Source organism: Caballeronia zhejiangensis, assembly GCF_022879815.1.
GTDB classification, from domain to species: domain Bacteria; phylum Pseudomonadota; class Gammaproteobacteria; order Burkholderiales; family Burkholderiaceae; genus Caballeronia; species Caballeronia zhejiangensis.
Genome location: NZ_CP084288.1, coordinates 57,672 through 172,494 on the forward strand (window position 1 = coordinate 57,672; position 114,823 = coordinate 172,494).

103 protein-coding genes, 2 tRNA genes, 3 rRNA genes and 1 pseudogene (2 of these 109 only partly in view) are annotated in these 114,823 nt (G+C 62.6%); 55 read left to right on the plus strand and 54 right to left on the minus strand.

Translation table 11 applies throughout. The features are described from left to right. The 3 genes from LDZ23_RS33075 to LDZ23_RS33085 form a co-directional block, all read right to left on the minus strand. Positions 1–25, minus strand: the 5' portion of a protein-coding gene (locus LDZ23_RS33075; protein WP_008345359.1) for an ATP-binding cassette domain-containing protein. It extends 2,639 nt beyond the left edge of the window; 25 of the gene's 2,664 nt are visible here — the first part of the coding sequence; it begins with the start codon at positions 23–25; the stop codon falls past the left edge of the window. Further along, positions 22–321: a hypothetical protein gene (locus tag LDZ23_RS33080; protein WP_008345358.1), complete on the minus strand. Its 300-nt coding sequence runs from the start codon at positions 319–321 to the stop codon at positions 22–24. Before LDZ23_RS33080 ends, LDZ23_RS33075 begins: the two co-directional genes overlap by 4 nt. 396 nt (positions 322–717) lie before the next feature. Further along, complete coding sequence (locus tag LDZ23_RS33085; RefSeq protein ID WP_239295324.1) at positions 718–978, minus strand: hypothetical protein; 261 nt, start codon at positions 976–978, stop codon at positions 718–720. Between the two features lie 362 nt (positions 979–1,340). Here LDZ23_RS33085 and LDZ23_RS33090 point away from each other — a divergent pair, with 362 nt between their 5' ends. Both LDZ23_RS33090 and bamA read left to right on the plus strand, forming a co-directional pair. Then, positions 1,341–1,730, plus strand: coding sequence for a hypothetical protein (locus LDZ23_RS33090; RefSeq protein WP_008345356.1), 390 nt, complete (start codon positions 1,341–1,343; stop codon positions 1,728–1,730). Positions 1,731–1,766: 36 nt separating this feature from the next. Beyond that, complete coding sequence (bamA, locus tag LDZ23_RS33095; protein ID WP_008345355.1) at positions 1,767–4,061, plus strand: outer membrane protein assembly factor BamA; 2,295 nt, start codon at positions 1,767–1,769, stop codon at positions 4,059–4,061. A 53-nt stretch (positions 4,062–4,114) separates the two neighbouring features. On the opposite strand, the gene LDZ23_RS33100 is transcribed toward bamA, so the two are convergent. Next, the gene (locus tag LDZ23_RS33100) at positions 4,115–4,867 is read right to left on the minus strand and encodes a winged helix-turn-helix domain-containing protein (RefSeq protein WP_008345354.1); all 753 of its coding nucleotides are present in this window, start codon (positions 4,865–4,867) and stop codon (positions 4,115–4,117) included. A gap of 2 nt (positions 4,868–4,869) precedes the next feature. After that, positions 4,870–5,163: a DUF2866 domain-containing protein gene (locus LDZ23_RS33105; protein WP_051078953.1), complete on the minus strand. Its 294-nt coding sequence runs from the start codon at positions 5,161–5,163 to the stop codon at positions 4,870–4,872. A 206-nt stretch (positions 5,164–5,369) separates the two neighbouring features. Between LDZ23_RS33105 and LDZ23_RS33110 the strand changes: the two genes are divergently transcribed. Both LDZ23_RS33110 and LDZ23_RS33115 read left to right on the plus strand, forming a co-directional pair. Further along, positions 5,370–6,977: an ATP-binding protein gene (locus LDZ23_RS33110; protein WP_008345352.1), complete on the plus strand. Its 1,608-nt coding sequence runs from the start codon at positions 5,370–5,372 to the stop codon at positions 6,975–6,977. Between the two features lie 3 nt (positions 6,978–6,980). Then, positions 6,981–7,673 (plus strand): response regulator, encoded by a 693-nt coding sequence (locus tag LDZ23_RS33115; RefSeq protein ID WP_008345351.1) that lies wholly within the window; start codon positions 6,981–6,983, stop codon positions 7,671–7,673. An 8-nt stretch (positions 7,674–7,681) separates the two neighbouring features. On the opposite strand, the gene LDZ23_RS33120 is transcribed toward LDZ23_RS33115, so the two are convergent. Next, positions 7,682–8,986, minus strand: a complete 1,305-nt coding sequence (locus LDZ23_RS33120; protein WP_034471160.1) for an ATP-binding protein — start codon at positions 8,984–8,986, stop codon at positions 7,682–7,684. Positions 8,987–8,997: 11 nt separating this feature from the next. Then, positions 8,998–9,717, minus strand: a complete 720-nt coding sequence (locus tag LDZ23_RS33125) for a response regulator (RefSeq protein WP_008345349.1) — start codon at positions 9,715–9,717, stop codon at positions 8,998–9,000. Positions 9,718–10,104: 387 nt separating this feature from the next. Between LDZ23_RS33125 and LDZ23_RS33130 the strand changes: the two genes are divergently transcribed. Next, complete coding sequence (locus LDZ23_RS33130) at positions 10,105–11,250, plus strand: porin (protein ID WP_008345348.1); 1,146 nt, start codon at positions 10,105–10,107, stop codon at positions 11,248–11,250. Between the two features lie 63 nt (positions 11,251–11,313). Here LDZ23_RS33130 and LDZ23_RS33135 read toward each other — a convergent pair. The 3 genes and pseudogenes from LDZ23_RS33135 to LDZ23_RS33145 form a co-directional block, all read right to left on the minus strand. Further along, positions 11,314–11,712, minus strand: a pseudogene (locus tag LDZ23_RS33135) (fumarylacetoacetate hydrolase family protein); the annotation flags it as partial. Beyond that, on the minus strand, positions 11,655–12,206 hold the full coding sequence (locus LDZ23_RS33140) for a shikimate dehydrogenase family protein (RefSeq protein ID WP_008345346.1): 552 nt from the start codon (positions 12,204–12,206) through the stop codon (positions 11,655–11,657). The gene LDZ23_RS33140 and the pseudogene LDZ23_RS33135, both read right to left, overlap by 58 nt. After that, positions 12,203–13,501 (minus strand): acyl CoA:acetate/3-ketoacid CoA transferase, encoded by a 1,299-nt coding sequence (locus tag LDZ23_RS33145; RefSeq protein WP_051078946.1) that lies wholly within the window; start codon positions 13,499–13,501, stop codon positions 12,203–12,205. Before LDZ23_RS33145 ends, LDZ23_RS33140 begins: the two co-directional genes overlap by 4 nt. A gap of 127 nt (positions 13,502–13,628) precedes the next feature. On the opposite strand from LDZ23_RS33145, the gene LDZ23_RS33150 reads away from it, so the two are divergent. Next, positions 13,629–13,970, plus strand: a complete 342-nt coding sequence (locus LDZ23_RS33150; protein ID WP_008345344.1) for a type II toxin-antitoxin system RelB family anti-toxin — start codon at positions 13,629–13,631, stop codon at positions 13,968–13,970. Beyond that, complete coding sequence (locus LDZ23_RS33155) at positions 13,970–15,301, plus strand: type II toxin-antitoxin system HipA family toxin (protein WP_033535671.1); 1,332 nt, start codon at positions 13,970–13,972, stop codon at positions 15,299–15,301. Before LDZ23_RS33150 ends, LDZ23_RS33155 begins: the two co-directional genes overlap by 1 nt. A gap of 9 nt (positions 15,302–15,310) precedes the next feature. Here the strand turns inward: LDZ23_RS33155 and LDZ23_RS33160 are convergent, their stop codons facing one another. From LDZ23_RS33160 to LDZ23_RS33205, 10 genes are all read right to left on the minus strand, one after another. Beyond that, positions 15,311–16,618, minus strand: coding sequence for a chloride channel protein (locus tag LDZ23_RS33160; RefSeq protein ID WP_008345342.1), 1,308 nt, complete (start codon positions 16,616–16,618; stop codon positions 15,311–15,313). 48 nt (positions 16,619–16,666) lie between these two features. Beyond that, complete coding sequence (locus tag LDZ23_RS33165; protein WP_008345341.1) at positions 16,667–17,065, minus strand: MarR family winged helix-turn-helix transcriptional regulator; 399 nt, start codon at positions 17,063–17,065, stop codon at positions 16,667–16,669. Between the two features lie 49 nt (positions 17,066–17,114). Beyond that, complete coding sequence (locus LDZ23_RS33170; RefSeq protein ID WP_008345340.1) at positions 17,115–17,516, minus strand: hypothetical protein; 402 nt, start codon at positions 17,514–17,516, stop codon at positions 17,115–17,117. Between the two features lie 11 nt (positions 17,517–17,527). Continuing rightward, positions 17,528–20,788 (minus strand): adenylate/guanylate cyclase domain-containing protein, encoded by a 3,261-nt coding sequence (locus LDZ23_RS33175; RefSeq protein WP_008345339.1) that lies wholly within the window; start codon positions 20,786–20,788, stop codon positions 17,528–17,530. A 70-nt stretch (positions 20,789–20,858) separates the two neighbouring features. Then, the gene (locus LDZ23_RS33180) at positions 20,859–21,623 is read right to left on the minus strand and encodes a bestrophin-like domain (protein WP_008345338.1); all 765 of its coding nucleotides are present in this window, start codon (positions 21,621–21,623) and stop codon (positions 20,859–20,861) included. A gap of 10 nt (positions 21,624–21,633) precedes the next feature. After that, complete coding sequence (locus LDZ23_RS33185) at positions 21,634–22,068, minus strand: hypothetical protein (protein WP_008345337.1); 435 nt, start codon at positions 22,066–22,068, stop codon at positions 21,634–21,636. A gap of 180 nt (positions 22,069–22,248) precedes the next feature. Next, the gene (locus LDZ23_RS33190) at positions 22,249–23,787 is read right to left on the minus strand and encodes a purine-cytosine permease family protein (protein WP_008345336.1); all 1,539 of its coding nucleotides are present in this window, start codon (positions 23,785–23,787) and stop codon (positions 22,249–22,251) included. 85 nt (positions 23,788–23,872) lie between these two features. After that, positions 23,873–24,823 carry a LysR family transcriptional regulator gene (locus tag LDZ23_RS33195; protein ID WP_008345335.1) on the minus strand — a complete coding sequence of 317 codons (951 nt, stop codon included), beginning with the start codon at positions 24,821–24,823 and terminating at the stop codon, positions 23,873–23,875. Positions 24,824–24,833: 10 nt separating this feature from the next. Further along, positions 24,834–26,300, minus strand: a complete 1,467-nt coding sequence (locus LDZ23_RS33200) for an NAD(P)/FAD-dependent oxidoreductase (protein WP_008345334.1) — start codon at positions 26,298–26,300, stop codon at positions 24,834–24,836. A 33-nt stretch (positions 26,301–26,333) separates the two neighbouring features. Then, complete coding sequence (locus LDZ23_RS33205; protein ID WP_008345333.1) at positions 26,334–26,681, minus strand: cupin domain-containing protein; 348 nt, start codon at positions 26,679–26,681, stop codon at positions 26,334–26,336. Between the two features lie 201 nt (positions 26,682–26,882). Here LDZ23_RS33205 and LDZ23_RS33210 point away from each other — a divergent pair, with 201 nt between their 5' ends. The 3 genes from LDZ23_RS33210 (at position 26,883) to LDZ23_RS33220 (ending at position 30,278) form a co-directional block, all read left to right on the plus strand. Continuing rightward, positions 26,883–27,728, plus strand: a complete 846-nt coding sequence (locus tag LDZ23_RS33210; protein ID WP_008345332.1) for a helix-turn-helix transcriptional regulator — start codon at positions 26,883–26,885, stop codon at positions 27,726–27,728. A gap of 113 nt (positions 27,729–27,841) precedes the next feature. Beyond that, positions 27,842–28,792: an agmatinase gene (speB, locus tag LDZ23_RS33215; RefSeq protein ID WP_008345331.1), complete on the plus strand. Its 951-nt coding sequence runs from the start codon at positions 27,842–27,844 to the stop codon at positions 28,790–28,792. Between the two features lie 16 nt (positions 28,793–28,808). Further along, the gene (locus tag LDZ23_RS33220; RefSeq protein WP_008345330.1) at positions 28,809–30,278 is read left to right on the plus strand and encodes an aldehyde dehydrogenase family protein; all 1,470 of its coding nucleotides are present in this window, start codon (positions 28,809–28,811) and stop codon (positions 30,276–30,278) included. A 69-nt stretch (positions 30,279–30,347) separates the two neighbouring features. Here LDZ23_RS33220 and hfq read toward each other — a convergent pair whose 3' ends face one another. Next, positions 30,348–30,626, minus strand: coding sequence for an RNA chaperone Hfq (hfq, locus tag LDZ23_RS33225; RefSeq protein ID WP_008345329.1), 279 nt, complete (start codon positions 30,624–30,626; stop codon positions 30,348–30,350). Positions 30,627–30,851: 225 nt separating this feature from the next. Continuing rightward, positions 30,852–31,517 carry a TetR/AcrR family transcriptional regulator gene (locus tag LDZ23_RS33230; protein ID WP_008345328.1) on the minus strand — a complete coding sequence of 222 codons (666 nt, stop codon included), beginning with the start codon at positions 31,515–31,517 and terminating at the stop codon, positions 30,852–30,854. Positions 31,518–31,705: 188 nt separating this feature from the next. On the opposite strand from LDZ23_RS33230, the gene LDZ23_RS33235 reads away from it, so the two are divergent. The 3 genes from LDZ23_RS33235 to LDZ23_RS33245 are packed head-to-tail and all read left to right on the plus strand — an operon-like array spanning position 31,706 to position 35,873. Continuing rightward, the gene (locus tag LDZ23_RS33235) at positions 31,706–32,833 is read left to right on the plus strand and encodes an HlyD family secretion protein (RefSeq protein WP_008345327.1); all 1,128 of its coding nucleotides are present in this window, start codon (positions 31,706–31,708) and stop codon (positions 32,831–32,833) included. Continuing rightward, on the plus strand, positions 32,826–34,400 hold the full coding sequence (locus LDZ23_RS33240; protein ID WP_034474155.1) for an MDR family MFS transporter: 1,575 nt from the start codon (positions 32,826–32,828) through the stop codon (positions 34,398–34,400). The genes LDZ23_RS33235 and LDZ23_RS33240 overlap by 8 nt, the downstream gene beginning before the upstream one ends. Before the next feature lie 3 nt (positions 34,401–34,403). Further along, positions 34,404–35,873 (plus strand): efflux transporter outer membrane subunit, encoded by a 1,470-nt coding sequence (locus LDZ23_RS33245; protein WP_144403559.1) that lies wholly within the window; start codon positions 34,404–34,406, stop codon positions 35,871–35,873. On the opposite strand, the gene LDZ23_RS33250 is transcribed toward LDZ23_RS33245, so the two are convergent. The 7 genes from LDZ23_RS33250 to LDZ23_RS33280 form a co-directional block, all read right to left on the minus strand. Continuing rightward, a complete protein-coding gene (locus tag LDZ23_RS33250) occupies positions 35,870–36,040 on the minus strand; it encodes a hypothetical protein (protein WP_008345324.1) in 171 nt (56 codons plus the stop codon). The genes LDZ23_RS33245 and LDZ23_RS33250 overlap by 4 nt on opposite strands. Before the next feature lie 20 nt (positions 36,041–36,060). Then, complete coding sequence (locus tag LDZ23_RS33255; protein WP_008345323.1) at positions 36,061–36,810, minus strand: IclR family transcriptional regulator; 750 nt, start codon at positions 36,808–36,810, stop codon at positions 36,061–36,063. An 18-nt stretch (positions 36,811–36,828) separates the two neighbouring features. Then, positions 36,829–37,581 (minus strand): amino acid ABC transporter ATP-binding protein, encoded by a 753-nt coding sequence (locus tag LDZ23_RS33260; RefSeq protein ID WP_008345322.1) that lies wholly within the window; start codon positions 37,579–37,581, stop codon positions 36,829–36,831. Beyond that, complete coding sequence (locus LDZ23_RS33265) at positions 37,578–38,222, minus strand: amino acid ABC transporter permease (RefSeq protein WP_244808888.1); 645 nt, start codon at positions 38,220–38,222, stop codon at positions 37,578–37,580. The genes LDZ23_RS33260 and LDZ23_RS33265 overlap by 4 nt, the downstream gene beginning before the upstream one ends. Positions 38,223–38,243: 21 nt before the next feature. Further along, on the minus strand, positions 38,244–38,960 hold the full coding sequence (locus LDZ23_RS33270) for an amino acid ABC transporter permease (RefSeq protein ID WP_008345320.1): 717 nt from the start codon (positions 38,958–38,960) through the stop codon (positions 38,244–38,246). A gap of 51 nt (positions 38,961–39,011) precedes the next feature. Beyond that, positions 39,012–39,866: an ABC transporter substrate-binding protein gene (locus LDZ23_RS33275; RefSeq protein WP_008345319.1), complete on the minus strand. Its 855-nt coding sequence runs from the start codon at positions 39,864–39,866 to the stop codon at positions 39,012–39,014. Positions 39,867–40,228: 362 nt separating this feature from the next. Continuing rightward, positions 40,229–40,504, minus strand: a complete 276-nt coding sequence (locus LDZ23_RS33280) for a DUF4148 domain-containing protein (RefSeq protein WP_008345318.1) — start codon at positions 40,502–40,504, stop codon at positions 40,229–40,231. A gap of 149 nt (positions 40,505–40,653) precedes the next feature. Between LDZ23_RS33280 and LDZ23_RS33285 the strand changes: the two genes are divergently transcribed. Beyond that, entirely contained in the window at positions 40,654–41,109 is a 456-nt protein-coding gene (locus LDZ23_RS33285) for a YaiI/YqxD family protein (RefSeq protein ID WP_008345317.1), read from the plus strand. Positions 41,110–41,119: 10 nt separating this feature from the next. On the opposite strand, the gene LDZ23_RS33290 is transcribed toward LDZ23_RS33285, so the two are convergent. The 3 genes from LDZ23_RS33290 to LDZ23_RS33300 all read right to left on the minus strand — a co-directional run bounded on the left by LDZ23_RS33290 (position 41,120) and on the right by LDZ23_RS33300 (position 43,422). Then, positions 41,120–41,764 (minus strand): DsbA family oxidoreductase, encoded by a 645-nt coding sequence (locus LDZ23_RS33290; protein ID WP_008345316.1) that lies wholly within the window; start codon positions 41,762–41,764, stop codon positions 41,120–41,122. 39 nt (positions 41,765–41,803) lie between these two features. Next, positions 41,804–41,971 carry a hypothetical protein gene (locus tag LDZ23_RS33295; RefSeq protein WP_160172928.1) on the minus strand — a complete coding sequence of 56 codons (168 nt, stop codon included), beginning with the start codon at positions 41,969–41,971 and terminating at the stop codon, positions 41,804–41,806. 71 nt (positions 41,972–42,042) lie between these two features. Further along, a complete protein-coding gene (locus tag LDZ23_RS33300) occupies positions 42,043–43,422 on the minus strand; it encodes a replication initiation protein (RefSeq protein WP_244808889.1) in 1,380 nt (459 codons plus the stop codon). Between the two features lie 771 nt (positions 43,423–44,193). Here LDZ23_RS33300 and LDZ23_RS33305 point away from each other — a divergent pair. After that, on the plus strand, positions 44,194–45,402 hold the full coding sequence (locus LDZ23_RS33305; RefSeq protein ID WP_033535672.1) for a ParA family protein: 1,209 nt from the start codon (positions 44,194–44,196) through the stop codon (positions 45,400–45,402). Then, positions 45,399–46,370: a ParB/RepB/Spo0J family partition protein gene (locus LDZ23_RS33310; RefSeq protein ID WP_008345313.1), complete on the plus strand. Its 972-nt coding sequence runs from the start codon at positions 45,399–45,401 to the stop codon at positions 46,368–46,370. The genes LDZ23_RS33305 and LDZ23_RS33310 overlap by 4 nt, the downstream gene beginning before the upstream one ends. Positions 46,371–48,005: 1,635 nt before the next feature. Here LDZ23_RS33310 and LDZ23_RS33315 read toward each other — a convergent pair. After that, positions 48,006–48,749, minus strand: coding sequence for a hypothetical protein (locus LDZ23_RS33315; protein ID WP_033535673.1), 744 nt, complete (start codon positions 48,747–48,749; stop codon positions 48,006–48,008). 273 nt (positions 48,750–49,022) lie between these two features. Here LDZ23_RS33315 and LDZ23_RS33320 point away from each other — a divergent pair, with 273 nt between their 5' ends. Continuing rightward, a complete protein-coding gene (locus LDZ23_RS33320) occupies positions 49,023–51,524 on the plus strand; it encodes a glycogen/starch/alpha-glucan phosphorylase (protein ID WP_008345311.1) in 2,502 nt (833 codons plus the stop codon). Here the strand turns inward: LDZ23_RS33320 and LDZ23_RS33325 are convergent. Further along, positions 51,521–52,927: a sugar porter family MFS transporter gene (locus tag LDZ23_RS33325; protein WP_008345310.1), complete on the minus strand. Its 1,407-nt coding sequence runs from the start codon at positions 52,925–52,927 to the stop codon at positions 51,521–51,523. The genes LDZ23_RS33320 and LDZ23_RS33325 overlap by 4 nt on opposite strands. 619 nt (positions 52,928–53,546) lie before the next feature. Between LDZ23_RS33325 and LDZ23_RS33330 the strand changes: the two genes are divergently transcribed. The 5 genes from LDZ23_RS33330 to rrf all read left to right on the plus strand — a co-directional run bounded on the left by LDZ23_RS33330 (position 53,547) and on the right by rrf (position 58,778). Next, positions 53,547–55,078, plus strand: a 16S ribosomal RNA gene (locus LDZ23_RS33330). A gap of 63 nt (positions 55,079–55,141) precedes the next feature. After that, positions 55,142–55,218 (plus strand) — tRNA-Ile (locus LDZ23_RS33335). Positions 55,219–55,265: 47 nt separating this feature from the next. After that, positions 55,266–55,341 (plus strand) — tRNA-Ala (locus tag LDZ23_RS33340). Positions 55,342–55,626: 285 nt separating this feature from the next. Then, positions 55,627–58,509 (plus strand): 23S ribosomal RNA (locus tag LDZ23_RS33345). Between the two features lie 156 nt (positions 58,510–58,665). Continuing rightward, positions 58,666–58,778 (plus strand): 5S ribosomal RNA (gene rrf, locus LDZ23_RS33350). Together the 16S, 23S and 5S rRNA genes with 2 tRNA genes alongside form the textbook arrangement of a ribosomal RNA operon. 68 nt (positions 58,779–58,846) lie before the next feature. On the opposite strand, the gene bfr is transcribed toward rrf, so the two are convergent. Beyond that, on the minus strand, positions 58,847–59,323 hold the full coding sequence (bfr, locus tag LDZ23_RS33355) for a bacterioferritin (protein ID WP_008345910.1): 477 nt from the start codon (positions 59,321–59,323) through the stop codon (positions 58,847–58,849). 312 nt (positions 59,324–59,635) lie between these two features. Between bfr and LDZ23_RS33360 the strand changes: the two genes are divergently transcribed. Both LDZ23_RS33360 and LDZ23_RS33365 read left to right on the plus strand, forming a co-directional pair. Continuing rightward, entirely contained in the window at positions 59,636–61,429 is a 1,794-nt protein-coding gene (locus tag LDZ23_RS33360; RefSeq protein WP_235366240.1) for a serine hydrolase domain-containing protein, read from the plus strand. Between the two features lie 155 nt (positions 61,430–61,584). Beyond that, positions 61,585–61,743 carry a DUF3563 family protein gene (locus LDZ23_RS33365; protein ID WP_008345908.1) on the plus strand — a complete coding sequence of 53 codons (159 nt, stop codon included), beginning with the start codon at positions 61,585–61,587 and terminating at the stop codon, positions 61,741–61,743. A gap of 31 nt (positions 61,744–61,774) precedes the next feature. Here LDZ23_RS33365 and LDZ23_RS33370 read toward each other — a convergent pair whose 3' ends face one another. The 4 genes from LDZ23_RS33370 to LDZ23_RS33385 all read right to left on the minus strand — a co-directional run bounded on the left by LDZ23_RS33370 (position 61,775) and on the right by LDZ23_RS33385 (position 67,101). Further along, a complete protein-coding gene (locus LDZ23_RS33370; RefSeq protein ID WP_008345906.1) occupies positions 61,775–63,013 on the minus strand; it encodes a glycosyltransferase family 4 protein in 1,239 nt (412 codons plus the stop codon). 396 nt (positions 63,014–63,409) lie between these two features. Further along, a complete protein-coding gene (locus tag LDZ23_RS33375) occupies positions 63,410–64,618 on the minus strand; it encodes a glycosyltransferase family 4 protein (protein WP_235366239.1) in 1,209 nt (402 codons plus the stop codon). Positions 64,619–64,995: 377 nt separating this feature from the next. Then, positions 64,996–66,240 carry a hypothetical protein gene (locus LDZ23_RS33380; RefSeq protein ID WP_008345902.1) on the minus strand — a complete coding sequence of 415 codons (1,245 nt, stop codon included), beginning with the start codon at positions 66,238–66,240 and terminating at the stop codon, positions 64,996–64,998. A 414-nt stretch (positions 66,241–66,654) separates the two neighbouring features. Next, on the minus strand, positions 66,655–67,101 hold the full coding sequence (locus tag LDZ23_RS33385; protein ID WP_235366242.1) for a hypothetical protein: 447 nt from the start codon (positions 67,099–67,101) through the stop codon (positions 66,655–66,657). Between LDZ23_RS33385 and LDZ23_RS33390 the strand changes: the two genes are divergently transcribed. Then, positions 67,000–67,641 carry an ATP-grasp fold amidoligase family protein gene (locus tag LDZ23_RS33390; RefSeq protein ID WP_235366241.1) on the plus strand — a complete coding sequence of 214 codons (642 nt, stop codon included), beginning with the start codon at positions 67,000–67,002 and terminating at the stop codon, positions 67,639–67,641. The genes LDZ23_RS33385 and LDZ23_RS33390 overlap by 102 nt on opposite strands. 3 nt (positions 67,642–67,644) lie before the next feature. Here the strand turns inward: LDZ23_RS33390 and LDZ23_RS33395 are convergent, their stop codons facing one another. After that, a complete protein-coding gene (locus LDZ23_RS33395; protein ID WP_160297402.1) occupies positions 67,645–71,595 on the minus strand; it encodes a chemotaxis protein CheB in 3,951 nt (1,316 codons plus the stop codon). A 159-nt stretch (positions 71,596–71,754) separates the two neighbouring features. Here LDZ23_RS33395 and LDZ23_RS33400 point away from each other — a divergent pair, with 159 nt between their 5' ends. From LDZ23_RS33400 to LDZ23_RS33420, 5 genes are all read left to right on the plus strand, one after another. Then, on the plus strand, positions 71,755–72,093 hold the full coding sequence (locus LDZ23_RS33400) for a cupin domain-containing protein (protein ID WP_008345896.1): 339 nt from the start codon (positions 71,755–71,757) through the stop codon (positions 72,091–72,093). A 283-nt stretch (positions 72,094–72,376) separates the two neighbouring features. Further along, on the plus strand, positions 72,377–73,492 hold the full coding sequence (locus tag LDZ23_RS33405; RefSeq protein WP_244808890.1) for a SpoIIE family protein phosphatase: 1,116 nt from the start codon (positions 72,377–72,379) through the stop codon (positions 73,490–73,492). 12 nt (positions 73,493–73,504) lie between these two features. After that, positions 73,505–74,068 (plus strand): SiaB family protein kinase, encoded by a 564-nt coding sequence (locus tag LDZ23_RS33410; RefSeq protein ID WP_008345892.1) that lies wholly within the window; start codon positions 73,505–73,507, stop codon positions 74,066–74,068. An 18-nt stretch (positions 74,069–74,086) separates the two neighbouring features. Next, positions 74,087–74,482, plus strand: coding sequence for a DUF1987 domain-containing protein (locus LDZ23_RS33415; RefSeq protein WP_008345890.1), 396 nt, complete (start codon positions 74,087–74,089; stop codon positions 74,480–74,482). Positions 74,483–74,484: 2 nt separating this feature from the next. Beyond that, positions 74,485–75,198, plus strand: a complete 714-nt coding sequence (locus LDZ23_RS33420; protein WP_008345888.1) for a GGDEF domain-containing protein — start codon at positions 74,485–74,487, stop codon at positions 75,196–75,198. 21 nt (positions 75,199–75,219) lie between these two features. Here the strand turns inward: LDZ23_RS33420 and LDZ23_RS33425 are convergent, their stop codons facing one another. Then, positions 75,220–75,588 (minus strand): NUDIX hydrolase, encoded by a 369-nt coding sequence (locus LDZ23_RS33425; RefSeq protein ID WP_008345887.1) that lies wholly within the window; start codon positions 75,586–75,588, stop codon positions 75,220–75,222. Between the two features lie 99 nt (positions 75,589–75,687). Beyond that, on the minus strand, positions 75,688–76,002 hold the full coding sequence (locus LDZ23_RS34965; RefSeq protein ID WP_160172912.1) for a hypothetical protein: 315 nt from the start codon (positions 76,000–76,002) through the stop codon (positions 75,688–75,690). A gap of 223 nt (positions 76,003–76,225) precedes the next feature. Between LDZ23_RS34965 and LDZ23_RS33435 the strand changes: the two genes are divergently transcribed. Then, positions 76,226–76,579 carry an H-NS histone family protein gene (locus tag LDZ23_RS33435; protein WP_008345885.1) on the plus strand — a complete coding sequence of 118 codons (354 nt, stop codon included), beginning with the start codon at positions 76,226–76,228 and terminating at the stop codon, positions 76,577–76,579. A gap of 46 nt (positions 76,580–76,625) precedes the next feature. Here the strand turns inward: LDZ23_RS33435 and LDZ23_RS33440 are convergent, their stop codons facing one another. The 8 genes from LDZ23_RS33440 to prpB form a co-directional block, all read right to left on the minus strand. Continuing rightward, positions 76,626–77,072 (minus strand): YjjA family protein, encoded by a 447-nt coding sequence (locus tag LDZ23_RS33440; protein WP_033536375.1) that lies wholly within the window; start codon positions 77,070–77,072, stop codon positions 76,626–76,628. A 107-nt stretch (positions 77,073–77,179) separates the two neighbouring features. Next, positions 77,180–78,493 carry a PQQ-dependent sugar dehydrogenase gene (locus LDZ23_RS33445; protein ID WP_008345882.1) on the minus strand — a complete coding sequence of 438 codons (1,314 nt, stop codon included), beginning with the start codon at positions 78,491–78,493 and terminating at the stop codon, positions 77,180–77,182. Further along, the gene (locus LDZ23_RS33450) at positions 78,486–78,935 is read right to left on the minus strand and encodes a DUF2231 domain-containing protein (protein ID WP_033536374.1); all 450 of its coding nucleotides are present in this window, start codon (positions 78,933–78,935) and stop codon (positions 78,486–78,488) included. The genes LDZ23_RS33445 and LDZ23_RS33450 overlap by 8 nt, the downstream gene beginning before the upstream one ends. 209 nt (positions 78,936–79,144) lie before the next feature. After that, positions 79,145–79,381 carry a hypothetical protein gene (locus LDZ23_RS33455; protein ID WP_008345877.1) on the minus strand — a complete coding sequence of 79 codons (237 nt, stop codon included), beginning with the start codon at positions 79,379–79,381 and terminating at the stop codon, positions 79,145–79,147. 186 nt (positions 79,382–79,567) lie between these two features. Then, the gene (prpF, locus tag LDZ23_RS33460; RefSeq protein ID WP_008345875.1) at positions 79,568–80,761 is read right to left on the minus strand and encodes a 2-methylaconitate cis-trans isomerase PrpF; all 1,194 of its coding nucleotides are present in this window, start codon (positions 80,759–80,761) and stop codon (positions 79,568–79,570) included. Between the two features lie 24 nt (positions 80,762–80,785). Beyond that, positions 80,786–83,383 carry a Fe/S-dependent 2-methylisocitrate dehydratase AcnD gene (gene acnD / locus LDZ23_RS33465; RefSeq protein WP_008345873.1) on the minus strand — a complete coding sequence of 866 codons (2,598 nt, stop codon included), beginning with the start codon at positions 83,381–83,383 and terminating at the stop codon, positions 80,786–80,788. 186 nt (positions 83,384–83,569) lie between these two features. Beyond that, positions 83,570–84,739: a bifunctional 2-methylcitrate synthase/citrate synthase gene (prpC, locus tag LDZ23_RS33470; protein WP_008345871.1), complete on the minus strand. Its 1,170-nt coding sequence runs from the start codon at positions 84,737–84,739 to the stop codon at positions 83,570–83,572. Between the two features lie 23 nt (positions 84,740–84,762). Next, on the minus strand, positions 84,763–85,659 hold the full coding sequence (gene prpB / locus LDZ23_RS33475; RefSeq protein ID WP_244808891.1) for a methylisocitrate lyase: 897 nt from the start codon (positions 85,657–85,659) through the stop codon (positions 84,763–84,765). Positions 85,660–85,844: 185 nt separating this feature from the next. Here prpB and prpR point away from each other — a divergent pair, with 185 nt between their 5' ends. The 17 genes from prpR (at position 85,845) to LDZ23_RS33560 (ending at position 103,118) form a co-directional block, all read left to right on the plus strand. After that, a complete protein-coding gene (gene prpR, locus LDZ23_RS33480) occupies positions 85,845–87,785 on the plus strand; it encodes a propionate catabolism operon regulatory protein PrpR (protein ID WP_008345867.1) in 1,941 nt (646 codons plus the stop codon). A 76-nt stretch (positions 87,786–87,861) separates the two neighbouring features. After that, complete coding sequence (locus LDZ23_RS33485) at positions 87,862–88,002, plus strand: hypothetical protein (protein ID WP_244808892.1); 141 nt, start codon at positions 87,862–87,864, stop codon at positions 88,000–88,002. Positions 88,003–88,292: 290 nt separating this feature from the next. After that, complete coding sequence (locus tag LDZ23_RS33490; protein ID WP_008345865.1) at positions 88,293–88,586, plus strand: GYD domain-containing protein; 294 nt, start codon at positions 88,293–88,295, stop codon at positions 88,584–88,586. Between the two features lie 134 nt (positions 88,587–88,720). Then, positions 88,721–89,032, plus strand: a complete 312-nt coding sequence (locus tag LDZ23_RS33495) for a hypothetical protein (RefSeq protein WP_244808893.1) — start codon at positions 88,721–88,723, stop codon at positions 89,030–89,032. 284 nt (positions 89,033–89,316) lie between these two features. Next, complete coding sequence (locus LDZ23_RS33500) at positions 89,317–90,360, plus strand: NAD(P)-dependent alcohol dehydrogenase (RefSeq protein WP_008345864.1); 1,044 nt, start codon at positions 89,317–89,319, stop codon at positions 90,358–90,360. Between the two features lie 59 nt (positions 90,361–90,419). Beyond that, entirely contained in the window at positions 90,420–90,737 is a 318-nt protein-coding gene (locus LDZ23_RS33505) for a hypothetical protein (RefSeq protein ID WP_008345862.1), read from the plus strand. Further along, the gene (locus LDZ23_RS33510; protein ID WP_034473658.1) at positions 90,734–91,834 is read left to right on the plus strand and encodes a WD40 repeat domain-containing protein; all 1,101 of its coding nucleotides are present in this window, start codon (positions 90,734–90,736) and stop codon (positions 91,832–91,834) included. The genes LDZ23_RS33505 and LDZ23_RS33510 overlap by 4 nt, the downstream gene beginning before the upstream one ends. A gap of 19 nt (positions 91,835–91,853) precedes the next feature. Next, on the plus strand, positions 91,854–92,045 hold the full coding sequence (locus LDZ23_RS33515; RefSeq protein ID WP_008345859.1) for a hypothetical protein: 192 nt from the start codon (positions 91,854–91,856) through the stop codon (positions 92,043–92,045). A gap of 173 nt (positions 92,046–92,218) precedes the next feature. Then, positions 92,219–93,889: an aromatic/alkene/methane monooxygenase hydroxylase/oxygenase subunit alpha gene (locus LDZ23_RS33520; protein ID WP_008345857.1), complete on the plus strand. Its 1,671-nt coding sequence runs from the start codon at positions 92,219–92,221 to the stop codon at positions 93,887–93,889. Between the two features lie 20 nt (positions 93,890–93,909). Further along, entirely contained in the window at positions 93,910–94,956 is a 1,047-nt protein-coding gene (locus LDZ23_RS33525) for an NADH:ubiquinone reductase (Na(+)-transporting) subunit F (protein WP_008345856.1), read from the plus strand. A gap of 44 nt (positions 94,957–95,000) precedes the next feature. Continuing rightward, positions 95,001–96,086, plus strand: coding sequence for an aromatic/alkene monooxygenase hydroxylase subunit beta (locus LDZ23_RS33530; RefSeq protein ID WP_008345854.1), 1,086 nt, complete (start codon positions 95,001–95,003; stop codon positions 96,084–96,086). 24 nt (positions 96,087–96,110) lie between these two features. Next, on the plus strand, positions 96,111–96,464 hold the full coding sequence (locus LDZ23_RS33535; protein WP_008345851.1) for an MmoB/DmpM family protein: 354 nt from the start codon (positions 96,111–96,113) through the stop codon (positions 96,462–96,464). Between the two features lie 49 nt (positions 96,465–96,513). Further along, a complete protein-coding gene (locus LDZ23_RS33540; protein WP_008345850.1) occupies positions 96,514–97,539 on the plus strand; it encodes an amidohydrolase family protein in 1,026 nt (341 codons plus the stop codon). Next, complete coding sequence (locus LDZ23_RS33545) at positions 97,536–98,309, plus strand: metal-sulfur cluster assembly factor (protein WP_008345846.1); 774 nt, start codon at positions 97,536–97,538, stop codon at positions 98,307–98,309. The genes LDZ23_RS33540 and LDZ23_RS33545 overlap by 4 nt, the downstream gene beginning before the upstream one ends. Before the next feature lie 28 nt (positions 98,310–98,337). Next, on the plus strand, positions 98,338–99,975 hold the full coding sequence (gene groEL / locus LDZ23_RS33550) for a molecular chaperone GroEL (RefSeq protein ID WP_008345844.1): 1,638 nt from the start codon (positions 98,338–98,340) through the stop codon (positions 99,973–99,975). 207 nt (positions 99,976–100,182) lie between these two features. Continuing rightward, the gene (locus tag LDZ23_RS33555; protein ID WP_008345842.1) at positions 100,183–102,231 is read left to right on the plus strand and encodes a sigma-54-dependent Fis family transcriptional regulator; all 2,049 of its coding nucleotides are present in this window, start codon (positions 100,183–100,185) and stop codon (positions 102,229–102,231) included. A 194-nt stretch (positions 102,232–102,425) separates the two neighbouring features. Continuing rightward, complete coding sequence (locus tag LDZ23_RS33560) at positions 102,426–103,118, plus strand: lysozyme inhibitor LprI family protein (protein ID WP_144403547.1); 693 nt, start codon at positions 102,426–102,428, stop codon at positions 103,116–103,118. Between the two features lie 54 nt (positions 103,119–103,172). Here the strand turns inward: LDZ23_RS33560 and LDZ23_RS33565 are convergent, their stop codons facing one another. Beyond that, positions 103,173–103,418, minus strand: coding sequence for a hypothetical protein (locus tag LDZ23_RS33565; protein WP_144403548.1), 246 nt, complete (start codon positions 103,416–103,418; stop codon positions 103,173–103,175). A 142-nt stretch (positions 103,419–103,560) separates the two neighbouring features. Here LDZ23_RS33565 and LDZ23_RS33570 point away from each other — a divergent pair, with 142 nt between their 5' ends. Both LDZ23_RS33570 and LDZ23_RS33575 read left to right on the plus strand, forming a co-directional pair. Then, on the plus strand, positions 103,561–104,922 hold the full coding sequence (locus LDZ23_RS33570; RefSeq protein WP_008345836.1) for an MFS transporter: 1,362 nt from the start codon (positions 103,561–103,563) through the stop codon (positions 104,920–104,922). A 104-nt stretch (positions 104,923–105,026) separates the two neighbouring features. Further along, the gene (locus LDZ23_RS33575) at positions 105,027–105,497 is read left to right on the plus strand and encodes a ribonuclease (protein ID WP_008345834.1); all 471 of its coding nucleotides are present in this window, start codon (positions 105,027–105,029) and stop codon (positions 105,495–105,497) included. A gap of 30 nt (positions 105,498–105,527) precedes the next feature. Here the strand turns inward: LDZ23_RS33575 and LDZ23_RS33580 are convergent, their stop codons facing one another. After that, the gene (locus LDZ23_RS33580) at positions 105,528–106,052 is read right to left on the minus strand and encodes a phasin family protein (RefSeq protein WP_008345832.1); all 525 of its coding nucleotides are present in this window, start codon (positions 106,050–106,052) and stop codon (positions 105,528–105,530) included. A gap of 236 nt (positions 106,053–106,288) precedes the next feature. Then, entirely contained in the window at positions 106,289–106,477 is a 189-nt protein-coding gene (locus LDZ23_RS33585; RefSeq protein ID WP_008345831.1) for a hypothetical protein, read from the minus strand. Positions 106,478–106,666: 189 nt separating this feature from the next. Between LDZ23_RS33585 and LDZ23_RS33590 the strand changes: the two genes are divergently transcribed. Next, complete coding sequence (locus tag LDZ23_RS33590; RefSeq protein WP_008345829.1) at positions 106,667–107,128, plus strand: GNAT family N-acetyltransferase; 462 nt, start codon at positions 106,667–106,669, stop codon at positions 107,126–107,128. A 21-nt stretch (positions 107,129–107,149) separates the two neighbouring features. After that, positions 107,150–107,413, plus strand: coding sequence for a DUF2934 domain-containing protein (locus LDZ23_RS33595; protein ID WP_008345827.1), 264 nt, complete (start codon positions 107,150–107,152; stop codon positions 107,411–107,413). A gap of 21 nt (positions 107,414–107,434) precedes the next feature. Here LDZ23_RS33595 and LDZ23_RS33600 read toward each other — a convergent pair whose 3' ends face one another. Beyond that, the gene (locus LDZ23_RS33600) at positions 107,435–109,108 is read right to left on the minus strand and encodes an NRAMP family divalent metal transporter (protein ID WP_008345825.1); all 1,674 of its coding nucleotides are present in this window, start codon (positions 109,106–109,108) and stop codon (positions 107,435–107,437) included. Positions 109,109–109,404: 296 nt separating this feature from the next. Between LDZ23_RS33600 and LDZ23_RS33605 the strand changes: the two genes are divergently transcribed. The 3 genes from LDZ23_RS33605 to acnB all read left to right on the plus strand — a co-directional run. Beyond that, a complete protein-coding gene (locus tag LDZ23_RS33605) occupies positions 109,405–109,725 on the plus strand; it encodes a hypothetical protein (protein ID WP_144403549.1) in 321 nt (106 codons plus the stop codon). Positions 109,726–109,744: 19 nt separating this feature from the next. Then, positions 109,745–112,102 carry a type VI secretion system Vgr family protein gene (locus LDZ23_RS33610; protein WP_008345823.1) on the plus strand — a complete coding sequence of 786 codons (2,358 nt, stop codon included), beginning with the start codon at positions 109,745–109,747 and terminating at the stop codon, positions 112,100–112,102. Positions 112,103–112,320: 218 nt separating this feature from the next. Further along, a protein-coding gene (acnB, locus tag LDZ23_RS33615; protein ID WP_008345821.1) for a bifunctional aconitate hydratase 2/2-methylisocitrate dehydratase crosses the window boundary here: on the plus strand, positions 112,321–114,823 show its 5' portion. 83 nt of this gene lie beyond the right edge of the window; only the first 2,503 of its 2,586 coding nucleotides appear in the window; the start codon lies at positions 112,321–112,323; its stop codon lies off the right edge, out of view.

Consider the following 114,823-nt stretch of genomic DNA (forward strand, 5'->3'; position numbering starts at 1 on the left):
GATCCTCCGTTACGCGGGCCGTCACTCCTTCCAGTCCTTGCGCTTGCCCGCGCCGGGACTCGATGCGCCCTTCGTCGCGGATTGCGCGTTGTTCTTCTGCACGCGCTCTTCTTCCATGCGGCTAAGCGTGGCCGGGTCCGTGCCCGACTGGCCCGCGGCGCCCGCGCCGCCGGCGACACCCGCGGATTTCCCGGATGCCTGGTTTCCCGATGTGGAATGGCCTGGCGGCGCACCGTTTTGCTGGGCGTTTGCGAGCGTGACGCCCGACAGCGAGACGCACGCGAGCGTGTGGATCATTCCCGATCGTAATTTGCGATTCATGGCGTTCTTCCTGCAACAGGGAGTGGTCAGCACTGGTGTGTCGATCAGCAACCCGTGCGCCCGGGACCGCAATGACGGACCGAATGGGAAGCGTCAAGGGGCCTGAATCCAGCATGAACCCACGTCATCATCGGGGCGCCCGAAGTCTTGTCCGACAGCGAATCGATATCGCCGGAGGCATCTCAGGCTGTTTTGCAATTCGTGAAGCAATGCCATGCACTCTTTACCATTGCAACCGATCTGTCGTAGACGAATCTGACGCTATTCCTGTTCGGAAACTCTACGCTCGAATTGCGTGAGCGTGAGGTCGATCCTCGAGAGAGTCTGCCTATCCATCTTGTCGTAGTGGATTGAGATCGAAAAGACTCGACCCAGTACGTTTGCAGGCAATTGCCTTCAATGAGCCTTGCGCGCCGCCTCTTCCAGCCGCAAAGACGATTCGAGAACTTCGCTCGAAGACGTGACGAATTCGCGTGCCCATTGCGTGGCGGCGCGCTCGGCGGCGCTCCGTGTTCCATACGCGACGTTGGTCGGAAAGGTCGCTTTGGGCACTTCGTCGTGCTTTCGATAATCTCGCTGGCGCGAGAACTGTGCGATCGCGGTCCAGCCATCATCCGGTACGTGTTCTGGAATGATCTCGACAAAAAAACCGCTCATGGAGTACATGATGTCCTTCGTTTAAAAGCACATCTGCTGATGCAAGGTCCGAACGCCCGGAGAAACGCCCGACCGTTCGAGCGCTGCCTTGCCGCGCCGCTTTCGACGGCCACGCAATGCACGTTTTTCCAGACATGCGATGTAAATCAGGCATTCGGATAGCTTAGCCCTTATCGAGCAAATATCGGACCGCGGCGCCTAAAAAATCACGCGCATTTCATGATGTGGTTATAGGAAAGCATTCGATTGAATGCGCCGCTTTCTTGGCCGCATCCCGGGCAACATCCGGTAAGAGGCGCGTAACCCAATGCGCGTCGTGCCTTCATAGACTGTGCGCTTTCGATAACCCGCTTCGAACGCACATGCGCCCGGCTCTCACCATCGATTCGCTCGCGAGCTTCCGGCTTAGCGAAGACGGCGGCTATCTCGTCGTCGACGCGCGCTCGGGCTCGTCGGTCGCATTGCATTGCTCCGTCATGCACGAGTTGATCGCCGCGCTCGCGCACGCCATCGCGTGCTCGGAAAGAATCCGCAAGAAAAATCGCGCGGCCAAATTCACGATGCATTGCGCAGGCTGGGAAGTCGCGCTCGATGCGGATGGCACCGGCGCGCTGATTCTCTCCTTCGTCCTTCAGGGCGGCGCGCAGCTCTCCTTTCGCATACGCCGCGAAAGCGCGCTGCAGATCCATGAAGTCATCGGCGCGGCGACCGGCCAGTCCCTGCCCGCCATCGGCGATGCACCGATCCAGTAAGCCCGCGCCGCTCTCTCCACTTTTCCCGGTTCCCGCATGAAGCATCACATCTATCGCTCGCTCGCAGTCGCGGCGGGCGCCCTCGTCAGCGCGCACGCGCATGCCGGCAGCAGCTTCATCGTGCGCGACATTCGCGTGGAAGGCGTGAGCCGCGTCGATCCGTCGACGGTCTTCGCCAATCTCAAGATACGGCGCGGCGACACCTTCACCGAGACGGGAGCCACCGATGCGATCCGCGCGCTCTACGACACCGGCCTCTTCACCGACGTGAGCGTGTCGACCGAAGGCGACGTGCTCGTCGTGCGCGTCGTCGAAGCGGCGGCCATCGCCGGCGTTCAGTTCGCGGGCGTGCATGAATTCGACAAGGACAATTTGTCGAAGGCGTTGAAATCGGTCGGACTCGCGCCGGGTCAGACCTACAACAAGGCGCTCGCGAACCGCGCGGAACAGGAACTCAAGCGCCAATATCTGATGCGCGGCTTTTACGCCGCCGAAGTCACGACCACGGTGACGCCGCTCGATCGCGGCCGCGTGCAACTGCTTTTCTCGGTCGCCGAAGGACCGAGCGCGAAGATCAGGCAGATCAATTTTCTCGGCAACACCGCGTTCGATGAAAAGACGCTGCACGACGAGATGCAGCTCTCCACGCCCAACTGGTTTTCCTGGTACACGAAGAACGATCTTTATCAGAAGGAGAAGCTCACCGGCGATCTGCAAAACCTGCGCTCGTTCTATCTCGATCGCGGCTACCTCGAATTCAGCGTGGAATCGACGCAGGTTTCGATCTCGCCCGACAAGAAGGACATGTATCTGACGATCATGCTGCACGAAGGCAAGCCTTACACCATCACGAGCGTGAAGCTCGCGGGCAATCTGCTCGGGCGCGATGCGGAATTGGCGCGGCTCGTGAGCATCGAGCCGGGCGAGCTGTTCTCGGCTAACAAGCTGCAGCAAGTGACGCAGACGCTCGTCGACAGGCTCGGCGGATACGGCTACGCCTTCGCGAGCGTGAACGCGCAGCCGGACATCGATCAGGCGCATCACACGGTCGCGCTCACGTTGCAGGTCGATCCGGGCAAGCGCGTGTATGTGCGCCGCGTCGAAGTGATCGGCAATACGCGCACGCGCGATGAAGTCGTGCGCCGTGAAATGCGCCAGTTCGAAAGCGCATGGTTCGACAGTCAGGCGCTCAAGCTCTCGAAAGACCGCATCAGCCGTCTCGGCTATTTCACCGATGTCGATGTGACGACCGTGCCCATCGAAGGCGATCCGGATCAGGTCGACGTGCAGATGAAAGTGACAGAGAAACCGACAGGGGCGATCACGCTCGGCGCGGGCTTTTCATCGACGGACAAGGTCGTGCTGTCCGCCGGCGTCACGCAGGACAACGTGTTCGGCTCGGGCACGAGTCTCGGCGTGAACGTCAATACGGCGAAGACGTATCGCACGCTGAGCATCACGCAGACGGACCCGTACTTCACCGTCGACGGCATTCAGCGCATCACCGATGCGTATTACCGGACGACGTATCCGCTCTACTATTCGAGCGATTCGAGCTTTCGTATCGTGAGCATGGGCGTCGACACGAAGTTCGGCATTCCGTTCTCCGAATCGGACATGGTGTACTTCGGCGCGGGCGTCGAGCAGGATCGCTTCAATACCGATTCGGATACGCCGCAATCGTATCTGGACTACGTGAGCGAGTTCGGCCGTGTGGTGAACAACGTGCCGCTCACGGCGAGCTGGAAGCGCGACCATCGCGACAGCGCGCTGGTGCCGAGCCGCGGCTATTATTTGCAGGCCAACGCGGAAGTGGGCACGCCGCTCGGCAACACCGAGTACTACAAGACCGATTTCACCGCGCAGTATTACCACTCGTTCTCGCGCGGCTTCGTGTTCGGCGTGAATCTTCAGGCGGGCTATGGCTCGGGTCTGGGTGGCAAGTCGTATCCGATCTTCAAGAATTACTACGCGGGCGGCATCGGTTCCGTGCGCGGCTACGAGTCGAGCTCGCTCGGTCCGCGCGACAAGACGACGAACGATCCGATCGGCGGCTCGAAGATGGTCGTCGCCAACATCGAGATGACGTTCCCGTTGCCGGGCACCGGCTACGACCGCACCTTGCGCGTGTTCACCTTCGTCGATGGCGGCAACGTCTGGGGCGACGAAGGCAACAGCACCGGATCGAACGGCCTGCGTTACAGCTACGGCATGGGCCTCGAATGGATTTCGCCGATCGGCCCGCTGAAGCTGAGCCTCGGTTTCCCGATCGTGCATCACAGCGGAGACACGTATCAGAAGTTCCAGTTTCAGATCGGCACCGCGTTTTAAGGCTCTTTACGTGAATCTCCGGCGAAGAGCCCGGCCCGTCCCGGTTCGGCGATCTACGCATGAGCGGGCATGACCGCGCCGAGCTTCGCGCCATTCGGACTGAAGGCGTAGCCGCGCCCGCGTATCGTCTGAATGAGGCGCGGCTCTGCGGGATCGTCCTCGACGATCTGTCGCAAACGGCACACGAGCGCATCGACCGAGCGCTCGGACAGCGCACAGCCCTGCTCGCTCAACTGACGGGTGAGGCGCAGGCGCGACATCACCGTCATCGGATTGCGCGCGAACAATGCGAGCAGTTCGATGAGCCTGTCGTGTACGTCGATGGCCACGCGCTTGCGCTTCAGCGTGCGCTTCGCCGGATCGAGCACGAAGTCGCCGAGGCGCAGCTTGCCGTCGCCGGGCGTGACCGGCAATGCACGCCGCGCGCGATGACGCAACAGATTGCGCATCCGCGAAAGAATCTCGCGCTCGTTGCAGGGCATTTGCACGAAGTCGTCGGCGCCGAGATCGAGACAGGTGATGGCGTCCATCCAGCCGTGCGGCGCGCCGATGACGAGCACCGCGATATCCGGATGCAGCGTGCGCAGATCGCAGAGCACGGCTGCCGTGGGCGTGTCGGTCAGTTCGTTGCTGAGCAGGATCAGCGAAGGCTTCGTGTGCTCGATCTCGACGGCGAGCGTCTCTGCATTCGAGATCGTTCGCATCGCCGGGTAATAGCTCGAAAGAAATGCGCGCAGTTTTTGCCGAACGCCGTCATCCGGCTCGACGATGACAATGCGATGCGGCTCGTGCGTACCTGAGATCATCGTTACGCCCTCCGCAGCTTCGGACGGCCGAGCGCGGCCGCATCGAGCGCGACGTGACGTTCGCCGTTGGCGTGCAGGCGCATGCGCTCGCGGATTTCCGGTTCCGTCGCGCTCACATGCACCGCGATGAACGAGCGTTCGCCGCGAAAGTTGATCCATTCGACGACACGGCAGGACGCGCCCCACGGCTGCACGATCGGCGCGGAAAGGCGGCAGCCGCGCAGTTTCGTCGCGGGTTCGTCGGCGATCTGCGCTACATCGGCGGAACTTCGTCCGGGCCAGGACGGGCGCTTCATATCGGCCTCCTTTCGTTCGGTGCGTGGCATGGCGTAACTCCGTGGTTTTCCCTTGAGATTGCCAGCGACGTTAGCGATCAATGCCGCATCCAGCATGGAGAAAAAATGGAGAAGTCGTGGAGATTCGCGAGGAAACTGCGTGACGAAGGCCGCATCAACTAGAATCGGCCGTCATTCAATCCGCCTGCCACGCGAAGGGTTCCTCATTGAAGTTTCGTTTTGGCATCGCCTCGAAGATCTTTCTGCTCGTGCTGGTCGCGTGTCTCGTCATCACGTTGACGATGGGCTACGCCGTGCGCGTCAGCTTCGAGAACGGCTTTCTGCATTACGTGCGCGAACGCGATGCGGGGCGCGAACGCGCCGTGATGGCGAAGGTCGCGAGCGAGTACGCCGCGCACGGCAACTGGGCGTTCCTGCGCGGCAACGACGACGCATGGCTCGCGCTGCTCGACGACGCACAGGAGCAGTTCGTGCGGCGCGAGATCGAAGACATGCGCGCGACCGTGCCGAGCGCGTGGCGCAGCTTTCCGGGCAGCGGGAGCGTGGCGCGCATCCTCGGGCCGCTCGGCGAGCCGTGGCACGGTCCGCACTGGGGCATGCGTCCTTCGAACGCGTTGCCGAACCCGTCGCCTTTCGCGCCGCCCGAATCCGCACGTCTGCGCGATTCGCTGAATACAGCGCCCGAAATCGAATCGGCGGATCGCGTGCGCGGGCATAGACGGGAACGTCCGCCTGCCGCGCTGTTCGATGCGGATCGCGCGCTCGTCGCATCCACCAACGAGCCGCCGCCGCCGGATGCGCCCGCGTCGCCCGTGCGCGTGCATGGCAAGATCGTCGGCTGGCTCGCAACCGCCGGGCCGACGCCGCTCACCGACGCCGCCGACATCGCGTTTCAGGCGCAGCAGATGCGCGCGACCTGGCAGATCGGCGGCGTCGCCGTGATACTCGCCGCCGTCGTCGCGATGGTGCTCGCGCGCCTCGTGCTCGTGCCGGTGCGCCGCGTGATGGCCGCGACGCATCGGCTCGCGAGCGGTGACTATTCGATTCGCGTGCCCGCGAAGAATCGCGACGAGCTCGACAAGCTCGCATCGGACTTCAACTCGCTCGCCGATTCGCTGGAGCGCGCGGAACGTTGCCGGCGCGAGTTCATCGCGGACGTGTCGCACGAATTGCGCACGCCGCTCGCCGTGCTGCGCAGCGAACTCGAAGCGATCGAAGACGGCGTGCATGTATTCGATGCCGCATCGCTCGCCTCGCTGCAGACGGAAGTCGCGGCGCTGAACAAGCTCATCGAAGACCTGTACGACCTGTCGCTGAGCGATGTCGGCATGCTGCGCTATCGCAAGGCGCCCGCGCAGGTGAACGCGCTCACGCGCGCGTCCGTCGATGCGATGCGTCAGTCGTTCCGCGCGAAGCGGCTCGCCATCGATGTCGAATGCAGCGATGCGCTCGCCTCCGCCGATGTCGATGTCGACGCCGCGCGTTTCGTGCAATTGCTGAAGAACCTGCTGCAGAATTCCCTGCGCTACACGGATCCGAACGGGCGCGTGCGCGTCGCGCTCGCGGGCGCACCCGACGACTGGACGCTCAACGTGCAGGACTCGTCGCCGGGCGTGCCGACGTCCGCGCTGCCGCATCTCTTCGACCGTTTCTATCGCGTCGACGAATCGCGCAGCCGGCAAAGCGGCGGCGCGGGACTCGGGCTCTCGCTATGCAAGGCGATCGTCACGGCGCATGGCGGCAGCATCCGCGCGGACGATTCGGCGCACGGCGGCGTGTCGATCACCGCGCGCTTTCCTTCCCACCGCGAGTAAGCGATGCCCGTAACTTCTCCCGCCCATGTCCTGATCGTCGAGGACGAGCCGAAGCTGGCCGCCGTGCTCGCCGACTATCTGCGCGTCGCGGGTTACATCGTGACGACGCTCGCCGATGGCGCGCAGGTCATCCCGTTCGTGCGTCAAACGCCGCCTTCGCTGATGCTGCTCGACCTGATGTTGCCGGGCCGCGGCGGACTCGATATCTGCCGCGAATTGCGGACGTTTTCGGAGCTGCCGGTCATCATCCTGACGGCGCGCATCGACGAGATCGATCGTCTGCTCGGACTCGAAACCGGCGCGGACGACTACGTGTGCAAGCCGTTCAGCCCGCGTGAAGTGGTCGCGCGCGTGAAGGCGATCTTGCGTCGCGCGGGCGGCGCGAACGCAACCGCGAGCGGCGCGGCGGCCAGTGCGCTGCAAATCGATCCGCAGTTTCATCGCGTGACGCTCGACGGCCACGAACTGCGCCTCACGCCGATCGAATTCCGATTGCTGCATCTGCTGCATGTGTCGATGGGCCGAATACTGCCGCGCTCGTTTCTGCTCGATAACGTCTACGCGGATCATCGCGTGGTGACGGATCGCACGATCGACAGCCACATCAAGAATCTGCGCCGCAAGCTGCAGGACGTCCGGCCCGAGGGCGAGATCATCGTCTCGGTCTACGGCGTCGGATACAAGCTCGAAATCTGAGCGAACGTTCAGTTCGATGCGGGCATCGTCACGCGCGCGATCAGGCCCGAAGGCTCGCGATTGATGAGCGCGAGCGTGCCGCCGTGCGAACGCACGATGTCATCGACGATCGACAGCCCGAGGCCCACGCTGCCGGGCCGCTGCGCGCGCGCCGGGTCCAGGCGCACGAACGGCTCGATCACGTCCTGAAGGCGATCTGCGGGAATGCCCGGCCCGTCGTCGGTCACGTCGATCACCACGTTGCCTGCATCGAGCGCCGCCGTCACGACGATCTCCGTGCCGAAGTGAATGGCGTTGTCGATGAGATTCGTGAGAACGCGCTGGATCGCATCCGGCTTGCAGAAGAACGGAATCTGATCCGGCCCGTCGTAGCGGATCGCCGCGCCCGACTCCGCGTATTCGTCGCATAGCGTGCCGAGCAGCGCGCCGAGATCGAGCCACTCTTTTTTCTCCGCGCCCGCATCGCTCGTGAGGAATGCGAGGGCGGAACTCACCATTGTCTGCATCAGATCGATGTCGCGCAGCAGCTTGGCGCGCTCGATCTCTTTCTTCTCGGCGTCGAGCTGCAGGCGCATGCGCGTGAGCGGCGTGCGCAGATCGTGGCTGATCGCGGCGAGCATGCGCGTGCGGCTTTGCATCGAGCGCGCGATGCGTTCCTGCATGCGGTTGAACGCATGCGCGGCGCGGCGGATTTCGAGCGGTCCTTCTTCATCGATCGGCGCAACGGTGATGTCGCGGCCGAACGCATCGGCTTTCTCGGACAATCGCCGCAACGGGCGAATCACGCGCGACACCGCCCACGCCGACAATCCCGCGACGCCCACGCACAGAAACGCGAGCGCGCCGAAGAACGGAATCGTGAAGCGATCGGGCTCGCGTTCGTTGCGGTCGGTGCGAATCTCCAGCGTGCGCTGGCCGAGGGGAATCAGCACTTGAAGATTCTGCGTCGGCTGACGCGCATCGCACGTTCGCACCGTCAGCGCCGCGCCCGCGTGCAGTTCCGCTCTGAGCGCGGCTTCGAGATCGTGGGTGTCGAGCGTCGAGCCTTTGCAGATGACGGCATCGTCGACGAGCTTCGCCGTCATGCGCGCGCGACCGGCGGCGGCCAGCACGCGCACGCGGTCCGCGTCGGGCGTCGCGCTCAGCATGTCCACCAGCGCGACGATGCGATACGACGTCTGCCACGGCCACGGCGGGCTCGGCGGCGCGCCGGGATAGAACAGCAACACGATGAAGAGCAACAGCGTCGCCGCCGACGAGCCCGCGACGATCGCGAGAATCTGCCCGAGCGTGGTCGCGAAAACGCGCGGCATCAGGCGGCGCATCACTGGGCGGTCACTTCGGGCTGGAACGCGTAACCGTCGGCGCGCACGGTTCGGATCGGATCATCGAGCGGATCGTCGCCCGCGAGCTTGCGGCGCAGCCGGCTCACGAGCAGATCGACGGAGCGCGTCGCGATCGGGAAGTTTTTGCCGCGCGTGAGACGGATGAGTTCTTCGCGCGATAGCACTTGCCGCGGATGCTGGCACAGCACGAGCAGCAAGTCGGTTTCGGCGCCCGTCAACGGCACGCGCAAGCCGGCGGGCGAGCGTAGAAAGCGCCGGTACGGATAGAACGTGAAGCCGGAGAACGTCATCACGATTTCGCTTGCCGGCGCGCGCGCGGCGGCCTCGTTCGTCTGGCCGCGGCGCAACACGACGCGGATGCGCGCGAGCAGCTCGCGCAGATCGAAGGGCTTCGACACGTAATCGTCCGCGCCGAGTTCGAGGCCGACGACCTTGTCGGTCGGTTCGGACAGCGCGGTCAGCATGATGATGGGCGGCCCGCCCGATGCACGCACGCGACGGCAGAAGCTCAGGCCGTCTTCGCCGGGCAGCATCACGTCGAGCAGCACGAGGTCGAAGCCGCCGCGCGCGAGCAGTTCGTGTCCGGCTTCCGCGCTTCCGGCGACCTGCACGCGAAAGCCCTTGCCGCGCAGATAATCCGCGAGCGATTCGCTGATTTCCGGGTCGTCTTCCACGAGCAGCAGTTGAGATTCGTTCACTTCGTTGCACCGGTTCGAGAGCGGGCGGCGTCGCGCCTCAAGACGAGATTGTCCATCAATCCGGACCTGAACTTGATGTCAATCCGGACACACTCAGCCATCTTACTCAGTACGCGGATGTCGCGCGCAGACCACAACGTCCTTCCGATTCGCACAAGACATTACCGCAGGTAATCCCGATTCGCGCCGCATTGCGGCATCGCGCGCACGCGAACGCATTGATGCTCAAGGGATTCCTCTTTCGCTGTGCTCCGCAGGCGCACGCGTTACACAACATTCGGTAACTCGCGTCCAACGAAAGCACGTCATGTGCCGTGATTTAATCCGCCGTCCGATGCGTCGACCGATCGATCGGAAAGAACCTCAAGCTCTCTTGGAGATACCACAGTGAAGAAATCCCTATTCACGCTGAGCGCGCTGGCCGCGCTCGGCACCGTCGCCGGCACGGCGCACGCGCAAAGCAGCGTGACGCTCTACGGCCTCATCGACGCGGGCCTCACCTACACGAACAATCAGGGCGGCGCGCATAACGTTCAGGCGACGAGCGGCGCCGTCAACGGCAGCCGCTGGGGCCTGCGCGGAACGGAAGATCTCGGCGGCGGCCTGAAGGCGATCTTCACCCTCGAAAGCGGCTTCAGCATCATGAACGGCAAGCTCGGCCAAGGCGGACGCGAGTTCGGCCGTCAGGCGTTCGTCGGACTGTCGAGCGATCGCGCGGGCGCACTCACGCTCGGCCGTCAGTACGATTCCGTCGTCGATTATCTCGGCCCGCTCGCACTCACGGGCACGCAATACGGCGGCACGCAGGCCGCGCATCCGTTCGACAACGACAACCTCGACAACTCGTTCCGCGTCAGCAACTCCGTGAAGTACCAGAGCCTGAACTACGGCGGCTTCAAGTTCGGCGGCCTGTATGGCTTCTCGAACGATGCGGGCGGCTTCGCGACGAATCGCGCGTATAGCGTGGGCGCATCGTACAACTACGGTCCGTTGAACGTAGCGGCGAGCTACATGCAGCTGAACAACGCGGGCGCGACGCTGAATTCGAGCGGCGCAGTCAGCGATGACGCCACGTTCAGCGCAAGCCGTCAGCGCACGTTCGGCGCGGGCCTGAGCTACACGTTCGGCGCGGCGCAAGCGGGCTTCGTCTTCACGCAGACGCGACTCGACGGCGCGACGGGCATCGGCGCATCGGCATCGGGCACGACCAACGGCATCACGCTCGATGGCGGCAGCGCGCGCTTCACCAACTACGAAGTGAACGGCCGCTACAACCTGACGCCCGCGTGGTCGGTGTCGGGCGCGTACACCTTCACCGACGGCCATCTCGAAGGCGTCGATCCGAAGTGGAATCAGTTCAGCCTGCAAACGGCGTACGCGCTGTCCAAGCGCACCGACGTGTATCTGCAAGGCGTGTATCAGCACGTGAGCGATACGGGCGATTCGGGCATCACGGCGGCGATCAACGGACTGTCGGCATCGTCGACGAACAGCCAGGTCTCGGCGACCGTGGGCTTGCGTCACCGCTTCTGATCGAAGCGTGAGCGAACGGCGGACGCGTATGTCCGCCGTTTTTGCGTCGCATGGGTTGCGGCGTTACTGATCGTCCCAGCGCGCGACGGTCTGTTCCTGAACGCCGAGCCCTTCGACGGATAGCTTCATCACGTCGCCCGGTTTCAGGTATTGCTCGGGCTTCATGCCGAGGCCGACGCCCGGCGGCGTGCCCGTCGTGATGACATCGCCCGCTTCGAGCACGACGAACTGGCTGATGTACGAAACGAGCTTGCTGATCGGAAAGATCATGTCGGACGTCGATGAGTTCTGGATGCGCTTGCCGTTCAGTTCGAGCCACAGCGGCAGATTCTGCACGTCGCCGAGTTCATCGGGCGTGACGAGCCACGGACCGAGCGGACCGAAGGTGGGCGCCATCTTGCCTTTCACCCATTGACCGCCGTGTTCGAGCTGGAACGCGCGCTCGGACACGTCGTTGCAGACTTCGCGCGATCGATATCGCAGAGCGTGATGTGCGCGACGCCTGCATCCGCGAGCGATACCGCGATGGCCGCGCCCGCGCCGCCGCATCCGAGCACGAGCGCGCGCTTCGCTTTCACGTCGTGGCCCTTCGCGAACAGGCCGCGCACGAAGCCTTCGCCGTCGAACATGTCGGCGTGCCAGCGGCCTTCGTCATCGCGACGCAAAGCGTTCACCGCGCCGATGCGCCGTCCGCGCGAATGCACTTCATCGGCGATGGCGAGCGCACGTGTCTTGAACGGCGACGTCACGAGCAGGCCGTCGAGGTTCTTCAGGCGCAGCAGCGCGGGCAGAACCGCATCGATCTCGCTTGCCTCGATGTGCATCGGCACGAGCACCGCATCGATGCCCGCGTCGGCGAACTTGCGCGTATAGACTTCGGGCGAGCGCACCTGCGCGATAGGATCGCCGATGATGCCGTACAAGCGCGTGCGCCCCGTGATCGACGCGGCACTCATGCGCGGCTCCCGTACCACTCGGCGATGCGTTGCGAACGATGCCTACGTTCCCGGGCCACCGTTTCATCCTTGATGCCCATGAGTTGCGGCGCGAAGATGCGCGCGTCCATCTCGTGCACGTCGGTGGCGATGGCTGGACCGAAATCCATCTGCGCGAAGACATCGCGTTCGATATCGATGCCCGGCGCGACTTCGATCAACTCCAGCCCTTTATCGCCGACACGAAACACCGCGCGCTCGGTGATGAACAACGCGGAATTGCCGCGCTCGTGCGCGAGCGGCGCGCTATAGCAGATCTGTTCGAGCGAACGCACGAACTTCCGATGCCTGCCTTCCTGCAGGATCCGCGTCTTGCCGTTCTCCCATTGCACGTCGAGCCCGCCCGCGGTGAGCGTGCCGCTGAAGATCACGCGCTTCGCGTTCTGGCTGATGTTGATGAACCCGCCGACGCCGACGATCTTGTCGCCGAAGCGGCTGATGTTCACGTTGCCGTGCGCGTCGACTTCCGCGAACGAGAGGAACGCGAGATCGAGACCGCCGCCATCGTAGAAGTCGAATTGCGACGGCTGCTCGATCATCGCGGCGAAGTTCTGCGCGCCGCCCGAATCGCGGCCTGTGATGGGCGCACCGCCGATCAGCCCTTGCTCGTTGGTGAGGATCACCGAGTCGAGCAGGTCTTCTTCCGCGGCGACGGTCGAGAGTCCCGTCGAAATGCCTGCGCCGAGATTGCACACGGCATGCGGATACAGCTCCATCGCCGCGCGCCGCACGATTACCTTGCGCGGGCCGAACGGCAGCGGACGAATCTCCGAAAGCGGCACGCGCAATTCGCCGGCGTAGCTCGGATCGTAATCGGTCGCGTAAGTCTGACGCTGCTCCGGCTCGACGACGACGAAGTCCACGAGAATGCCGGGGATCTTCACTTGCTTGGGCGGCAGCGTGCCGCGCCGCGCCATGCGTTTCACCTGCACGACGACGATGCCGCGCGCGCGCCGTGTCGCCTGCGCCATCGCGAGCATTTCGCCGAGCACGGCTTCCTGTTCCATCGTGACGTTGCCGTCTTCGTCGGCGGTGGTGCCGCGCAGGAACGCGATATCGATCGGGAACGGCTTGAAGCGCAGCCATTCCTCGCCGTCGATACGCATCAGCTCGACGAGCATCTCTTCCGTCGACGGACTCTGACGCGCGCCCTGCTGACGCGGATCGACGAACGTGCCGAGCCCGGTCTTCGTGATGAGGCCGGGACGCCCGCCCGCCATTTCGCGCATCAGTTGAGACCTTGACGACGAGGCCATTGGGACAAACCCAAAGTACGAGGCATCGACGGGCACGCATCGATTTACAGGCTATGATCTGTTTTCACGCTTAACAAATCAAAGGCTGTAAAATGGCTTTACAGATCAAAACCTGTAGGAGCACGCGATGGACTATTCGCTGAAAACACTGAGCCAGCTCAGGCCGATCCTGATCGGCTTTCGCAAGGCGGCGGGCCTTACGCAAGCGGCGGTCGCGGCGCGTCTCGGCGTTACGCAGCAGACGTACGCGCAACTCGAAGCCAATCCGGCAGCAGTGAGCGTCGAACGTCTCTTCAAGGTTCTACGCGTGCTCGACGTGGAACTCGCGCTCACGCGAGCGGAAAAGGCGAGCGAAGCCACGCCGATACACCCGCCGCCGCCCATCGCGGCCAAGGCCACCGCCGCGCGCCCCGCACGCAAGCGCGCCACGGCCGCCGCTGCGGCCTCGAAGAAACGGGAGAACTGGTAATCATGGCGCGCCGCACGCAATCCGGCCGACTCGACCTGTGGATGAACGGCCTGCCCGTCGGGCATTGGGAAACAGGCGCGGCCGGCGAACGCCTCGTCTATCGCGACGACTGGATCGCCGATCCTCAAGGCCGTCCGCTATCGCTGTCGCTGCCCTTCACGCCGGGCAATCAGCCGTGGCGCGGGCAAGTCGTCACCGACTTCTTCGACAATCTCCTGCCCGATAGCGAGCCGATCCGCCGCCGCATCGCCACGCGATTCCGCACCGGCGGCACGGCGCCGTTCCAGTTGCTCGCGCAGTTGGGCCGCGATTGCGTCGGCGCCCTTCAAATGCTGCCGCCCGGCGAAGCGCCCGTCGATCTCGACACCATAAAAGGCCGTGCGCTCACCGCATCGCAGATCGCGCGTCTGTTACGCGAGACCACATCGGCGCCACAACTCGGTCAGCACGAAACGGTCGACGACCTGCGCCTGTCCATCGCCGGGGCGCAGGAAAAGACCGCGCTTCTGCGTCACGGCAAGCGCTGGCTTCTGCCCGAAGGCAGCACGCCGACCACGCATATCTTCAAGCTGCCGCTCGGGCTCGTCGGCAACATGCGCGCCGACATGCGTACGTCGGTCGAGAACGAATGGCTCTGCTCGAAGATCGTCGCGGCGTTCGGCCTGCCCATCGCGCGATGCGAAATGGAACGCTTCGACGATCAGAAGGTGCTCGTCGTCGAGCGCTTCGATCGCCGTCTGTCGAGCGACAAATCGTGGATCCTGCGCCTGCCGCAAGAGGACATGTGTCAGGCCACCGGCACGCCCGCGCTGCTCAAGTACGAGTCGGACGGCGGTCCCGGCATCGAACGGATCATGGAGGTGCTCGCCGGATCGACGCACGCCGCACAGGACCGTCTTCGCTTCTTTCGCACGCAGATGATCTTCTGGATACTCGCCGCCACCGATGGTCACGCGAAGAACTTCAGCATCGCGCATCTGCCCGGCAACCGGTATGAATCGACGCCGCTTTATGACGTGCTCTCGGCGCATCCGGTCATCGGTACGCGGGCCAATCAATTCGCCGCGCAACGCGTGCGCCTCGCGATGGCCGTGCGCAGCAAGAACGCGCACTATCTGATCGGCGAGATTCAGCGGCGGCACTGGATCGCGCAGGGGCGGCGCGTGGGACTCGCCGCGAACGATGTCGAAACGAAGATCGATGAACTCGGCGCGCGCACGCCGCACGTCATCGACGAAGTGGCCGCACGCTTGCCACGCGATTTCCCGATGGACGTCGCCGAGACGATCTTCGACGGCATGCGCCGCCTCGCGCGCAAGCTCGCATCGTGACGCGCGGCGTCACTTGCCCATGTACTTCTGCGCGAGCGCTTCGTAGAGCGGCGGTGCGAACAGCTTCGACACCTGGCTCGCAATCAGCGCGGTGGCCATCAGCGACAGCACGAGCGCGTGACCGTTGATCATCTCGATGACGATCACGAACGCCGTGATCGGACTCTGCGTGACGGCGGCGAGATAGCCGACCATGCCGAGCGCGATCAGCATCGGCAATTCCATGTTGCCGAACACGAGATGCAGCGCATTGCCGATGCCCGCGCCGATCGCGAGCGACGGCGCGAAAAGTCCGCCCGGCGCGCCCGGCAGATACGACCCGACCATCGACGCCATTTTCAGCAACGGATAGCTCGCGCCGACTTCCGTGTGGCCTTCGAGCATGCCGCGCGCTTCCGCATAGCCGCTGCCGAAGGTATGGCCGCCCGCCACCACGCCGATGACCGCGATGACGAGCCCGCACGCCGCGCCGAACGCCACCGGATGCGTCTGACGCCAGCTCGCGAGACGGCCCGGCATCCAGCGCTCCGTGTTGAGCAACAGCCAGCAGAAGATGCCGCCCGCGATGCCCGTCACCACGCCGAGCAAAACGACGGCGAGCGCGAGCGATTCGGGGAAGTGTCCGGTGAGATCGATCGTGCCGAAGTAGACGTAGTTGCCTTGCAGCGCGAGCGAAACGATGCCGGCAAAGATGATCGCCGTAATCAGCACGCCGCTCGTGCGCTGCTCGAAGCTGCGCGTGAGCTCTTCGATGGCGAACACCACGCCGGCGAGCGGCGCATTGAACGCCGCCGACAATCCCGCAGCCGCACCCGCGAGCGCGAGATTGCGTTCCAGCGCGCCGCCGCGCATGTTGCGCAAGCGTGTGGGATAGAAGCGGCGCAAGCTGAACATGAGCGCCGCGCCCACATGGATGGTCGGCCCTTCGCGTCCGATGGTGAAGCCGCCGAGAATCGACAGAAACGATATGGCGATCTTGCCGACGAGAATGCGCAGCGTGAGCAAGCGCGGCCCGAGCTCGCGCTTGTCGTGCAGCATGGCGATGACCTGCGGAATGCCGCTGCCTTCGGAGCCGGGAAAGAAGCGGCGCGTCAGCCAGACAGCGAGCGCGCCGATCGCGGGCGTGAGCAGCAGCGGCAACCACCAGTAGACGGCGACGACGCGCAGAAAAGCGTCGTACCCGAAGTCGATCAGCCGTGCATACATGACCGCGACGAGCCCGGTCGCGATCGCGCCGAGCCAGAACACGCCGTAATGCAGCCACAGTCTGCGCGCGCGCAGGATGGTGCGCCGGTCGATGAATCCAGGAATGTGCATCGGGGAAGCCGCCTAAAATTTAAGGCACATTGTGACATAAAAGTTGCATCACACTTCCTGCGGACCGAACACCCAGCCGAACGATCCATAGTGCGCCTTGTGTTCTGCAGCGAGCCTGAGCAGGCACCGCTCGCCCTTCGCGGTGAGGTGAACCTGCACTTGACGGCGATCGGTCTTGTCGGTTTTGCGAGTGACGAGTCCCGCCGTCTCGCATCGCGACACCAGCGCCGCGGTGCCGTTCGGCGCGGCCTGCAGCCGCTCCGCGAGCTCGCCCACGGTGGCCCAGCGCCGTTCGGGAAATCCGCGTACATGCAGAAGCAACTGGTACTGAAGCGTCGTGATGCCGGCCGCGTTGCAGACTTCCTCCGACACGCGCAGGAACTTGCGCAGCTCGTAACGGAAGCTCGACATCGCTTCCAGGTCCTGCTTGTTGATGCTCGATGACATTGGCGATCCTGATTCGAGATTGGCTTGCTCGCGGATCATACGACGCCGGCTACCCGAACACGCGTCGCCACGCCACCCGAAGGCGCCGCGCGCGGTCCTCGAACAGATACGAAGCGAGCAGCGCGAGAAGCATGGAGACGGCGCCCGTCAGCACATGCTCGACGTAAGGCAGACGATAGTGGCCCGGATGCGCATACGCATCGCCGATCGCGGTGAGCACGCCGACGAGCGCCGCATTGCCGTACCGGTTTCCGTAGAGTTTCGCGGCGGGCGTGAAGGTCAGAAGCAGCGCGAGCAGTCCGGTCAGAAGCCCGGTCTTGAACGCCACCATCCAGTGCGCGGCGCTGGCGATATTGCCCCAGCTGCCGGGCATGCACGTCATGCATGCGCTCGTCGGCTGCCAGAAGCGTTGAACGAAGACCTTGATTCGACGCGTCCATTCGTTCCACATGATCGCCGTCCTCATCGACGCAGCGCGTCATCGATTGCTGCGACCGCGCAAACCAAGCCGCGCTTCCTGCCCTCTTGCGCGAGTCGCTGTAGCGCATCCGTCGACGCCGCTTTCCGGTCGCCCTTGCCATGCGCGACGAGCGCGCGCGCCCGCGCCACGACGAATGCCGAAAACGGCGATGGCTCGCGTCGCGCGTAATCTTCGAGCGCCGCAGCGTGATGCGCGGCCGCGTCCAGAAGTCCGCGATCGAGGCACGCGTCTATCGCGTCGCGCCGAAAGAGAAAGTGGTTGTGGCTCACCGCGCCGCTGGCGAGCAGAGCTTCGCCTTCCGCGAGCGCGCTGTCGAAGACCGCGACGTCGTCCGTCGAACGCGCCAGCACGCCGAGATACGCGGCGCCCAGATACGTCATGCCGGTCTCGCGGCTGATCGACAGCGCCTCTTCGATATCGTCGAGCGCGTCGCGCCGGCGTCCCGCAACACGATGCAATTCCGCGCGCAACGCGAGCGCCTCGCCTTCGAAGCGCCTCGATTTCAGTTCGCGCGCACAGCGCAGCGCCGGGCCGACATGCTCCCACGCGCGATCCCACTGCGCGAGATCGTGCAGGCAGTGAAACGCCGCATGATGCGCAACCGCGAGCGCCCGCAACTGCCCGACCTTCTCCGCCGCGGCCACGCTCGCGAGCGCCGCATCGAGCCCCGCGTTCGCCGCGCCCGCGAACCATGCGGTAATCGCGTGCATCGGCAGATTGGCGACTTCGATCCGTCCGAATCCGTGACGCCGGCACAGCTCGATGCAGCGGCTGAAGGCGTCGTTCGCGCTGATCATCCGTCCGCGCATGTACTGCGCGTCGCCGATTCCGCCGAGCGCGGCGGCCTCCAGTTCCGCGTCGCCCGCTTGCTGCGCGAGCGCGAGGCTGCGTTCGTGTTCGCGCACGCAGCCTTCGATATCGCCGCGCGGAAAACACAGGTTGCCGCGCAGGAAATGGATGCGCGCTTCCTCGCGCAGCAGTCCTTGCGCGGTCGCGGCCGATGCGGCGCGATTCAGATCGGCCCACGCGCCATCGAGATCGTCGATGACGCGCTTCACCGTCGCGCGCCCGATCCACGCGTGACAGCGCGCCGTGTCGGTCGTGGCGAAGCCGAGCGCGGTTTCGAACGCCGCGAGCGCCGATGTCATGTCGCCCGCGTCGTGCAGGATCGTGCCGCGCAGGCATTCGAGCGCGGCGCGGTCGCTGTCCGCATCCGCGATTTCGAGCCCGCGCGCGACGAGCCGAAGCGCCGCTTCATGCCGATACGCCGACGCCTGCACGCGCGCCGCGTCGCAATAGGCGAGCGCCGCGGCGCGATCCGCGGCGCGATCGAGATGCTCGGCGCGCAGAACCGGATCGCGCTCGCCGAACCACTGCGCCGCGCGACGATGCAACGCGCGGCGACGGCTTTTCAGCAGCCCGTCGTAGATCGCGTCGCGGATCAGCGCGTGGTGGAAGATGAAGCCGGCGCCCTGGCGTCGCACCAGGCGATCCATCGACGGCGATTCGAGCGCGGCGCCCGCGCCGGTTTCATCGACGAGAAAATCGACTGCATCCTTCTCGACGAGCTGCCCGAGCACCGACGCCGCCTGCAAAGCGGTCTTGCCGGCGGAATCGAGCCGGTCGAGCCGCGCCTGCACGAGACTGCGCACCGAGCCGGGCACGCCGGATTCCGCGCCGTCCTGCGCGTGGTTCAGCAACTGTTCGAGAAACAGCGGATTGCCCGCCGCCCGCGCGATGCAGCGCTCCGCGAGATCCGCCGTCGCGCCGGGAAACGATTCGGCCATGACGCGCGCCTCGCTTGCGCTCAACGGTCCGAGATCGATGAGCGAATACGGCGCGCCGTGCGCGGCGTGCCAGGACGCGTCGAAGGTTTCGGATAACGGGCGCGCGGTCAGTACGAGCACGGCCGCGCAATCCGCCGCCGTCGCGGATAGCGCCGCGAGGTCCGCCAGCGTCGGCGCATCCGACCAGTGAATGTCTTCGACGGCAAGAAACCGCGGATGCCGGCCGCTCGCGCGACGAACGAGCCGCGCCACGACATCGCGCCGGCCGCGAACGCGCATCGCGTTGTCCATTGCCTCGAAGACCGTGCGATCCGCGAGCGGCATGGGCATGTCGAGCAGGTCTTCGAGAAAGAGCGCATCGCCTTCATCGATCGAACCGGAGGCGATCGCCTGGGCGATGCCCTGCCCTATCGTTGCGTCATCGTTCGGATCGTCGAGCGCGAGCAGTCCGCGCACGAGCGATTGAATCGCGCCTCGTCCGGTCGCCGCGCCGAAGTCGAGCACGAGCCCGCCGTGACAGACGAATCCCGCATCCCGCGCGGCGCTTTCGAACGCTTCGACGAGGCGCGTCTTGCCGATGCCCGCCTCGCCGCGCAGCACGATCGTGCGTCCATGGCCCGTCGCGCGGCACGAGCCGAGCACGGTCCGGAACGCGAGCAGATCTTCGCAGCGGCCGACCATCGGCCGGATCGGCGGCGCGTGTCGAATGCCGGCGATGCGCCATGCCGGAACCGGATCGGCGAATCCCTTGACGGACAGCGCGCCGCGTTCGACGCAATCGAGACGCTCGGCCAGATGACGCCGCACGGCCTCCGATATGAGGATTTCTCCCGTGCCGGCCGCGTCCGTGAGACGCGACGCGAGATTGACGGTGTCGCCCGTGACGGTGTACGCCCGATGCGTCGCGCTGCCCGTGCCGCTCGCGACGACCTCGCCGCCCGCAATGCCGATGTGCACGCAAACCGCGCGACCGAGCGCGCGCGACAGGCCGGGCATCGCATCGTCGATTGCGAGCGCGGCGCGCACGGCGCGTTCGGCATCGTTTCCATGCGAGACCGGCGCGCCGAAGACCGCCATCACCGAGTCGCCGACGTGCTTGTCGACATGGCCGCCATGCAGCTCCACGATGCGATCGACCTGCTCGAAGTATCGATCGAGCACGTCGAGCACTTCTTCCGCGTCGATTTCCCGGCTCATCTGCGTGAAGCCGCACAGGTCGGCGAAAAGCACGGCGACTTGCCGCCGCTCTCCTTCATCGCCCGGTTTGATGGACGCATGCGGCAGTCCGGCCAGCGCATCGAGCAGCTTGCGCCGATGCCCGACCGGCGCGACGCCGAGTTCCTTCAGGTCGTCGGCGGTGAGATTGCGCAGCACGTCGGCGTCGATGGCGTTCTCGCGAAACACCGGCTCGTACCGTTCCATTCCGAGGCTGCGCAGCCAGGCGGCGACGTCCACGATCTCTCCTGGGCGGAAGATCTGCTTCCACTCAAAAAGATAGCACGCAGCCGGACGCGCGCCATGGCTCTCACGCTCCGATCGACTGCAGCAACCGCGTGAGATCGCGCGGCTCGACGCGGATCAATCCGCCTTTCGGACTGTCGATGTCGGCGATCAGCGCGAGTGACAGCGCGACCGTCGCCGGAAGAATCGTGATGAGCAGCCCTTTGGTCAGCTTGCCCTTCGCGCCGTAGCCCTGCATCACGCAGCCGAGCAGCGCGATGATGATCATCAGATACCACGCGCCCAGCGGAATATGGTTGATGCGCGCTGCCTCCGAGTAGTCCTGCGAGTTCAGCACGTCGTTCATGCCGGCGACGACGAGCGCGCCGATGGGCGTCGGCTGATCCTTCGCCACTTGCGTCGCGAGCTGCCACAGCTCCGTTTCGACATTCGACGTATCGCGGACGATCGTCGCGAGCGCATCGGGCGCGCGCGTCGTGTAGTTCGCCAGTCTCAGCTTCGTATAGCGGAGCAGCGCGGACTTGATCTTCGCGCCGGTCGCGGCATCGACGAGATCGGCGCGCGCATATTCGGTGCCGATCGCGTTCGCCTCGCTTTCCTCCAGCGTCTTGCGCAAGTCGTAGCGATTCACCGCCATCGAAAGGCTGAAGCCGACGAGCAGCGCAAGCAAGGTCAGCGTGGAAGTCTGGATGATGTTGAAGTCTTCGCGATCCTCCGGCGGCAGCACGGCGAAGCGCCGCAATACGTGCGCGCCGCACGCCACCGCGCCGATGAACAGCGCGAGCAGCACGACGAACAAACCTTCCGGATGATCGACTAAAACCGTCATCGGCGCTCCTTCAGCGCGCGTCGGCCACGGAAGATTCGGCGCTCGCGAGCATCGTCGCCAGCGTCGTTCCGGCGAGCGCCGGCGCGTCGACGTGAAAGAGCGCATCGCCGAGCGCCGCGCGCGCGCCGATCCGTCCGGCGAGCCATGCGCGCAAGCCCGCCTCCGGCATCACGACGATGTTGCTGCGCCGCGATGCGTCGGTTGCGTCCTCGAAGTCCTGTGCATCCGCGAAGTTAAGGAAGTTGGCGTACTGCTGATTGATGTCGAGCGTCGCGCGCGTCGCCGGCTTCGACGCCGCGCCCGTCCCGCCCGATGGCGACGCGTCGGCCTGCGCCAGCGCATCGCCTACGACGCCCGACAGGCCCGTCGCCATGCCGGCGACCGCAACGTTCTTCAGAAAGACTCGACGCGCTTCTGCATCGGCTGGATGTTTCGGCTCGGACATCTCGTCTCCTGTCGGGAAATGCCGGAACGCGATGTATTCCGTCTCGGATCGCCTTTGCGATCCGCACTGAAACACACGCGTCAATAACGTCCATGTGTTGAACCGATACTGGAAAAGCGCTGGATCAACGGTGGATTAAATCTATCGTCCGAATGTTCGAATAGACGAGCGTTATGAAAGTCAATCCTCGCGCACGCGCGCCGTGATCGGAACGTGCGCGCTCGTGCGTGAAGATTCGCGCGACGCGCCGACGAGACAGCGCCCTTGCGGACCGTGAACGGCGTCGGGTTCGGGAAAGAGCCGCAGCATCGTCAGATACAGCGCGCCGCCCACGACGAACGAAACCGGCACGCTGAGATCGCAGCCGCCCGCGAGCGCGCCGAGCGGCCCGGCGAACTGTCCCGGCAGATTCACGAACGTCAGCCCGATGAACGCGGCCGGCAGCCATGCGCCCATCGCGCGCCAGTTCCAGCCGTGGCTATACCAATAGTGGCCGCCGCGCCCGCCGCGATTGAACACTTGCAGATCGTCGGCCAGATAGAAACCGCCGCGCTGCACGAAGCCGATCACCATGATCGCCATCCACGGGCAACTGAAGGTGCAGATGAGCGTCGAGAACGTCGCCACGCTTTCCACGAGGTTGAACGCGAAACGCCCCACGAAAATGAAGCCGATGGCGAGCAGGCCGATCAGCGCCGTCGCGCGCACGCGGTTGAGGAACTTCGGGAACATGCTCGACGTGTCGAGGCCCGTGCCGTAGAGCGCGGTCGTGCCCGTCGACAGTCCGCCGATGATCGCGATCAGACACATCGGCAACAGGAACCAGCGCGGCGATACCGCAAGCAAGCCGCCCACGTAGTCGTTCGAGCTGATGAAGCTCGGCGCTTGCGTCGCGATGATCGTCGCGGTGACGAGGCCGAAGAGGAACGGCAAGAACGTCGCGATCTGCGCGAGAAACACGGCGCCCATCACGCGGTGGCGCGGCGTTGATTGCGGAATGTAGCGCGCCCAGTCGCCGAGCGTCGACGCGAACGAAACCGGATTGCTCAACGCGACCAGCGCCGCGCCGACGAACGCCGCCCAGAAGCCTGCGCTGCCGTGCTGAAGCGCGCCCGCGTAGTGGACGTCGAAAGGCTTCGCGAACGCGAATGCGCCGAGTACGAACATGAGGCTCGCCGCCCACACGGCGATCTTGTTCACCCACAGCATGAAGCGAAATCCGTAGATGCAGACGATCAGCACGAGCACCGCGAACACCAGATACGCCGTGCCGAGCGTCCACGGATTGACCGGCAAGCCGATCATGTCGTGCGCGCCGCCGACGAGCGCATCGCCCGAACTCCATACGGCGAGCGAGAAGAACGCGACCGATGTGAGCACCGCGAGAAACGATCCGACGATGCGGCCATGAATGCCGAAGTGCGCCCCCGACGACACCGGATCGCTCGTGCCGTTGCGCGGCCCGAAGAGGCTCATCGGCGCGAGCATGCAGGTGCCCGCGAGCACGCCGATCACGATGGACCACACGCTCGCTTCGAACGAAAGGCCGACGAGCACCGGAAAGCTGCCGAGCACCGAAGTCGAAAACGTATTGCAGCCGCCGAACAGCAGGCGGAACAGATCGATGGGCCGCGCGTATCGCGAAGCGTCGGGAATGCGCTCGAAACCGTAGGTTTCGATCTTCGTGATGCTGGTGCTGTCGCTGGTGTTGTCTGCCATGTTGTCTCGCTCCATTGTTATCGGCGGTCATTCCGTTGCGTCGGAATGCGCGCCGTAATGCGTCATCAAGGCGTCGTCAAGGCGTTCACATCGGGCACGTTGCTACCGCGCGTTCAGGCTCATCGTGATGAATCTCGCGCGCGCCATAGACGCCGAAAAGGTCTTCACAGAAGGCTCGAACGATGGCTTTGTCGGCCATGTCGCGCTTCATCGCGAGATGCAGCGGCACGTCGAAGCCGAACGCGGTGCGTCCCAGCACGCGGACCAGTCCGCGCTGCTCGAAGGCGTCCGCGTGATGCGCGGGCAAATAGCCGATATGACTGCCCGACAGGATCAGCACGGTGGCCGCGTCGATGCTGTCCGCGATCGCCGTCACGCGCCGCTCGCCGATGCCCGCGAGTTCTTCCGGCACCGGATAGCTGCGCCAGATCCAGTCGTGCGCGCGCAGATCGTCGAGCGTCACGAGCGGGTCCGCATGAAAGAGCGGATGTCCGCGCCCGCAACAGATCACTTGCCGCTCGTTGAACAGCCTGCTGTACGACAGCCCCGCGACGCGATGCCAGAAATAGCCGATCGCCAGATCGAGTTCGCGATTGACGAGGCTTTCTTCGAGTTCCTGCGGCGGCGCGACGTGCATCGCGAAACGCACGGCCTGATCGCGCTTTCGAAATGCGCCGATAGCTTCCGCGAGCCGCGCGTTCTCGACATGCGATGCCTGTCCGATCAACCCGATCGACAGCGTGCCGACCAGCTTGCGATCGATGTCGCGCACCTGCGCGACGAATTGCGATGTCGCGCCGATCAGCGCCCGCGCCGACATCACGAAACGCTCGCCTTTGGACGTCAGCCGAAAGCCGCCGCGTCCGCGTTCGCACAGCCTGAAGCCGACGCGCGCCTCCAGCGCGGAAAGCTGCGAGCTGATGGTCGACTGGCGCACGCCGAGCGACGCTTGCGCGGCGGTGATGCCGCGCGCGTCGACGACCGCGAGAAAGACGCGCACGAGGCGAAGGTCGAGATCGGATGTATTGGAGAACATGTCGTCGCGCTCACATCGGGAAGCCCATCGCCTTGATGCCCTTGATCCACGCGCGCTTCCAGCCGCCCTCGGCATCGGCGCCGTCGAATGCGTGGAACGTGACTTTCGCGGCGAGCCATCGCACCGGCTCGGGCGGAATGTAGGTCGGGCTTCGATTGGCGATGTCGAGCGCGCGCTCGGGACTGTCGCGATCGAAAAGGATGTTCAGGCCCATGAACGCGCCGAAGCGGCTCGCGGCCACGCCGAAGCCGGTGTAGCCCGCGACGAACACGGCCTTGTCGCCGAGATAGCGCTTCGCGAATACCGATCCGCGCGAGCAGTAGTCGATCGGACCGCCCCACGCGTGCGAGAAACGCACGTCGCTCAGTTGCGGGAACGTCTTGTAGAACGCCTCCGCGAGACGGTAGTACGTGTCGCGCTGCCGATCGCGCGGCGGATTCGGATCGCCATCGAAGTGATAACTCACGAGGCCGCCGAAGATGATGTTGTTGTTCTTCGTGAGGCGGAAATAGTTGAGCTGCGTGCGCGTGTCGTAGATGCCCTGACGCTGCTTCCAGCCGATGCGCGCAAGTTGCTCGCCGGTGAGCGGCTCGGTCGCGAGTACGTGATCGCGCACTTGCAGGACGCGCCGGTTGATATCCGGAATGCCGACTTTCGCGGTGCCGCTGCCCAACAGCACGCGCGGCGCGCGCACGCTGCCCGCGGGCGTCGTCACGAAGACGGTCGCGCCTTCGTCGATCACGTCGATCAGCGGACTGTGCTCGTAAAGCCGCACGCCGAGTTCGAGCGCCGCGCGCTTGAGACCCCACGCGAGCTTCGCCGGATGCACGATGCCGCTGCGATTGCGCGACCACAGCGCACCCGCGAACAGCGGCGAATCGAGTTGTTCGCGCGTGGCCGCGGCGTCGAGCAGTGTGACGTCGTGGCCATACGATCTGTGCAGATCGTAATCGGCACGCAGATGGTCGATATGCTCGGGATCGACGGCGACCGTCATCTCGCCGTTCCATTCGATATCGGCGTCGATGCCGTAGCGTTCGAGCGTCTCTTCGAAGCCGTCGAGATTGCGCTGGCCGAAGGCTTCGAGCTCGGCGATATCGTTCGGAAAGACCCGCACGGCGTTGGGCAGGCCGTGCATCACCGATGTCGAGATGATGCCGCCCGCGCGCCCCGATGCGCCGTGCGCGACCCGTCCTGCTTCGATCAGCACGACGTCGAGTTCGGGCATCTGCTCTTTCGCCTGCACGGCGGCCCACAAGCCGGTGAAGCCGCCGCCGACGATCAGCAGATCGGCGCGTGTTTCGCCCGCGAGCGACGGTTCGGCCGGCGGCTCGGCGGGATTGTCGAGCCAGTAGGGACAGAGCTTCGTGCGGGCGAGTGCTTCTTCGACGGTCAGTCGGGCCCGCTTGCGGCGCACATCGCGCGATGCGCCGGGTGCGGCGAAGTCGGCTTCGAACAGTTGCGCGCTTTCGTTCATGACGTGTCTCCTCCTCGGGCGCGGTGCGCGACGTTATTGCTGCGGTTCGAGCACGACGTAGAACTTCTTCGCGTCCTCGATCGTTTCCCAGCGGCCCGCGAAACCGGCCGGCAGCAGATAGCCCTCGCCCGCCGCGAACTCGCGGCGCGCGCCGTTCATATCGGTCAGCGCGATGCGGCCTTCGACGAGCCAGACGGCTTCGTCGGCGGTGGTCGCGGGGAAATCGACGGCGCCGACCTTGCCTTCCCACCAGCCGATCACGTAGTTGCCGGTCTTGCCTTCGGCCGCGCGCCAGTCGCTTTCGTCCATGCCGTAATCGAGTTGCGTGAATTGCCCGATGCCAGCGCCCAGCGGCGCGATGTCCTGAATCAGCTTGCTCATGTGTTTCCTTCGGTGCGTCGTTTTCAATGAATCGGTGCGCCAAAGTTACCGGGTCGACATGCCCCGGTATGCCCCCCCGCAGGGGGGACAAGCCGCGTTTCAGCGATCTGCGGGTAAATACCTAGTTACCTCGAAATCCCCGTCTGGCGGGCGATGCGGCGCTTGATCTACAATCGGACAGCCTTTTCTTTGGGGCGCGCCATGCTGCTCAACGTACCCCCGCTCAATCAGGATCAAGCCGCGTTTCCGCTGTCTTTCAAGACGCTCGGCAAAGTCATCGAAGCTGTCGGCACGCCGGATTTCGTGCCGCGTCTCACGCTGCTTCTCAATGAAGTCGTGCCGCTCAATGTCGTGCACATCGAACGTTCGCGCGTCGATCGCAGCAAGCCCACGGGGTTTCGCTGCGAGTGGATCGGCAGCAGCGGCGTCGGCATGGACACGAGCGTCATCTCCGATGTCATGACGCTGTACTACGACCGCTTCTACGACAGCGATCCGCTCTTCGCGGGCATTCGCGGCAAGGTCGGGACGATGCTCGTCGTGCGCGATATCGGCGCGATTCCGCCGGGCGAATTCCGTCAGCGGCTCTTCGACGAAGCGTCGATCGCGCACGAATGCGTGCTCGCGCGCGGCACGCCGCACGCGCAGGATTCCATCGCGCTCGAACGCGCGCTCGATGCGCCGCCGTTCACGCTCGCCGAGATGAACCGCTTTCGCAACGTGAGCGAGTTCCTGTTTCCGCTGCTGGAGCTGCATGCTTCGACGAGCGCCGCGAAACGCGTCGCGCATCCGACGTCGTTCCTGCATCCGCTCGCTCAGTTCGATGCGCGCATCGCCGAGGATCGCGTGCGTCTGTCGAAGCGCGAATACGAGATCTGCACGCATCTGATTACGGGCCGCACGGTGCCCGAAGCGGCGGAAATCATCGGTGTGCGAATCGGTACGGCCGAGTCGTATGTGAAGCGCGCGTTCGCGAAGCTCGGCGTGCGGACCAAGCGCGATCTGATCGCGTGGGGGCAGGAGCATCCTCGTCTGCACGCCACCTGAAGCCGCGTTCACATCGAACCGGCTCGATGTGAACATCTCCATTTCGTGATTCGCGCGGCGCTCGCCTCGCCTAACATCGCCCCGTCCTTACAACGATGACGGGAGACGTATCGATGCAGCGCGAACTCAATCAGCCGCTCGGCGGCAACGACATGCCGCGCTTCGCCGGCATCGCGACCATGATGCGGCTGCCGCAGGCGGCGAGCACCGTTGGTCTCGACGCGTGTTTCGTTGGCGTGCCGCTCGATATCGGCACGTCGAACCGTTCGGGCGCGCGCTTCGGGCCGCGCCAGATCCGCGCGGAATCGGTGCTGCTACGTCCGTACAACATGGCGACGGGCGCCGCGCCCTTCGATTCGCTGCAAGTGGCCGATATCGGCGACGTCGCGACGAATCCCTACGACCTGAAGGATTCGATGCGGCTGATCGAATCGGCATACGACGAGATTGTCGCGAGCGGCTGTCGCCCGATCACGCTCGGCGGCGATCACACGATCGCGTGGCCGATCCTGCGCGCGCTGCACAAGAAGTACGGCAAGGTCGCGGTCGTGCACGTCGATGCGCACGCGGACGTCAACGACACGATGTTCGGCGAGAAGATCGCGCACGGCACGCCGTTTCGACGCGCGGTCGAGGACGGCCTGCTTCGCTGCGATCAGGTCACGCAAATCGGTCTGCGCGGCACGGGCTATCACGCCGACGACTTCGACTGGTGCCGCAAGCAGGGCTTCACCGTCGTGCAGGCCGAAGCGTGCTGGAACCGGTCGCTCGCGCCGTTGATGGAAGAAGTCCGCGCGCGCGTGGGCGACGCACCGGTGTATCTGAGCTTCGATATCGACGGGCTCGATCCCTCGTTTGCACCCGGCACCGGCACGCCGGAAATCGGCGGCCTTTCCGTGCAGCAAGGCCTTGAAATCGTGCGCGGCATGAAGGGCCTGAATGTCGTGGGCGCGGATCTCGTCGAGGTCTCGCCGCCTTACGATCAGGCCGGAACGACGGCGCTCGTCGGCGCGAATCTCGCATTCGAGATGCTCTGCGTGATGCCGGGCGTCGCGTACCGTTGAACCATCGAGGACGATCATGAATATCCGCGACAATCACTCGATTCTTGTGCCCGCCGCGACGATCGCGGGCACGCGCTATGGCGCATCGGTTCTGGAAGCGGGCAACGCGATCCACAACGCGTCGACGGGCGCGGTCATCGGCTGGCAGGAACATGCCGACGCCGCGCAAGTCGATGCCGCCGTGCGTGCCGCGCACGCCGCGCTCGATGCATGGCGCAACCGCACGCCCGCATCGCGCGGCGAGGTGCTGCGCAAGATCGCGCAGTCGCTCGCTGCGAACCGCACGCGTCTTTCGTCGATGCAGCAAGCAGTCAGCGGCAAGCCTCCGCTCGAAGCCGACACCGACGTCAGCGACGCCATCGCCACGTTCGACTACTACGCGGACCTGTGCGCGGACGCATCGCTTTTTGCGACCGAGACGCTGACATTGCCCGACGACGCCGTGACGGGCGAGCGCCATTACGAAGCGGTCGGCGTGGCCGCGCTGATCGTGCCGTGGAATTTCCCGATGGTCACGACCGCGTGGAAGATCGCGCCCGCGCTCGCGGCGGGGTGCACGGCCGTGCTGAAGCCGTCGGAATTGACGTCGCCGGTCGAGCATCTGCTCGCGGAAATCATGACGGCGGCGGGCGTGCCAGATGGCGTCGTGAATATCGTGAACGGCAGCGGCGAAGTCGGCGCGCTGCTCGCGGCGCATCCGCTCATCGACAAGATTTCGTTCACGGGCAGCACGGGCGTCGGCCGCAAGGTGATGCAGACGGCGGCGCAGGACATGAAGCGCGTGACGCTCGAACTCGGCGGGAAATCGGCGCTGATCGTGCGCGCCGATGCGGACATCGAGCACGCGGTCGCGCTCGCAATGGGCGGCGCGTTCACGAACGCCGGGCAAATGTGCTCGGCGACGTCGCGCATCCTCGTTCACGACGAGGTCTATCGCAAGTTCGTGGCCGCGCTCGAAGCGGCCGTGCGCGCGCTCGTGGTTGCCCCGCCGCACGTCGAAAATGCCGCGATGGGCCCGCTCGTATCGCATGCGCAGCGTGCGCGCGTGCAGGCGCTCGTCGAGCAGGGCGTGGCGGACGGCGCGCGCATCGCGTTCCGCGGCGCGCTCGACGGCGCTTGCGCGGACGGCTTTTTCATGGCGCCGGTCGTCGTCGCCGAACCGGATGCCGCCAACGTGCTTTGGACGGAAGAAGTGTTCGGGCCGGTCGCGTGCGTGAAGTCGTTCCGCACCGACGATGAAGCCATCGCGCTCGCCAACGGCACGCGTTATGGGCTCGTCGCAACCGTCGTGACGCGCGATGAAGAAGCCGCACGGCGCTTTCGCCATGCGCTGCGCGCGGGCCTCGTGTGGATCAACACACCGCAGTTGATCTTCCCGCAGGCGTGCTGGGGCGGACTCGGACTGAGCGGAATCGGCCGCGAGCTCGGCGTGGCGGGATTGCGCGGCTATCAGGAATTGCGCCACGCGATCGTGGCGCGCGGATAGTCGGCCCGTCGACGCGCGTGAGCAAGCTCACGCGCGCGTCGCTTGGGCCAACTCGCGCGCGAGACCGGACTAGCTGCGCGGCGGACGCGGCGGACGGTCGCCCGGACCACGGCTCTCGCGATGATTCGGCCGGCCGGGCGCGCCGTGATCTTCGCAAATGGTGGAAATCGCGTGCTTGAAAAGAACCTGGTTTCCGCTCGTCGAATTGAGATAGACCATATAGGTGTCGAACGACTGGATATGGCCCGTCAGCTTGATCCCATTAACGAGATAAATGGAAACCCGCTTGCGTTCTTTGCGCAGCGCGTTGAGAAAATCGCCTTGAATGCTGGCTGGACTGTTGGACATTTATGACCCGTGTTTAACCGAGCGCAGGCACCCCGACCGACCCTCGTCATTCGTGGAGCCTGCTTTTTGTGCTCGGCATGTTTTCTTTGGACAAGTCATTATCCCGTTTCCGCGCCGTTGTTGCGATGAAAAGATAATCGCCCTATATGGCGCATGGCCGTTTCCGTCGAATCGTCGGACAAAATACGACGAATCATGGCCGATAGAGACTGGAAGGCCCGTCCATCATTTGAGCACCGCCGCCTCCACGGCGGCGAGATACGCGGCGAGCGCCCGCTTGACCTCGCGCAGATAACGGCGCGCCAGTTGCACGTCGCCCATTGCGGGACGCAGCTTCACGGCCAGCGCGCCGCTCGCGAGCGCGTGCAGCATGTCCACGTACAGTTCGCGCTCGGACGCTTTCACGCCGGGCATGCGTGCGTCGATCACCTTGCGCATCATGCTGGACTTGCGCTTTTTCTTCGCTTCATCGTGCGGCATGACCGACATCAGAATCAGGAGATCGGTCTTGCGGTCGAAATATTCGATATGCGGCGACATGATCCGATCGATCACCGCTTCCGCCGACAACGCCCGCCAGGTCTCGCTGTCGACCCGCGCAAGTTCGTCTTCGAGTTCCTGCAGCGCCGCCGCGTGGCGGTCCCACAACGCGGCGAGCAACGCGTCGCGATCCGGAAAGAAGTGATACATCGAGCCGATCGGCGTTTGCGCACGCCGCGCGACGCCGTGCATCGTCACGCCTTCCAACCCCTTTTCGACGATCAGCTCGGCGGTCGCATCCAGCACCGCCTCGATGCGCGCGCGCCCGCGCGCCTGCAAGGGCGAACGAGCCGTGCTGGCGCGCTCCGGATCCTGCAATTCGCTTTCATTGTCGGCGCGAGCCTTCTTCATTGTCTCTCCTCGAGCAAGGTCAAACTAGACGCTCGCGTCTAGATTCGTGCATACTAGACGGCATCGTCTAGTTTGGCGAGCGCGTCGCGGTGACATCGTAGTCATTTCTGGCCGCAACGCCCTCGCCGTCCCGCATTCATCGAAGGCTACCGCACCCGCGCGGTGGCGCGAAAGCTCCCGGAGAACACATGTCAGTCACAGCGCCCACGCACGGCGGCCAACCCGCCGACGCCGTCGAACGCAAACCGTCACGCAAACGCCTGCTGATTGCAATCGGCATCGTCGCGGTCGTCGCCGGCATTGCATGGGGCGTGCGCTGGTGGACGGTCGGCCGTTTCGTCGAAACCACCGACGACGCCTATCTCAAGGCCGACAGCGTCACCATCGCGCCGAAAGTAAGCGGCTATATCACCGAAGTGCTCGTCGCCGACAATCAGGCGGTCGAGGCCGGCGCGCCGCTCGCGCGGCTCGATACGCGGCAGTATCAGGCCTCGCTCGATCAGGCGAAGGCCGCGCTCGATGCGCGCGCCGCCGACATCGACCGCGCCGAAGCCGAGCTGAAGCAGCAGCACGCCAACGCCGATCAGGCGAAGGCGCAGGCCGAAGTGTCGCGCGTAAGCCTCGCGCATGCGGAAGACGACGTGAACCGTTATCGTCCGCTCGTCGCGACGGGCGCCGAAACCGCCGAGCGTCTCGCGAGCCTCGTCTCCACGCGCGATCAGGCGCGCGCCACGCTTGCCGCGAATCTCGCCGCCGCGCGTTCGGCATCGACGCAGATCGGCGCGACCGAAGCGCAGATCGCGCAGGCGCGCGCGCAAGTCGAAGCGGCGCAGGCGCAACTGAATCAGTCGAAGCTCGATCTGAGCGACACGACGCTCGTGAGCCCGGTCGCGGGGCGCGTCGGCGATCGCACCGTGCGCGTCGGCCAGTATGTGCAGCCGGGCACGCGCTTGATGACGGTCGTGCCGGTCGAGGCGCTCTATCTGGAAGCGAACTTCAAGGAAACGCAGGTCGGGCGCATGCGCGTCGGCCAGCCGGCGACGCTGCACGTCGATGCACTCAAGGGCACCGAGTTGCACGGCGTCGTCGAAAGCTTCGCGCCCGGCACCGGCGCGCAGTTCGCGCTGCTGCCGCCGGAGAACGCGACCGGGAACTTCACGAAGATCGTGCAGCGCGTGCCGGTGCGCATTCGCGTCGATACGGGTCCGCAAACGCGCAAGGTGCTGCTGCCGGGCCTCTCGGTAACGGTCGATGTCGACACCAAAACCGCCACCGACGACAGCCATCGCATCGCGGCGGAAAATCGCCATGACTGAGGCCGCCGCGCATCCGCATCGCGCGAGCGCGACCGACTGGATCGCGGTCACGGCCGGCGCGCTCGGCGCGCTGATGGCCACGCTCGACATTTCCATCACCAACTCCGCGCTGCCGCAGATTCAAGGCGAAATCGGCGCGACCGGCACCGAAGGGACCTGGATCTCCACCGGCTATCTGATGTCGGAAATCGTGATGATCCCGCTCGCCGCGTGGCTCACGCGCGTGTTCGGGCTGCGCAATTTTCTGCTCGGCAACGCGGTGCTCTTCACGCTGTTCTCGGTGATGTGCGGCTTCTCGACGTCGCTGTCGATGATGGTCGTGGGCCGCATCGGCCAGGGCTTCACCGGCGGCGCGATGATTCCGACCGCGCAGACCATCATCCGCACGCGGCTGCCGCGCGAGCAGATGCCCGTCGGCATGACGATCTTCGGCCTGATCGTGTTGCTCGGGCCGCTGCTCGGACCCGTGCTGGGCGGCTGGCTCGCGGAGAACATCTCGTGGTCGTGGTGCTTCTTCGTCAACGTGCCGGTCGGCTTCGCGCTCGTCGCATTGCTCATCACCGGCTTGCCGGCGGAGAAGTCGCATTGGGAATCGTTCTTCAAGGCCGACTGGATCGGCATAGCGGGACTCGCCATCGGCCTGAGCTCGCTTACCGTCGTGCTCGAAGAAGGCCAGCGCAATCAGTGGTTCGAATCGCATGAAATCGTGATGCTCACGTGCGTCACGGCGTTCGGCTTCCTGCTCATCGCGATCTCGCAATTCGTCGCGACGAAGCCAATCGTGCGGCTGTCGCTGCTGCGCAATCCGCGCTATGCGAGCGTGATTCTGATCGTGTTCGCCGTCGGCGCGGGGCTGTATTGCGTGTCGTTCCTGCTGCCGCAGTTTCTGAGCGTCGTCGCGGGCTATAACGCGCTGCAATCCGGCGCGATCATGCTCGTGTCGGGCGTGCCCGCGTTTCTCATCATGCCGGTGCTGCCGCGTCTGCTCGGCAAGGTGGATTTTCGCGTGCTCGTCATCTCGGGCCTGCTGTGCTTCGCCGCGAGCTGCCTGCTCGATATCTCGCTCACCGCGCAAAGCGTCGGCCACGATTTCTTCTGGTCGCAGATCTTGCGCGGCTTCGGCCAGATGCTCGCGATGATGCCGCTCAATCAGGCGTCGATGGCCGCCGTTTCGCGCGAAGAATCCGGCGATGCGGCCGGCCTCTACAACATGGCGCGCAATCTCGGCGGTTCGGTCGGGCTTGCGATCATCGGCACCGTGATCGACCGTCGCAACGACTTTCACACCGCATCGATCCGCGAATCGCTGACGGCGAATTCCGTCATCGGTCAGGAACGCATGGCCGCGAGCGCCGCCAGCTTTTTCGCGCAGGGCGGCGACATGGCGCACGCGAAGATGCAGGCGCTCGGCCAGTTGTCGATGCAAATCGGTCAGCAGGCGATCGTCATGACTTACTCCGAAACCTTCTACGTGCTGGCGATCGCGCTGCTCGCGTGTCTGCCGCTCGCACTCTTGCTCAAGACGCCGCGCGGCCAATCCGGCGACATGTCTTCTGCCGGCCACTGATTCATGAACTCATCGACGATGTTCCCTCGCACGCTTCGCCTGACCGCCCTGCTTCCGCTCGCTGCTTTCGCGCTCGCCGCGTGCACGGTCGGCCCCGACTATCGCGGCGCGCCGGAAATCGCGCCCGACGCCGCGAAACGCGCCGCCTTCGTGCGCGCGCCGGCGCAGGGCGTCGTCGCGACGCACGCGCCCGCGACGTGGTGGCAAGCGCTCAACGATCCGCAACTGAACGCGCTCATCGATGCCGCGTTCGCCCACAATCCCGATCTGAAGATGGCGCAGGCGCGCTTGCGTCAGTCGCGTTCGCAACTGCGCGGACAGCGCGCCAACGAGTTGCCGAAAGTGTCGGGATCGGCGGCGGCGTTGCGCATGCGCTCGCCGGATACGTCGATCTTCGGTTCGTCGGGCGATGACGGTTCGTCGGGTTCGACGGGACGCGGTCCGGTCGATTTCTACACCGTCGGCTTCGATGCCTCGTGGGAGCTCGATCTCTTCGGCGGCACGCGCCGCGCGATCGAAGCGGCATCCGGCGAAGCCGAAGCCGTGCACGCCGATCTTTCGGACGCGCAGGTGTCGCTCGCGGCGGAAGTGGCGTCGGTGTACATCGACTTGCGCGATCAGCAGGAACGTCTCGCGCTCGCGGAACGCACGGCCGAGTATCAGCAGCAGATGCTGACGCTCACCGAGCAGCGGCGCGCGCGCGGCACGGCGGCGGAAGTCGATGTCGAGCGGCTCACGACGCAAGTCGACACGACGCGTGCGACGCTCGTGCCCTTGCAGACGCAGATCACCGATTCGCTGGATCAACTCGCCGTGCTGACGGGCCGCGCGCCCGGCGCGCTCGATGCCGAACTCGGCGCGCGTGCGCCGTTGCCCGCGTTGCCGTCGTCGGTGCCGATCGGCGATCCGGCGGCCATGCTCCAGCAGCGTCCGGATATCCGCGCGGCCGAGCGTCGTCTCGCATCGAGCAATGCGCAGATCGGCGAGCATATTGCCGATTATTTTCCGAAGGTGACGCTGCTCGGCGATATCGGTTTCTCCGCATCGGAGCCGAGTCATCTGCTGCGCAAGCAGAATTTCTCGTGGGTCGGCGTGCCGTATCTGCAATGGAATCTGTTCGACTTCGGGCGCACGGCGGCGAATGTCGATGCCGCCAAAGCCGCGCGCGACGAAGCCGAAGCGCGCTACGAAAAGACCGTGCTCGGCGCGCTGAAGGACGCGAATTCGTCGCTGTCGCGTTACGGCAACCAGCGCGAGCATGTCGTGCGGCTGCAGCAGGTGCAGGCGTCGGCGGAGCGGTCGGCCACGCTCGTGCGGCAACGTTATACGGCGGGCGTATCGACGCTCATCGATCTGCTCGACGCACAGCGCACGCAATTCGCCGCGCAGCAGGACGTGGTCGCCGCGCAGGCCGAACTGCTGAAGGACTTCGTCGCGTTGCAGAAGAGTCTCGGACTCGGCTGGGCGACCTAAGCGTCTTCGGTCGATTGACGCTGCGACGCCATCTCCCGCTCGAACATCGGCGCATAGAACGCGACGGCCTTGCGCAAGATGTCGTTCACTTCCCTTAGCGCGACATTCTCTTCTTCGAGTTGCGCGATGCGTCGAAGCGGATCGTCGTCTGCGGCTGGCGTCGTCATGTGCGTTCGCGTGATGTGCGCTATCGATGCGACAGCGCCTTCGCCGATTGCAGAAGGTCGTCGAGCATCGACTGGCGTCGCTCTGGATCGGTGTCGCGGCCCGTCATGAAGCACAGCGCCGCGATCGGCAGTCCGGCGCGATCGCGCACGGGCGCGGCCATGCACAGGCGAAACGCGTTCGACAAGCCTTCGGTGCAGCAATAGCCCTGATTCTTCGCGGCTTGCACATCGCGCATGAATTCATCGAAGTCGATGCGCACGCCGTTGTCGAGCGCGAAGTCTTCGGCGGGAATCAGGGCGCGGATTTCATCGGCGTTCAGGTGGCCGAGCAGCAGGCGTCCGGTCGCCGTCCACGGAATCGGCACGCGCACGCCGATATCCGAGCTGATGTTGAACGGCCGCGCGCTGTTTTCGGACAGCACCACGGTGTACTTGTTTCCTTCGAGCATGCAAAGCTGCGTGGTCTCGTCGTACTTGCGCACGAGCGCGAGTATCGACTGATGCGCGCGGCTGATGAGGTCGTTGTGCGTCGCGTAGTCGGAGCCGTAGTAATGCATCTCGCGTCCGAAGAACACGCTGCCATCGGCCGATGTCTCGAGCCAGCCCACTTCCGCCAGGATCGCGACCAGCTCGTAGATGCTCGAACGCGGCGCGCCGGTCGCTTCGATCAGCTCGCGCATCGTCATCGGGCGCTGCGCGAGATGCAATTGCCGGAACATGGCGATGACCCGATCGACTCCCCTCGCTCGCGACGATTCCGTGACTGCCATTCATTCGCTCCGTGTGCGTCAGTGGTCGAGCACGCGATGCAGGAACTGCCGCGTCCGCTCGTTGGATGGATTCACGAAGATCTGCTCCGGCTCGCCCTGCTCCGCGATCACGCCTTTGTCCATGAAGACGACCCGATCGGCGGTCTTGCGCGCGAAACCCATCTCGTGCGTGACGACGACCATCGTCATGCCATCGCGTGCGAGTCCGCGCATCACTTCGGTCACTTCGCCGACGAGTTCGGGATCGAGCGCCGAAGTCGCTTCGTCGAAGAACATGATGCCCGGCTCGACGGCGAGCGCCCGCGCAATCGCGACGCGCTGCTGCTGTCCGCCGGACAACTGGCTCGGATAATGATCCGCACGGTCGGCAAGCCCGACGCGATCGAGCACGTCCATCGCGCGCTTGCGGGCATCGGCGGGACTCATCTTGCGCGCCTTGATGAGCGCGAGCGTGACGTTGCCGAGCGCGGTCTTGTGCGGAAAAAGATTGAACTGCTGGAACACCATGCCGACGTGACCGCGAATATCGCGCGCGCGTTTCGGGTCGTGCAGCGGCACTTCGTTGACCCATACTTCGCCGGAATCCGTCGTTTCGAGCCCCGCCATGATGCGCAGCACCGTGCTTTTGCCCGAACCCGACGCGCCGATCAGCACGAGCACTTCGCCCGCGCGCACGTCGAGATTGATCTCGTTGAGCACGCGCGTCGCGCCGAATGCTTTGCTGACGCCCGACAGCGAAATAATGGGCCTGGTCTGACTTTGATTGCTCACGACAGTCTCCTGCGGTCATGGTGGCGCACCCATTGCGAAAGCGGGAAGCACACGACGAAATAAACGAGTGCGACGAGTCCGTAAATCTCGACCGGCTTGCCGATGCGATCGACGATCGCCTGGCCGCCGTGCATCAGCTCCGACATGCCGATCATGCTGACGATCGACGTATCTTTGATAAGCGAAAGATATTGGCCGATGAGCGGCGGCAACACGATCCTGCCGGTCTGCGGCAACACGACGAACGCGAACGCCTGCGTGCGCGACAGACCGAGAATCTGCGAGACTTCCCACTGGCCTTTCGGCACCGCTTCGATCCCGGCGCGAAAAACTTCGGCGATATACGCGCCTTGATAAACGCTCAGGCCGATCACGCCGGCGGCGAAAACATCGATCGCATAGCCGAAATACGAGACGCCGAAGTAGATGAACATCAGCGTGATGAGCACGGGCGTGCCGCGAAAGAGCTCGGTATAAAGCCGCGCGATGCGGTCCGTGCCCCACGGTCCGAACGATCGCAACACGGCGGCGAAAAGGCCGATCAGCGTGCCGCCGACGATCGACGCGACGGACAGCAAAAGCGTCGTCACGAGACCTTGCAGCAGGATCGACAGACTGGTTCTCAGCAGTTCAAATGACATGATCCGACTCCGGTTCGGGCATCAGGCGCGATTGGCGCGGCGCAACGCGAGGCCGCCGAAGCGTGCGCGCGGCCGGACGACGAGCGGCGGATGAAACATGCGCGCGCCGAGCTGACCCGCGATCCACGACAGCACGTTGCTCAGCACGAGATACGCGACGAGCACGACCGAAAACGTCTGCACGTAGAGCAGCGTGCGCGAATTGATGACGGTCGCGGTGCCGGTGAGTTCGGGCAGCGCGATCGCGGAGAGCAGCGACGTGCCGAGCAATAGCTGGATCAGATAGTTGACGATCGCCGGATAGACCGCGCGCGCGGCCTGCGGCAAGACGATTTCGGTGAAGATCTGCCCGCGTTCGAGGCCGAGAATGCCCGCGGCTTCGAGCTGTCCGCGCGGCACCGACTGAATGCCCGCGCGAAACACTTCCGACAGATACGCGCCGACGTTCAGGCCCAGCGCGATCACGCCGGCCCAGTAGGCATCGAGCGCAATGCCCGCCGACGGCAAGCCGAAGAACACGATGAATATCTGCAAAAGAACCGGCGTATTGCGGATGACTTCGACATACGCGCGCGCGACGAAGCGGATCGCGGCCATCGGCGACAGGCTCGCCAGCGCGGCCAGCAAGCCGAGCACCAGCGACAGCACGAACGCGAGAAGCGTCACCTGCAGCGTCAGCCATCCGGCTTTCAGGAACTCGGGGACGTAGCCCCACAAGGTCAGCCATTCGTAGTTCATCTCGGCCTCCGCATCCGTCCGGTCTCGTGCGATATCGACATCACTTCATCCTCAGAACTGCGGGTTGAGCGGGAAATGCGGATCGGTGCCGAACCACTTCTTGTAGAGCTGCGCGTTGAGCTTCGACGCGTTGATGTTGAAGAGGAACAGGTTCAGATAGTTGAGCCACGCCTGATCGCCGGCCTTCACGCCGAAGCCGTTGTATTCGAGCGGCACGAGTGCTTCGTTCGTGACGGTCAATTCGGGATCGAGCTTCGCCTGATACGCGAGGAAGTTGTTGTCCTCGATCATCGCGTCGGCCTGGCCTTGCTTGACGGCGAGAATCGCGGCCTGCGAGCTGTCGTATTCCTGGATCTTGATCGGGATGTTCAGCGAGCGGACTTCATCGCCGTTGGTCGAGCCCTTGACGGTCGCGATCGTGCGGTTGCCCATGTCCTGAACCGACTTGATGCCGCTGCTCTTCTTGACCAGCAGCGCCTCGCTCGCGACGACATACGGCGTCGTGAATTCGATGACCTTCGCGCGCTCCAGATTGCGCGTGAAGTTGCAGAACACGACATCGACCTTGCTCGTCTGCAGGTTCGGGATGCGGTTCGCGCTCGTCGTGTTCACGACTTCGAGCTTCACGCCCATCTGCCTGGCGAGTTCCTTGGCGAGATCGACGTCGTAGCCGTCGGGCTGACCATCCTTGTCGTAGAAGCCGAACGGCGCGAACGTCAGACAGTCGCCGACCCGCAACGTCCCGCGCTGCAGAACCGCCTGAAGCGTCGACGAACCTGCCGCCGCCCCGGCGTTTGCGCCGCCGCCTTCGGCCGGCGTGGAAACCTTGGTGCAGGCGGCCAACGCCAGCGCGCCGGCGATGACGAACAGCGAAACGGTTCTGACGCCTATGTTCGAGAGTTTCATGAGCAGGTCCTTTCGAAGGATGGTTATGAGGAACCGGTTCCAGAACCGGCTCAGAGCGAAACGCGAAAGTTCGCCTATGTCCGATATACCGGACAGACATCTGGCGTATCGGATCGAACTGCAGTGTTGGATGAGAAAATTCCGAGCACAAGCGGCCCGAACCCTAATTGGCGAGGGTTTTTTGATCAGATAAGGGGATGCGGCTACAGGCGCAGTCGGCTGACGAGCCGCCAGGACGCGCGAGCGGCGCGGCGGAATCACGGGAGCGATGGTTCGACGTTCGGCCTTGCGCCCCGACCCGGCGAAATCGGGCCATGGATTTTGCGTTCTATTTCTCGCGAGCCGGAACGTCGCGTCGGAAGCTACTGGCTGGCGCCCGCTCCGATCCCCGCTTTCTTCTGAGCGTTCTGCAAGTCCTGGGGATAGTTGGGATCATTCGCGCGGCCGGGGTTATAGCCCGCGTCCTCGAGTTTCTTCAGCTCGGCGTTCTTCTTGTCGCGCGCATGTTTTCGTGCGGCTTTTTTCTCGGCTTTCGTCATGGACGCAGCTTGCGTCGCGCCGGTTGCGGTCGAACCGGTATCCTGCGCATAGGAAAGCGAGGCCGCGGATGCGCCCGCCACGCCCAGGAAGAATGACACGGCAATGCTTGCTAGCTTCGTTCTCACGGTGATTCTCCGTTCGCCTGGAGGACTTGCGTTGAGGAAAGTATAGGGCGCGCGTTTCGGCACTGCGCCCGTCGAGCATGCGACTTTCATTCGTCACGACATAACTTATCGGAAGCCAACGGATGCAAATCATCGTCGATGCCGACGCCTGCCCCGCCGTCGTGAAGGATATTCTCTTTCGCGCAGGCACACGCATGAAGGTGCACGTGACGCTCGTCGCGAATCAGTTTTTGCGCACGCCGCCCTCGCCGTGGATACGCGCGATTCAGGTGCCCGCCGGTTTCGATGTCGCCGACGCGCGCATCGTCGAGATGGCGCAGGCTGGCGATCTCGTCATCACGGCGGACATTCCGCTCGCGGCGGCGGTGATCGCAAAGGGCGCGTTCGCGCTCGATCCGCGCGGCGAATGGATGAACGCGGAGAACATCGAGGAACGTCTGTCGATCCGCGCGATGATGGATCAGTTGCGCGGCTCCGGCGTGCAGACCGGCGGGCCGCCGCCGTACGCGCCGCGCGACGGCAAGAACTTCGCCGCGCAGCTCGACCGTTTTCTCGCGAAGCAGCGGACGCCCGATTGAGCAGGCGGCTTCAGGCGGTCCCGTCGATGATCTTCCGGATCGCTTCCTCGAACGCCTCGGAAGGCTGCCCGCCGCTCACCAAATACTTCTGGTCGAAGATGATCGCCGGCACGGACTGAATGCCGAGTTGCTGGAACTCGCGCTCTTCGGCGCGGACTTCGTCGGCGTACGCACCGCTTTGCAGCACCGTGCGCGCCTCGTCGCCATCGAGCCCGGCGCTGCGAGCCGCTTCGATCAGGACGTCGGGGTCGCTCGTATCCTTGCCGTCACCGTGATAAGCGCGCAGCAGCGCGAGCTTGAGCGGCAGTTGCTTGCCTTCGATGCGCGCCCAATGCAGCAGCCGATGAGCATCGAACGTGTTGTAGACCCACTTGCGTTCGCCGAACGCGAAGCCTTCGCGCGCGCCGCGCTCGCGGATCATCGCCTGCGTCTCGCCGATCTGTTCGGGCGTGCGGCCATATTTGCGGCCGAGATAATCGACGATGCGCTCGCCTTGCGGACTCATGTCCGGATTCAGTTCGAAGGGATGAAGGGTGATGCGCGCATCGACGGTATCGCCGAGACGCTCCAGCGCGCGTTGCAGCGAAGAGAGTCCGACGGCGCACCACGGGCACGCGATATCGGAGACGAAGTCGATTTGGAGAGTGCGGGACATGAGGTTCGTGAAGATTGGAATCGAGTCGGACAGACTAGCTCAAATCGCCGATATCGGTTTGCGCGTGCCCTTCGCGGCATCCGCGAACAGGTCGAAGACTGGATTCACGATTTCGACGCGCTCCAACGGGAGCCGGGCGAGCGTCAGGGCGGAACTGGCGTAGAGCCGATAGTGCAAATGCCCAATGTCGTTCTTGCCGTCGGGCATGGGGATCGCGAAGCAAATGATGGCGCGGTTGCTAAAGACCGTTAGTTGCGATCGATCTGATTGCGTAATGGTCAGTCCCTGCCCTTCGCGCTTTTCGACTTGTTGAAGACGTAGCCCGAGAAGCCGTCTCTCAGATCGGGATATTTCTGAATGATGGTTTCGACGAGCTCGCTCGATGGATCGATGCCCAATCTGCGCAGCGTCAGCTTTCCCGCCGGACTCGTCTTGTAGGTGCGCCGCCAGTCTTCGCGCTGCCGCGGCGTCGCGGCCTCGTACATCTCCCAGCCGCGACGGACTTCATCGACGATCCGGTTCTGAGCGTTCACATCCTGTGCCGCGACCTGCAATGCCCGACGCGCCTCGGCCTGTTGCTTCGCTTCGGTGTCGCGTTGATCGGTCAGCGCCAGGCTCTCCTGAATCTGGACCATCTGGCGTTCCGCATCCGAGACGATCCAGCCTTCCTTCAGCGCTTTCATGAAGAAGCCCGCCGGACTCTTCGACACCTTGCCGAGCTTGAGGCTGAAACGCGTACGCTCGATTGCCTGCTCCAGACGTTCGTCGGTGAAGGTATCGCGCTCGGAAGCGATCTGATTCAACTGCGCGCTGGACAGACCGATTTCCTGTTTCAGCGTCAGATACAGCGCCTGCGCGTGCTCGTGCGTATGCAGCAGGCGCTCGGCTATTTCCTTGCGCTCGACGCGAAATCGCATGCGTCCGATCTTGCGTGAACCCGGTTCATTGCGCGTCTCATACGAGAGGGAAAGATCGGAGACCTCATTAATTTGATCCACCGCCGGAGCGAGCCAATCGCGCTTGAAGTATTTGAATTCCTGCGCTTTTGCGCCCATCGTCCCCTGCCAGGCGCGCAATTCGTCGAGCGTGAACCAATCGGTTATACCCTCGGCCGCGTAGGGAAGCAGATGGTCGTACATCACGCGCGCATAGCTGAGCGTGAAAAGCGACGTGATGCGCAAGCTCAGCCAATGCGATTTCCCGGGACCGCGAATGATTCCGATGAGATCGGGCGGAACGCGGAACTGAAACCGTCCGCCGACGTATGAGATGCGTCCAATCAGTTGAACCGATCCGAACGGCTTGGAGCCATCGGCGTCGGCTTCCGCGGTCGCCTGAATGAGCGCCCTCTGCGCCTCGGTGATCACCTGTTCCAGATGCGCGTTGTTCCGGCTCGAGTAGCGCATGAGCCACTTGAAATAGTCGAGCTCGACGTCGTACAGGTCGTGAATCTTTTCTTCTTGCGCGACGATGAAATAGGCCGCGTCGATCAAGCGACGAGCCGCCACGCCAAGATCGACGATGCGGATCAGGACGTTCTTGCGCGAAAAGCCGATGTCCGAGCGGGCGGCTTCGACGGGCAAGCCCTGCGCATTCGCATCGTCGAATAGGGCCAGCGCCAGTTGTCTGGACGTGGCCACCTGCCCTGCTGTCGTCATTCCGTCTCCGTGTCCGGCGCTAGTTCATTGTGTCGAGCGGTACGTTAACGGCTGCAAGGTGAGCTGTCAACACAAACTACCTCACCTTTTGCAGGCGCGGACACAGGAAACCTCACCATTGCGGCGCAACCTACACAAATTTCCTCACCATTCTTGCCTAGACGCCTCACCTTGGGGTCCACTTCATCTCACCTTGACGGGGTAAACACAGCACCTTGACGCTCAATCAACATCACTTCAAGCACACTTTTCCTCACCTTATGGGTGTAAGTCGTTGATTTCATGAGCGTGCGCGTGAGACGTTAGTGGTGGTGAGTCTTTGTGTTTACAAAAATAACTAACCAACGGCCTTACTCATATAGACGGTGCATTTTATTTCTAACCAGCGGGACTATGGCGTTTCGCGCGCTTCGGTTAGGTGAAGTGAATTGTGACCAGCCGTCGAGACGCTGGAATCCAACTGCGCCGACGTTCGCAGAGGTGAGGTTTTTTGTGATGGGATCCGGCGTTCCACTGAGCTCACGATGCCGTGGAGCGTTTCGCTGTCCTCTGAGCGTTTCGGGAATCACTGAAGATAGCTTGTATAAGTGGTTGATCTTATTGATAGTCTTGCACCTCCGCCCCAGTGCTTGCAAATTTCGATCAATTCCAATAGCTATTCATCACTGCGGCTAGTATTCTACGGTTCGACATCTAGTTACACCAAAACCGTGGAAACATCGGCGAGCGTGAAGAAAACGCCTCACCGTGGACTAAAAAAGGAAGCACCGAATGAATTTGAGCGAACTGCCAGGGATTAATCGAAGGGTGAAGCTCTCCAACCTAGGAGAGTTCGCAGAGCGTTTGTCGGTCATGACGAACGAACTGCGTGATCAGATCTTGGCACCACGGCCAAGGAAGACAGCGCCGGTGTTTACGATAGGCGAGCTGTCGGACATGTGCGGGATCGACCGGCAGAAGATCAATTATCTGGCGACAAAGGAAGGTACTGACCTCCCGCCGGGTGAAACGCACGGAACCGGGCGTGCGCGTATCTTCTCTCTGAAGGATGCCCGAACGTGGGTTCAGCAGGTCTCGGACATTTATCAGACGCCGCTTGTCACTGGTACGCGCGAACATCGCGGTCGCGTGTTAATCACGGCGAACTTCAAAGGCGGATCGTGCAAGACGACGACGTCGATGTGCATCGGCCAAGGATTGAGCTTGCGTGGTCGCAAGGTTCTCATGATCGACCTCGACCCACAAGCGTCGCTTTCGGAGTTGTGCGGCCTGTACGCGGAAAAGGACGTGACTTGGGAGGATACGGTCCTGCCATACATTTACGATCCGGACATGGAAGGCGGTCTCGCGTCGAAAGTGCAAAGCACGTATTGGGACGGACTCGATGTGATTCCGGCACACAACTATCTTCACGACGCCGAATTCCATCTGCCTACTGCGCAGAAGACGAACGCGAACTTCGAGTTCTGGTCGGTGTTGCGAAAAGGGATTGAGCCGCTGCGCGCGGAGTACGACTACATCATCCTAGATACCGCGCCTTCGCTCTCTTATATGACGCTGAACGGATTGATGGCGGCCGATTCGATGGTCATGCCGCTCGTACCCGAAAGTCTGGATTTCATTTCGTCGGTGTCGTTCTGGTCGTTATTCGCTGAAGTCGCGAATGGTTTCGTCGAACACGAAGTCGACAAAACATACGACTTCGTTTCGGTGCTTCTCTCGCGGGTCGACTATGGCAATACATCTTCGGCGCCGGTCGTTCGCTCATGGTCTCAGCGCGCGTATGGCGACTGGTTGCACACCACTGAGATTCCGGCGAGTTCGGTCATGAGCAATGGCGCGTTGGCTTTTTCTACTGTCTTCGATCTTTCACGGGCCGAGACAGTCGCGAAAACTTTGGCGCGCGTAAAACAGCCGATGGTCGACTACTGCAAATGGATCGATGACCAGTACGTTGAGCAATGGAGGGCGGGACAATGAGCAGCCTTCGCGACCGAATGATGAGCAAGACCGCGGAAGTTCGTGCGGCAAAGGACATCCAACTCGATCCGCAGCAAGAGAAGGCGACGAGTCCGCGCACTGCGCCCGGAATGGCAGCGGCGTTGGCCTCGGCGCAGCAGCGCATCGCGCAACTCGAGCAGGCAGGTCCTGCGTCGGAAGCGCCGGTCTCGGAGATCGTTCCGAATCCCTGGCAGCCTCGGCAGGTATTCAACGACGCGAAGCTTGTGCAACTCGCCGAGTCGATCCGCGAAGCGGGTCTCGTACAGCCGATCGTTGTACGGCGCATCGGCACCGGATACCAGATCGTGGCGGGTGAGCGGCGCTGGCGCGCGCACAAGATGATCGGTAAGGAATCGATCAAGGTTCTTGTCGTCGATCTTTCCGACGAAGAGATGGCGATGCTTGCCCTCGTCGAAAACGTAGCGCGTGAAGATCTGTGCGACTACGAGATCTCGCGATCGATTCGACGGACCGAAAAGGAGTTTCCTAACCGCAAGCGCATGGCTGAAGCGTTGGGCATCTCGCGCTCCGAGTTGTACCGGTATCTTTCCTTTGGCGAGTTGCCGGATTTCGTCGTGCAGGATCTAGATGTGCAGCCTCGCCTGTTGGGAGCCACGGCCGCGGAGAATGTCGTCTCGGTACTGCGCGGGCGGAACGCGGCGGCGTTCGACGTTGCCAAGGGCCTTTGGGCGCGCGTGGTTTCGGGCGATCTGGATCAGTCGAAATTTGGCAAGGCGATCAAGCAGGCGTTGGATGACGAGCGCAAGCCGGCGCCGGCCGTAAGCGATCGCAGTATCGACAAGATTTTTGCGGGTGGATCGCAGGCAGGGTCGATCACGAGAGACTCAATGGGGCTCACGGTCAAGATCAAAGCCGGATTACTGACCGAAGAAAAGGAACGGCAAATTCGGGAGTTGGTGACACAATTGTTTGCCGATAACAGCTAGTTGATTCCCTCCAGCAATTGGTCTTGATGCGGTGCGCTCAGCATCTGGGTCAATTTCCGAAGCTCCAAGAGTGTCTCAACTTGGGACACGCGCAGCGCGAAGTCACGCTCGTGCACTTCTAGATTGATCTAACGAGTGTCCCGACTTGGGACACTCGGTCTCCGCAGCAGCCTCCGCCGTTCACGCCCGGGGCGCAAACTTTCCCACACGCGCGCATCGAAAGGACTCCCACGGTTGTTTGCACGCCAACTCGTGAACTGATGCTATTTCCCAGTGGGAACGAGCTGTCTCAACGGCAGGACAATTGATGGCAAGCACCATTGATGCACATGAGGCGCGCGAAATATCTCGATTTCGATCCAGGCGCATGGTCATCCGGTTTGGCGCAGAGGACGACGCAGCCACTACTCCAAGCGCGTCGATGCCAGTCACTCTCAGCGTGGGTGAATAGCAGATTGGGAAAGGCAGAGCCTGCCAACATCCGAAGCTTGAATGTAAAGCCTGAACGTCCTCTTAGCGATGCGAAACCAACGGCGAAGCCGGTCACCGCCACTCGAGCAAGTACTTCGCCTAGAAAGCTGCTGAACAATGATCGCTCCGATCGTTCGTGAAACAATCGACGCCCCGTTTCCACTCCTGCGATCCCTAGACAGGACGGGCTTGCCGGCCATTTTTAACGCTGTTCTGGGAAGATGTTTCACGAAATCGTCGCCGTGAACACAGGGTATCGGCATAAAAGGAACCGGCGAGCGCGCCGAAACGCGCATGACGGCCGCATCGTGACGAATAAGACGAAAAATGTAGCGCCCGATACGTCCGCAATGAGGCGTCGAAGCTGCGTGAGACGGCGTTTCGCTGGTCGCGGCGAAGAACACCCGTCGCGACTCCGGATGGGGCGACGGAAGACATCGATCCGCCAGACCAACCTTCATAAAATGCTGCGCGGATCAGCAAACTTTCCGCTTGCTCCCTCGTCCATTCAGACTGCTTGCCGCCCGCGTGCTGGTGAAAAAGCTCGGACGGAACATGCGCGAGCCGCAGGTATCTGAAAGTTAGGCTCAGCGTCCCCGCGCGTTCGCTCTCGCGAACTTCCGCGCGCGCGACAATCCCGAAGAGCGCTCATCACGCGCGACCGGGATCAGTCGCGGGAAGAAAATGTCGAGCACCGCGACCATCGAGAGCAATACGACGGCAACGAAGACCATCGTGCCAAGAAACTCGAGCAAAGACATATTCACCTCGTCCGGTCGCATAGTTTTGTATTGGAGATCTACTGGACTCAGTGTGAGCGAGGCATGGCAAAGTCGATGTCGCGATAAGCCGGGACAACAGGCATCTGTTCGACGCTTCGAATTTCCGTCCGCGCTTAATGTCTGGAATGCGCGCGGGCTGACCGAAATGCGTCCGCGGGCGTCCGGCGCGTCGAAATTCAAAGTCAGACGCAAGTGGCGAGTTGTCGGCGGAAAGGCCCCTGCGCAACGCCTACCTCGTATATTTCTTCGGTATCCGAAATAATGTGGCCGTGAAAATGCGCGCGGGATGCTTAGCGCAAATAAATCCGGACGGGCAAAGCTCAACAGGCCGCCGGCAATCCGATCCGCAACTGGCAGTGCGCGACGCGCACTCCACGCGACATCACTTCGTAGCGGCCACCACGAAGGCGTCTGATCTGTCAGGTAGCGTCAAAGCTCCTAATACCTGACTGCCGCTGAAAAAGACGACGCCCGTAAGCTTCGCACCCGGATATATGCAGGGCGCGGGTCCAAACGCGATCGTGGCGTCCAGCACGTCTTTGTCGCCATGAGGCGTGGCGGTTCCGCTGAACGTGCAGCCGCTCAAGCCTTCACCCTTGATCGAGCCGTCCTGACCGATTACAAAAGTGGCGGTCTCGCCGTCCTTCGTCGATCCGGCCGCGCCCGAATACGTCCCGGCAACGGACGACAGCGCCACCGGACGTTCATAGTTGGCGTCATAAACCACGTTGAACTTGATGCTGTTCTGCTTCGCCGTGCTCGTATAGATCACGCCCTGAACGCTGTTCTTCGCGTTGTAGCCCGCGAGGACGGGCGTATCGGTCGCCGCCTTGCCGCTTATGTCGAAGGTGCGCGCATTGTCCGACTGAAAAGTGCCATGAGATGCGGATGCCGCACCCTGTACCAGACCTAGCGCGTTTGTCGTCGTGTTCGCATACACGAAATAGAAAGCGCCAGTCTCGAGCACTACGCCGCCCACGACGTTGCCGTTCGCATCGGTTCCGGAATAAAGGCCTTGTGCAGCGTTAGCCTCGGGCGCGCTCGGCGCATTATCGGAACTGCCGCCGCCCCCACCGCATGCGGCCAAAACGACTGTAACTGCAGATACTGCGACGACGCGTTTCATATTTTTCTGATGTCTGAACTTGCGCTAGCGGCAAGCGAATGAAATAAGCGATGACCGGAATCTTGAACTGGTCCGACAGCCTTTGAAGCGGCAGGCCATCGCGGTCCCGCGATTGCCGAATTTGGCCTTCCCCTTGGGGATAACGGCATGGAAGCGCACGACTTGAGGGCGTATGCTATTCATCGATGCGCCATGACGCAGCACTGTCAACGGCCGGACATAGAGCCGGCACATTCTTGTCGAAGCCCGGTACGCAGGGAGAGAGGACAGATCATGGATGACACGCCCACCATCGAATCGCGGATCAGCGCCGAGCCCGCGCGCAGCGGACTTGGCGTCGAGGCGCTGCAGCGCGATATCGTCGATAACCTCATCTGTCTGCAGGCGCGCTATCCGGAGATCGCCACGCCGCACGACTGGTACATGGCGCTCGCCTACGCCGTCCGCGACCGGATGATGACCCGCCGAGTCGCCACCACGCACACCTATGTAGCGCGCGACGCAAAAGTCGCGTGTTATCTGTCCGCTGAATTTCTCATCGGCCCGCAACTCGGCAACAACCTGATCAATCTCGGCATCGAAAGCAACGCGCGCGAAGCGTTGCAGGCGCTCGGACTCGACCTCGATACGCTGCTGTCGATCGAAGAGGAACCGGGCCTTGGCAACGGCGGCCTCGGACGCCTGGCCGCGTGCTATCTCGACTCGCTTTCCACGCTCGAAATCCCGGCGATCGGTTACGGAATCCGCTATGAGTTCGGCATCTTCGATCAGGAAATCCGCGACGGCTGGCAAGTGGAAATCACCGACAAATGGCTGCAGAAGGGCAACCCGTGGGAAATCCTGCGCCCGGACGTCGCGTTCTACGTGAACTTCGGTGGCCGCACCGAAAGCTCGACCGATGAAGCCGGCCGCTTTTATGTGCGCTGGATTCCTGCCTATACGGTCAAAGGCGTGGCCTGCGATACGCCGATCCCCGGTTTTCACGTCAATACATGTAACTCGTTGAGGCTCTGGAAAAGCGAGGCAGTCGAGTCGTTCGATCTTCAGGATTTCAATGCCGGCGACTATTACGAAGCCGTGCACGAGAAGGTGCTTTCGGAGACGCTGTCGAAGGTGCTTTATCCAAATGACGAGCCCGAAGCGGGTAAGCGCTTGCGGCTCGCGCAGCAGTACTTCTTCGTTTCGTGTTCGTTGCAGGACATGTTGCGCCTGCTTGCGCTCAAGGGCGAGCCGATCAATCGCTTGCCGGACATGTTCACGGCGCAATTGAACGACACGCATCCGTCGATAGCCGTCGCCGAGTTGATGCGCCTGCTCGTGGATGAGCGGCAACTGCCTTGGGACGACGCCTGGGACATCACGCAGCGCACGCTCGCCTATACGAATCACACGCTGTTGCCCGAAGCGCTCGAGACGTGGGGATTGCCATTGTTTCAGGGCTTGTTGCCGCGATTGATCGAGATCATCTACGAGATCAATCGCCGCTTCCTCGATGATGTCCGCCAACGATATCCCGGCGATGAAGCGCGGATCGCGCGCATGTCGCTGATCGACGAAAGCGGCACGAAGCGCGTACGCATGGCGCATCTTGCGACGGTCGGCAGTCACGCGATCAACGGTGTGGCCGCGCTCCATTCGGCACTGCTCGAAAAGACGGTGCTGCGAGATTTCGCCGAGCTATGGCCCGAGCGCTTCCATAACGTGACCAACGGCGTCACGCCGCGCCGCTTCATGATGCTCAGCAATCCGGGTCTCGCGAAACTGCTGGACGAGGGGCTGGGGGAAGGTTGGGCGACCGATCTCGGCAGACTGCGCAAGCTGTCCGAATACGCCGACGATGCCGCATTTCAGGAACGCTGGCGCAACGTGAAGCAGGCGAACAAGCAGATCCTCGCGGATAAGATCAACAGCGCGACGGGCATCGTCGTCGATCCTGCGGCGCTGTTCGACATACAGGTCAAGCGAATCCACGAGTACAAGCGGCAACATCTGAACGCGCTATACATCGTGACGCAGTACATGCGTCTGCGCCGCGATCCACAACTCGCGCTGACGCCGCGCTGCTTCGTATTCGGCGGCAAGGCCGCGCCGGGCTACGCGATGGCCAAGCTCATCATCCGGCTGATCAACGGCATCGCTGAAGTCGTGAACGACGATCCCGCGATGAACGGCCGCCTGAAAGTCGTATTCTTCCCGGACTTCAACGTCAAGAACGCACACTTCATTTACCCGGCTGCGGACCTGTCCGAGCAGATCTCGACCGCGGGCAAGGAGGCTTCGGGCACCGGAAACATGAAGTTCATGATGAACGGCGCGTTGACCATCGGTACGCTCGATGGCGCGAATATCGAGATCCGCGAAGAAGTCGGCGATGAAAACTTCTTCCTGTTCGGCCTGAATGCTGACGAAGTGGAACGCGTGAAGCGCGAAGGGTATCGTCCGGCCGACTATGCGGATGCGAATCAGACGCTGCGGGAAGTGCTGGAGTTGATCGGCAGCGGGCACTTCTCGCGCGGAGATCGAGAGATGTTCCGTCCGCTGGTCGACAACCTGCTACACCACGATCCGTTTCTGGTGCTTGCCGACTATGCCGCGTACGTCGCGCGTCAGGAAGATGTGAGCGCCGCCTGGCGCGACGAGCGGCGCTGGACTCGCATGTCCATCCTGAATACCGCCTATGCAGGCAAGTTCTCTTCGGACCGCGCGGTTCACGAATATTGCGAGCGGATCTGGAATATCCGCCCCGTGAAGATTTCCATCGAACGACGAAACTAGTTTTTCTTCCCGAGATCGCGCAGACGCTTGCCGGCCATCAGATCGTTGCCGAGTTTCTCGAGCGAAACGCCGCGCGTCTCGGGCACGTAGAAGAACACGACGACCGCAAAGATGACGTTGAGGATCGCATAGAGCACGAAGGTGTTCGCTTCGCCGACAGTCGACAGCAAGCTCAGGAACGTGGCCGCGACCGCCATGTTGGCGACCCAGTTGACGAGCGTCGAAACGGCGATGCCGAAGTCGCGCCCTTGCTGCGGCTGGATCTCCGAGCACAGGATCCAAACGAGCGGGCCGGCAGACATGGCGAACCCCGCGATGAAAAGCAGCAGCGACGCGACCGCCAGAATCTGTGCCGTGAGGCCGGCGACTCCGGCATGCAGCAGGAACCCGAGCGAGCACATGCCGATTGCCATGATGGCGCATCCCGCATAGAGGATCGGCTTGCGGCCCCAACGATCGACGAAGGCAATCGCGCCGAAGGTCGCAATGACGTTGACGAGGCCGACGATGACTGTCGCCCACAGTTGCTGTTCATGAGTCGCGAAGCCGGCCAGTTCGAAGATGCGCGGAGCGTAGTACATCACGACGTTGATGCCGGTGAGTTGCTGGAACACCTGCAGCACGACTCCGAGCAATACCGAGCGACGGAAGTTCGCGTTTTGCCGCAACAGGCTCCATCCTCGCTGGGGCCGCGTGTTGTCTTCGTTGACCTGCTCGAGTTCGGCTTGCACGTCGGCGGGATTGGCGTAGAAGCGTTGAAGGACGGCGCGCGCTTCGTCGGCGCGGTTGCGCTGAAGCAGCCAGCGCGGGCTATCGGGAAGGGCGAGCACGCCTGCGAGGAAGAAGACGGCGGGAATCGCGATGACGCCGAGCATCCAGCGCCAGTCGGCCACGTACGACAGTCCGATGTTCGACAGGAAGGCGGCCAGGATTCCGACGGTAATCATCAACTGATACGTCGAGATCATCGCGCCGCGTACTTGTCGCGGCGCAACCTCCGAAAGATAAAGCGGCGCGGTGAAAGACGCCATCCCGACCGCGAGGCCCAGCAGCAAGCGTGCGCCGATCAGATGAGCCGGACTCGCCGCGAACCCGGACCATAGCGATCCCGCAATGAAAAGTATCGCCGCCAGCACGAGCGCATAGCGGCGTCCGAGACGCCACGATAGCCAGCCCGCACCCAGTGCGCCGATCGCCGCGCCTACCATCATCGAGCTGACGATCCATTCTTGTGCGCGATCGCTCAGAACAAAATGCTTCGCGATGAAAGGCAGTGCGCCCGAGATCACCCCGATGTCGAGGCCGAACAGCAGGCCGGCGAGCGCCGCCATCAGGCAGACGAAGAGACCATATCGTCCGGTTTTCGTGGATGTCGGGACGCTGCGGTCGGCGAGGGTGCTCATCTGAGTTGTCTCCAGGTTGCGCTTCAAACCGGTCACGGTGGCAGTCGGGCGGCTTTGCTTCGACCATGCGACTGCGCACATGATCGAAGATGAGAATTAGCGCGGGATGAGCGCGCGATGAAGGACGCCTGAATCGTGTGACCGGCCGACATCGTACCGGTGAGCGTCAATTGCCGCCCAATGCCATCGCCTCGTTGTTGTGCCTGGTCAATTCTTCGTGCGCGCGTGCGATCTGACGTGCACAGACGCCGGTGACACGCGCCGCTGCTCGGCTTCGAATTTGCCGCCCGAAATGACCCGTTTATTTTTTTGGAAAAGGCGCTTGACGTCGTCGAAATAGCCCCGCATAATTCGCCTCCCGTTGAATGACGGCGCGCAAGAAAGCAAGCGAATAGCGAAGCAAATAACTGCGCAAATGCTCTTTAAAAACTAACAGCCGATAAGTGTGGGCGCTTGATGGCGAGTGCGGCTGGTTCTTCGGAATCGGCGATAGCAAAAGTATCAAGAGTCTCACACGAAGTATCAGAGGAAGGTTTGTTCATCTTTGGATGGAATAAATCATCGTCAGTACGTTGAGTGAGCGACCTATTCGGAAGAATAGAAAACAGTAACAGGTATTGAACTGAAGAGTTTGATCCTGGCTCAGATTGAACGCTGGCGGCATGCCTTACACATGCAAGTCGAACGGCAGCACGGGGGCAACCCTGGTGGCGAGTGGCGAACGGGTGAGTAATACATCGGAACGTGTCCTGTAGTGGGGGATAGCCCGGCGAAAGCCGGATTAATACCGCATACGACCTAAGGGAGAAAGCGGGGGATCTTCGGACCTCGCGCTATAGGGGCGGCCGATGGCAGATTAGCTAGTTGGTGGGGTAAAGGCCTACCAAGGCGACGATCTGTAGCTGGTCTGAGAGGACGACCAGCCACACTGGGACTGAGACACGGCCCAGACTCCTACGGGAGGCAGCAGTGGGGAATTTTGGACAATGGGGGCAACCCTGATCCAGCAATGCCGCGTGTGTGAAGAAGGCCTTCGGGTTGTAAAGCACTTTTGTCCGGAAAGAAAACTTCGTCCCTAATATGGATGGAGGATGACGGTACCGGAAGAATAAGCACCGGCTAACTACGTGCCAGCAGCCGCGGTAATACGTAGGGTGCGAGCGTTAATCGGAATTACTGGGCGTAAAGCGTGCGCAGGCGGTCTGTTAAGACCGATGTGAAATCCCCGGGCTTAACCTGGGAACTGCATTGGTGACTGGCAGGCTTTGAGTGTGGCAGAGGGAGGTAGAATTCCACGTGTAGCAGTGAAATGCGTAGAGATGTGGAGGAATACCGATGGCGAAGGCAGCCTCCTGGGCCAACACTGACGCTCATGCACGAAAGCGTGGGGAGCAAACAGGATTAGATACCCTGGTAGTCCACGCCCTAAACGATGTCAACTAGTTGTTGGGGATTCATTTCCTTAGTAACGTAGCTAACGCGTGAAGTTGACCGCCTGGGGAGTACGGTCGCAAGATTAAAACTCAAAGGAATTGACGGGGACCCGCACAAGCGGTGGATGATGTGGATTAATTCGATGCAACGCGAAAAACCTTACCTACCCTTGACATGGTCGGAACCCTGCTGAAAGGTGGGGGTGCTCGAAAGAGAACCGGCGCACAGGTGCTGCATGGCTGTCGTCAGCTCGTGTCGTGAGATGTTGGGTTAAGTCCCGCAACGAGCGCAACCCTTGTCCTTAGTTGCTACGCAAGAGCACTCTAAGGAGACTGCCGGTGACAAACCGGAGGAAGGTGGGGATGACGTCAAGTCCTCATGGCCCTTATGGGTAGGGCTTCACACGTCATACAATGGTCGGAACAGAGGGTTGCCAAGCCGCGAGGTGGAGCCAATCCCAGAAAACCGATCGTAGTCCGGATCGCAGTCTGCAACTCGACTGCGTGAAGCTGGAATCGCTAGTAATCGCGGATCAGCATGCCGCGGTGAATACGTTCCCGGGTCTTGTACACACCGCCCGTCACACCATGGGAGTGGGTTTCACCAGAAGTAGGTAGCCTAACCGCAAGGAGGGCGCTTACCACGGTGGGATTCATGACTGGGGTGAAGTCGTAACAAGGTAGCCGTATCGGAAGGTGCGGCTGGATCACCTCCTTTCTCGAGCTTCGCACACGAAGTTAAGCGCTCACGCTTATCGGCTGTTGTTTGAAGACAGGCTTTGGGTCTGTAGCTCAGTCGGTTAGAGCACCGTCTTGATAAGGCGGGGGTCGTTGGTTCGAATCCAACCAGACCCACCACGGTCAAGATGAGTCAGGCAGTCAGTGAGGCTGCAGACGCAAGACGCGGGGGATTAGCTCAGCTGGGAGAGCACCTGCTTTGCAAGCAGGGGGTCGTCGGTTCGATCCCGTCATCCTCCACCAAGTCCTCAATGCGCAGTGTTTCGTGAAGCACTTTGCATTGGCGATTGAAAGCCAGTTGATGTCGCAGGCGAGTGAAGTGAGCTTGTCGGCTAAACGTTCTTTAACAATCTGGAAGAAGTAGTAAAGAGACTATCTAAAAGCACTTAGAGATGGGTGTGAGTCGGGTAGTCAGGGTAGTGATTGTATCAAGTATGAAAAGTGATCTTGATGATGACTTGGAATACGGCACAACGCGAATACTCAGCCTATGGCGAGGGTGGCTCGAGAGAGACACACTTGTTATAGGGTCAAGCGAACAAGTGCATGTGGTGGATGCCTTGGCGATCACAGGCGATGAAGGACGCGGTAGCCTGCGAAAAGTTGTGGGGAGCTGGCAAACGAGCTTTGATCCACAAATGTCCGAATGGGGAAACCCACTCCTAATGGAGTACCCACAACTGAATACATAGGTTGTGTGGAGCGAACGCGGTGAACTGAAACATCTAAGTAACCGCAGGAAAAGAAATCAACCGAGATTCCCAAAGTAGTGGCGAGCGAAATGGGATCAGCCTGTACTCTTTATCTTTGTTGTTAGTCGAACGCTCTGGAAAGTGCGGCCATAGCAGGTGATAGCCCTGTAGACGAAAACAGCGAGGAAGAACTAGGGGTACGACAAGTAGGGCGGGACACGTGAAATCCTGTCTGAAGATGGGGGGACCATCCTCCAAGGCTAAATACTCGTGATCGACCGATAGTGAACCAGTACCGTGAGGGAAAGGCGAAAAGAACCCCGGGAGGGGAGTGAAATAGATCCTGAAACCGCATGCATACAAACAGTCGGAGCCTGGAAACGGGTGACGGCGTACCTTTTGTATAATGGGTCAGCGACTTACGTTCAGTAGCGAGCTTAACTGATTAAGGCAGGCGTAGCGAAAGCGAGTCCGAACAGGGCGATCAGTTGCTGGGCGTAGACCCGAAACCAAGTGATCTATCCATGGCCAGGTTGAAGGTGCGGTAACACGTACTGGAGGACCGAACCCACTAACGTTGAAAAGTTAGGGGATGAGCTGTGGATAGGGGTGAAAGGCTAAACAAACTTGGAAATAGCTGGTTCTCTCCGAAAACTATTTAGGTAGTGCCTCGTGTATCACCTTCGGGGGTAGAGCACTGTCATGGTTGTGGGGTCCATTGCGGATTACTACGCCATAGCAAACTCCGAATACCGAAGAGTGCAATCACGGGAGACAGACATCGGGTGCTAACGTCCGGTGTCAAGAGGGAAACAACCCAGACCGCCAGCTAAGGTCCCAAAGATTGGCTAAGTGGGAAACGAAGTGGGAAGGCTAAAACAGTCAGGAGGTTGGCTTAGAAGCAGCCACCCTTTAAAGAAAGCGTAATAGCTCACTGATCGAGTCGTCCTGCGCGGAAGATGTAACGGGGCTCAAGCCAGTCACCGAAGCTGCGGATGCGTACGCAAGTACGTGTGGTAGGAGAGCGTTCCGTAAGCCTGCGAAGGTGCGTTGAAAAGCGTGCTGGAGGTATCGGAAGTGCGAATGCTGACATGAGTAGCGATAAAGGGGGTGAAAAGCCCCCTCGCCGTAAGCCCAAGGTTTCCTACGCAACGTTCATCGGCGTAGGGTGAGTCGGCCCCTAAGGCGAGGCAGAAATGCGTAGCTGATGGGAAGCAGGTCAATATTCCTGCACCATTGTTAGATGCGATGGGGGGACGGATCGCGGAAGGTTGTCCGGGTGTTGGACGTCCCGGTCGCTGCGTTGGAGAAGGCACTTAGGCAAATCCGGGTGCGTAATTCAAGGGCGTGGCGCGAGCTTCTTCGGAAGCGAAGCAATTGGAAGTGGTTCCAAGAAAAGCCTCTAAGCTTCAGTCTAACGATGACCGTACCGCAAACCGACACAGGTGGGCGAGATGAGTATTCTAAGGCGCTTGAGAGAACTCGGGAGAAGGAACTCGGCAAATTGGTACCGTAACTTCGGGATAAGGTACGCCCTTGTAGCTTGACTGGCCTGCGCCAGGAGGGTGAAAGGGTTGCAATAAACTGGTGGCTGCGACTGTTTAATAAAAACACAGCACTCTGCAAACACGAAAGTGGACGTATAGGGTGTGACGCCTGCCCGGTGCCGGAAGATTAAATGATGGGGTGCAAGCTCTTGATTGAAGTCCCGGTAAACGGCGGCCGTAACTATAACGGTCCTAAGGTAGCGAAATTCCTTGTCGGGTAAGTTCCGACCTGCACGAATGGCGTAACGATGGCCACACTGTCTCCTCCCGAGACTCAGCGAAGTTGAAGTGTTTGTGATGATGCAATCTCCCCGCGGCTAGACGGAAAGACCCCATGAACCTTTACTGTAGCTTTGCATTGGACTTTGAACCGATCTGTGTAGGATAGGTGGGAGGCTATGAAACCGGAACGCCAGTTTCGGTGGAGCCGTCCTTGAAATACCACCCTGGTTTGTTTGAGGTTCTAACCTTGGCCCGTGATCCGGGTCGGGGACAGTGCATGGTAGGCAGTTTGACTGGGGCGGTCTCCTCCCAAAGCGTAACGGAGGAGTACGAAGGTACGCTAGGTACGGTCGGAAATCGTGCTGATAGTGCAATGGCATAAGCGTGCTTAACTGCGAGACCGACAAGTCGAGCAGGTGCGAAAGCAGGTCATAGTGATCCGGTGGTTCTGTATGGAAGGGCCATCGCTCAACGGATAAAAGGTACTCTGGGGATAACAGGCTGATACCGCCCAAGAGTTCATATCGACGGCGGTGTTTGGCACCTCGATGTCGGCTCATCTCATCCTGGGGCTGTAGCCGGTCCCAAGGGTATGGCTGTTCGCCATTTAAAGAGGTACGTGAGCTGGGTTTAAAACGTCGTGAGACAGTTTGGTCCCTATCTGCCGTGGGCGTTGGATATTTGAAGGGGGCTGCTCCTAGTACGAGAGGACCGGAGTGGACGAACCTCTGGTGTACCGGTTGTGACGCCAGTCGCATCGCCGGGTAGCTATGTTCGGAAGAGATAACCGCTGAAAGCATCTAAGCGGGAAACTCGCCTTAAGATGAGATATCCCCGGGGCTTCGAGCCCCTTGAAGGGTCGTTCCAGACCAGGACGTTGATAGGTCAGGTGTGTAAGTGCAGTAATGCATTGAGCTAACTGATACTAATTGCCCGTAAGGCTTGATCCTATAACCAGTGTGTTTCACGTACTGACTTGGCGCCACAGCGCTTGGTCAATACCACCCCTGGTTGAGTATCGTTGTGCGACACTCACTCCCCAAACACTTCTACTTCTTCCCAGATTGGTTGTCGCGCCCACCCAGGCGAGACAACAACAAGTCATGCCTGATGACCATAGCGAGTCGGTCCCACCCCTTCCCATCCCGAACAGGACCGTGAAACGACTCCACGCCGATGATAGTGCGGATACCCGTGTGAAAGTAGGTAATCGTCAGGCTCCTCATGCTTCAAACAAAAACCCCACCCCAAAAGGTGGGGTTTTTGCGTTGGGACTTTCAAAGCATCTCACGCCAGCTTGCGAATAGCCGATTGCTGATAATTCTCGATGCCGATTTTGTCGATGAGGCCGATCTGAATCTCCAGCCAATCGATGTGATCCTCGGTAGCGTCGAGCAGTTCGACCAGAATCCCTCTTGAGACAAAGTCCCGCACCGATTCGCAATAGACGATCCCCTCCTTGCATTGCGCTTGGGCCGCCTGCTCGAGCTTGAGGTCGTTCTGCAGAGCTTCGAGCGTCTGCTTGCCAATGGCCAACGCATGAAGATCATGCAAATTCGGCAGTCCATCGAGCATGAGGATTCGCTCGATCAGCTTGTCAGCATGCGTCAACTCGTCCATCGACTCGTCGTATTCGTGCGCGCCGAGTTCTTCAAATCCCCAATGCTGATAGAGACGCGCGTGCAAAAGATACTGATGCACGGCCGTCAGTTCGTTCTTCAGCTCGGCATTGAGGTAGTCAATCACTTTCGAATCGCCTTGCATACCGTCTCCCGCCTGGTCGCGTTGCCACACACTCAGAATAGACGTTCGGCGATGACGAGCCGACAACGAGATTCATTCGCATTAGTGGCGACACTGCCGCATCCGCCCGCGTAGCGGAAACTTCCCTCGATTGCGCGATTTTCATGCCTATAATCGAGCGCAAAAGGAACGAGCCGCACAGAGTACGCCTTGCAGATAACAACAAGGAGAGACGTCGTGCCCCGATCGAACCGTACCCGCGCCCCTTCAATCTTCAGCCCGAATATAGCGAGCACGGGCCGTCGGCAGTTCCTCGGCATGGCCGGCGCCGGAATGCTCGCGACACTTCTTCCCGGCTGCGGCAGCGATAACGCCGACTCCCAGTCCTATCCTCAAACCGTCGCCATGGGGCAGCAGGCAATCCAGCAGGCCATCGGCAATCCGACGCAGCCCGTCGCGGCAATATCGGTGGCCATGCTCAAGGGCAGCAACGTGTTCTGGCAGCAGGCGTTCGGCGTATCGTCGGTGCCGAACCAAACCAAGGCGACGACCCAGACGCGTTTCAACATCGGCTCCGTCAGCAAGCTGTTTGCGGCGCTCGCAGCGACGATCCTCCAGGATCGCGGACTGATCACGCTCGATACGCCGATCGTCCGTTATCTCCCGACATTCACGATGCTCTCGCCCGAGTACGCGAAGATCACGACGCGCCAGTTGCTCTCGCATTCGTCGGGACTGCCGGGCACGAATTCGCGCAATCTCTTCACGTTCGCGCCGGTTCCCGGCTACGCAGCCGATACGCAAGCCGAACTCGCGAATACGCATCTGAAGCATTACCCCGGCGAGCTTGCCGTGTATTGCAACGACGGCTTCACGATGATCGAGCAGATCGTCCTCGCGATGACAGGGCAGAGCTTCGCGAGCTTCGTGGAAGCGAACATCCTCGCGCCGCTGAAGATGACGAACTCCAGCTATCTAACGAGCGTGCCGAGCAGCGGCTCGTTCTCGTATCCGTTTGCGAACGGCACGCAGTATCAGGAATTCGTCAACGCCTATGCGACGGGCGGGTTGAGCTCCACGCCCGGCGACATGATGAATCTCGCGCAGATGATCATCGGCGGCGGCATGTTTCAGGGGCAGCGCGTAGTATCGGCGGCGGGCATCGCGCAGATGGGCACGGATCAAACTACCGGACTCCTGATTAATCCGTCGCCCGAATGGAAATGGGGACTCGGCTGGGACTCGATCAGGCAACCGGCGCTCGATGCAGCAGGCGTCCTCGGATGGGAAAAGGACGGCGGAACGGCCTTCTATTCGAGCGAGTTCTTTGTCGTGCCACAGGCGCAACTCGCGCTGATGATCACGGGCAATTCGGGCTACGACGCTCGCAAGATCGCCGAATCGCTCGTGCTCTCCGCGCTGAAAGAGGACGGCTCGATCGCCTCGCTGCCGGCCAAGATCAGCACGACGGCGCCATCGGCCGCATCGGCGCCGAACATCGTCACGGCTGGCGGTATCTACGGCAATTCCGACTCGCCATTCCAGGTGATCGCGAATCCGGACGGCAGCCTGCAATTGAACCAGTGGGATGGAAAGAAGCGTGCGTGGACGCAGCTTGGCGCATACCAGTATCGCAGTGACGGATGGTGGTGGAGCAATAGCGATAGCGCCTCGTATCGCTTCACGGTCGCTTCCGGAACCGATGAGAACGGCCACGCGTACAGCTATCGCTATCTGATGAAGCGTGTGGTGCCAGGCGCGGGTTACGCGTATCTCACGCTGCCGGTCGGTCAGCAACTCGCCGCGCTCACGCCGCTCGACACCGCATGGCAGCAGCGTTTAGACACGCAATGGACCCTGACGAACGATTCGCCAACGGCCGTGCCGATCGTCATCGATGGGAACGAACCGGCTTACCTGACCACGTTGCCCGAACTGCCGGGTTATGTGCTGTACGGCAACACGGACCTTCGCTATCAACTCTTCGTGCCGCTTTCGGACGATCGCGGCGGCATGTCGGTCAGGGTGCCTGGTAACTTCGGTCGCGATCTCTATGAGATCCGCTTTGCGTCAGCGAGTGGCGGCACGACACTGACGCTCGGAAGCTCGATTTACGCGAAGGCTTGAATGAAAGCACTCATTCGAAGCTAATTCACGGGAAGTAACCTGCTTCACATCGGCGATGCATGTGAAGCAGGTTCGACGAACGAACGTCATGCGCGCTGCGTCAGGCGGTGAAGCGATACGGCAAACGCCGCCTCCTACACGACAAGGAGCACATCATGTTCGCACTGCTTTCGCATCTTCTCGGCAAGCTGGTTTCCCGTACCGACATGCCTTCGCATAGCGCTTATCTCGCGTCGTCAGGCGATCTTGCCGATCTCGAACGCCGCATGCGTAACGTCGAAGACGAAGACCGCGCTTACAGCATGTCGTTTTGATGCGCGAAGACCCGCATGAAACATCCGCGGCTCAATTCGCCTCACGTCCTGTCGCGAGCCACGGCTTTCGATCTTCGAGGCAGACCATTCCTTCGTACAGTTCGACGTAGGAGCGGATCATCGCATCGAGACTGAATTTGCGCGCATGCTGGCGCAGCCGGTCGCGCGTAGAAGGATCGTCGAGCAAGGCGGTTGCCTCGTGAATTTTGTCGATCAACGTCTCGGGCCGGCCGACGTCGAACAGGAGATTCGAACGCGGCTCGATGATCTCGGGAATGCCGCCCATATTCGATCCGACGACGGGCACGCCATGCGAATACGCTTCGAGGACGACCAGCCCGAACGGTTCGTTCCACACGGACGGCACCACCAGAATATCGATGCTGCTCAGGAAATCCGAAGGATCGACCCGTCCGAGGAAAGTCACGCGCGGGTCCGCGTATTTCGTCTTGACCGAATCGACGAAGTCCTGATCTCCGGTGCCGCCGATCGAGAGCGTCCAGTCGAGCGTCTGGTCTGCGAGCAGTTGTTCCAGCAGCAACTCGACGCCCTTTTCAGGCAGCACGCGCCCGAGCATGCCGAGTCGCAATGGAGCGTTTCCATCTTGTCTCGAGTGCTGTGCCGCGACGGAATCCATGGCCGGCTGATAGCAATTGTTGATGACGGTCGTCTTTGCCGCACGCGAGAAAAAACCGCTCTCGAGATGCTTCTGCAAGACGAAATCGCTCACGCCGACCGCAACGCTGACCTGCGCGGATGCGATCTGCTTCGGCTTCGCATACAGCGAGCACACGCCGCACTGACTCGCGCAGGGCTTGCCGGCCGTGAGCATGCTCGCCGTCGGGCACAACAGATAGTAATCGTGGATCGTATGTACGATAGGCACGCCCGCGTTGTTGGCGACGCGCCATGCATCGACGGAAAGACACGAGAGGTTGGCAGTATGAATGATGTCCGGCTTCTCGCGCTCGATGATCTCGGCGAGCTTTCGCGTCATCGACGTGTTGCGCACGTCGATCGCGTGCCAGATCAGCTTGGCGACGCGGGAATGCTCGCCAGGCGCATGCGGCCAATAGAGATTGGTCGAACGCAGACGATAGACCTTCGCGCCGTTGACGACTTCATTGCGATCGTCGCCTGTGCCGGTCGCGCAGACCACGCAAACCTCTATGCCTGCCTTGATGAGGCCATCGGCAAGGAGTCGCGTCGCAACTTCGGCGCCGCCGACCTCGTCTGGAAAATATAACGTGTTCGCGATCAGTACTTTCACGGCGTATGGACAGGATGCAGATCACTACGAGCCGGCGGCTTGGCGGTGCGAAAGTCTTCGCGCGCGCCGTAGCTTGTTGAGCGCTTGCCGATGATGTGACGGGGCGGATGACCCTTCATGTGTCGCGGCTCCGGTTCTACAGCGTATGAGCTGATGGCTGACAGTTGGCGCCGCGTCACCTCGATCCGATCGACGACAGGATTGGAAATCGAGTGCGGTCGTTCGAGCTGAACTTTGACCCTGCAAGGTGTGCGGCCCAGTTTACCCCATGAAAGCAAGGGGTATCGCGTTTTTTCAATTTGCGTGCTGCCTACATGCTTTGCGTCTTCCTTATGAATCGATAGCCCGATTTTTACCTTGTGGCCAGCAGCAAAAACGATATGGACCGTGGCAAGGTTACGGACATACGGCGCGTGGCAGCGCCTGTTCTTCGAGCACGCTTTCATACAGCGCGCGATATGACTCGACCATCGCATCGACGTTGAAGCGCCGCGCATATTCGCGGAAACGCTCGTGCACGCGCGGGTCGTCGAGCAACGCCACCGCTTCATGCAGCTTGCCGATGATCGAAGAGGGCTGCGCGATGTCGAACACCAGATTCGTGCGCGGCTCGATGACTTCGGGAATGCCGCCCGTGTTTGCACCGACGACCGGCACGCCGTGCGAATACGCTTCGACCGTGACCCTCCCGAACGGTTCATTCCAGATCGATGGCACCACGAGAATGTCGATACTGTCGTAGAACGCGTCGGACTTCACGCGGCCGAGATATTCGATGCGCGGATCGTCGTACTTCGACTTGAGCGCCTGAAGATAATCGGCATCCGCATGGCCGCCTACGGCTAGCGTCCATTGCAGCGTATCGTCCGCGAGCAATTGCTCGAGCAGCACTTCCAGCCCTTTCTCCCGCGACACGCGCCCGAGTATGCCGAGTCGCACGGGGCCGCCTGCATAACGGCGCGTGCGCGGCGGCGCAGTCGAAGTTTCAAGCGATTCGCACGCGTTATAGATGACCGCCGTGCGCGACGCACGCGAAAAGTAGCCGCTTTCCAGATGCTTTTGCAACACGAAGCGACTCACGCCGACAGCGACCGCGACGCGCGCCGACGCGATGCGCTTGGGCTGCGCATACACCGAGCACACGCCGCACTGCCGCTGGCATGGCTTCGAATGCGAGAACATGATCGCGGTCGGACACATCAGATAGTAATCGCGCGCCGTATGCACGATCGGCACGCCGGCATTGCGTGCGAGACGCCAGATATCGACAGAGAGGCAAGACAGATTGCTGGTGCTGATCACGTCCGGCTTTTCACGCGCGATGATGCTCGCGAGCTTGCGCGACATGATGACGTTATAGACATCGATGGCATGCCAGATCAGCTTGGCGACGCGGCCGTGCTTCTCGCGCAGATGCGGCCAGTAAAGATTGACCGAGCGAAGCCGATAGACCTTCACACCATTCACGTTGTCCACATGGTCGACACCCGATCCGGTCGCGCAGACCACACAGACTTCGATGCCTGCCCTGACCAGACCCTCGGCCAGTAGTCGCGTAGATACTTCGGCCCCTCCGGGTTCATCCGGAAAATAGAGTGTGTTCACGATCAGTATCTTCACGACGACGAAGTCCCCTTGGAAAAGCCTATGCAAAGACACGGCAGAGCGTAACGCTCTCAGGGTTCGACGATCGGTCAAACGACGGAAAAACCCCGGAAGACAAGGCAGGTATTGAAATCATCATACTCGACGGCGAGCTAACGTCGTGTTCAAAGAATCGTCGAGCGGTGCTTGTCTCTGCCATGACAGATACTCGCGCGAGCGCATTTCGGCTCGACTGCGATGCGGAAAACATAGCAGCTTGTGCACCGGCGTTCAATGTGGTGCCGAACATAGACGCCGATGACATTGGGTGTTGAAAGAAAGAGGAATGCGGGCAGTGATCGAACGCCGCGGCCTGAACCGCGGCGTGCATGCTGTCGTTACTGCGGCTCGTACCACGAATAAGTCGGAAGCGTGGTCAAAGGCTTGCCGATCTGGAACGTGATATCCCGCAGGGACGTCAGCGGAATGTTGCGCGGATCGCCCGTGTAGCGCCGCACGTCGCCGTTATCGTTGATATATACGACGATGTCGCCGGTGATGCCCGCAACGTTCGTGCTCGAAAGCGGCATGCCCCAGACATCGAATACCTGGCCGAGCGTGAAGTCCTTGAAGTTCGGCGTTTCGATATGAATGATGCCGGTGTTGTCATGCGTGTGCGTTTCATAGTTACACGAAGACAAGATGCCGACATTCTTCGGGAACGCGAGCCACTGCCCGTCCTTGAAGATGGCGACGTGCGAGTGAACGTGGAACGTCTCTGCCATGCCCGCCGCGCAGATCAGGCCATCGACCGGCGCGCCGGTGCCGCCCGTCGCCGTATTGCCATCGGTAAAGTACAGATTGCCCACCAGGCCGCCGTAGCTGAGCGTCGTCACCGTCGACGTGAACGGCGGCGGATCGGTCCACGTATAGGTCGCGATCTGCGTCGGCGTCGCGCCGATGACGAGCGTCACTTCGCCCTTGTCCGGCAGCACGAGGCTCGAAAGATCGCCGGTGTATTTGGTGAGCGTGCCGCCCGTGTTCACCCACGCGGTCACATTGCCAGTGAGGCCCGCCACGTTGGTCGTGCTGAGCGGCTGACCCCAGACGGAGAAGAACTGCCCGAGCGTGTAAGACGCATTCGATGTCACGTCCATGCGGATCTTGCCCGAGGCATCGACGGTGTGGACCGGATACACGCAACCCGTCTGCTTCGCCATGGTCGGCTTCACGTATCCGACGTTCGCCGGCAACGAGAGTTGCTTACCGTTTTGATAAATCGACAGATGTGAATAGCTGTATTTATTGCCGGCGACCGTACAGTTCAGATTGGCGACGGCCTGGCCGGTGCCGCCCGTCGATGTCGAGCCGTCGCTCCATTGCGATGCGCCGATCGTCGTACCATCGACGACTGCAGTCGCGGCGGCGAGCGTCGGCGTGCCGGTCGTCGTCGAAGGCGTGCTCGCGCCGGAGGGTGCGCTCGCGCCGCCCGGTGAGCTTGCACCGCCTTCGCCCGAGCTCGTGGGCGAGCTCGATCCGTTGCCCGAACCGCCGCCGCCACCGCAAGCGGCGAGCAATGCGAGCGCTGCGGCCGCGAGTGCGCTTGTCATCCAGCGCGTGTTCATCTGTTTCTCTTTGAGCATGTGTCGACTCCGCCCCTAAGGATTTCTGAAGGTGTTGCGGGTTGCACTGCGGCCGCATGCGCGACGCATGCGTGGCGTGCATCCGGCATCGGAAGCATCGCGAGCCGCTCTCGATGCAAGAAACGCGCTTGCTCGTGGAGACGGTCTCGATACGATTGACGCAAATGTTGACGCCTGTCGCTACGACGCTCGTCTATCGACCGGATGCGTTATGGTCTGACTTGCGTCGGTGAAGTCCAGCGACTCATCGAAAGAGAGAAACCGGTCCGGTTATCTGATTCGCCGGCCCGAGGAAATTTAACGTCGAAGAAATGTCGTCGCAAGCAAAGCAACTTTTGGAAACGTGTTCTGACACCGTGGTTTTCGGGTGTGTGCGTTCGCGTACATACGTGCAGTCCACGATTCAGCAGAAAATCAAGGTTTCGATGAAGTGCCGACGGCAATGAACAGCGCCGTGGCGAAATTCGGTTCGCATTTAACGCGCGGCCGGAGAAAGGGGCGGACGGGGTTTCGTCTGACGGACAGAATAAAGGAGGGGAGTAAATGACTCTCTCGAAGACGTTGTTTCACAGCGTAAGGGACTGGTTGCCCGATAACCTGTACTTGACCATTTATCATCGTCGCCGGATCGGACGATTTCCAAAGCTGCGCAATCCGACGACATTCAATGAAAAAATCCTGCGGCGCTGCCTCGAACCCGATCCACGCTTCGGCGACCTCAGCGACAAGCTGAAAGTACGTGAATACGTTGCGGAAAAGATCGGCAGCGAGTATCTCGTGCCGCTGGTTGCTGAACCATCCGATTTCACGAGAAGTGTTTTCGATGCGCTTCCCCAATCCTTCGTCATGAAGGCGAATCACGGCAGCGGATTCGTGCATGTCGTGCGCGACAAGAACGAAACGTCATTCGAGAAACTCGATGCAATGGCGAAAAGCTGGTTATCGACCGACTTTTATGCGATTGCACGCGAACGACATTACCGAACCATCGAGCGGCGCATTTTCTTCGAGGCACTTCTTACCGGAGAAGATGGAAAGGTCCCGCCGGATCTGAAGTTTCATGTCTTCAACAAGCAGTCGGGCGATCCGAAGATATTCATCCTCGTTATTTCGGATCGTTTCGGAAGCCCGCGCGGCGACATGTACGACGCGGACTGGAATCTTCTCGATATCGGCATGGGCCACTATCCGCGCAGCCCGACTCCGGCTCCGCGACCGGCGAATCTGGATGCGCTCGTTTCGATCGCGCGAAAGCTGTCGAGCGATTTCGAATTCGTGCGCGTCGATCTGTACGATGCGAAAGACCGGATTTACTTCGGCGAGCTGACGTTCACGCCGGGCGCTGGCATGTTCGCGCTGCATCCCGACAAGGTGGACTACGAGTGGGGAAGCCTCATGTAACGTTCACGGCCGGCCGCGCGTGTCGCCCAGCGGAAACTCGATGTGACATCGCGCGCCGTTCCGCCCGAGCTCCAGCCGGCCGCTTCCATTGAGCTCGTCGGCGACCTTTCGTTCGATCATCTCCGTGCCGAAGCCGCGTCGGCGAACGTTCGCCGACGCGTCGAGCACGGGCCCGCCATGTTCGGTCCAGTCGAAGCAGAGCCACGTCGCGCCGCTTCGGTCGACGCGCGCCCAGCGAATCGTCACGACTCCGCCATCCGCCGAAAGCGCGCCGTATTCCAGTGCGTTGACGACGAGCTCGTGGACGATCATCGTCATCGTCTCGGCGGCTTCCGATGAAAGCGCGGCATGCTCTCCGTCGATATCGAATTTGCCGTTCGTTTCGCCCAGCGCATCGATCTCGAGACGCACGATGTCGTGCAGATCCACTTCGACGTTCAGTCCATCGGCAAGCGCTTGCTCGATGCGCGCGAGCGCTTGCAGCCGTCCGTTCATGAGCGACGCATGGCGTTCGACGCTTTCCGCGCCATCGGCGGTGCGCGCGTTGATCGAAATGATCTCGGCGATGATGCCGCGTACCCGGCGCCTCAGTTCCATGAGCAGCGCGGATTCGTGTTCTAGCGCGTCGCGCAGCGCTTCCGCCGAACGGGCGCGCTCGACCTCGGCCCAACAACGGCCCGCAACGCCTTCGACCAGCGCGACCATCTCCGGCATCCAGCGGCGGGACGTGCGTTGCGTCACGCGAAGAAGCCCGCGCAAGCGGCCTTCGGCCATCACCGGGACGAAAACAGCCGCGCCGATGCCGTCTTCGGCAAGGCTCTGCCTGATCGTCGCGGACAGACGCGGATCGGCCTGCGTATCGCTGATGACGACCGACTGGCCTCGCTCGTACGCCGACGCGAATGGCTCACAGGTCGCGCAATCTTCGATCGGCAGCCACTCGACCTGCTCGGTGTCCAGTTGCCCCGCGACCATCCGGCAAGCCAGGTGCATCATGCTTTGCGGATCGGTCAGATCGCGCGCCGCGTTCGAGAAGCGCACCAGAAACGCGTTGACTTCCCGCGTGCGTAAGCGCGAGCGTGACAGCTCGATCTGCCCTTCGACGCGCGCCAGCAGCTCGCGCGCGGAAAACGGCTTCGCGACATAGTCGTCCGCGCCGGCCTTGAGCCCCTTGATGGCGGAGTCTTCGCCGGCGTAGGCCGTGAGAAGGATGACAGGCGTGTCCCTGAGCGCATCGTCCTCGCGTATCGCGCGCAATAGAGCGAAGCCGTCCATGCCGGGCATCATGACATCCGCGAGGATCAGCTCGGGCCGGTGCCGATGCGCCTGAGCAAGCGCGAGCGTGCCGTCGGGCGCGACGTCCACTTCCCAGCGCGCGCTGAGCAGACGTTGCAGATGCTCGCGAACATCCGCATTGTCGTCGACGACCAGCACACGGCCGCGTTTCGGTCCCGTGGCCGCGCTCAACTCGACGAGGTCATCGTCCTCGAGCGATCCGTTCGGCCGAAGCCAGCGTGCCGCTTCATCGGCCAGCAGTGCGGCGAGCGCCGGCTCGCGCCCGCTCAGGTCCGGGCGCTCGATCGTTTCGAGGCGCGAAGTCAGCGGAATCCAGACCTGGAACGTGGTGCCGGAATGTTCCTCGCTGCGCACGGACACTTGCCCGCCCAGACGCTGCACGAGATCCTTCACGATCGCGAGACCGATGCCCGCGCCTTCCGCCGTGCGCGCGCGGGATTTCTGCACGCGATGAAAGCGCGTGAAGACGTTCGGCAGCTCCGACGCCGGAATGCCGACGCCGGTATCGATGACTTCCAGTTCCGCATGCAGCCTGATCGCCTTGAGGCGAACGCTGATATGGCCTTCGAACGTGAACTTGAGTGCGTTCGAAATGAGGTTCGAGACGATCTTCTCCCACATTTCGACGTTGACCGGCACGGGCGGCATGTCCATGTCGATGGCGACGCGGCAATCGAGTCCCGCCGCCTTGATCGCGCCGGAAAACGCGCTGACGATATCCGCGGTGAGCCGGCCGAGATTGATCGGCGCGACGGCGGGCCGTCCCTGAACATCGATGGCCGAGAAATCGAGCAGGCTGTTCACGAGCCGCAAGAGGCGGCGTGCATTGCGCGACGCGACCACGACGTTCGCGGCGGCCTTCTCCGGCAGCGACGGATGCTGGCGGAGCAGTTCGTCGAGCGGCGCGAGCATCATCGTGAGCGGCGTGCGGAATTCGTGGCTCACATTTGAAAAGAACTCGGTCTTCGTGCGATCGATTTCGGCGAGCCGCGCCAGCCGCTCGCGCTCCAGTTCATTGGCGAGCGCGTCGCCGATTCCCGCGCTGACTTGCTGAACGACGAGATCGATGAAGTGCGCGTGCGCTTCGTCCTGAGGCCGATGCGGGCTGAGACCGAGAATCAGGACGCCGAGCGGCCGGGCTCGCGTCGCGGTGCCGAGCGGTATGATCAGCGCGCGCGTCGGGCGCTGGCTGCGCCGGGGCGCCGTGACGGGCGCCTCGAGACCGGGAAAGCGGCAGTCGAGATCGTCGACGGCGAAGCCCGTCAGCACGCCGGATCTCGACGCCGCCAACGCCGCGGACATCGGCCAGCTTCCGTCGTCCCGGACGTTCATCGAGAGCGTGTAGGGCGCAGCCGCGCAGCCGGCCTCGAGACCGGCCGCTCCCGCAAGGCTCGCCTGCTGGCCCGTTTCGTCGAACAGATAGATCAGGGCGAACGGCAAATCCGCCGGCGCGCTGGCGAGCGCGGCGGCGGCGCGTTCGCAGGCTTCGCGTCGCGACAAGGCGTCGGCAAGCGCCTTCGCGAGCGTGTGCAATGCGCGCGTGCGGCGTTCGGCGACGACGTTGCGCGTCGTCTCCCAGCCCGTGTTCTGCACGCCGAGCACGCGGCCTTGCACATCGCGGATGGGCGAGTACGAGAACGTGACGAAAACTTCCTCCACGAAGCCGTGCCGGTCGATCATGATCGGGAAATCTTCGCCCGCGACCGCCTCGCCGTGAGTCAGAACGCCCTTGGCGATGGGTCCGAGCACGTCCGTCCAGACCTCCGGCCACGTCTCGTGCGCGGGCCGGCCGAGGGCGAGCGGATGCTTCGCGCCGAGGAAGACGCGCCAGCGGTCGTTGTAGATCTGAATCAGATCGGAGCCCCACAGGATCGACATCGCCTGCGGTGAATCGATGGCGGTGCGTACGGTAAGCTGCAGTTCGGCAGGCCAGCCGAGCACGCATCCGAGCGGCGTGCGGCACCAGTCGATCTCTCGCGCCAGATGCGCGATCTCGCCGGCATCGCCGAACGTGCGGTTGATGGCGCGCAGCTCCGAGCGCATGCGCGGCTGTGGCGTTCCGCAGACGATCTCGCCGATGACCTGACCAATGTCGTCGAGCGGCACCACCATGTCCGCCGCGCCCGTGGCGATGGCGGCTGCGGGCATTTGCGGATATTCCGCGCTCGCCTGACTCTGCACGATCAGGCGGCAGCCGGCGGCGCGCAACGCGTTCGCGCCCAACGAACCGTCGCGGCCGAGGCCCGTCAGGATCGCGCCGATCGCTCGCGGGCCGAAGCTGCGCGCAACGGATTCGAAGAGCCGGTCGATCGGCCGTTCGATCGCGCCGCCGGGACACGGCGACAGCACGAAGGAACCGTCCGGCAGCAATTCCACGAAGGCGTGCGGCGGGGCGACCATCAGCCTGCGCCCGCCGATGCGCGAGCCGGCGGTGATCCATTCGACCCGATACGCGAGTCGTTCGAAGACCCATAGTGTTGCTTCGGGCGGCAGGTGCATCATCAGCACGACCGTGAGCGGCAAGTCTTTCGGCAGGCCGTCGACGAGACTGGCCGTGGCCATGTGCCCGCCCGCCGACGCGCCAATGACGATGAGATCGAAGGCGGACTCCGGAATCTGCTCCAGCCGGGACAGCGATGTCGGATCGGAAATCTGCACGCGCCACTCCTCGCGATGAAAAGATCCGTCTTTCAGGCTAGCACGAATGTGCGAAGCCAATTCGACGCCCATTCGACTCGCGTATTTTTTCCGATCGCTCGATCGGCGTATCTCGGGCACGATAGAACGGCAAGTTCGTTTCAATACCGAGGTCGAGCCATGCAAATCCAGACTGGTAATCTTTTCAGCTTCGAAGCGAAGCGCGGCAATGAGGAGCGTGTCGACATGCTCGTCACCGGAGAGCGTCTGAACGTGGAGCGGATCGTGTCGATGGGGCACGCGAGCCCCGAAGGATTCTGGTACGACGACTCGCGCGCCGAATGGGTCGTGCTGCTGTCGGGCGCGGCCGCGCTCGAATTCGAAGACGATTCGACGCTGCTCGAAATGCGTCCCGGCGATCATGTGCTGATCGAACCGCATTGCCGGCATCGCGTCGCATGGACGCATGCCGTCGAGCCGACCGTATGGCTCGCGATCTATCACGAACGCCGGGCCTGAAAACAAAAAATCAGCGTGTTTCAGCGCGGAACAGGCGGCAAACGTTTGCATTTGGCCGCTTTAACGCTTTCGCAACAATGAGGCGAATGACGCTGCGTTTTGTCACCGAAAGTTCATGAAGAAGCCTTAGCGTGCACTGTTTCTTCATACATCGGCCAGCGTTGTCATGCACTCAGCGTTCTCGAGCTTTCGCGGTTTTTCCGGGCAGAGAGATCTTCGTACTGCCGGCGATCTTTGCAGGGAAGTCCCCTTTGTCGACGCGGAGGGCTCCAATGCACTGGTGATGGAAATCTTCTCCGCGCGCCGCGACATGGGAAGCCTGGCCGTGATCGAAGGATTGCGCCCAATTGGACTGATCAACCGCGATATCTTCATGTCGCAGATGAGCAAGCCTTTTCATCGCGAGCTTTACGACAAGAAGAGTTGCATCGCGTTCATGGACAAGGAGCCGCTGATCGTCGAAGCGGACGTGAGCATCGAAACCCTCGCATTCAGAACCGTCGATGCCGGCGAAAAGGCGCTCGTCGATGGTTTCATCGTCACGCGCGGCGGACGGTTCTCCGGCGTGGGCAGCGGCCTCGAACTCGTGAGCGCGGTCGCGCAAATGCAGGCGGAGAAGAACCGCCAGATCATGCAGAGCATCGAATATGCGAGCGTGATACAGCGCGCCATGCTGCGCGCATCCGACGACACATTGTCGACGCAGCTTCGCGATGTCGCGATGGTCTGGGAACCGCGCGATGTCGTCGGCGGCGACTTCTATCATTTCGCGGCGTTCCCGCATGGCTGGTTCGGTGCGGTGGCCGATTGCACCGGTCACGGCGTTCCCGGCGCGTTCATGACCTTGCTTGCTTCGGCGTCGCTGTCGAAGGCGATCGAGCAGATCGGTCCGCGCGATCCGGCTGCGTTGCTCGCGGCGGTCAATCGCAACGTCAAGGGCTTGCTCGGGCAAGTGAACGGCGATGCCGCCGGGCATCAATCCAATGACGGACTCGACACCGCGTTTTTCTGGCTCGATGCTTCGGAAAACGTGCTGCATTTCGCGGGCGCGCGCGTCGCGCTGCATATTCTCCCGCCCGATGCGGCGGAGTTCCAAACCATCGCGGCCGATCGCATGGGCGTAGGTTATGTCGACAGCCGCGCGGACTACGCGTGGAATCTGCGCGCGATTGCGGCTCCGGCCGGCAGCCTGATCTTCATTTGCACCGACGGGCTGACGGATCAGATCGGCGGCCCGCGAAACATTTCCTTCGGCCGGCGCCGCATTCTCGATGTTATCCACGCACATCGCGGCGAGTCGCCATGGACGATCTGCGAGCGCGTTCGGCAGGCGCTCGCGCATTGGCAATGCGTGCAGCCGCGCCGCGACGATGTCACGTTCTTTTGTGCCCGTATCTAATCAATTCAAAGCATGTCTCAACTACTCGATCAGGACAGCGCCTTTTTCGATCTGGCGCAGCGACGCAATGTTCTCTTCTATCACAAGGGATATTTCTCGCATAACATCGTCGCGGCCATGGGCGAAGTCGTGAAGCTGCAACTGGAAGTCGCCGGCGTGAGCGGTCCGACGCGCCGCAAGCTCTTCTCTTCGTTTGTCGAGCTTTCGCAGAACATCGTTCATTACTCGTCGAATGCGCTTTTGCAGGGCAGCGAAGACGAAGGCGCGATACGCGAGGGCGCGGTATGCATCTCGAAGGACGGCGAACATCACGTCATGTTATGCGTCAATCCGATGGCGACCGCCGAAGTGGAAAGCCTGCGTAACAAGCTCGAGCCGCTTCGCAACATGTCGCTCGAAGAGATAAGGCAGGCGTACAAGCTATCGCTGCGTTCGGATACACCCGAAGACAGCAAAGGCGCCGGCCTGGGTTTTCTGACGATGGCGCGCGATGCGAGCGCGCCGCTCGAATTCGCTTTTCATCCGCGTGCCGACGAACCCGGAACCACGCTGTTTTGCCTTATGGCCATCATCTGAGCAGGAAGGCACGAGAACATGGATAACTTTTATATTGCCGCCACGACGACATCGCCCGAGGTCGATTTGCGTTTCGATCAGCACGCGTTGTCGCTCAAGGGCGAGTCCTATCCCGAGAATGCGGCCGCGTTCTATGCGCCCGTCATCGAGCAGATGCGCAAGTATCTTGCCGAGCATGCCGGAGCCGTCGTCACGATCGACGTCGCGCTGACTTACTTCAATAGCTCGAGCACCAAGATGCTGTTCAGCATGTTCGACGCGCTCGATCAGGCAGCGCAATCGGGCAGCCGCGTATTGATGAACTGGTATCACGACGAGGAAGACGAGACCATCGCCGAGTTCGGCGAAGAACTGAAGGCCGATTTCCGCGCGATCGAATTCACCGACCGTCTCATCGCTCATCCGGGACGGTAGGCATGCCATCGACATCGTCCGACGATCCGACGCCGGATCTGTTCCAGAACGAAAGTGCGGCGCTGGACAAGGCGCGCGCGATGCACGCGGCGCCCGACGCAGGCGCCGCGGAATATCGCCGGTCGTTGGGGGAACTCATCGATCATTTCGAGCGCCTCATGCGCGAAACGCGGCGTCTGATCGGGCGCAGCGACCGCGCCGAGCGCGAGATGCAGACGCTCGCGCAGCAATTGGCGCATCGCGCGTCGCACGATGCGCTGACGGGCGTGCTGAATCGGAGCGCCGTCATCGAGCAGGCCACGAAAGCGCTGCGCTCGACGAGCGCGGCGATGATCGTGCTCGATATCGACGAGTTCAAGCGGATCAACGATGACTTCGGGCATCCCACCGGCGATGCGGTGATTCTCGGCGTCGTCGATTGCCTGCGGCGCATCGTGGGCGATCAGGGTTTCATCGGACGCGTGGGCGGCGAGGAATTCACCGTGCTGTTGCCCGGACATGAACCGCACAGCGCCGCGCTGCTCGCCGAGCGCATGCGTGAGGCGATCAGCGATACGCTGGTCGTCGAGCCGGTGGATCGACGCATCACGGCGAGCTTCGGCATCAGCAATAATGCGGCGGGAACCGGCTTCGACATCGCATACGGGCTCGCCGATGCAGCGCTGTATCGTGCGAAGCGAAGCGGACGTAATCGCGTGGAAGTCGCCGATCAATAGGCGTATATCCGCTCTTGACGATTACTTTCTGCGTCGCTGATTCATTAGTTTGACTATATCGCTTGTCGGCGCGCTGGTTATCAGGCGCGCGATGTCGTCCAGATGAACCCAGCGGCATTTGGATATTTCGTTACTCGGGCGAGCTTTTGCCCGATTCGGGACTGCGCAGGAAAACACGTGATGGTGTTTCTGCTTGCCGCGAAAGTCGAAAAGATATTTGGCCGACTTTCCCGATAACCGCGTTTCTTCCCGAAGCTCGCGCAGTGCGGCATCCGAAAGATGTTCTCCACGTTTGAGTATTCCGCCCGGCAAGGCCCACTTCGACTGACTGCGGGCGACAAGAAGGATGCGCTTGCCTCTGCGACAGATCACGGTGGCGCGTTTCTTCAAACCGGTCTCCCTTTTACTTCCAGGTATTCTCGACGCGCTTCACGCGCCATCGAATCGGGCAGAGCCTGATTAGCTGTGTATGCTAATACAGAACCTTACTCACTCGGCAAGCTCGTAAAGCACGGGCGGCGTACACGCAACAGGCGGAAATCGCTTCATCAAACGGTCACAAACATGCGATGCGGCCAGTTCATTGTGGTAATGTCTGAGCCAGGCGATTTTTTGTTCAACTCGAGGCATTGAAATGGATAGGGATGGTGACTGGCCTTTGCCACGGCCAACCACTTTCTTCAAAGCCGACCGGCGTACTGCCGGATCGTCACTCTCGAAAACGAACTCAATAGCCAGTGCTTTCTCGTCACTGGCGACGCCGGTAATCGCGGAAGGAGTGCAAAGAGCGAAAGAGCTATCCACGACGAGCGATGCGCAAGATTCTCCCCAGCTTCGCGTCGCCTTCAGAATGCTCCGCGCTTTGTACTGGCGTATTCTCCCCATGCTCGAATTTTTCGACCCGTTATCAAGGGCGGGCACGGTCGCAACATCAAAGCGTTGACGTCCGTGCAGAACAAGCTGGGCGGGCTGAATCGGCGCAAGGGCAATGCGGCAAGCTGTCGATACACATACATTGAATCAGGAAATGGCTTACACAACACCGGAAATCACAGAACTCCTGGCGAAACAGGACGCGCTGAACAAGCAACTGGCCGAAGCGAAGGAACGCGAAACGCGCCAGGTGCTGATCGAAATCGTGCAGAAGATGCGCCAGTACGGCATCAGTCTGGAAGAGCTGTCAGGCAGCAAGCCGAAAGCGCAGGAACCGGTCAGGGAAGCGAAGTATCGCGATCCCATCGGCGGCGCGACGTGGAGCGGACGCGGCCGCGCGCCGCAATGGATCGTCGGAAAGAATCGCGATGATTTTCTCGCCGACACGCGCGCCACGAAGACGACCAAAGCCGCCGCGCAAGCCGCGCTGTTCGGCGACGAGGCCTGAAGCGAAGTCTTCGATCAGGCACGCTCACGGCGGCAAGAAAACATCGCTACAGAAGGGATTTTCCCTGAGCGAGAATCTTGTCGCAGACCTGCTTGGTGACTTGCTCCTTCAGCCCCGCACCGCTCAAGTCGAGCTGCTTGCCGTTGCCGCTATCCAGAATGCCTTTCGCGCCGTTCGTATAGCCTGAATCGCTGGAAGCCGAGCCGCCGAGCTTGCTCATCAGCCCGTCCTTGACGGATGACGCACTGCCGCCGAGATAGTTGCTCTTGACGCAATATTCGATAACGCCCGCGACATTGCTCGTGCTGCCCGACGTGAGCGAATCCATCGATAAGCCTCCGGTCAGGCCGCTCAAGTTGCCGAGTGCGCCGCCGCTGCTGCTCTCTTTACCTTGATTGAGCAGATTGCCGAGTTGAGCGTGAGCTACTGGAATGGTAAGCAGGACTGCAGTCAGGATTCCGCCGGCCAGAACATGACGCTTTGAGAAGATCATGGTGCCTCCGAGGTTTGATCTCTCACTATAGACGATGAACGCGCGCGGGTCGGCATCGACTGCGCGCGTTTCGATTCGTTGAAAAGTACCGGATATTCAAGCGCGAATCATCCGCCTGTTCCCGTGACGCGCCATACGACATTGCCGACGTCATCGGCGATGAGAAGGCCGCCGTCGCGATCCTGCGCCACCCCCACAGGTGCGCCGTATAGCTCTTTCTGATCCGCCGATGTGAAGCCGGTCACGACATCTTTCGGCGCGCCGACAGGCTTGCCGTTTTCGAATGCGACGTAGGACACGACATAACCGCTCAGCGGCGAGCGATCCCAACTGCCATGTTCGCCAATGAACGCGCCGCCCCGATATTGCGCCGGCAGATTGTCGCCCGTATAGAACGCCAGCCCGAGCGGCGCGACGTGCGAACCGATAGCGTAATCGGGCGGAATCGCGCGGGCGACGAGATCGGGGCGCTGCGGCTGCGCGCGTGGATCGACGTGCTGTCCGTAATAGCTATACGGCCAGCCATAGAACGCATTCTCTTTTACTGAAGTCAGATAGTCGGGGACGAGGTCCGCACCGATTTCATCGCGTTCATTGGCAATTGCCCAGAGCTGCTTCGACTTCGGTTCCCATTGCAGTCCGGTCGGATTGCGAATGCCCGCTGCATAGATACGGCTCGCGCCCGTCGCCGTGTCGACTTCGAGAACGTCGGCGCGCCGGTATTCGACCTCCAGTCCGTTCTCGCCGACATTGCTGTTCGAGCCGACGCCGACATAGAGCTTCTTGCCATCGGGGCTCGCGAGCAAGGCCTTGGTCCAGTGATGATTGATCGTGTCCGGAAGATCGGCCAGCTCGACGCCGCGCTCGGCGATGCTCGTTTCGCCCGTCTTGTAGGGAAACTTGAGGATCGCGTCGGTATCCGCGACATAGAGCGTGTCACCGATCAGTTGCATGCCGAACGGCGAATGCAGTTGATCGATGAACACATGCCGCTCCCACTCGCCACTCGCGCTTTTCCTCAACAGCGTGATGCGATTCGCGCCTTTCGCCTTTTTCCCCGACTTGCTCGCGATCAATCCGGCGATGAGTTGCTTGGGCGTCGTCACCGCTTCCTCGTTCGGGCTGTTGGATTCGGCCACGAGGACATCGCCGTTCGGCAGCGCGTAGACCTGACGCGGATGCACGAGACCGGACGCGATCTTTTCGATCCGCAATCCTTCCGCGACCTTGGGCGTCGCGCCGTTGCGCCAGCCGACGTATTCGGGAACCTGCATCGGCGGCGCGAAGAAGTTGCGTGCGTCCGGCAGTGGAGGCTTCTCGCCCGCCTGATGTTGCGCATCGTACTGCGCGTGTTCGTTGCATCCGCTCATCGATGCCGCGAATGCGATCGCGAGCGCGCCTATCATCATGCGCTTATTCATGAGCCGCCTCCGCGAGAACGAGCCGGTCCATGGCCATCGCGATATGACCGATGCTCAGAAACACCACGGTGATGACCGAGAGAATGACGTTCTCCGGAACCATCGCATAGGCATCGCGGCTATGCACGAAGGCGTTGACGACAGCGGCGACGATCGCGATCAGATTGAGCCAGAAATCGATTCGTTCGATCCGCGAGACCGCGCGCCGCTTTTGCAGCCATACGTGACCGAGATTGAGCAGCCGCGGAACGATGGCGATGATGAGACCGGCCGTCACGAGCCACGCCGCGCCTTTTCCCCAGAACACATTGCGCGTGATGGCGTAGCTGATGTCGAAGATCAGCGTGCCGACAAAAAGCCCGTAAGGAATGGGATCGAGCAATTCGAATATCGCCGGAGCGAATTTCGATGGAGGTCTCGAAGTGGCGGATGAAGTGGACATAGCTTCTCTTCCCGAATGCGCGTGGTTTTTAGCCCTTGCGCATGCGGCATGCCCGCGCGCGTACTTCGTTGTTGACTCGTTGAAAGGAGAAGAGATGAAACGGTGTGCCTGTTTCGACAGGATTCAAGCGAAGGTCCGGCGTGATCGACGACGTAAGAAGCGCTTCGATCGATGTCGCACCTCGAACTCGGTGCGACATCGTCGGCCGCTCACAGCAGACGCGGATCCAGCGGCGGAGGCGCGGACGGTAGCGCGGGCAGCGGCGGCGGAAGATGAAGCTCCTTCAGCAGCGCGGCGCCGGGCCACGAATCGGGCAGCTTCGGCATCTCGGGAAGCTTCTTGCTATCGGGATTGGTCAGATACAGCATGCCGCCGTGAATGGCGGACATCGCATTGCGATGCATCGTTTCGACGCACGGCAGGTCGGTGATGGTCAGAGTGGTCATGGCAGGTCTCCCGGCAAAAATAAAAGTAATTGAATGGCGACGGACGAGTCGCCATTCGATCTTTTGCACAGGTTGTGCCAAGCGAAGCAGAGCGCGCCGGTCATCGGTTTCGCTCGAATTTATCGACGCATAACGGCGTACTCCGAACGACAGTTCGATCGCGCGATGTCGGCGCGCGCCCGACACTCAATCCAGCGCGACGACGGGAACCGACACGCGGCCTTCCATCAGTACGCGCGCGCTGCGGCTCATGATCGCTTTCTTCACTTGCCATTCGCCGTTCGCTTCGACGGCCTCAGCGCCGACGCGCAACGTGCCCGACGGATGCCCGAAGCGCACCGACTGACGCTCGCCGCCGCCCGCCGCGAGATTGACGAGCGTGCCCGGAATCGCCGCCGCCGTGCCGATGGCGACCGCCGCCGTGCCCATCATCGCGTGATGCAGCTTGCCCATCGACATCGCGCGCACGAGCACGTCGACATCGTCCGCGCCGATGCGCTTGCCGCTCGACGCGACGTATTCCTTCGGACGCGCGACGAACGCGATCTTCGGCGTGTGCTGACGTTTGGCGATTTCATCGAGGCTCTTGATGAGCCCCATGCGCAGCGCGCCGTATGCGCGAATGGTTTCGAAGCGCTTCAACGCGGCATCGTCGCCGTTGATCGCGTCCTGAAGCTCGGTGCCCTTGTAGCCGATGTCCTCCGCGTTCACGAAGATCGTCGGAATGCCCGCGTTGATCATCGTCGCCTTGAAGGTGCCGACGCCGGGCACGTGCAGATCGTCGACGAGATTGCCGGTCGGGAACATCGCGCCTTCCGCGCCTTCTTCCTCGGCGGCGGGATCGAGAAATTCGAGCTGCACTTCGGCGGCGGGGAACGTCACGCCATCGAGTTCGAAGTCGCCGGTTTCCTGGACGGCGCCGTTGGTCATCGGCACATGCGCGATGATCGTCTTGCCGATGTTCGCCTGCCAGATGCGCACGATTGCAATGCCGTTATCCGGCACGCGGTCGGGATCGACGAGGCCGCTCGTGATCGCGAACGGACCGACCGCCGCCGAAAGATTGCCGCAATTGCCGCTCCAGTCGACGAATGGCTTGTCGATGGCGACCTGGCCGAAGAGATAGTCGACGTCATGTCCGGCGCGCGCGCTCTTCGAGACGATGACCGTCTTGCTCGTGCTCGACGTCGCGCCGCCCATGCCGTCGATCTGCTTGCCATACGGGTCCGGGCTGCCGATCACGCGCAGAAAGAGCGCATCGCGCGCGGGGCCGGGCACGCGCGCCGCTTCGGGCAAATCGTTCAGGCGAAAGAAAACGCCCTTGCTGGTGCCGCCGCGCATGTAGGTCGCGGCGATCTTGATCTGAGGTGCGTGTGCCATGTGATTCGTATCCTTGATTGAATGTCAGGCCGCTTCTTTCGACGACTCCAGGAAGTCCTGCGCGAAGCGTTGCAGCACGCCGCCGGCTTCGTAGATCGAGACTTCCTCGGCCGTGTCGAGCCGGCACGTCACGCTCACTTCGACGCGTTCGCCGTTCGCACGATGGATGACGAGCGTGAGATCAGCACGCGGCTTGCGCTCGCCGATGACGTCATAGGTTTCGGTGCCGTCGATGCCGAACGTCTGCCGATTTTCGCCCGGCTTGAATTCGAGCGGCAGCACGCCCATGCCGATCAGGTTCGTGCGATGAATGCGCTCGAAGCCTTCCGCGACGATCGCTTCGACGCCCGCGAGACGCACGCCCTTCGCGGCCCAGTCGCGCGACGAGCCTTGTCCGTAATCCGCACCCGCGACGATGATGAGCGGCTGCTTGCGCTCCATATACGTTTCGATGGCTTCCCACATGCGCGTGACGCGGCCTTCGGGTTCGATGCGCGCGAGCGAGCCTTTCTTCTGTTGACCATCGACGATGGCCATTTCGTTGATGAGCGTCGGATTCGCGAACGTCGCGCGCTGCGCCGTCAGATGATCGCCGCGATGCGTCGCGTACGAATTGAAATCCTCTTCGGGCAAGCCCATTTTCGCGAGATATTCGCCGGCCGCGCTGTTCGCGAGAATCGCGTTGGACGGCGAGAGATGGTCCGTCGTGATGTTGTCGCCGAGCACCGCGAGCGGGCGCATGCCCTTGAGCGTGCGAGCGCCTGCAAGCGCGCCTTCCCAATACGGCGGACGGCGAATGTAGGTGCTTTGCGCGCGCCAGTCGTAGAGCGGGCTGATGGCTTCGCCGCTTTGCGCGGTCAACGCGAACATCGGTTCGTAGACGCGACGGAACTGCTCGGGCTTCACGCTTTGTTTGACGATGGCGTCGATTTCCTCATCGCTCGGCCAGATGTCCTTCAGATACACGGGCTGGCCGTTCTTGCCGATGCCGAGCGCATCGCGTTCGATATCGAAACGGATCGTGCCCGCGATCGCATACGCGACGACGAGCGGCGGCGACGCGAGAAACGCCTGCTTCGCATACGGATGAATGCGGCCGTCGAAATTGCGGTTGCCGGACAGCACGGCGGTCGCGTACAGATCGCGATCGATGATCTCCTGCTGGATCGCCGGGTCGAGCGCGCCGGACATGCCATTGCACGTCGTGCACGCGAACGCGACGATGCCGAAGCCGAGCTTTTCCAGATCGGGCAACAGACCGGATTCCTGCAGATACAGTTCGACCGCTTTCGAGCCCGGCGCGAGCGACGACTTTACCCACGGCTTGCGCGTGAGACCTTGCGCATTCGCATTGCGCGCGATGAGCGCCGCCGCGATCACGTTGCGCGGATTGCTGGTGTTCGTGCAACTCGTGATCGCCGCGATGATGACCGCGCCGTCCGGCATCTGCCCCGGCGTTTCTTCCCATTTGCCCGCGATGCCGCGCGTCGCCAGTTCGGACACCGGCAGGCGCTTGTGCGGATTCGAGGGACCCGCCATGTTGCGCACGACCGTCGACAGATCGAAGCGCAACACGCGTTCGTATTCCGCGTGCGTCAACGAATCGGCCCACAGGCCAGCGGTTTTCGCGTAATGCTCGACGAGGCTCACTTGCTTGTCGTCGCGGCCCGTGAGACGCAGATACTCGATCGTCTGCTCGTCGATATGGAACATCGCGGCGGTCGCGCCGTATTCGGGCGCCATGTTCGAGATCGTCGCGCGGTCGCCGAGCGTGAGGCTCGACGCGCCTTCGCCATGGAACTCGAGATACGCGCCGACGACCTTTTCCTTGCGCAGGAATTCGGTGAGCGCGAGCACGATATCGGTCGCCGTGATGCCCGGCTGACGCTTGCCCGTCAGCTCGACGCCGACGATATCCGGCAGACGCATCCACGATGCGCGGCCGAGCATCACGTTCTCCGCTTCGAGCCCGCCGACGCCGATCGCGATGACGCCGAGCGCATCGACGTGCGGCGTGTGGCTGTCGGTGCCGACGAGCGTATCGGGATACGCGATGCCATCGACCGCGTGAATCACCGGCGACATGCGCTCCAGATTGATCTGATGCATGATGCCGTTGCCCGGCGGAATCACATCGACGTTCTTGAACGCCTTCTTCGTCCAGTTGATGAAATCGAAACGATCTTCGTTGCGCCGGTCTTCGATCGCGCGATTCTTCGCGAACGCATCCGGATCGAAGCCGCCGCATTCCACCGCGAGCGAATGATCGACGATGAGCTGCACCGGCACGACCGGATTCACCTTCGCGGGATCGCCGCCCTGGTCCGCGATCGCGTCGCGCAGGCCAGCGAGATCGACGAGCGCGGTCTGTCCGAGAATGTCGTGGCAGACGACGCGCGCGGGAAACCACGGAAAATCGCGCTCGCGCTTGCGTTCGACGAGCTGCATCAGCGATTGTTCGAGGATCGCCGGATCGCAGCGGCGCACGAGATTCTCGGCGAGCACGCGCGAGGTGTAGGGCAGCTTGTCATAAGCGCCGGGCGCGATCGCTTCGACGGCTGCGCGCGCGTCGAAGTAATCGAGTGTGGTGCCGGGCAGGGGTTTGCGGTTTGCAGTGTTCATCGCCGTGTCTCGGTCATGGCATGGTCTTTCGCGCGCCATGCTCAAAGGTATTGTGGGGAAGACCCCTTCGACTGGAAATCCGGGCTATTTTAGGCGCCGATTTCAAAAATAACCCGCCGCCGGCGCGGCGACGGGTCGAAGCTCTTCACGGATCTCGCGTATCACCGTAAAGAGGGCTGATGCGCTTTACGCACGCTTTGCCAGCGGGACGAACTCGAGGTTCTCCGGACCGGTGTAATTCGCGCTCGGCCGGATGATCTTGTTGTCGATGCGTTGCTCGATGATGTGCGCGCTCCATCCCGACGTGCGCGAGATCACGAAGAGCGGCGTGAACATCGCGGTCGGCACGCCCATCATGTGATATGAAACCGCGCTGAACCAGTCGAGGTTCGGGAACATCTTCTTCGCGTCCCACATCACCGATTCGAGGCGCTCGGCGATATCGAACAGCTTCGTATCGCCGGCTTCCTTCGACAGATTCCTCGCGACTTCCTTGATGACCTTGTTGCGCGGATCGGAGATCGTGTACACCGGATGGCCGAAGCCGATCACGACTTCCTTATTCTCGACGCGGCGTTTGATATCGGCTTCCGCTTCATCCGGCGTCTGATAGCGCGATTGAATTTCGAACGCGACTTCGTTCGCGCCGCCATGCTTCGGACCGCGCAGCGCGCCGATCGCGCCGGTGATCGCGGAATACATGTCCGAACCCGTGCCCGCGATCACGCGCGCCGTGAACGTCGATGCGTTGAACTCGTGCTCGGCGTAAAGATTGAGCGATACATGCATCGCATCGACCCAAGCTTTGGACGGCGCGACGCCATGCAGCAGATGCAGAAAGTGACCGCCGATGGAATCGTCATCCGTTTCGACTTCGATGCGCTTGCCGTTGTGCGAATAGTGATACCAGTAGAGCAGCATCGAGCCGAGCGAGGCCATCAGCTTGTCGGCGATATCCTTCGCGCCCGGCACGTTGTGATCGTCCTTCTCCGGCAGGATCGTGCCGAGCACGGAGACGCCGGTACGCATCACGTCCATCGGATGCGCGGACGCGGGAATCCATTCCAGCGCGGCTTTGAGATTCGCGGGCAGGCCGCGCAACGCCTTCAGCTTCGTCTTGTATGCCTTCAGTTCGGCGGCGTTCGGCAGCTTGCCGTGCACGAGCAGATGCGCGATCTCTTCGAACTCGGACGTCGTCGCGACATCGAGAATGTCGTAGCCGCGATAGTGCAAGTCGTTGCCCGTCTTGCCGACGGTGCACAGCGCGGTATTGCCCGCCGTCACGCCCGACAGCGCGACGGATTTCTTCGGCTTGAATGCGCCCGCGCTTGCGGTGCTGTTGTCTGCTTCGCTCATGAATTTGTCTCCTGAAACAAGGGTTATTTCTTCGCTGCGAACAATTGGTCGAGCTTGTCTTCGTAGGCGTGATAGCCGAGGTATTTGTACAGGTCGGCGCGCGTCTGCATCGTTTCGACGGCGGCCTTTTGCGTGCCGTCGCGCTTCACTGTCTCGTAGAAGTTCAAGGCCGCTGCGTTCATCGCGCGATACGCGCCGCAACAATACAACGCGATGTCGACGTTCGCATCCTTCAGTTCATCGACGGTGAAGAGCGGCGTCGAGCCGAACTCGGTCAGATTCGCGAGGATCGGCACGCGCACCGCAGCCTTGAAGCGGCGATAGTCATCGAGCGATTTCATCGCTTCGGGGAAGATCATGTCCGCGCCCGCTTCGACATACGCGCCGGCGCGCTCGATCGCCGCGTCGATGCCTTCGGCGGCGGCCGCATCGGTGCGCGCCATGATGACGAACGAATCGTCGGTGCGCGCATCGACGGCGGCTTTCACGCGATCGACCATTTCGCCGGTCGGCACGACTTCCTTGCCCGGACGATGCCCGCAGCGCTTCTGTCCGACCTGATCTTCGATATGCACGGCCGCCACGCCCGCCTTGATGAACGAGCGGATCGTGCGCGCGATGTTGAATGCGCCGCCCCAGCCGGTGTCGATATCGACCATCAGCGGCAGCGACGAGGCGTCGGTGATGCGGCGCGCGTCGATCAGCACGTCTTCCATCGTGCTGATGCCGAGGTCGGGCATGCCGAGCGAATTCGCGGCCACGCCGCCGCCCGACAGATAGAGCGCCTTGAACCCGACGGCTTCGGCCATCTTCGCGGCGTAAGCGGTGATCGCGCCGACGACCTGCAGCGGCGATTCCTCGCGGACGGCCTGGCGGAACCGCGCGCCGGCGGTCTGTGCGGACTGGATTTCGGAACTCACGTTTGTCTCCTGAAAAAGTGCTGCGTATAAAAGCAACTACCTTGCCATCTTGCGATATTTTTCTAACTCGTTGATTTTTCGTGGTTTAGACGTTTCGGCTCCCAGCGCTTGATTTCACGTCTGAAATTTCCTGTTTCGAAACTGAAATCCGTAGCGCATACTGGATTTTTTTTGCGCAGACGATCATGCAAACCGAAACCGCCTCGCGCCCGCGCATCTGGGCGGTCGGCATCAGCCGGCTAAGGGATTTGTTCATCGATCTCGTCGACACCTACGCCGAGCGCGCCGAACTCGATGTCGTGGCGCTCGGCTTCGAGGATGCCGCGAACAGCATCGAATCGGCGCGCGACGGCCGGCCGGATGTCGTCGTGGCGGGCGGCTCGAACGGCGCTTATCTGAAGAGCCGCGTGTCGGTGCCGGTCGTCGTCATCAGTCCGACCGGCTTCGACGTGATGCATGCGCTCACGAAGGCGCGGCGCGAGGGCGCGAGCGTCGCGCTCGTCACGCACGGCGACACGCCCGCGGAAATTCGCCGCTTCCTCGCCGTGTATGGCATCGACGTGATTTGCGCGTCCTATCGCTCGGCGCAGGACGCCGAAAACCTCGTGCTCGATCTGCGTGATCGCGGCGTCGATGTGGTCGTCGGCCCCGGCCTCGTCGCGGATCTGGCGGCGGACGCGGGCATGAGCGCGGTGTTTCTGTATTCGCGCACGTCGGTCGTCGCCGCGTTCGAGACGGCGCTCGAAGTCGCGCAGGCGATGCGCCGCGAAGTCGCGCGGCGCAATCGGCTCGACAACCTGTTGCAGCATCTTCGCGATGGCGTCGTCGCCGTCGATGCGCTCGGCCGCATCGAAGCGATCAATCGGCGGCTCGCCGCCGCGCTCGGCATCGCGGATGCGTCGCGCGCCGTCGGACAGGCGTTGCTCGATGTCGCGCCCGAACTCGACGGCGTGCTGCCTTCCGCCGACGGCGACGTGTTCGGCGCGGTGCGCGGCGTGAGCTACGCGATCCATCGCGGACCGCTCGCAAGCGATGGCGCGTCGGGCGGCACGATCTTCACCTTCCAGGAATCGCGCGCGGTCGAGCGGCTCGACCGGACGCTGCGCTCGCGGCAGGGCGCGCAGGAATTCGTCGCGCGTTATCGGCTGGAGGATGTCGTCGGCGAATCGGAGTCGATCGAGCGCGTGCGTTCGCTCGTGCGCCGCTACGCGAAATCCGACGCCACCGTGCTGATTCTCGGCGAAAGCGGCACGGGCAAGGAGATGGTCGCGCAGAGCATGCATCGCCTGAGCCGCCGCAAGGACTTTCCGTTCGTCGCGATGAACTGCGGCGCGTTTCCCGAAGCCCTGCTCGAAAGCGAGCTTTTCGGTTACGAGGAGGGCGCGTTCACCGGCGCGCGCAAGGGCGGCAAGGCGGGGCTGATCGAGGCGGCGCATCGCGGCACCTTGTTTCTCGATGAAATCGGCGAGATGCCGCCGTCGCTGCAAAGCCGGCTGCTGCGCGTGCTGCAGGAGCGCGAAGTGATACGGCTCGGATCGACGGAGCCGACGCGCGTCGATATTCGCGTGATCGCGGCGACGCATCGCACGCTCGCGCAAGGCGTCGCCGATGGTTCGTTTCGCGCCGATCTTTTTTATCGCATCAATATTCTGAGCATCGCGTTGCCGCCGTTACGCGCACGTTCCAGCGACGTCCTGCTGTTGGCGACCGCGCTGCTGGCACAGGCCGCGCGGCGCGACAAGGCGCTTGCGTCGCGCGTGCCCGATCGCGAAGCGGCGGCGCGCGTGCTCGCGCCGCTGGAAGATGCGCTGTGCCGATATCCGTGGCCGGGCAATGTTCGCGAGTTGCAGAACATCGTCGAGCGTATCGCGGTGGAGTTATCGGATCGGGATGCGCCCGTTGCACTCGCGCTCGACGAACTGGAAGCGATCGCGCCTGAGCTGTTCGAGGACAAGTCCGACGCAAACGCGGACCGCTCGCTGCGCGATCTCAGCCGATCGGTGGAAGCCGATCAGGTCCGCGCATCGCTGGCTGCGTTCGGCGGCGATCGCGATGCCGTCTGCAAGGCGCTCGGCATCAGCAAGACGACGTTGTGGCGAAGGCTCAACGCGAAGCCGAAAAGCTGACGAGCCGCGTAAATGTGTCCGTAAGCTCGCGCTGCTAGCATCTCCTCTCTTTCCCAATCCAGAACCTAACGAACTCATGAAAAAGGCTGTCATTGCTGTGTTTGCCGCTGGTGCGGCATTTTTTTCCGTCGCTCCGGGTTTCGCCGCTTCGCACAATCACCATCAGGTTTGCCACAAGGTCAAAGTGCATCATCACTGGGAACGCCACTGCAAGTAAGCGCGTTTCGCAGCCGAAGGCGATGAGCCCCGTTCGCATTTTCCGACGGGGCTTTTTTTCGTCTCGCGACGCCGCGATCGCGCCGTGAAAGCGCGCTGTTAACAGTCGCCGTCGCCTATACTTTTTTCGCAGTCAATCGATATCCATACTGCGGCTTTCCCGAACGGAAGCGCTGTTGCTCATGCGCCATTGCCGCCTTGTCCTGCTTCCTCTCTGCCTCTTTATGCACGCAAAGAAAACGCGGCGCGTCAATACGTGCGGCCGCTTCACTTTCATTCGATGAGGACACCATGGCTACCTACATCATGCTGCTGAATTGGACCGATCAGGGCGTGCGTACCGCGAAGGACACGGTCGATCGCGCGCGCGCATTTCGCGAAGCGAGCAAGGCGATGGGCGCGACCATCGGCGCACTGCACTGGACGCTTGGCGCATACGATCTCGTTACATCGTTCGATGCACCCGACGATGAAACCGCGACGCGCCTCGGCCTCGCGCTCGGCGCACTCGGCAACGTCCGATCGACGACGATGCGCGCGTTCGGCGAAAGCGAGATGGAACGCATCGTCGGGGGATTGAAGTGAATCGGATAACTTAATAACGCATCGACCTCTGCATTTGGCGTGCCCGGGCGCGGCACGGTCATTGCGCAACTCATGATCGAGCAGACGGAAACGCCTGCGTCCTAATTTCCAGTCCGATCAAGGAGGGACGGATCATGAACAAGGCAATTGGCGTACTCATCGCGGCTGTAGCCGCGGCGGCACTGTCGAGCGGCGTTTATGCGCAGACGGCGGGAGGATCGAGCGGCTCGACGGGCAGCACGGCCAGCCCGGCGAATCAGGTGAACGGTGCGACGGGCGCATATGGCACGCCGGGCACCACCCATTCCGGCAGCGGCATGGCCGCCAAGCCCAATAGCGGCTTGCCGAGCAGCACGAACAGCACGACGAAGTCCGACGCGCCCGCGCCGAAGAGCAACAACACCTTGGCAACGCCGAGCGTCGTATCGCCGGCAGCCGGCCAATAACGCGGTATGAAAGACGGCGACCCATGTATCGGGTCGCCGGGCGTTGTGCGCTGCAATGCGTAGCAGGCGGATGTCGCAAGTTGCGACATCCGCATGGACAGGACTTCGGCAGGGTGTCCGATTTTGCGACACACCCTGCCGATGCCGTCATCACAGAGCGCGAAGGCCATCCACGCAGGCTCACGCGATGCCCCCGCTCGCTTAGCGATTGGCGTGGTCCTTGCTCTTATCCCGGCGCATCGCTTCAGGCGAAGCATCGACGATAACGAACAAGGAGACATCACGTGAAGGCTGCCGTGCTGCATGAGTACGACGAAACGTTGTCCCGCGACGAATTCGTCCGCTATCAAGACGTCCCCACTCCCGAAATCTCGCGGCCCGACGATGTGATCGTCCGGATCGGCGGCGCGGGTGTGTGCCGGACCGATCTGCATATCGTCGAAGGCATCTGGCGCAGCAAGGTCGATATCGCGCTGCCCTACATCATGGGCCACGAGAACGCCGGCTGGGTCGAGGCGGTCGGGCGGGGCGTCGAAAGCGTCAAGGTGGGCGATCCGGTCATCTGCCATCCGCTCGTCACGAGCGGCCACTGTCTCGCGTGCCGGCGCGGCGACGACATGCACGCGACCGAAAGCCGTTTTCCCGGCATCAACTCGAACGGCGGCTATGCCGAATATCTCGCGACCGGCGAACGTTCGCTGATCCGCCTGCCGTCCACGCTCGCGCCGAAGGACGTCGCGCCGTACACCGACGCGGGCCTCACTGCCTATCGCGCCGCGAAGAAGGCATCGCGTCATCTTTTGCCGGGGCAGTTCGCCGTCGTGATCGGCGCGGGCGGTCTGGGTCACATCGGCATTCAGGTGCTGAACGCGCTGTGCGCGGCGGAGATCGTCGTCGTCGACCGATCGGAGACCGCCCTCGCGCTCGCGAAGGAATGCGGTGCGCATCATACGGTTCAGGGCGGCGACGACGCCGTCGAGCGCGTGCTCGAACTCACGCAAGGCAACGGCGCGGAAGCCGTGATCGATTTCGTCGGCGAAGGCAACGCGATCGCGCAAGGTCTCGCGATGACGCGCAACGCGGGCTTCTATTACATCGTCGGCTACGGCGGAAAGATCGACATTCCGACGATCGACATGATCACGAGCGAAAAGACCATCGTCGGCAATCTGGTCGGCACGTATCCGGAACTCGTCGAGCTGATGGCGCTGGCCGATCGCGGACTCGTCCATCTCGCGACGCGCGAGTATCGACTGAGCGAGGCGAATCAGGCGCTGCGCGACCTGCATCACGGCAAGGTGAAAGGACGCGCGGTCCTCATTCCGTAACGACCGGCCGGCCTCGCGACAGACGAGGCCCGCAAGCCAGGCTTTCAGCGGAGAACGCCATGACTGCGCAGGGCCAACCCACGCCCATATCGGAGCGCGTGCGGCTCGTGATCGAGCTCACGTGGATCAATTCGGAGCATCTGCGAAGCAAGAGCCGTTTCGCGGGCGTCGAAATCGAACTCGAAAGCGCGCTGGCCGCGAGCCGGCCCGAAGCGCGCACGTCGCTGCAATTGTTGCGCATCGAAATGCTGCGCGATCAGCTTTGGGAAGCGGACCGGGCGCTGAGCGCGCTGGAGGAAGAGCGCGCGCGTCTGGAGGCGGCGCTCGCGAACGCGGAGGCGGCGACGCGCACCGCGCATGGCCGCGATCCGCGATGAACGTAAGCGCGCCCACGCCGCTCGTCGAGCTGCTCGGCGCGTGCTGGACGGCGCACGCGAGCGTGACGGCGGCGACGTGGAATGTAGGCGGCACTCACGCGGGCTTCACGCTCGGCGATGGAACGCTCGTGCTCGCGTCGGGCGAATGGGAAGGCGGTCCGCAACTCAAGGCGCACGAGACGCGCGGCGTCGAGTTGATCAAGGCCACCGCGCCGCCGCCGCCGCTCGCGCGCTTTGCGATACACGATGGCGCGAGCCTCGGGCTCGCCGCCGATGCCGATGGCGGCTTTCTGAGCGCGGGCGATGACGGCAGGCTCGTGCAGATGGACATCGATGGCAATGTGCGCCAGCTCATAGCGCAGCACGGCCGACGAATCGATCACGTCGCCGTCTCGCGCTCGGGCGTGCGCGCGTATGCGAGCGGCGCGCTGGTGCGGCTCATCGGCGCGATGGAAAGCGAGTTGACGCTGCCCGCTTCATCGACCGCGCTGATGTTTGCGCCCACCGCGCAGCGACTCGCCATCGCTCACGCGGGCGGCGTCACGCTGTGGGATACGCGCGCCGCGACGTCGCGGCTCTTTGCGTGCGCCGGATCGCCGCGCGCGATCGCGTGGAGTCCCGATGGCCGGTATCTCGTCGCGGGCACGGAAGGCAACGCGCTGCACGGCTGGCGTCTTCCCGATGGCGACGATATCGAACTCGGCGGCTATGCGCTGCAGCCCGGCTCGCTGTCGTTCTCGGCGGACGGCCGCGTGCTCGTCACGAGCGGCGGACCGCGCGCGGTGTGCTGGCGCTTCGATCCGCCCGATGCGGATGATCGTCCGCGCGAATGCGGCGTCGCGGGCAGCGCGCCGGTGAGTGTCGTCGCGTGTCATCCGTCGTTGTCGCTGATCGCGGTCGGTTATCGAAGCGGCGCGGTGCTGTTGTGCCAGCCCGGCGGCGCGGACGTGCTGTTCGTCCGGGCCAACGGCGGCGCGGCGATATCCGCGCTTGCGTGGGCGCCCGACGGCGGGCGTCTCGCCTATGGCACCGAAGCCGGCGAGATCGCGCTCGTGTATTTGCCGCACGCGCTATTCCGCATTTCAGGTTCGCATTAGACGCTCGAGGGAGACGGAGATGACGACCGATGCATCCACGAAGGAAGCGTTTTTCGAGCGGCTCGGCGCGCTGTCCGACGACATGATCGCCGCGCATGGCCGCGACTTCGCGATGGGCGCGCTGATACTCGCCGCGCGTTTCATCGCACAAGGTCAGCCGGTCGCGGATGCGGCGAATGCAAGCGCGAGCAAGATCATCGTCGACCATTGAGTGATGTCGCAATTCGGGACACCGTAAGAAATTCGATCGTCGCGTTCCACGACACAAGCGCATCGAAAACCCATGAAAAACGGCGTATTCGCGGATGGCACGCTTGTCGCTCTTCAAGCTGCCGTGCCGATGCAAACGGCGCAATCGCCCTGTAACCGGACAAGGAGAGCTCGATGTCAGAAGCATTAACGCTCAACAAGATCACATCCCAGCGAGGCATCAGTATCGGCGAGGCGGCAAAACGCGTCGCCGATCTCGGCTGGACACCCAGTTACGTTCAGGAAGCGATGACCTTCCCGACGGACTACAAGATCAGCAAGGCGCCGCGCGATCCGATGAAGCAGGTGCTGCGCTCGTATTTCCCGATGCAGGAGGAAAAGGACAACCGCGTCTACGGCGCGCTCGATGCCGCGCTGCGCGGCGACATGTTCCGCAATGTCGAACCGCGCTGGGTCGAATGGATGAAGCTGTTCCTCGCGATCATTCCGTTCCCGGAAATCTCGGCCGCGCGCTCGATGGCGATGCTGGGCCGTCTCGCGCCCGGCGAAGAACTGCGCACGGGCTTCACGATGCAGATGGTCGACGAGTTCCGCCACTCGACGATCCAGATGAATCTGAAGAAGTGGTACATGGAGAACTACATCGATCCGGCGGGTTTCGACATCACCGAAGCCGCGTTCGGCAAGTGCTACGCGACGACCATCGGACGTCAGTTCGCTGAAGGCTTCCTCACCGGCGACGCCGTGACGGCCGCCAACGTGTTCCTGCAAGTGGTCGCGGAAACGGCGTTCACGAATACGCTGTTCGTCGCGATGCCGTCGGAAGCCGCGCGCAACGGCGACTACGCGCTGCCGACGGTGTTCCTTTCCGTGCAATCGGATGAGAGCCGTCACATCGGCAACGGCCATTCGCTGATGATGTCGGTCATCAACGACCCCGACAATCATCTGCTGCTCGAACGCGATCTGCGTTACGCGTTCTGGCAGAACCACGCGATCGTCGATGCGGCTATCGGCACGTTCATCGAATACGGCACGACGGACCGCGACAAGAAGAAAGAGTCGTATGCGGAGCTGTGGCATCGGTGGATCTACGAAGACTATTACCGCACCTACATGCTGCCGCTCGAAAAGTACGGCATCAAGATTCATCACGACGATGTCGCCGCCGCGTGGGATCGCCTCGTCAAGAAGAACTACGTGCACAAGGTCGCGCAGTTCTTCTCGGTCGGCTGGCCGGTGAACTTCTGGCGCATCGAGGCGCAGACCGAGAAAGACTTCGAGTGGTTCGAGCACAAGTATCCCGGCTGGTATGCGGAGTTCGGCGAGTACTGGAAGTGGTACGCGAAGAAGAGCGTGCCCGGCCAGACCAACATGCTGTTCGATCAGGAGAACGGCTACGTGTATCCGCATCGCTGCTGGAGCTGCCTCGTGCCGTGCCTGATTCGCGAGGACTTCTGCGTCGATGAAGTCGACGGCAAGCTCTACACGTATTGCTCGGAGCTATGCCGATGGACGCACAAGGTCGCGTTCGCGTCGGAATACGAAGGCCGCCCGACGCCTGCGATGGGCCGTTTCAGCGGGCGCCGCGAATGGGAAGAGGTCTATCACGGCTGGGACCTCGCGGATTGCATCAAGGATCTCGGCTTCGTGCGCAGCGACGGCAAGACGCTCGTGCCTCAACCGCATCTGCGTTTCGACAACCGCGACATGTGGACGCTCGATGATGTGCGCGGCCACACGATCCAAAGCCCGATCGTGTTGATACGAGAGATGACGCCGGAGCAGCGCGAGAAGCACATCGCGGAGTATCGCGCGGGCTTCACGATCAATCCGTGCAATTGACCGATGCGAGGGAGGCGCGTATGAGCGGCGATGAGTCTGTGACGCACACGGTCCGCTTCGAGCCGGTCGGTGTGGAGATGTCGGTCGAGGAAGGCGAAACCGTGCTGGAAGCGGCGTTCCGTCAAGGCATCGCCGTTATGCACGGATGCAAGGAAGGGCAGTGCAGCAGTTGCAAGTCGTTGCTGGTCGAAGGCGACGTCGAGATGAAGAAGTATTCGACCTTCGCGCTGCCCGACTACGAGAAGGAATCGGGTCACGTCTTGCTTTGCAGGACGCTGGCCTACAGCGATCTCACCGTCGAACTGCTCAACTACGACGAAGACCTGATGCGCCGCTCCATACCCGTCGCCGAATACGACGCGACCGTCACGAGCATCGCCGCGCTCACGCACGACATCAGGCTGCTCGAAGTGGAACTGAGCCGTCCGTTGCGTTACTGGGCGGGGCAGTACGTCGATCTGACGCTGCCATCGGCGGGCATCACGCGCTCTTTCTCGATGGCCAATCCGCCCGATGGCGAACGGCGCCTCTCCTTCATCATCAAGAAGTACCCGAACGGCGCGTTCTCGTCGCGGCTCGACGAAGGTCTCAAGCCCGGCGACCGGATGATCGCGAAAGGTCCGTACGGCACCTGCTTTCGACGCGAGGATCAGCCCGGCCCGATGGTTCTCGTCGGCGGCGGATCGGGGATGTCGCCGCTGTGGTCGATCTTGCAGGACCACGTCGCGAGCGGCGAAGAGCGGCCCGTGCGCTTCTTCTACGGCGCGCGCACGCGCCGCGATCTGTTCTATCTCGACGAGTTCGCGGACTTCGCTGACAAGCTGCCGGACTTCCGCTTCATACCGGCGCTCTCGAACGCCGAAGCCGCCGACGAGTGGACGGGCGAGACGGGTTTCATCCACGAAGTCGTGAGCCGCACCTTGCGCGACGAAGCGCTCGCAGGCGATATCGATGCCTACACGTGCGGTCCCACGGCGATGATCGACGCCGTGATCCCGGTGCTGCAAATGGCCGGCGTAGAACCGGAACGGCTGTATTTCGACAAGTTCACGCAGGCGGTCCGATGACGGCCCGTCGCCCTGATATTCGCTGATCGGAAAGGAGACATGACATGAGTACGTCGACGGAGCAGTCATCGCCGCTTAAGTCGGGCGCTGCGGGCGCGGCGCAGTTCGTGGGCTGGGACAGCCGCAAGTACAACTATTTCGAACCGAAAGGACGCAAGGCAAGCCATTACGAAGACATGACCGTCGACGTGCAGCCAGACCCGAAGCGCTATCTCATTCAGGACTGGATACTGCAATTCGCCGACGGCACGCCGACCTATTCCGAAACGTGGACCGCCGCGCAATGCTCGGACTGGCACACGTTCCGCGCGGTCGATGAAGAATGGGAGCGCACGCACTATCAGCGCCAGTCGACCATCGTCGGAATGATTACGAACGCGATCGGCAATGCGCGGCGCTCGGGCGCGGTCAAGCGCTTCGACAAAGCCTGGGTGAAGGTGCTCGAACATCATCTCGGCGCGTACAAGCACGCGGAATTCGGGCTCGGCACGGCGACCATGCACGCGCAGCGCTACGGCTACACGCAGATGATCAACAGCGCGATCCTGACCAATGCATCGTACAAACTGCGCTTCGCTCAGGACTTGACGTTGTATCTCGGCGAGATCGCGCTCGATCTGCCGGGCTTCGATCTCGATGCGGGCAAGGAGCACTGGCTCAACGATCCGATGTGGCAGGGCACGCGCCGCGCGATCGAAACCATCGGCGGCGCGACCGATTACCTCGAAAAGTATTTCGCGGTGAACGTCGTGTTCGAGCCGCTCGTCGGCGATCTCTTTCGCAGCGGCTTCATCATGCAAGTGGCTGCCGCGCAGAACGACTTCGTGACGCCGACCGTGGTATCCGCCGCCGAAGGCGACTACGAGCGCAATCTCGCCAACGCGGTCGAGCTGTTCCACATGCTTGCCAACGATCCCGCGCATGGCGATGCGAACCGCGCGCTCTTCGGCGCATGGCTCGACAAGCATGGCGCGCTCGCCGCCGATGCCGCGAAGCATCTTCAGCCGATCTGGTCCATTCCGCACGCGAAAGCCGCGCAATACACCGACGCCCTGAGCAGTTCGGTCGAGCGCGCGCAACTGATCGCGAAGGAAGTCGGCATTCCGTTTTCGCTCTCCATTCAAGCCTGAATCCACCGCGAACAGGAGCCGCTCATGTCAGTGCATACCGACAACATCTTCAAGCCGATCAAGGATCTTCGCTTCGATCAGACCATCTCGCATCAATGCGGCGTCACGATGAACGACAGCGTCGAGGCGCGCGCGATTGCGGAACTGATGGCGACGAAGCCGGGCATCACCGTGACGTATCTGCCCGCGATGATCCGCATCGACGGGCAGGGAAAGATCGAGTTCAAGATGGGCGAAATCAGCGACGTGCTGGGCCGCGAGATGACGCCACATCTGTTCGAGATATCGACATCGACGCATTACGGACGGATGGTGATGATCGACGACGATACCGTCGTGCTGTTCGGCAACATGGAAGACGCAATGGCCTACGAATGAAAACGTTCGCGGGTGCGCCCGCGAGCGACAACCCCACGGAGACAGCAACATGTTCAGAACCCAGGACGGCGAGGACATTTTCATCATCGACGGGCACGTTCATCTTTGGGACGGCAGCAAGGCGAACGTGAAGAACGTGCATGGCCAGCAGTTCATCGACTGCTTCTATGCGTATCACAAGAACCTGAGCCCGAAGGAATACCTGTGGCCGAAGGAAAAGTTCGACCAGTACGGCGAAGCGGTCATGTATGAAGACCTTTTCGTCACCGGTTACGACGACATGGCGATCTGCCAGCCGACCTATCTGACCGACTTCTACAAGAACGGCTTCAATACCACCGAAGCGAACTATGTGGTGAAGAAGAAGTATCCGCATCGGTTCATCGTGAACGGCGCGTTCGATCCGCGTGACGGCGAAGCGGGGCTCGAACGTCTCGAGGAGCTGGCGCAGTTGTACAAGATTCAGGGCGTGAAGCTCTACACGGCCGAATGGCGCGGCGACAGCAAGGGCTACAAGCTCTCCGATCCGGGCGCGTACCGGTTTCTCGAACGCTGCGAGAAGCTCGGGATCAGGAACATTCACGTTCATAAAGGACCGACGATCCTGCCGCTCAATCGCGATGCGTTCGATGTCGCCGATATCGACGACGTGGCGACGAGCTTCCAGAACCTGAACTTCATCGTCGAGCATTGCGGCTTGCCGCGTCTCGATGACTTCTGCTGGATCGCCACGCAGGAGACGAACGTGTATGGCGGCCTCGCGGTCGTGCTGCCGTTCATCCACACGCGGCCGGAATACTTCGCGCATGTGATTTCGGAGCTGCTGTTCTGGATCGGCGAGGACCGCATTCTCTACGGCAGCGATTACGCGATCTGGTCGCCGAAGTGGCTCATCGACAAGTTCATGGCGTTCGAGTTGCCCGAATCGGTCGCGAAGGAAACGGGCGCGAAGCTGTCGCTGGAGGCGAAGAAGAAAATCCTCGGGCTGAATGCGGCGCGTCTGTACGGCATCGATATCGAGGCGCAGAAGAAGCTGCTCGAACAGACGCCGCAAAGCGCGGTCGCGCACGCATGAGCGCCGCGAGCGCGGTGAGCGAACCGGCGGCGCAAGTGTGGGAGCGGCTCGCATCCGTCATCGATCCGGAACTCGACGAGTCGGTGACGGAGCTCGGCTTCGTCACGTCCGTCGATGTCGATGCCGATGGCGGCGTGAGCGTCGCCTTCCGGCTTCCGACGTACTGGTGCGCCGCCAATTTCGCGTATCTCATGGCGGCGGACATGCGCGCGGCGATCGCGAATCTGCCGTGGGTGACGGGCATCGGCATGACGCTCGACGAGCACATGTACGCCAACGAGATCAATCGCGGCATGGCGCAGAACCTGTCGTTCCGGCAGGCATTCGGCGATGCCGCGAACGACGATCTCGACGCGGTGCGGCAGACATTTCTCGTCAAGGCATTTCAGCGCAGGCAGGCGGCGTTGCTCGCGCATCTGCTGGCGAGCGGGCGCGAAGCGGAGGCGCTCGTGCGGCTCACCATCGGCGAGCTTGCATCGCTTGCCGACGAGCCGGAACGCGCGCATCTGATCTCGCGTTACATGGAACGGCGTCACGTATGCGGCGGCGCGATGGACGAAGCGCAGCCCGCGTTCATCGACATACACGGCGTGCCGCTCGATCCTGCGACGCTCGGCGCGTATCTGCGCGAGTTGCGGCGCGTGGGCGTCAACGCCGAGTTCAACAGCGCGCTATGCCGCGGTCTTCTTGCGGCGCGTTACGACGATGTCGAAGAGAAGCCGGTTCGCTTCTATCCGCGAACGCGCGATGCATCGACGATACGGACATAAATCGAAAGACAGGAGACAGGAGCACACGATGCCGAACATCATGTTGCATGACGAAGAAGCGCGCGCGGCGCTCGGCCGGGGCGTGGGCAAGCTCGCGCGGGCGGTACGCGGAACGCTCGGGCCGAAGGGCATGAACGCGATCATCGACCGGCCGATCGGCTCGCCGATCATCTCGCGCGACGGCGTGAGCATCGCGAGCGAGATCGAGCTGGAAGATCCGTTCGAGAACATCGGCGCGCAGGTCGTGCGGGAAGTGTCGAAGCAGACGAACGACGTCGCCGGCGACGGCACGACGACCGCCACCGTGCTCGCCGATGCGCTCGTGCAGCAGGGCCTCGAATGTCTCGCGGACGGCGCGAATCCGGTCGAACTCGTGCAGGGCCTCGAAGCCGCGGTGTACGAAACGATCGACGCGCTCAAGCGTTCCGCGACGCCGCTTTCCGGACCGGAAGAAGTGCGCGCGGTCGCCGTGGTGGCCGCCAACGACGAATTTACCGGCGGTCTCGTCGCCGAGGCGCTGGAGCGCGTGGGCGCTGACGGCATCGTCGATGTCGAATACGGCTCGACCGTCGAGACGCGGCTCGAAGTGGTGGAAGGCATGGCGTTCGACCGCGGCTATCTTTCGCATCACATGGTGACGGACATCGAACGCATGCAGGTCGTGCTCGACAATCCGCTCATTCTCATGACGGATCAGCGCCTGCAAAGCCAGGACGACGTCGCCGCGATTCTCGCGCTCGCGAACGAGCACAAGCGCGCGCTCTTCATCATCGCGGAGGAAGTCGCGCCCGCGTGCGTCGTCACGCTGCTCGCCAATCGCGACAACGGAGGCTTCGGCGTCGCGGCGATTCATCCGCCCGAATACGGCCACTGGCGGCGCGCGATGCTCGAAGACATCGCGATCGTCACCGGCGGGCGCGTCATCGCGCGCGATCTCGGCGGCCGGCTCGACGCCATCGACATGCGCGACTTCGGCAGCGCGCGCCAGGTGCGCGTGTCGTCGAATCAGACGATCATCACGGCGGGCGCGGGCGACCCCGCCGCCGTATCGGCGCGACGCCAGCAGGTCGCGCGGCAATATGACATGGCGCCGGAGAACGTCGAGCGCGACAAGTTCGAAGTGCGCCTCGCGAAGCTCTCGGGCGGCACCGCGATGATCCTCGCGGGCGGAGCGACGCCCGTCGAGCAGAAGCGCCGGCTTCATCTGATCGAGGATTCCATCAACGCGGCGCGCGCGGCGATTGCCGAAGGCGTGGTGCCGGGCGGCGGCACGGCGCTGCTGCGGGCATCGGCGCAACTCGACGGATTGATCGCGCGAAGCCACGGCGCCGCGCAACTCGGCGCGATGCTGCTCAAGCGCGCGCTCGCGAAGCCGTTGTTCACGATCGCGTCGAATTGCGGACTGGACGGCGCGTCGATCGTCGCGCAGGTGGCGAAGGCGGATCGCGCGACCGGACTCGACGCGCGCACCGGCGAGATCGCCGATCTGGCCGCGCGCGGGATCATCGATCCCGTGAAGGTGAGTTACAGCGCCGTGCGCAACGCGGCCTCCGTCGCCGCGCTGATCCTGACGACGCAGACGCTCATCGCGAAGAAGCCCGACATCACCGATCCGACGGCGGGCCCGGCGCTCGGCGCGGGCGCGGAGCTGCTCGGCCGCAAGTAGCGCGCGCTGCTGCGCTGCGACACAGCGCGCGCCGCCAACGGGGGCGTTTTCCCCGAGAGGACGAGAGACGCACGAGGTCTATACTCAGCGGACTGTGCTGCGCAATCGCCGGGCCAAGCCGGCGAATCCCGATGCAGCAGCCCCCGCGAGTCGCGCCGACGCCCGCCGCAAGAGCGGGCCGCGCTCCACCTCGCACGGAGGAGACACATGACGAGGCGCCTCATCGGTATGCCGGCTGGCGGCGGTCGCGCGAGCGACCCCTTCGTCGCCGGGTGGACGCGGCCCGACGCAAGCGCCGCCGATCACTCCGACACCGACACCATGCTCGCCTGGGAGCGTTTTCTCGCAGGCGAGATCAGCACGGCCGCGCCGACCGAACTGATCGCATCATGGAAACGAAGTCTGCAATCGGGCGTGAATCCGACCTCGGGCGCAGCGCCGTTCGCCGTGCATGGCGATGCGATCAACACGCTGCGCTGGCGGCATCGCGAACTGCTCGCGGCGTCCGACCGGCTTTTCACGGCCACCGCCGATCTCTTCGCGGATTCGTATTCGATCCTTCTCTTGACCAACGCCGACGGCGTGATTCTCAAGGCGGCCGGCGATCTGCGCACGCTCGACGCCGGCGAAAAGATCCATCTGATGACGGGCGGCGACTGGCGCGAGGCATCGGCCGGGACCAACGGAATCGGCACGGCGCTCGCCACGCGTCAGCCGACTTACGTGCACGGCTCCGAGCACTTCTGCGAAGGCATCAAGGCATGGAGCTGCGCCGCCGCGCCGATCTGCGAACCGGGGACCGGCGCGGTGCTCGGCGTGCTGGACATATCGGGGCCGCCATCGACGTATCAGATCAACAATCTGACGCTCGCCGTCACCGCCGCGCGCCAGATCGAAATGGTGCTCGCGGAGCAGGTGGCGCGCGAGCACATGCGTCTGCTGGCGTTCTGCTTGCAGCGGCTTTCCTCGACGGATGCCGCCGGGCTCATCGCCATCGACCGGCACGGACGGCTCGTGCACACGACGGCGCGCATCGCACTGCCGGTCAATCCGGGCGAGCGCTTTCCCGGCATGGGCGAGCATTTCCCCGTCGAGGACTGGGCCAATCATCTGCCGCAAGGACTGCGGCCCGAGTGGTTCAATCCGGTCGTCGCGGACGGCGAAGCGATCGGCGCGATGCTGATCGTGCCGCAGCCTTCCGGCCTCTCGAATGCGTCGCGTCTTGCGGGCGGCGCGCGCCGCGTCGGGCCGCAAGTGCAGCCGCGCGGCGAAGCCGACCCGCAACGCAACCGCTTTGAGCAGATCATCTGCCAGAGCGCGGCGATGCAGCGCGCGATCGAACGCGGACGGCAGCTTGCGCGACGGCGCGTGCCGGTGCTGATCGAAGGCGAAACGGGCGTCGGCAAGGAGCTGTTCGCGCGCGCGATCCACGGCGAGGAATCCGACGAAGGACCGTTCGTCGCCTACAACTGCGGGGCGGCGTCGAAGGAACTGATCGGCGCGGAACTCTTCGGCCACGTGCGCGGCGCTTATACGGGCGCGACGGCGGAAGGACGTCCCGGACGATTCGAACTCGCGCATGGCGGAACGCTGTGCCTCGACGAGATCGGCGAATTGCCGCTGGAACTGCAGCCGGTGCTGTTGCGCGTGCTCGAAGAAGGGGTGATCTATCGGCTCGGCGATACGCAGGCGCGTCGCGTGGATGTGCGCCTGCTCGCCATGACGAATCGCAATTTGCGCGAGGAAGTCGAGTGCGGGCGATTCAGGGCGGACCTTTACTATCGCGTCGGCGTCACGCGGATTCGCATTCCGGACCTGCGCGAGCGCGATGGCGACGTCGATCTGCTGATCGATCACTTCAACCGCTCGCTCGCGCTGCGTCACGGCGTGCCGGCGCGGCAGTTTCCCGACATCGTGATGGAAGTGCTGCGCGCCTATTCGTGGCCGGGCAATGTGCGCGAGTTGCGCAACGTGGTCGAGAACCTGTTGCTGACATCGAATGACGAGCGCGTCGCGCTGGTCGAGCTGCCGCCGGAAGTGCTCGATGAATCGCCGACCGTGCGTGACACGGTCATGTCGAACGCGACGCCCGGCGCGGGCAGCCTCGAGGAAACCGAGCGCTTCGCGATCGCGCGTGCGTTGCGGCATGCGCAGGGCAACATGGCGCAGGCGGCGCGCGCCCTAGGCGTGTCGCGCAGCACGCTGTATCGCAAGATGGAGCAGTATCGGCTTGCGGTCGACGAAAAGCGTTCGTAGCGCAAGCCGTTCTCGGATATCGCCAGCGCGCCGCGCCCTTACCGCAGCGAATAGAAAGTAACACCCGGTAAGGTTTGACGCGAAGTGTGCATTCATCGGGCATTCGATCTGTCGAGGCATGCCATATCGTTCGATACGGCGACTCAATCCGCCGACGCCCAATGAACGAACACATCTCCGAGAACGAACCAAACATGAATACACGAAAGAAGTTGCACAGCCCATCCATCGACTTGCGGCGCTGCGCGCGTCTCGTTGCGTGCGTGATGTTGACGTCGCTCGGCGCGATGACTGCATCGCATGCCGCGAGCTTTCGCTGTCCGCATGACGCGTCCGCGTCGGAGCGGCTCGTCTGTGCGGACCCGGAACTTTCATCGCTCGACGATAAGCTGGCCGCCGTTTTCCGCGAGGCGCACGACGCGACGACCGACGCGACCGCGCTCGATGCGGATCGCGTGGCGCAATGGCAATGGCGTCAGCGCAACTGCAAGGACAAGGCGTGCGTGACCGACTGGTACACGCGGCGCATCTCCGAGCTGCAAGCGGACGTCGCGCACGGAAAGAAGCAGACTGCCGAGCACATCAAGTACGGCATCGCCGAACAGCGGCTTGCGCCGTCGGCGGAAGCGGCCGTGCTTCGGATGAAAGGGCTTGACGGCGGGAAGGATGAACAGGCCGGCGCTGAATCGAAGACATCGGCCGATGTCGAAAAGAAGAGCGCCGTCGTCGGACAGGTGAACGTCGAACGGCTTCGCGCGGCGTCATCCGCACACTACGAGACCGCTGCTGCCGCTCCGTTGATGAACGCGAACATCACGCACAATCCCGCGCTTTCGACGCCATGCAAGAGCGACTGCGCGCAGCGGCAAGTGCGTATCGCTTTCTAGTTTCGGCTTGATCCGGTGAAGGGCGACGTGGAGGAACGCGTCGCCCCGAGCGCGTCAGCAGGCCAGCGCGCAGTAGATTCCGCCGAGCGTGCCCGCCGCGCCCAGACCCATTCCCAAAGCGATGTTTCCTACGGTGGTGGCGCATCCGCCGAGCATGAAGGCGAGCAGCAACGCGATGAGGGAAGTAATGAGTTTGCGCATGATGTAGCGATTCGGTTTGCGGTAGGCGGGAGAGACGTCTTCGACGTGCGGCATACGAGGCACGAGGCCGGAGCCGATCGTAGCAACGGCCAGTCGCATCCATTGCGCGGAAAAGACGTGGAAGCAGCGCGGCTCTTACCAACTATTTCGTGTTCCGCATTGACCGATGACCGCACCGCTGGCGGATAGGAGCCGTCGGCTTCTGTCATCATGGAGTCGCTTAGGCGAATCCAGGGGTGTCATGTCAGATCTCGAGCATGAGAACGAAATCCGCGAAAATGCGATGCACGAACGCGCCGCGAGCGAGGAGCACGACGAATCGGCGGTCGGCCGCACCGGCCCGCTGAACGAAGCGGCGCTCCTCGGGCGCAAGACGCCGCCGTGGCCGGATTCCGCGGCGGCCAATCCCGGTCAGCACGCGCCCGCCGGCAAGCCCGGCACGATGCGCGCATTGGCCGGTCTGCTGTTCGGCCTCGCGCTGCTCGTCGCGGGGAACGGCCTGTTTCAGACGCTGATTCCCTTGCGCATCCTTCAGTCGGGCTATTCGACGTTCGTCACGGGGCTGATCCAGTCGAGCTATTACGCCGGATTCATATTGGGCGCGGTCGTCAATCGGCGGCTGATCGATCGCATCGGTCAGCATCGGACGTTCGTCGCGTTCTCGGCGGCGGCCTCGATTCTCGCGCTCGCTTTCGGCGCGGCGCAGTCGCCCTGGGTGCTGGGCGGCGTGCGACTTCTCACGGGCGTCGCGTTCATGGGCTTGTACACGTCCGTCGAAAGCTGGCTCAACGGCACCGTCGACAACGAGAAGCGCGGCCAGGTATTCGGTCTGTACGCGGCGATCAACTATCTGGCAGTGGGCAGCGGCCAGTTCCTGCTGAATGTGGGCGCGGGGTCCGGCGCGCAGCAGTTCTCGATCAGCGCGGCGCTCTTTGCGGCGGCGGTGTTGCCGGTCACGTTGATGGAAGGCTGGCCGGTGAAAGTGAACGATGCGAATCTCGATCGCGTGCCCGCGCGAAGCTGGGGAGAGAGCCTTCGCGAAATGATGGCCGTGGCGCCGCTCGGCGTGCCGGGCTGCATACTGACCGGCTTCATCTACAGCAACTTCTATGCGCTGATGCCCGTCTATCTGCAACGCTCGGGCTTCACGACGGAGGAACTCGCGACGTTCATGGGCGTTGCGCTGATCGGCGCTTTGCTGCCGCAGTTCCCGATGGGACGGCTGTCTGATCGCATCGACCGGCGGCGTCTGGTTCTATGGACCTCGTTGACATCGGCGGTGTTGAGCCTCGTGCTGTTCTGCCTGGATTTTCGCATCGTCACATGGTGCGCGACGCTGGCTTATGTCGCCGTGACGTTCACGCAATACGGGCTGATCGTGTCGCATGTGCAGGACCGCACGGAGTCGCATCTGCGCGTTGCAGTGTCGGCGATGCTGCTCGTGCTCTTTTCTCTCGGCGGCATGACGGGACCGACGCTGGCATCCGCGTTGATGACGCTCATCGGGCCGAGCGGACTGTTTCTCTTCAATGCGCTGTCGTGCGTATTGCTGGCGCTGAGTGCAAGGCACGCGCTTAGGCTATCCGCGCGGGCGGCCGAATGAAGCTCCCGTTATTTCCGCCCGGTCGTTGCTTCGCTCAGTCATAAACGATAACCTTGATTCGTTCGTGATCCGTCGAATGCTGGTCAACCGGAGACAACCGTCCCGTGAAGCGAGCCTGGTGTTTCTCCTGCATCGTCGCGTTGAGCGCGGTCGTCGGCGGTTGCAACAAGGACGGATCGCAAAAAGCCGCATCGGAAGCGGGTGCATCCGCGAGTCAGGCGGCGAGTCAGCCCGCGTCGGCCGCGAGCGGCGCGGCAGCGGCATCGGGCGCGCAGCCGCACGGCGCGCTCGCTGCCGTCGCCCGCGCGCAGTTGCCCGCGGAAGCCGCCGAAACGCTCCGTCTGATCAAAGCGGGCGGCCCGTTCCCTTTCAGCGAGGACGGCGTCCTGTTCCGCAACAGCGCGACCTTGCTGCCGGAACATCCGCGCGGCTATTACCGTGCATACACGGTTCGCACGCCGGGTTCGGCGGATCGCGGGCAGCGCCGGATCGTATGTGGCGGGCCGCGCAAGCAGACCCGCGACTGTTACTACACCGACGATTACTACTCGAGTTTCAAGCGCATCACCGAGTAATCGAAGACGTAGTCCAATGCGCCCGTTCGATCAAACCGAACGCTTCGCCGTGGCGCGCGAGGTCTTCGCGACTTCGCCGCTCGCATCCAGCACGGCGCCGCCCGTTTCGCGCGCGGCGTCATTCGTCGCATCGGCCAGATTCGTGATGAGCTCGCCGGACGATTGCGCCGCCGTCTGCGCGTCATCGGCGGCGGCGTTCGCCATGTCGCCGAACTTGATGCCATTGCGCTCGTACTGATTGCGCACTTCGCTCAGGATGTCGTCCTGCGTCGATGTGATGATCGACAGCACATGCTGGCCATACGATGCGGCCTTCTGAGGAAACTGCGCCAGCATGACCGATTGCCATCCGAGGACGTCGCCGGCGCCGGCTTCATCGCCTGCGCGCAGAAGCGCATTGCTTTCGTCGATGACCGTGCGAACCGTCTGCACGTTCAGTTCACCGAGCGCCTGCATGCCGCTTGCGAAGCGCCCCGTCATGTTGAGGAATGCCTGCAAATTGGCGCGCGCCAGCGACGGAACCTGATACGCGAAAGAACCGGGATACTGAAACATTGACCGCTCCTTTTCAAAGTCGAATGTAAATCGGTAAAAGGAAATGCGGCGGCCGGACGCGGGCGATTCCGCGCGTTCCTGCACGCGCGGAGTCGATGGGTTTGTACGTTGCGTCTGACCGGCTGACCACGATATGACAGTTACGTGCATATCCGATGAAAATACGGCGAGAAACGCCGATGCCATGCAGCCGTATTTCCCGTCTCAGACGTGAGCGATGCGCGGTGGTTCCCGCTTCAGCCAGTCGCGCAGCGGATCTGGTCCAGCGGGAAGCCGAGTTCGTTGGCGGCGTCTTCGAGGTCGCTCAATGCCTGGCCGAAGACTTCGCCGATTTCTTCCGTGCCGACGAATAACTTTCCCGACCATATGTGTCCCTGCGATGGCGGAATGGCCAGTAGCGTGATCTTGTCGTTGTCGTCGTGCATCGCGGTTTCTCGTGACCCGTGAGAGGAGAAGGCCTTGGTCGATAGCAGATGCATTATCGATCCGGGTGTGGGCCGAAAACTTAGCGGTCGGTCGTCCGTAACCCGTCCTTATGGAACACGACGCGTCGATGCTTTCGCGGAATGCTCGTTGCTGAAAGGAGCACGAGACTTCATTCATCCGAGGCAAGCATGGACGACTCCCAAACCGTCTATATCGGCAGCGAAGATCCGGACTCGCTCGACGCGCGCATTCTGTGCGACGAACGCTCGGCCTATCACGCGGCGCTGACGGGCGAAAGCGGGCAGCAGTGCGTGGCCGATGACGATCTGCGGAGCATCCGCGCGCGCTACGTGGTGGCGCGCAACGCGATGGGCGAAGCAATGGGATGCGGCGCGATCCGGCGGCAGAGCTATCACGCCGCCGAACTGATGCGGCTCTACGTTCGCCCGCAGTATCGCGGGCTGGAAGCGATCATCCTGTCGTATCTCGAAGAGGAAGCGCGTCTGCTCGGCTATCACACCGTCTGCGTCGTGACGACGCCGGGCGAGTCGAATGCATCGCGCTTTTGCGAAGCCAGCGGGTATCGCCGCACGCCGGCCGATGAGCGCGGCGCCGTGTGCTTCGAAAAAACGCTGCTCGATTCCGTCTGACTTTCAAAAGATGCATGCGGCATGCCGGTTGCTTTGCCGGTGAGCGCACATGCGCAACGCAAGCGCGAGCGGCGTAAATCGCGCAACCGGGAGGGAATCGTGGACGAACAGAAGGAGCAGGACCGCATCCGTCGACGTGCGTATGAGATCTGGGAGCGCGAAGGCAGTCCGGATGGTCGCGCCGAAGAGTTCTGGCAACAGGCGCAGGCGTCGATCGAAGCAGAGGATGGGCCGGATCAGTCCGGGCGCGAAGCCGAGGCACACGGCGACGCGACGATCAAGTAGCGTCGCGTCGCAAGCGCGCGCTCATTTCAGCAACGTCATCTGCAGCACCTTGAAGATCACGAGCCCGACGGCGATCACCAGATAGCCGCGCAGCACGCCCATCCAGATGCGCGTGGCGAGCGTCATTTTCTGCGGGGCGAGCGTGTCGAGCGGCGGCATGCGCCATGTGTCGCGTTGCGCGCGATCGACTCTCGTGTGCGTTGCTTGCGCCGTCTTCGTGGTCTGTGCAAAGGCGCCCACGCGACGCAGCAGCACGCTCGCCGCGAAGCCGGCGATCGCCAGAACGGTGCCGCCGGCGAGCACGCCGATGATCGTCTCGCCGCTGATGTCCGGATACATCACGGCGGCCGTCAGGATGATCGACAGCATCACGAGCACCCAGATGACCGAGCCCGTGAACAGGTTCAGCTTCTTCGAGTTGACCCACGGACCGAGCACGGCGCGGTCGTTGCAAAGCAGCAGCAGGAACACGGTCGCGCTCGGCAGCAGCACGCCCGCGAGCGTCTGCACCGCTTCGGTCAGCAGGCCGAGCGGGCTGCCCGGAATCAGCACGATCGCGGCCGCGAGCGCGACGATGCCGAAGTAGACCAGATAAAAGCCCTTCGCGTCGGTCACGCCGCGATGCAGCGAGTGCCGGATCTTGAAGACGTCGCCGATGGCGTACGCGGTCGACAGCGACACGGCCGCGGCGCCGATGATGCTCGCGTCGAGCAGCGCGACCGCGAACAGCGTCGCGCTCGTGCGGCCCGCGTACTTTTCGAGGCCGGCGATGACGCCGCCGGCATCGGTGAAGCTGCCGAACTCGGGATGCCCGGCGAACAGCGCCGCGGTGAAGCTCATCATCGCGACCGAGCCGATCAGCACGAACGCAATGCCGATCCACAAATCGGCCTTCTCGTACTTCATGAAGCGCGGCGTGATGCGCTTGTCGATCACGTAGCTCTGCTGGAAAAAGAGCTGCCACGGCGCGACCGTCGTGCCGACGATGCCGATCACGAGCAGCATCACGTCCGACAGCTTCGCGTGCGCGGGCCAGTTGGGCACGAGAAAATCGCGCGTCATCTGCGACACCGGCGGATGTATCGCGACGAGCACCGGCACGAGCACGAGGCTCAGCACGCATAGCACGACCGCGAAGCGCTCGAAGCGGCGGAAGTCGCCGGTGCTGACGGCGGCCATCGTCAGCGCGGCCGCGACGCAGACGCCCGCGACCTTGGGCAGCCCGAAAAAATCGAGCACGAACGTGATGCCGATGAACTCGGTGACGATCGTCAGCGCGTTGAGCAGGAACAGATCGATGACGCTGAACGCGCCCCAGAACTTGCCGAAGCGCTGGAAGATCAGCCGCGCATGGCCGACGCCCGTCACTGCGCCCAGACGCAGCACCATCTCCTGATTCACGTACAGCACGGGCACGAGCAGCAGCATGGTCCAGAGCAAGCTCGTGCCGTAGTTCTGGCCCGCCTGCGTGTAGGTGCCGAACGCGCCTGCATCGTTGTCGCCGACCATCACGATGAGGCCCGGCCCGAGTATCGCGAGAAGCGTGCGCAAACGCGCCCGCCAAGACCCGCGCGGCGCCGTGTCGTGATGCGCGATCGAGCCGAAGGCGCCGCGAATATCGCCGACGTGCGCATCGTCGAGCACGGCGCTGCGTGGCGGGACGCCCGGTGGAGAGACGTTGGTTGGCGTGGACATGATGCACCCCGTGGCAAATATTGTTTATCTGACTTGACCGCCGTCCGGCCCGCGGATGACCGCATGCGCGCGCTTGGCGACAGGCGCGCGCGCACGGCCGACTGCGAGGCGGCGGCAGAACCAGACGGCGGACGCACGGCGGCATCACGCCATCTGGGGCGGATCGAGGTGCACGTTTGAGTGACTGCGAAGTACTACGGCGCGCACCGCTTGCCTGGGTGACAAACGGCGGCGTTGAAAAGGCGCGGACGTGAGTCGCTCAGGCGGAGATTTCGTTCGAAGGTCGACTACTGCAAGTGTCCAAGGCATTTGCCCAATCGTTGAAGATTGTGGATTTTATGGACCGCTTCAAAACCGCGTCAAGCGATGAATGTCCGTTGCGCGAAAATAATTCCGGCTCGCGTGGCGCTGAAATGTTTGCCCTTGAAGGCACGCGCGCGAACCTTTCAACGCGCGGCGTCGCCGTGCATACGGAAGCGCGGACTTCAAAAACCTCAGGCGCGTTTCGTTTATTCGGTGGATCGCACGCACGAGGCGCGCGACGGATGCGGACCGGGACGGAGGATCGTATGGTGACGGACATTTCGCTGCGCGGCGCTGCGAAGCGCGTCGGCTGAACGCGAGGCCGGTGCGCCGATGGGCAGCAACGATGCCGTAGCGCAGAAGCCGCTCGCGAGCGTCGACACGCCGCTCGGCGACGACCTGCGCTTTCTGAGCCTTTCCGCGTGCGCGGAACTCGGGCGCATGCCACGCATCGAGTTGACGCTCGTCTCGAAGCGCGCGGACCTCGACTTCAGCCGCATCCTCGGCAAGCGCGTGAGCGTGTCGCTCAACGTGCCGAAGGCGAAGCCGCGCGTGTTCGCCGGCTATGTCGTGGGCTTCCGGCAAACCGGCATGCGCGGACGGCTCCATATCTACGAGGCGGCGGTGCGGCCGTGGCTGTGGCTGCTCTCGCGGCGCAGCAATTGCCGCATCTTTCAGAACAAGACGGTCGAAGAGATCGTGAAGGCCGTGTTCGCCGATCCCGTCTACAAAGGGCTCGAATTCGGCGAGATCAAATGGAAGGCGAGCACGCGCGCGCATCCGCCGCGCGAATACTGCGTGCAGTATCGCGAATCGGACTTCAACTTCGTCAGCCGGTTGCTCGAAGACGAAGGCATCTACTACTGGTTTCAGGACAAGGATGGCAAGGAGTCGCTGATCCTGACCGATACGCTCGCCGCGCACGAGAGCGTCGCGGGCTGCGAATCGCTGCCGTACGGCGCGGTGCAGGCGGCGGCGCCCGACATCGAATTCGTCAGCGAGTGGCGCACGCATCACGCGATCGAAACGCATAACTGGCTGCTCACCGATTACGACTTCAAGCACCCGTCGCGGCCGCTGCAGAAGCAGGCCGCGAAGCACATGCAGGGCTTCGACGCGTTCTCCGGGCTCGAACATTTCGACTATCCGGGCGGCTATGTGGAAGCGGATCACGGCGAGAGCCGCGCGAAGTCGCGTGCGGACGAATGGCGCATCGAAGGCAGCGTGCCCGACGATCCCGGCATCAACTGGCATCAGGTCGAGGCGCGCACCAACAGCAAGAACGTGCGCGCGGGCGCGCTGCTCAAGCTGACGCGGCATCCGCGCGCGGACCAGAACACGCAATATCTCGTGACGCGCACGCGTTACGAGATCGAACTCGCCGATTACGAAGCCTTCGACGGCGCGCAGGCGAATCGCTGCGAATGCTGGTTCTCCGCGATCGACGCGAAGCAGGCGTTCGCGCCCGCCCGCACGGCGCGCAAGCCGTTCGTGCAGGGACCGCAGACGGCGGTCGTGGTCGGGCCGGGCGGCGACGAAATCTACACCGATCAATATGGCCGCGTGAAAGTGCAGTTTTTCTGGGACCGGCAGGGCAAGCGCGACGAGAACAGTTCGTGCTGGATCCGCGTATCGCAGCCTTGGGCGGGGAAGGGCTGGGGCGCCATCGCGATTCCGCGCATGGGCCAGGAAGTGATCGTCGATTTTCTCGAAGGCGATCCCGACCGGCCGATCATCACGGGACGCGTCTACAACGCCGAACAGATGCCGCCGTACGATCTGCCCGCGAACATGACGCAGTCGGGCATCAAGAGCCGGTCGAGCAAGGGCGGAAGCGGCGCGAACTGCAACGAACTGCGTTTCGAGGACAAGAAGGGCGCCGAGCAGGTGCTCATTCATGCCGAGAAGAATCAGGACATCGAAGTCGAGAACGACGAGACGCACTGGGTCGGGCATGACCGCAAGAAGAACATCGATCACGACGAAACGACGGTCGTCAAGCACGACCGCACCGAAACCGTGGGCAACAACGAGAAGATCGACGTCGTGATGAACCGCACGGAAACGGTCGGCGTGAACGAGAGCATCACGATCGGCGCGAACCGCACCAAGACCGTGAAGGCGAGCGAGACCGCGACGGTTCTCCTGCAACGCACGCACAGCGTGGGCATCAACGAGACGATTACCGTCGGCGCGGCGCAGGAGGTGACGATCGGCGCGTTCCAGGTGGTGACGGTCGGCGCGTATCACACGGAGACGATCGGTGCGAGTCAGACGGTCAGCGTCGGCTCCGGCCAGACCGTCACGGTGGGTTCGGATCAGACCGTGAGCGTCGGCGGCAACCAGGCGACGAGCGTAACGGGCGATCAGTCGCTCAGCGTCGGCGGCGGGCAGACGGTGTCGGTCGCGAAGGACGCGAGCGAGTCGATCGACGGCGCGCAGTCGAGCACGGTGGCGAAAGGGCGCACGACGTCCGTCGGCGAGGATGACGCGCTCAAGGTGGGCAAGAACCTCACGATCAACGCGGACGAATCGATCAGTCTCGTTACGGGCGATGCCAGCATCGTCATGAAGAAGGACGGCACGATCCAGATCAAGGGCAAGGACATCAGCGTCAAGGGCAGCGGCAAGATCAGCGTGACGGCGGATAGCGACATCGTGATGAAGGGAAGCAAGATTCTTCAGAACTAGCGCGCCATGGTTCCCGTTTCGAACGGCGATGCGATGACCGTTCGACATGGCCCGACACGACCGGCCTTCCCGCGTCCGGCAAGTCTTATATAAGACATAAGACATAAGACGTTTGACGCAACGCAGCGTCGCAATTAGAATAGCGGGCAACGCAGTGCCCAGAACATCCCGGCTTGTTTGCAAAGCCTTCACTGAAACGCAAAGGCAACGGTCCCCCCATGCTGGAAAACTTTCGTGCTCATGTAGCCGCGCGCGCCGCGCTCGGCATTCCTCCGCTGCCGCTGACGGCGCAGCAGACCGCCGAACTGGTCGAGCTGCTGACGAACCCGCCCGCAGGCGAAGAGCAGGCTCTGCTCGATCTCATCACCAACCGCGTGCCCGCCGGTGTGGACGAAGCCGCGCGCGTCAAGGCGGGCTTTCTTGCCGCCGTGGCCAAGGGCGAGACCGCCTGCGCGCTGATCTCGCGCGCGCGCGCCACTGAGCTGCTCGGCACGATGCTGGGCGGCTACAACATTCAGCCGCTGATCGAATTGCTCTCCGACGCCGAAGTCGGCACGGTGGCAGCGAACGCGCTGAAGAAAACCCTGCTGATGTTCGACCAGTTCCACGACGTCAAGGAACTGGCCGACAAGGGCAATGCCAACGCGCGCGCCGTGCTGCAAAGCTGGGCCGACGCCGAATGGTTCACGAGCCGTCCGGAAGTGCCGCAGAGCCTGACCATCACCGTGTTCAAGGTGACGGGCGAAACCAACACCGACGACCTCTCGCCCGCGCCGGACGCCACCACGCGCCCCGACATCCCGCTGCATGCGCTCGCCATGCTGAAGAACGCGCGTCCCGGCATCACGCCGGAAGAAGACGGCAAGCGCGGTCCGGTCAAGTTCATCGAATCGCTGAAAGAGAAGGGCCATCTGGTCGCGTATGTGGGCGACGTGGTCGGCACGGGTTCGTCGCGCAAATCGGCCACCAACTCGGTGCTGTGGTTCACGGGCGAAGACATTCCGTTCATCCCGAACAAGCGTTTCGGCGGCGTGTGCCTGGGCGGCAAGATCGCGCCGATCTTCTACAACACGATGGAAGATGCCGGCGCACTGCCGATCGAACTCGACGTGTCGAAGATGGAAATGGGCGACGTCGTCGAACTGCGTCCGTACGAGGGCAAGGCGCTGAAGAACGGCGAAGTGATCGCCGAGTTCCAGGTCAAGTCCGACGTGCTGTTCGACGAAGTGCGCGCCGGCGGCCGCATTCCGCTGATCATCGGCCGCGGACTGACGGCGAAGGCGCGTGAAGCGCTGGGTCTGGCTCCGTCGACGCTGTTCCGCCTGCCGCAGCAGCCGGCTGACAGCGGCCGTGGCTTCTCGCTCGCCCAGAAGATGGTCGGCCGCGCGTGCGGTCTGCCGGAAGGCCAAGGCGTGCGTCCGGGCACGTATTGCGAACCGAAGATGACCTCGGTCGGCTCGCAGGACACCACCGGCCCGATGACCCGCGACGAACTGAAAGACCTGGCGTGCCTCGGCTTCTCGGCCGACCTCGTGATGCAGTCGTTCTGCCACACGGCGGCTTATCCGAAGCCCGTCGACGTGAAGACGCATCAAACGCTGCCGAACTTCATCAGCAACCGTGGCGGCATCGCGCTGCGTCCGGGCGACGGCGTGATCCACTCGTGGCTGAACCGCATGCTGCTGCCGGACACCGTCGGCACCGGCGGCGACTCGCACACGCGCTTCCCGATCGGCATCAGCTTCCCGGCGGGCTCGGGTCTCGTCGCCTTCGCGGCCGCCACCGGCACGATGCCGCTCGACATGCCGGAGTCGGTGCTCGTGCGCTTCAAGGGCAAGATGCAGCCGGGCGTCACGCTGCGCGATCTCGTCAACGCGATCCCGCTGTACGCGATCAAGGCGGGCACGCTGACCGTGGCCAAGCAGGGCAAGAAGAACATTTTCTCGGGCCGCATCCTCGAGATCGAAGGTCTGCCGGATCTGAAGGTCGAGCAGGCGTTCGAACTGTCGGATGCATCCGCCGAGCGTTCGGCCGCCGGTTGCACGGTGCATCTGAACAAGGAACCGATCATCGAGTACCTCAACAGCAACATCACGCTGCTGAAGTGGATGATCGCGCAGGGCTATCAGGACCCGCGCAGCCTGCAGCGCCGCATCAAGGCTATGGAAGCATGGCTCGCCGATCCGCAACTGCTGCAACCGGATGCGGATGCCGAATACGCCGCCGTCATCGAAATCGATCTGGCAGACGTTCACGAGCCGATCGTGGCCTGCCCGAACGATCCGGACGACGTGAAGACGCTGTCGGACGTGGCCGGCGCGAAGATCGACGAGGTGTTCATCGGTTCGTGCATGACGAACATCGGTCACTTCCGCGCGGCGTCCAAGCTGCTTGAAGGCAAGCGCGACATTCCCGTCAAGCTGTGGGTCGCGCCGCCGACCAAGATGGACCAGAAGCAACTGACGGAGGAAGGTCACTACGGCGTGTTCGGCACGGCGGGCGCGCGCACCGAAATGCCGGGCTGCTCGCTGTGCATGGGCAATCAGGCGCAGGTGCGCGAAGGCGCGACGGTTATGTCGACGTCGACGCGCAACTTCCCGAATCGTCTCGGCAAGAACACGAACGTGTATCTCGGCTCGGCGGAATTGGCGGCCATCTGCTCGCGTCTGGGCAGGATTCCGACGAAGGAAGAGTACATGGCCGACATGGGCGTGCTCAACG

Bases quoted from the DNA above. Each gene is read 5' to 3' on its own strand.
- LDZ23_RS33080 (WP_008345358.1), bottom strand. From the start codon at position 321: ATGAATCGCAAATTACGATCGGGAATGATCCACACGCTCGCGTGCGTC.
- LDZ23_RS33085 (WP_239295324.1), bottom strand. From the start codon at position 978: ATGAGCGGTTTTTTTGTCGAGATCATTCCAGAACACGTACCGGATGAT.
- LDZ23_RS33090 (WP_008345356.1), top strand. From the start codon at position 1,341: ATGCGCCCGGCTCTCACCATCGATTCGCTCGCGAGCTTCCGGCTTAGC.
- bamA (WP_008345355.1), top strand. From the start codon at position 1,767: ATGAAGCATCACATCTATCGCTCGCTCGCAGTCGCGGCGGGCGCCCTC.
- LDZ23_RS33100 (WP_008345354.1), bottom strand. From the start codon at position 4,867: ATGATCTCAGGTACGCACGAGCCGCATCGCATTGTCATCGTCGAGCCG.
- LDZ23_RS33105 (WP_051078953.1), bottom strand. From the start codon at position 5,163: ATGAAGCGCCCGTCCTGGCCCGGACGAAGTTCCGCCGATGTAGCGCAG.
- LDZ23_RS33115 (WP_008345351.1), top strand. From the start codon at position 6,981: ATGCCCGTAACTTCTCCCGCCCATGTCCTGATCGTCGAGGACGAGCCG.
- LDZ23_RS33120 (WP_034471160.1), bottom strand. From the start codon at position 8,986: ATGCCGCGCGTTTTCGCGACCACGCTCGGGCAGATTCTCGCGATCGTC.
- LDZ23_RS33140 (WP_008345346.1), bottom strand. From the start codon at position 12,206: ATGAGTGCCGCGTCGATCACGGGGCGCACGCGCTTGTACGGCATCATC.
- LDZ23_RS33145 (WP_051078946.1), bottom strand. From the start codon at position 13,501: ATGGCCTCGTCGTCAAGGTCTCAACTGATGCGCGAAATGGCGGGCGGG.
- LDZ23_RS33150 (WP_008345344.1), top strand. From the start codon at position 13,629: ATGGACTATTCGCTGAAAACACTGAGCCAGCTCAGGCCGATCCTGATC.
- LDZ23_RS33160 (WP_008345342.1), bottom strand. From the start codon at position 16,618: ATGCACATTCCTGGATTCATCGACCGGCGCACCATCCTGCGCGCGCGC.
- LDZ23_RS33165 (WP_008345341.1), bottom strand. From the start codon at position 17,065: ATGTCATCGAGCATCAACAAGCAGGACCTGGAAGCGATGTCGAGCTTC.
- LDZ23_RS33170 (WP_008345340.1), bottom strand. From the start codon at position 17,516: ATGTGGAACGAATGGACGCGTCGAATCAAGGTCTTCGTTCAACGCTTC.
- LDZ23_RS33180 (WP_008345338.1), bottom strand. From the start codon at position 21,623: ATGACGGTTTTAGTCGATCATCCGGAAGGTTTGTTCGTCGTGCTGCTC.
- LDZ23_RS33185 (WP_008345337.1), bottom strand. From the start codon at position 22,068: ATGTCCGAGCCGAAACATCCAGCCGATGCAGAAGCGCGTCGAGTCTTT.
- LDZ23_RS33190 (WP_008345336.1), bottom strand. From the start codon at position 23,787: ATGGCAGACAACACCAGCGACAGCACCAGCATCACGAAGATCGAAACC.
- LDZ23_RS33195 (WP_008345335.1), bottom strand. From the start codon at position 24,823: ATGTTCTCCAATACATCCGATCTCGACCTTCGCCTCGTGCGCGTCTTT.
- LDZ23_RS33200 (WP_008345334.1), bottom strand. From the start codon at position 26,300: ATGAACGAAAGCGCGCAACTGTTCGAAGCCGACTTCGCCGCACCCGGC.
- LDZ23_RS33205 (WP_008345333.1), bottom strand. From the start codon at position 26,681: ATGAGCAAGCTGATTCAGGACATCGCGCCGCTGGGCGCTGGCATCGGG.
- LDZ23_RS33210 (WP_008345332.1), top strand. From the start codon at position 26,883: ATGCTGCTCAACGTACCCCCGCTCAATCAGGATCAAGCCGCGTTTCCG.
- speB (WP_008345331.1), top strand. From the start codon at position 27,842: ATGCAGCGCGAACTCAATCAGCCGCTCGGCGGCAACGACATGCCGCGC.
- LDZ23_RS33220 (WP_008345330.1), top strand. From the start codon at position 28,809: ATGAATATCCGCGACAATCACTCGATTCTTGTGCCCGCCGCGACGATC.
- hfq (WP_008345329.1), bottom strand. From the start codon at position 30,626: ATGTCCAACAGTCCAGCCAGCATTCAAGGCGATTTTCTCAACGCGCTG.
- LDZ23_RS33230 (WP_008345328.1), bottom strand. From the start codon at position 31,517: ATGAAGAAGGCTCGCGCCGACAATGAAAGCGAATTGCAGGATCCGGAG.
- LDZ23_RS33235 (WP_008345327.1), top strand. From the start codon at position 31,706: ATGTCAGTCACAGCGCCCACGCACGGCGGCCAACCCGCCGACGCCGTC.
- LDZ23_RS33240 (WP_034474155.1), top strand. From the start codon at position 32,826: ATGACTGAGGCCGCCGCGCATCCGCATCGCGCGAGCGCGACCGACTGG.
- LDZ23_RS33245 (WP_144403559.1), top strand. From the start codon at position 34,404: ATGAACTCATCGACGATGTTCCCTCGCACGCTTCGCCTGACCGCCCTG.
- LDZ23_RS33250 (WP_008345324.1), bottom strand. From the start codon at position 36,040: ATGACGACGCCAGCCGCAGACGACGATCCGCTTCGACGCATCGCGCAA.
- LDZ23_RS33255 (WP_008345323.1), bottom strand. From the start codon at position 36,810: ATGGCAGTCACGGAATCGTCGCGAGCGAGGGGAGTCGATCGGGTCATC.
- LDZ23_RS33265 (WP_244808888.1), bottom strand. From the start codon at position 38,222: ATGTCATTTGAACTGCTGAGAACCAGTCTGTCGATCCTGCTGCAAGGT.
- LDZ23_RS33270 (WP_008345320.1), bottom strand. From the start codon at position 38,960: ATGAACTACGAATGGCTGACCTTGTGGGGCTACGTCCCCGAGTTCCTG.
- LDZ23_RS33275 (WP_008345319.1), bottom strand. From the start codon at position 39,866: ATGAAACTCTCGAACATAGGCGTCAGAACCGTTTCGCTGTTCGTCATC.
- LDZ23_RS33285 (WP_008345317.1), top strand. From the start codon at position 40,654: ATGCAAATCATCGTCGATGCCGACGCCTGCCCCGCCGTCGTGAAGGAT.
- LDZ23_RS33290 (WP_008345316.1), bottom strand. From the start codon at position 41,764: ATGTCCCGCACTCTCCAAATCGACTTCGTCTCCGATATCGCGTGCCCG.
- LDZ23_RS33295 (WP_160172928.1), bottom strand. From the start codon at position 41,971: ATGCCCGACGGCAAGAACGACATTGGGCATTTGCACTATCGGCTCTAC.
- LDZ23_RS33300 (WP_244808889.1), bottom strand. From the start codon at position 43,422: ATGACGACAGCAGGGCAGGTGGCCACGTCCAGACAACTGGCGCTGGCC.
- LDZ23_RS33305 (WP_033535672.1), top strand. From the start codon at position 44,194: ATGAATTTGAGCGAACTGCCAGGGATTAATCGAAGGGTGAAGCTCTCC.
- LDZ23_RS33310 (WP_008345313.1), top strand. From the start codon at position 45,399: ATGAGCAGCCTTCGCGACCGAATGATGAGCAAGACCGCGGAAGTTCGT.
- LDZ23_RS33315 (WP_033535673.1), bottom strand. From the start codon at position 48,749: ATGAAACGCGTCGTCGCAGTATCTGCAGTTACAGTCGTTTTGGCCGCA.
- LDZ23_RS33320 (WP_008345311.1), top strand. From the start codon at position 49,023: ATGGATGACACGCCCACCATCGAATCGCGGATCAGCGCCGAGCCCGCG.
- LDZ23_RS33325 (WP_008345310.1), bottom strand. From the start codon at position 52,927: ATGAGCACCCTCGCCGACCGCAGCGTCCCGACATCCACGAAAACCGGA.
- bfr (WP_008345910.1), bottom strand. From the start codon at position 59,323: ATGCAAGGCGATTCGAAAGTGATTGACTACCTCAATGCCGAGCTGAAG.
- LDZ23_RS33360 (WP_235366240.1), top strand. From the start codon at position 59,636: ATGCTCGCGACACTTCTTCCCGGCTGCGGCAGCGATAACGCCGACTCC.
- LDZ23_RS33365 (WP_008345908.1), top strand. From the start codon at position 61,585: ATGTTCGCACTGCTTTCGCATCTTCTCGGCAAGCTGGTTTCCCGTACC.
- LDZ23_RS33380 (WP_008345902.1), bottom strand. From the start codon at position 66,240: ATGCTCAAAGAGAAACAGATGAACACGCGCTGGATGACAAGCGCACTC.
- LDZ23_RS33400 (WP_008345896.1), top strand. From the start codon at position 71,755: ATGCAAATCCAGACTGGTAATCTTTTCAGCTTCGAAGCGAAGCGCGGC.
- LDZ23_RS33405 (WP_244808890.1), top strand. From the start codon at position 72,377: ATGGAAATCTTCTCCGCGCGCCGCGACATGGGAAGCCTGGCCGTGATC.
- LDZ23_RS33410 (WP_008345892.1), top strand. From the start codon at position 73,505: ATGTCTCAACTACTCGATCAGGACAGCGCCTTTTTCGATCTGGCGCAG.
- LDZ23_RS33415 (WP_008345890.1), top strand. From the start codon at position 74,087: ATGGATAACTTTTATATTGCCGCCACGACGACATCGCCCGAGGTCGAT.
- LDZ23_RS33420 (WP_008345888.1), top strand. From the start codon at position 74,485: ATGCCATCGACATCGTCCGACGATCCGACGCCGGATCTGTTCCAGAAC.
- LDZ23_RS33435 (WP_008345885.1), top strand. From the start codon at position 76,226: ATGGCTTACACAACACCGGAAATCACAGAACTCCTGGCGAAACAGGAC.
- LDZ23_RS33440 (WP_033536375.1), bottom strand. From the start codon at position 77,072: ATGATCTTCTCAAAGCGTCATGTTCTGGCCGGCGGAATCCTGACTGCA.
- LDZ23_RS33445 (WP_008345882.1), bottom strand. From the start codon at position 78,493: ATGAATAAGCGCATGATGATAGGCGCGCTCGCGATCGCATTCGCGGCA.
- LDZ23_RS33450 (WP_033536374.1), bottom strand. From the start codon at position 78,935: ATGTCCACTTCATCCGCCACTTCGAGACCTCCATCGAAATTCGCTCCG.
- LDZ23_RS33455 (WP_008345877.1), bottom strand. From the start codon at position 79,381: ATGACCACTCTGACCATCACCGACCTGCCGTGCGTCGAAACGATGCAT.
- prpF (WP_008345875.1), bottom strand. From the start codon at position 80,761: ATGGCACACGCACCTCAGATCAAGATCGCCGCGACCTACATGCGCGGC.
- acnD (WP_008345873.1), bottom strand. From the start codon at position 83,383: ATGAACACTGCAAACCGCAAACCCCTGCCCGGCACCACACTCGATTAC.
- prpC (WP_008345871.1), bottom strand. From the start codon at position 84,739: ATGAGCGAAGCAGACAACAGCACCGCAAGCGCGGGCGCATTCAAGCCG.
- prpR (WP_008345867.1), top strand. From the start codon at position 85,845: ATGCAAACCGAAACCGCCTCGCGCCCGCGCATCTGGGCGGTCGGCATC.
- LDZ23_RS33485 (WP_244808892.1), top strand. From the start codon at position 87,862: ATGAAAAAGGCTGTCATTGCTGTGTTTGCCGCTGGTGCGGCATTTTTT.
- LDZ23_RS33490 (WP_008345865.1), top strand. From the start codon at position 88,293: ATGGCTACCTACATCATGCTGCTGAATTGGACCGATCAGGGCGTGCGT.
- LDZ23_RS33495 (WP_244808893.1), top strand. From the start codon at position 88,721: ATGAACAAGGCAATTGGCGTACTCATCGCGGCTGTAGCCGCGGCGGCA.
- LDZ23_RS33505 (WP_008345862.1), top strand. From the start codon at position 90,420: ATGACTGCGCAGGGCCAACCCACGCCCATATCGGAGCGCGTGCGGCTC.
- LDZ23_RS33510 (WP_034473658.1), top strand. From the start codon at position 90,734: ATGAACGTAAGCGCGCCCACGCCGCTCGTCGAGCTGCTCGGCGCGTGC.
- LDZ23_RS33515 (WP_008345859.1), top strand. From the start codon at position 91,854: ATGACGACCGATGCATCCACGAAGGAAGCGTTTTTCGAGCGGCTCGGC.
- LDZ23_RS33520 (WP_008345857.1), top strand. From the start codon at position 92,219: ATGTCAGAAGCATTAACGCTCAACAAGATCACATCCCAGCGAGGCATC.
- LDZ23_RS33525 (WP_008345856.1), top strand. From the start codon at position 93,910: ATGAGCGGCGATGAGTCTGTGACGCACACGGTCCGCTTCGAGCCGGTC.
- LDZ23_RS33530 (WP_008345854.1), top strand. From the start codon at position 95,001: ATGAGTACGTCGACGGAGCAGTCATCGCCGCTTAAGTCGGGCGCTGCG.
- LDZ23_RS33535 (WP_008345851.1), top strand. From the start codon at position 96,111: ATGTCAGTGCATACCGACAACATCTTCAAGCCGATCAAGGATCTTCGC.
- LDZ23_RS33540 (WP_008345850.1), top strand. From the start codon at position 96,514: ATGTTCAGAACCCAGGACGGCGAGGACATTTTCATCATCGACGGGCAC.
- LDZ23_RS33545 (WP_008345846.1), top strand. From the start codon at position 97,536: ATGAGCGCCGCGAGCGCGGTGAGCGAACCGGCGGCGCAAGTGTGGGAG.
- groEL (WP_008345844.1), top strand. From the start codon at position 98,338: ATGCCGAACATCATGTTGCATGACGAAGAAGCGCGCGCGGCGCTCGGC.
- LDZ23_RS33555 (WP_008345842.1), top strand. From the start codon at position 100,183: ATGACGAGGCGCCTCATCGGTATGCCGGCTGGCGGCGGTCGCGCGAGC.
- LDZ23_RS33560 (WP_144403547.1), top strand. From the start codon at position 102,426: ATGAATACACGAAAGAAGTTGCACAGCCCATCCATCGACTTGCGGCGC.
- LDZ23_RS33565 (WP_144403548.1), bottom strand. From the start codon at position 103,418: ATGCGACTGGCCGTTGCTACGATCGGCTCCGGCCTCGTGCCTCGTATG.
- LDZ23_RS33570 (WP_008345836.1), top strand. From the start codon at position 103,561: ATGTCAGATCTCGAGCATGAGAACGAAATCCGCGAAAATGCGATGCAC.
- LDZ23_RS33580 (WP_008345832.1), bottom strand. From the start codon at position 106,052: ATGTTTCAGTATCCCGGTTCTTTCGCGTATCAGGTTCCGTCGCTGGCG.
- LDZ23_RS33585 (WP_008345831.1), bottom strand. From the start codon at position 106,477: ATGCACGACGACAACGACAAGATCACGCTACTGGCCATTCCGCCATCG.
- LDZ23_RS33590 (WP_008345829.1), top strand. From the start codon at position 106,667: ATGGACGACTCCCAAACCGTCTATATCGGCAGCGAAGATCCGGACTCG.
- LDZ23_RS33595 (WP_008345827.1), top strand. From the start codon at position 107,150: ATGCCGGTTGCTTTGCCGGTGAGCGCACATGCGCAACGCAAGCGCGAG.
- LDZ23_RS33600 (WP_008345825.1), bottom strand. From the start codon at position 109,108: ATGTCCACGCCAACCAACGTCTCTCCACCGGGCGTCCCGCCACGCAGC.
- LDZ23_RS33610 (WP_008345823.1), top strand. From the start codon at position 109,745: ATGGGCAGCAACGATGCCGTAGCGCAGAAGCCGCTCGCGAGCGTCGAC.